Source organism: Streptomyces sp. NPDC090499, from assembly GCF_044769305.1.
Taxonomy (GTDB): Bacteria; Actinomycetota; Actinomycetes; order Streptomycetales; family Streptomycetaceae; genus Streptomyces.
This window is the reverse complement of record NZ_JBIVXP010000007.1, coordinates 68265-179322: the sequence shown is the minus strand read 5'-3', so window position 1 is coordinate 179322 and position 111058 is coordinate 68265. Positions and strand designations below refer to the sequence as shown.

Annotated in this window: 106 protein-coding genes, 1 tRNA gene, 3 pseudogenes and 1 riboswitch (1 of these 111 running past the window's edge); of the genes and pseudogenes, 50 read left to right on the top strand and 60 right to left on the bottom strand. The window is 71.3% G+C overall.

Annotated features, from left to right (window positions below; genetic code table 11):
• Together ACIQVL_RS26120 and ACIQVL_RS26115 are read left to right on the top strand one after the other, a co-directional pair.
• On the top strand, positions 1-226 hold the final stretch of the coding sequence (locus tag ACIQVL_RS26120) for a hypothetical protein (protein WP_403476477.1). Its footprint begins 239 nt before the window's first position; 226 of the gene's 465 nt are visible here — the last part of the coding sequence; the start codon falls outside the window, past its left edge; it ends in the stop codon at positions 224-226.
• Positions 217-621, top strand: coding sequence for a hypothetical protein (locus ACIQVL_RS26115; protein ID WP_403426676.1), 405 nt, complete (start codon positions 217-219; stop codon positions 619-621). Before ACIQVL_RS26120 ends, ACIQVL_RS26115 begins: the two co-directional genes overlap by 10 nt.
• 32 nt (positions 622-653) lie before the next feature.
• Here ACIQVL_RS26115 and ACIQVL_RS26110 read toward each other — a convergent pair whose 3' ends face one another.
• From ACIQVL_RS26110 to ACIQVL_RS26100, 3 genes are all read right to left on the bottom strand, one after another.
• Positions 654-1781, bottom strand: coding sequence for an NADH:flavin oxidoreductase (locus ACIQVL_RS26110; protein WP_403476476.1), 1128 nt, complete (start codon positions 1779-1781; stop codon positions 654-656).
• Between the two features lie 177 nt (positions 1782-1958).
• On the bottom strand, positions 1959-3026 hold the full coding sequence (locus tag ACIQVL_RS26105) for a tyrosine-protein phosphatase (protein WP_403476475.1): 1068 nt from the start codon (positions 3024-3026) through the stop codon (positions 1959-1961).
• Positions 3027-3141: 115 nt separating this feature from the next.
• The gene (locus ACIQVL_RS26100) at positions 3142-4020 is read right to left on the bottom strand and encodes a helix-turn-helix transcriptional regulator (RefSeq protein ID WP_403426671.1); all 879 of its coding nucleotides are present in this window, start codon (positions 4018-4020) and stop codon (positions 3142-3144) included.
• Positions 4021-4125: 105 nt separating this feature from the next.
• On the opposite strand from ACIQVL_RS26100, the gene ACIQVL_RS26095 reads away from it, so the two are divergent.
• Positions 4126-4824: an SDR family NAD(P)-dependent oxidoreductase gene (locus ACIQVL_RS26095; RefSeq protein ID WP_403426670.1), complete on the top strand. Its 699-nt coding sequence runs from the start codon at positions 4126-4128 to the stop codon at positions 4822-4824.
• A gap of 159 nt (positions 4825-4983) precedes the next feature.
• Here ACIQVL_RS26095 and groL read toward each other — a convergent pair whose 3' ends face one another.
• The 4 genes from groL to thrC form a co-directional block, all read right to left on the bottom strand.
• On the bottom strand, positions 4984-6606 hold the full coding sequence (gene groL, locus ACIQVL_RS26090; protein ID WP_403426668.1) for a chaperonin GroEL: 1623 nt from the start codon (positions 6604-6606) through the stop codon (positions 4984-4986).
• 383 nt (positions 6607-6989) lie between these two features.
• Positions 6990-7196, bottom strand: coding sequence for a cold-shock protein (locus ACIQVL_RS26085; protein ID WP_019057200.1), 207 nt, complete (start codon positions 7194-7196; stop codon positions 6990-6992).
• 468 nt (positions 7197-7664) lie between these two features.
• Positions 7665-7940: a MoaD/ThiS family protein gene (locus ACIQVL_RS26080; RefSeq protein WP_351703111.1), complete on the bottom strand. Its 276-nt coding sequence runs from the start codon at positions 7938-7940 to the stop codon at positions 7665-7667.
• Positions 7941-7983: 43 nt separating this feature from the next.
• Entirely contained in the window at positions 7984-9267 is a 1284-nt protein-coding gene (thrC, locus tag ACIQVL_RS26075; RefSeq protein ID WP_403426666.1) for a threonine synthase, read from the bottom strand.
• A gap of 18 nt (positions 9268-9285) precedes the next feature.
• A riboswitch (SAM riboswitch) is annotated at positions 9286-9439 on the bottom strand.
• A gap of 157 nt (positions 9440-9596) precedes the next feature.
• Here thrC and ACIQVL_RS26070 point away from each other — a divergent pair.
• From ACIQVL_RS26070 to ACIQVL_RS26050, 5 genes are all read left to right on the top strand, one after another.
• Positions 9597-10541 carry a glucosyl-3-phosphoglycerate synthase gene (locus ACIQVL_RS26070; RefSeq protein ID WP_403426664.1) on the top strand — a complete coding sequence of 315 codons (945 nt, stop codon included), beginning with the start codon at positions 9597-9599 and terminating at the stop codon, positions 10539-10541.
• A gap of 120 nt (positions 10542-10661) precedes the next feature.
• Positions 10662-12086, top strand: coding sequence for a trehalose-6-phosphate synthase (locus ACIQVL_RS26065; protein WP_403426662.1), 1425 nt, complete (start codon positions 10662-10664; stop codon positions 12084-12086).
• A 129-nt stretch (positions 12087-12215) separates the two neighbouring features.
• The gene (locus ACIQVL_RS26060; protein WP_403476474.1) at positions 12216-12938 is read left to right on the top strand and encodes a metal-dependent hydrolase; all 723 of its coding nucleotides are present in this window, start codon (positions 12216-12218) and stop codon (positions 12936-12938) included.
• On the top strand, positions 12938-13513 hold the full coding sequence (locus ACIQVL_RS26055) for a helix-turn-helix domain-containing protein (protein WP_403426657.1): 576 nt from the start codon (positions 12938-12940) through the stop codon (positions 13511-13513). The genes ACIQVL_RS26060 and ACIQVL_RS26055 overlap by 1 nt, the downstream gene beginning before the upstream one ends.
• A gap of 18 nt (positions 13514-13531) precedes the next feature.
• A complete protein-coding gene (locus tag ACIQVL_RS26050) occupies positions 13532-14611 on the top strand; it encodes a threonine aldolase family protein (RefSeq protein WP_403426656.1) in 1080 nt (359 codons plus the stop codon).
• A gap of 18 nt (positions 14612-14629) precedes the next feature.
• Here the strand turns inward: ACIQVL_RS26050 and otsB are convergent, their stop codons facing one another.
• From otsB to ACIQVL_RS26035, 3 genes are all read right to left on the bottom strand, one after another.
• Positions 14630-15481 (bottom strand): trehalose-phosphatase, encoded by an 852-nt coding sequence (gene otsB / locus ACIQVL_RS26045; RefSeq protein WP_403426654.1) that lies wholly within the window; start codon positions 15479-15481, stop codon positions 14630-14632.
• 180 nt (positions 15482-15661) lie between these two features.
• Entirely contained in the window at positions 15662-15895 is a 234-nt protein-coding gene (locus ACIQVL_RS26040; protein WP_403426652.1) for a DUF3263 domain-containing protein, read from the bottom strand.
• A gap of 17 nt (positions 15896-15912) precedes the next feature.
• Entirely contained in the window at positions 15913-17181 is a 1269-nt protein-coding gene (locus ACIQVL_RS26035) for an extracellular solute-binding protein (RefSeq protein ID WP_403476473.1), read from the bottom strand.
• A 131-nt stretch (positions 17182-17312) separates the two neighbouring features.
• On the opposite strand from ACIQVL_RS26035, the gene ACIQVL_RS26030 reads away from it, so the two are divergent.
• The 3 genes from ACIQVL_RS26030 to ACIQVL_RS26020 all read left to right on the top strand — a co-directional run bounded on the left by ACIQVL_RS26030 (position 17313) and on the right by ACIQVL_RS26020 (position 20540).
• A complete protein-coding gene (locus ACIQVL_RS26030; protein ID WP_403476472.1) occupies positions 17313-18251 on the top strand; it encodes an ROK family protein in 939 nt (312 codons plus the stop codon).
• The gene (nagA, locus tag ACIQVL_RS26025) at positions 18251-19504 is read left to right on the top strand and encodes an N-acetylglucosamine-6-phosphate deacetylase (protein ID WP_403476471.1); all 1254 of its coding nucleotides are present in this window, start codon (positions 18251-18253) and stop codon (positions 19502-19504) included. Before ACIQVL_RS26030 ends, nagA begins: the two co-directional genes overlap by 1 nt.
• A gap of 106 nt (positions 19505-19610) precedes the next feature.
• Entirely contained in the window at positions 19611-20540 is a 930-nt protein-coding gene (locus ACIQVL_RS26020; protein ID WP_403476470.1) for a 1-phosphofructokinase family hexose kinase, read from the top strand.
• A gap of 570 nt (positions 20541-21110) precedes the next feature.
• Here the strand turns inward: ACIQVL_RS26020 and ACIQVL_RS26015 are convergent.
• A complete protein-coding gene (locus tag ACIQVL_RS26015; RefSeq protein ID WP_403476469.1) occupies positions 21111-22049 on the bottom strand; it encodes a CBM35 domain-containing protein in 939 nt (312 codons plus the stop codon).
• Between the two features lie 118 nt (positions 22050-22167).
• Positions 22168-23841: a diguanylate cyclase CdgB gene (cdgB, locus tag ACIQVL_RS26010; protein WP_403426640.1), complete on the bottom strand. Its 1674-nt coding sequence runs from the start codon at positions 23839-23841 to the stop codon at positions 22168-22170.
• Positions 23842-24167: 326 nt separating this feature from the next.
• On the opposite strand from cdgB, the gene ACIQVL_RS26005 reads away from it, so the two are divergent.
• A complete protein-coding gene (locus ACIQVL_RS26005) occupies positions 24168-24740 on the top strand; it encodes a flavin reductase family protein (protein ID WP_403426638.1) in 573 nt (190 codons plus the stop codon).
• A gap of 65 nt (positions 24741-24805) precedes the next feature.
• Positions 24806-25270: a GNAT family N-acetyltransferase gene (locus ACIQVL_RS26000; protein ID WP_403426636.1), complete on the top strand. Its 465-nt coding sequence runs from the start codon at positions 24806-24808 to the stop codon at positions 25268-25270.
• Between the two features lie 9 nt (positions 25271-25279).
• Here the strand turns inward: ACIQVL_RS26000 and arfB are convergent, their stop codons facing one another.
• Positions 25280-25708, bottom strand: a complete 429-nt coding sequence (arfB, locus tag ACIQVL_RS25995) for an alternative ribosome rescue aminoacyl-tRNA hydrolase ArfB (protein ID WP_403476468.1) — start codon at positions 25706-25708, stop codon at positions 25280-25282.
• Between the two features lie 182 nt (positions 25709-25890).
• Here arfB and ACIQVL_RS25990 point away from each other — a divergent pair, with 182 nt between their 5' ends.
• The 5 genes and pseudogenes from ACIQVL_RS25990 to ACIQVL_RS25970 all read left to right on the top strand — a co-directional run bounded on the left by ACIQVL_RS25990 (position 25891) and on the right by ACIQVL_RS25970 (position 33340).
• On the top strand, positions 25891-26466 hold the full coding sequence (locus ACIQVL_RS25990; RefSeq protein WP_355709085.1) for a TerD family protein: 576 nt from the start codon (positions 25891-25893) through the stop codon (positions 26464-26466).
• Between the two features lie 119 nt (positions 26467-26585).
• Positions 26586-26747, top strand: a pseudogene (locus ACIQVL_RS25985) (Uma2 family endonuclease); the annotation flags it as partial.
• A gap of 19 nt (positions 26748-26766) precedes the next feature.
• Complete coding sequence (locus ACIQVL_RS25980; RefSeq protein WP_403476467.1) at positions 26767-27303, top strand: GNAT family N-acetyltransferase; 537 nt, start codon at positions 26767-26769, stop codon at positions 27301-27303.
• Positions 27304-27502: 199 nt separating this feature from the next.
• Entirely contained in the window at positions 27503-28003 is a 501-nt protein-coding gene (locus tag ACIQVL_RS25975; protein WP_403426632.1) for a hypothetical protein, read from the top strand.
• 117 nt (positions 28004-28120) lie between these two features.
• On the top strand, positions 28121-33340 hold the full coding sequence (locus ACIQVL_RS25970; RefSeq protein WP_403476466.1) for a hypothetical protein: 5220 nt from the start codon (positions 28121-28123) through the stop codon (positions 33338-33340).
• Positions 33341-33469: 129 nt separating this feature from the next.
• Here the strand turns inward: ACIQVL_RS25970 and ACIQVL_RS25965 are convergent, their stop codons facing one another.
• Positions 33470-34156: a pentapeptide repeat-containing protein gene (locus ACIQVL_RS25965; RefSeq protein ID WP_403476465.1), complete on the bottom strand. Its 687-nt coding sequence runs from the start codon at positions 34154-34156 to the stop codon at positions 33470-33472.
• Positions 34157-34276: 120 nt separating this feature from the next.
• Here ACIQVL_RS25965 and ACIQVL_RS25960 point away from each other — a divergent pair, with 120 nt between their 5' ends.
• The 3 genes from ACIQVL_RS25960 (at position 34277) to ACIQVL_RS25950 (ending at position 39696) form a co-directional block, all read left to right on the top strand.
• The gene (locus ACIQVL_RS25960; RefSeq protein ID WP_403426627.1) at positions 34277-34933 is read left to right on the top strand and encodes a rhomboid-like protein; all 657 of its coding nucleotides are present in this window, start codon (positions 34277-34279) and stop codon (positions 34931-34933) included.
• Between the two features lie 10 nt (positions 34934-34943).
• On the top strand, positions 34944-36350 hold the full coding sequence (locus tag ACIQVL_RS25955) for an NAD(P)/FAD-dependent oxidoreductase (protein ID WP_403476464.1): 1407 nt from the start codon (positions 34944-34946) through the stop codon (positions 36348-36350).
• A gap of 97 nt (positions 36351-36447) precedes the next feature.
• Complete coding sequence (locus tag ACIQVL_RS25950) at positions 36448-39696, top strand: Tat pathway signal protein (RefSeq protein ID WP_403476463.1); 3249 nt, start codon at positions 36448-36450, stop codon at positions 39694-39696.
• Positions 39697-39726: 30 nt separating this feature from the next.
• On the opposite strand, the gene ACIQVL_RS25945 is transcribed toward ACIQVL_RS25950, so the two are convergent.
• A tRNA-Thr gene (locus tag ACIQVL_RS25945) sits at positions 39727-39800 on the bottom strand.
• Positions 39801-40030: 230 nt separating this feature from the next.
• On the opposite strand from ACIQVL_RS25945, the gene msiK reads away from it, so the two are divergent.
• The 3 genes from msiK to ACIQVL_RS25930 all read left to right on the top strand — a co-directional run bounded on the left by msiK (position 40031) and on the right by ACIQVL_RS25930 (position 42670).
• Entirely contained in the window at positions 40031-41167 is a 1137-nt protein-coding gene (gene msiK, locus ACIQVL_RS25940) for a diacetylchitobiose ABC transporter ATP-binding protein MsiK (protein WP_403426505.1), read from the top strand.
• A gap of 224 nt (positions 41168-41391) precedes the next feature.
• On the top strand, positions 41392-41853 hold the full coding sequence (locus ACIQVL_RS25935) for a hypothetical protein (protein ID WP_403426503.1): 462 nt from the start codon (positions 41392-41394) through the stop codon (positions 41851-41853).
• Positions 41854-41938: 85 nt separating this feature from the next.
• Positions 41939-42670: an NDP-sugar synthase gene (locus ACIQVL_RS25930; protein WP_403426502.1), complete on the top strand. Its 732-nt coding sequence runs from the start codon at positions 41939-41941 to the stop codon at positions 42668-42670.
• Between the two features lie 629 nt (positions 42671-43299).
• Here the strand turns inward: ACIQVL_RS25930 and ACIQVL_RS25925 are convergent.
• The 6 genes from ACIQVL_RS25925 to ACIQVL_RS25900 form a co-directional block, all read right to left on the bottom strand.
• Positions 43300-44955, bottom strand: a complete 1656-nt coding sequence (locus tag ACIQVL_RS25925; protein ID WP_403426500.1) for a DoxX family protein — start codon at positions 44953-44955, stop codon at positions 43300-43302.
• 117 nt (positions 44956-45072) lie between these two features.
• Entirely contained in the window at positions 45073-46014 is a 942-nt protein-coding gene (gene rlmB, locus ACIQVL_RS25920; RefSeq protein ID WP_403476462.1) for a 23S rRNA (guanosine(2251)-2'-O)-methyltransferase RlmB, read from the bottom strand.
• 99 nt (positions 46015-46113) lie between these two features.
• Positions 46114-47511 carry a cysteine--tRNA ligase gene (gene cysS / locus ACIQVL_RS25915; RefSeq protein WP_403476461.1) on the bottom strand — a complete coding sequence of 466 codons (1398 nt, stop codon included), beginning with the start codon at positions 47509-47511 and terminating at the stop codon, positions 46114-46116.
• Between the two features lie 142 nt (positions 47512-47653).
• Positions 47654-48145, bottom strand: coding sequence for a 2-C-methyl-D-erythritol 2,4-cyclodiphosphate synthase (ispF, locus tag ACIQVL_RS25910; protein ID WP_403426495.1), 492 nt, complete (start codon positions 48143-48145; stop codon positions 47654-47656).
• Positions 48135-48899, bottom strand: coding sequence for a 2-C-methyl-D-erythritol 4-phosphate cytidylyltransferase (ispD, locus tag ACIQVL_RS25905; protein WP_403426494.1), 765 nt, complete (start codon positions 48897-48899; stop codon positions 48135-48137). Before ispD ends, ispF begins: the two co-directional genes overlap by 11 nt.
• Before the next feature lie 250 nt (positions 48900-49149).
• Positions 49150-49632, bottom strand: a complete 483-nt coding sequence (locus tag ACIQVL_RS25900) for a CarD family transcriptional regulator (RefSeq protein WP_003953493.1) — start codon at positions 49630-49632, stop codon at positions 49150-49152.
• 639 nt (positions 49633-50271) lie between these two features.
• Between ACIQVL_RS25900 and ACIQVL_RS25895 the strand changes: the two genes are divergently transcribed.
• On the top strand, positions 50272-50955 hold the full coding sequence (locus ACIQVL_RS25895; protein WP_403426492.1) for a DUF461 domain-containing protein: 684 nt from the start codon (positions 50272-50274) through the stop codon (positions 50953-50955).
• A gap of 239 nt (positions 50956-51194) precedes the next feature.
• Here the strand turns inward: ACIQVL_RS25895 and ACIQVL_RS25890 are convergent, their stop codons facing one another.
• Both ACIQVL_RS25890 and ACIQVL_RS25885 read right to left on the bottom strand, forming a co-directional pair.
• Positions 51195-51875: a response regulator transcription factor gene (locus ACIQVL_RS25890; RefSeq protein WP_010358452.1), complete on the bottom strand. Its 681-nt coding sequence runs from the start codon at positions 51873-51875 to the stop codon at positions 51195-51197.
• Positions 51872-53128 carry a sensor histidine kinase gene (locus tag ACIQVL_RS25885; RefSeq protein WP_403426490.1) on the bottom strand — a complete coding sequence of 419 codons (1257 nt, stop codon included), beginning with the start codon at positions 53126-53128 and terminating at the stop codon, positions 51872-51874. The genes ACIQVL_RS25890 and ACIQVL_RS25885 overlap by 4 nt, the downstream gene beginning before the upstream one ends.
• A 222-nt stretch (positions 53129-53350) precedes the next feature.
• Between ACIQVL_RS25885 and phoU the strand changes: the two genes are divergently transcribed.
• The 3 genes from phoU to ACIQVL_RS25870 all read left to right on the top strand — a co-directional run bounded on the left by phoU (position 53351) and on the right by ACIQVL_RS25870 (position 54753).
• Complete coding sequence (gene phoU, locus ACIQVL_RS25880) at positions 53351-54040, top strand: phosphate signaling complex protein PhoU (RefSeq protein WP_351703228.1); 690 nt, start codon at positions 53351-53353, stop codon at positions 54038-54040.
• A 140-nt stretch (positions 54041-54180) separates the two neighbouring features.
• Complete coding sequence (locus ACIQVL_RS25875) at positions 54181-54336, top strand: hypothetical protein (protein ID WP_361300005.1); 156 nt, start codon at positions 54181-54183, stop codon at positions 54334-54336.
• Between the two features lie 168 nt (positions 54337-54504).
• Complete coding sequence (locus tag ACIQVL_RS25870) at positions 54505-54753, top strand: SCO4226 family nickel-binding protein (protein ID WP_403476460.1); 249 nt, start codon at positions 54505-54507, stop codon at positions 54751-54753.
• A 127-nt stretch (positions 54754-54880) separates the two neighbouring features.
• On the opposite strand, the gene ACIQVL_RS25865 is transcribed toward ACIQVL_RS25870, so the two are convergent.
• The gene (locus ACIQVL_RS25865; protein WP_403476459.1) at positions 54881-55852 is read right to left on the bottom strand and encodes an alpha/beta fold hydrolase; all 972 of its coding nucleotides are present in this window, start codon (positions 55850-55852) and stop codon (positions 54881-54883) included.
• Between the two features lie 633 nt (positions 55853-56485).
• Here ACIQVL_RS25865 and snpA point away from each other — a divergent pair.
• Positions 56486-57145: pseudogene (gene snpA, locus ACIQVL_RS25860) on the top strand (snapalysin); the annotation flags it as partial.
• 206 nt (positions 57146-57351) lie between these two features.
• On the opposite strand, the gene ACIQVL_RS25855 reads toward snpA, so the two are convergent.
• Entirely contained in the window at positions 57352-58281 is a 930-nt protein-coding gene (locus tag ACIQVL_RS25855) for a CapA family protein (protein ID WP_403426484.1), read from the bottom strand.
• Between the two features lie 552 nt (positions 58282-58833).
• Here ACIQVL_RS25855 and ACIQVL_RS25850 point away from each other — a divergent pair.
• Complete coding sequence (locus tag ACIQVL_RS25850) at positions 58834-59376, top strand: DUF4262 domain-containing protein (protein WP_403476458.1); 543 nt, start codon at positions 58834-58836, stop codon at positions 59374-59376.
• A 762-nt stretch (positions 59377-60138) separates the two neighbouring features.
• Here the strand turns inward: ACIQVL_RS25850 and ACIQVL_RS25845 are convergent.
• Complete coding sequence (locus tag ACIQVL_RS25845; RefSeq protein ID WP_403476457.1) at positions 60139-60663, bottom strand: hypothetical protein; 525 nt, start codon at positions 60661-60663, stop codon at positions 60139-60141.
• A 259-nt stretch (positions 60664-60922) separates the two neighbouring features.
• On the opposite strand from ACIQVL_RS25845, the gene ACIQVL_RS25840 reads away from it, so the two are divergent.
• From ACIQVL_RS25840 to ACIQVL_RS25820, 5 genes and pseudogenes are all read left to right on the top strand, one after another.
• Entirely contained in the window at positions 60923-61564 is a 642-nt protein-coding gene (locus ACIQVL_RS25840) for an HAD family hydrolase (RefSeq protein WP_403426478.1), read from the top strand.
• A gap of 103 nt (positions 61565-61667) precedes the next feature.
• On the top strand, positions 61668-62855 hold the full coding sequence (locus ACIQVL_RS25835) for a helix-turn-helix domain-containing protein (protein ID WP_403476456.1): 1188 nt from the start codon (positions 61668-61670) through the stop codon (positions 62853-62855).
• 324 nt (positions 62856-63179) lie between these two features.
• Positions 63180-63617 (top strand): DUF6415 family natural product biosynthesis protein, encoded by a 438-nt coding sequence (locus ACIQVL_RS25830; protein WP_403426475.1) that lies wholly within the window; start codon positions 63180-63182, stop codon positions 63615-63617.
• Positions 63618-64293: 676 nt separating this feature from the next.
• A complete protein-coding gene (locus ACIQVL_RS25825) occupies positions 64294-64713 on the top strand; it encodes a hypothetical protein (protein WP_403426473.1) in 420 nt (139 codons plus the stop codon).
• Between the two features lie 218 nt (positions 64714-64931).
• Positions 64932-65096: pseudogene (locus tag ACIQVL_RS25820) on the top strand (site-specific integrase); the annotation flags it as partial.
• 137 nt (positions 65097-65233) lie between these two features.
• Here the strand turns inward: ACIQVL_RS25820 and ACIQVL_RS25815 are convergent.
• Complete coding sequence (locus ACIQVL_RS25815) at positions 65234-65995, bottom strand: phosphoglyceromutase (protein WP_403426470.1); 762 nt, start codon at positions 65993-65995, stop codon at positions 65234-65236.
• Positions 65996-66189: 194 nt separating this feature from the next.
• On the opposite strand from ACIQVL_RS25815, the gene ACIQVL_RS25810 reads away from it, so the two are divergent.
• The gene (locus ACIQVL_RS25810) at positions 66190-67464 is read left to right on the top strand and encodes an MDR family MFS transporter (RefSeq protein ID WP_403476455.1); all 1275 of its coding nucleotides are present in this window, start codon (positions 66190-66192) and stop codon (positions 67462-67464) included.
• A gap of 59 nt (positions 67465-67523) precedes the next feature.
• Here the strand turns inward: ACIQVL_RS25810 and ACIQVL_RS25805 are convergent, their stop codons facing one another.
• Complete coding sequence (locus ACIQVL_RS25805) at positions 67524-68642, bottom strand: hypothetical protein (protein ID WP_403426466.1); 1119 nt, start codon at positions 68640-68642, stop codon at positions 67524-67526.
• 98 nt (positions 68643-68740) lie between these two features.
• On the bottom strand, positions 68741-69226 hold the full coding sequence (locus ACIQVL_RS25800) for a DUF2000 family protein (protein WP_403426465.1): 486 nt from the start codon (positions 69224-69226) through the stop codon (positions 68741-68743).
• On the opposite strand from ACIQVL_RS25800, the gene ACIQVL_RS25795 reads away from it, so the two are divergent.
• On the top strand, positions 69225-70034 hold the full coding sequence (locus ACIQVL_RS25795; protein WP_403476454.1) for an AraC family transcriptional regulator: 810 nt from the start codon (positions 69225-69227) through the stop codon (positions 70032-70034). The genes ACIQVL_RS25800 and ACIQVL_RS25795 overlap by 2 nt on opposite strands.
• On the opposite strand, the gene ACIQVL_RS25790 is transcribed toward ACIQVL_RS25795, so the two are convergent.
• The 3 genes from ACIQVL_RS25790 to mshA form a co-directional block, all read right to left on the bottom strand.
• A complete protein-coding gene (locus tag ACIQVL_RS25790; protein WP_403476453.1) occupies positions 70010-71644 on the bottom strand; it encodes a glycosyl hydrolase family 28-related protein in 1635 nt (544 codons plus the stop codon). The two genes, ACIQVL_RS25795 and ACIQVL_RS25790, sit on opposite strands and share 25 nt — an antisense overlap.
• Before the next feature lie 188 nt (positions 71645-71832).
• Positions 71833-72342, bottom strand: a complete 510-nt coding sequence (locus ACIQVL_RS25785) for a YbjN domain-containing protein (protein ID WP_403476452.1) — start codon at positions 72340-72342, stop codon at positions 71833-71835.
• Complete coding sequence (gene mshA, locus ACIQVL_RS25780; RefSeq protein WP_403426459.1) at positions 72335-73672, bottom strand: D-inositol-3-phosphate glycosyltransferase; 1338 nt, start codon at positions 73670-73672, stop codon at positions 72335-72337. Before mshA ends, ACIQVL_RS25785 begins: the two co-directional genes overlap by 8 nt.
• 310 nt (positions 73673-73982) lie before the next feature.
• Between mshA and ACIQVL_RS25775 the strand changes: the two genes are divergently transcribed.
• The 3 genes from ACIQVL_RS25775 to ACIQVL_RS25765 all read left to right on the top strand — a co-directional run bounded on the left by ACIQVL_RS25775 (position 73983) and on the right by ACIQVL_RS25765 (position 77662).
• Positions 73983-74750, top strand: coding sequence for a class I SAM-dependent methyltransferase (locus ACIQVL_RS25775; protein ID WP_403426457.1), 768 nt, complete (start codon positions 73983-73985; stop codon positions 74748-74750).
• Between the two features lie 187 nt (positions 74751-74937).
• Entirely contained in the window at positions 74938-76062 is a 1125-nt protein-coding gene (locus ACIQVL_RS25770) for an NlpC/P60 family protein (RefSeq protein WP_403426456.1), read from the top strand.
• Between the two features lie 289 nt (positions 76063-76351).
• Positions 76352-77662 carry a PP2C family protein-serine/threonine phosphatase gene (locus ACIQVL_RS25765; RefSeq protein ID WP_403426454.1) on the top strand — a complete coding sequence of 437 codons (1311 nt, stop codon included), beginning with the start codon at positions 76352-76354 and terminating at the stop codon, positions 77660-77662.
• 114 nt (positions 77663-77776) lie between these two features.
• On the opposite strand, the gene ACIQVL_RS25760 is transcribed toward ACIQVL_RS25765, so the two are convergent.
• The 3 genes from ACIQVL_RS25760 to ACIQVL_RS25750 form a co-directional block, all read right to left on the bottom strand.
• Positions 77777-78127 carry a DUF2516 family protein gene (locus tag ACIQVL_RS25760; protein WP_403426453.1) on the bottom strand — a complete coding sequence of 117 codons (351 nt, stop codon included), beginning with the start codon at positions 78125-78127 and terminating at the stop codon, positions 77777-77779.
• A gap of 109 nt (positions 78128-78236) precedes the next feature.
• The gene (locus tag ACIQVL_RS25755) at positions 78237-78869 is read right to left on the bottom strand and encodes a hypothetical protein (protein ID WP_403426451.1); all 633 of its coding nucleotides are present in this window, start codon (positions 78867-78869) and stop codon (positions 78237-78239) included.
• Between the two features lie 77 nt (positions 78870-78946).
• Positions 78947-79435 carry a helix-turn-helix domain-containing protein gene (locus ACIQVL_RS25750; RefSeq protein ID WP_403476451.1) on the bottom strand — a complete coding sequence of 163 codons (489 nt, stop codon included), beginning with the start codon at positions 79433-79435 and terminating at the stop codon, positions 78947-78949.
• Between the two features lie 864 nt (positions 79436-80299).
• On the opposite strand from ACIQVL_RS25750, the gene ACIQVL_RS25745 reads away from it, so the two are divergent.
• Both ACIQVL_RS25745 and ACIQVL_RS25740 read left to right on the top strand, forming a co-directional pair.
• Positions 80300-80968, top strand: coding sequence for a class I SAM-dependent methyltransferase (locus ACIQVL_RS25745; RefSeq protein WP_403476620.1), 669 nt, complete (start codon positions 80300-80302; stop codon positions 80966-80968).
• A gap of 272 nt (positions 80969-81240) precedes the next feature.
• Positions 81241-82149 carry a LysR substrate-binding domain-containing protein gene (locus ACIQVL_RS25740; RefSeq protein WP_403426446.1) on the top strand — a complete coding sequence of 303 codons (909 nt, stop codon included), beginning with the start codon at positions 81241-81243 and terminating at the stop codon, positions 82147-82149.
• Positions 82150-82151: 2 nt separating this feature from the next.
• On the opposite strand, the gene ACIQVL_RS25735 is transcribed toward ACIQVL_RS25740, so the two are convergent.
• The 8 genes from ACIQVL_RS25735 to ACIQVL_RS25700 form a co-directional block, all read right to left on the bottom strand.
• Positions 82152-82628, bottom strand: a complete 477-nt coding sequence (locus tag ACIQVL_RS25735; RefSeq protein ID WP_403426444.1) for an HAD domain-containing protein — start codon at positions 82626-82628, stop codon at positions 82152-82154.
• 98 nt (positions 82629-82726) lie between these two features.
• Complete coding sequence (locus tag ACIQVL_RS25730) at positions 82727-84772, bottom strand: HelD family protein (RefSeq protein ID WP_403426442.1); 2046 nt, start codon at positions 84770-84772, stop codon at positions 82727-82729.
• Positions 84773-84813: 41 nt separating this feature from the next.
• Positions 84814-85440, bottom strand: coding sequence for a TetR family transcriptional regulator (locus ACIQVL_RS25725; RefSeq protein ID WP_403476450.1), 627 nt, complete (start codon positions 85438-85440; stop codon positions 84814-84816).
• A 23-nt stretch (positions 85441-85463) separates the two neighbouring features.
• A complete protein-coding gene (locus ACIQVL_RS25720; RefSeq protein WP_403476449.1) occupies positions 85464-86345 on the bottom strand; it encodes a hypothetical protein in 882 nt (293 codons plus the stop codon).
• Positions 86346-86426: 81 nt separating this feature from the next.
• Positions 86427-88628: an aminoglycoside phosphotransferase family protein gene (locus ACIQVL_RS25715; protein ID WP_403476448.1), complete on the bottom strand. Its 2202-nt coding sequence runs from the start codon at positions 88626-88628 to the stop codon at positions 86427-86429.
• Positions 88629-88872: 244 nt separating this feature from the next.
• Complete coding sequence (locus ACIQVL_RS25710) at positions 88873-89745, bottom strand: winged helix-turn-helix domain-containing protein (protein ID WP_403476447.1); 873 nt, start codon at positions 89743-89745, stop codon at positions 88873-88875.
• A gap of 342 nt (positions 89746-90087) precedes the next feature.
• Positions 90088-90801: an HAD family hydrolase gene (locus ACIQVL_RS25705; RefSeq protein ID WP_403426435.1), complete on the bottom strand. Its 714-nt coding sequence runs from the start codon at positions 90799-90801 to the stop codon at positions 90088-90090.
• Between the two features lie 29 nt (positions 90802-90830).
• The gene (locus ACIQVL_RS25700) at positions 90831-91700 is read right to left on the bottom strand and encodes a FadR/GntR family transcriptional regulator (RefSeq protein ID WP_403426433.1); all 870 of its coding nucleotides are present in this window, start codon (positions 91698-91700) and stop codon (positions 90831-90833) included.
• Positions 91701-91844: 144 nt separating this feature from the next.
• On the opposite strand from ACIQVL_RS25700, the gene ACIQVL_RS25695 reads away from it, so the two are divergent.
• The gene (locus tag ACIQVL_RS25695; protein ID WP_189265967.1) at positions 91845-92036 is read left to right on the top strand and encodes a hypothetical protein; all 192 of its coding nucleotides are present in this window, start codon (positions 91845-91847) and stop codon (positions 92034-92036) included.
• Between the two features lie 14 nt (positions 92037-92050).
• On the opposite strand, the gene ACIQVL_RS25690 is transcribed toward ACIQVL_RS25695, so the two are convergent.
• From ACIQVL_RS25690 to ACIQVL_RS25680, 3 genes are all read right to left on the bottom strand, one after another.
• Positions 92051-92971 carry a winged helix-turn-helix domain-containing protein gene (locus ACIQVL_RS25690; protein WP_403426431.1) on the bottom strand — a complete coding sequence of 307 codons (921 nt, stop codon included), beginning with the start codon at positions 92969-92971 and terminating at the stop codon, positions 92051-92053.
• Between the two features lie 368 nt (positions 92972-93339).
• A complete protein-coding gene (locus tag ACIQVL_RS25685) occupies positions 93340-94584 on the bottom strand; it encodes a GNAT family N-acetyltransferase (RefSeq protein ID WP_403426430.1) in 1245 nt (414 codons plus the stop codon).
• Between the two features lie 123 nt (positions 94585-94707).
• Complete coding sequence (locus ACIQVL_RS25680; RefSeq protein ID WP_403426428.1) at positions 94708-95301, bottom strand: aerial mycelium formation protein; 594 nt, start codon at positions 95299-95301, stop codon at positions 94708-94710.
• A 157-nt stretch (positions 95302-95458) separates the two neighbouring features.
• Between ACIQVL_RS25680 and dtd the strand changes: the two genes are divergently transcribed.
• Complete coding sequence (gene dtd, locus ACIQVL_RS25675) at positions 95459-95884, top strand: D-aminoacyl-tRNA deacylase (protein WP_403426426.1); 426 nt, start codon at positions 95459-95461, stop codon at positions 95882-95884.
• Positions 95885-95909: 25 nt separating this feature from the next.
• On the opposite strand, the gene ACIQVL_RS25670 is transcribed toward dtd, so the two are convergent.
• The 8 genes from ACIQVL_RS25670 to ACIQVL_RS25635 form a co-directional block, all read right to left on the bottom strand.
• Positions 95910-96875, bottom strand: coding sequence for a YgfZ/GcvT domain-containing protein (locus tag ACIQVL_RS25670; RefSeq protein ID WP_403426424.1), 966 nt, complete (start codon positions 96873-96875; stop codon positions 95910-95912).
• Between the two features lie 10 nt (positions 96876-96885).
• On the bottom strand, positions 96886-97362 hold the full coding sequence (locus ACIQVL_RS25665) for a Fur family transcriptional regulator (RefSeq protein ID WP_403426422.1): 477 nt from the start codon (positions 97360-97362) through the stop codon (positions 96886-96888).
• 34 nt (positions 97363-97396) lie between these two features.
• A complete protein-coding gene (locus ACIQVL_RS25660) occupies positions 97397-97972 on the bottom strand; it encodes an FABP family protein (protein ID WP_390042280.1) in 576 nt (191 codons plus the stop codon).
• A 231-nt stretch (positions 97973-98203) separates the two neighbouring features.
• The gene (locus ACIQVL_RS25655; protein ID WP_403476446.1) at positions 98204-99205 is read right to left on the bottom strand and encodes a hypothetical protein; all 1002 of its coding nucleotides are present in this window, start codon (positions 99203-99205) and stop codon (positions 98204-98206) included.
• Positions 99202-100491: a hypothetical protein gene (locus ACIQVL_RS25650; RefSeq protein WP_403476445.1), complete on the bottom strand. Its 1290-nt coding sequence runs from the start codon at positions 100489-100491 to the stop codon at positions 99202-99204. Before ACIQVL_RS25650 ends, ACIQVL_RS25655 begins: the two co-directional genes overlap by 4 nt.
• Entirely contained in the window at positions 100488-101180 is a 693-nt protein-coding gene (locus ACIQVL_RS25645) for a hypothetical protein (protein WP_403476444.1), read from the bottom strand. The genes ACIQVL_RS25650 and ACIQVL_RS25645 overlap by 4 nt, the downstream gene beginning before the upstream one ends.
• A gap of 213 nt (positions 101181-101393) precedes the next feature.
• A complete protein-coding gene (locus tag ACIQVL_RS25640) occupies positions 101394-101753 on the bottom strand; it encodes a DoxX family protein (RefSeq protein ID WP_403476443.1) in 360 nt (119 codons plus the stop codon).
• Positions 101750-102229 carry a cupin domain-containing protein gene (locus ACIQVL_RS25635; protein ID WP_403426413.1) on the bottom strand — a complete coding sequence of 160 codons (480 nt, stop codon included), beginning with the start codon at positions 102227-102229 and terminating at the stop codon, positions 101750-101752. Before ACIQVL_RS25635 ends, ACIQVL_RS25640 begins: the two co-directional genes overlap by 4 nt.
• 80 nt (positions 102230-102309) lie before the next feature.
• Here ACIQVL_RS25635 and ACIQVL_RS25630 point away from each other — a divergent pair, with 80 nt between their 5' ends.
• Complete coding sequence (locus tag ACIQVL_RS25630) at positions 102310-103203, top strand: LysR substrate-binding domain-containing protein (RefSeq protein WP_403476442.1); 894 nt, start codon at positions 102310-102312, stop codon at positions 103201-103203.
• Here the strand turns inward: ACIQVL_RS25630 and ACIQVL_RS25625 are convergent, their stop codons facing one another.
• On the bottom strand, positions 103204-103953 hold the full coding sequence (locus ACIQVL_RS25625; protein WP_403427236.1) for a maleylpyruvate isomerase family mycothiol-dependent enzyme: 750 nt from the start codon (positions 103951-103953) through the stop codon (positions 103204-103206).
• On the bottom strand, positions 103953-104075 hold the full coding sequence (locus ACIQVL_RS25620; protein WP_403476441.1) for a hypothetical protein: 123 nt from the start codon (positions 104073-104075) through the stop codon (positions 103953-103955). Before ACIQVL_RS25620 ends, ACIQVL_RS25625 begins: the two co-directional genes overlap by 1 nt.
• 427 nt (positions 104076-104502) lie before the next feature.
• Between ACIQVL_RS25620 and ACIQVL_RS25615 the strand changes: the two genes are divergently transcribed.
• Positions 104503-104871, top strand: coding sequence for a hypothetical protein (locus ACIQVL_RS25615; RefSeq protein ID WP_403426408.1), 369 nt, complete (start codon positions 104503-104505; stop codon positions 104869-104871).
• A gap of 30 nt (positions 104872-104901) precedes the next feature.
• Here ACIQVL_RS25615 and ACIQVL_RS25610 read toward each other — a convergent pair whose 3' ends face one another.
• Entirely contained in the window at positions 104902-105501 is a 600-nt protein-coding gene (locus ACIQVL_RS25610) for a TetR/AcrR family transcriptional regulator (RefSeq protein ID WP_403476440.1), read from the bottom strand.
• A gap of 95 nt (positions 105502-105596) precedes the next feature.
• Here ACIQVL_RS25610 and ACIQVL_RS25605 point away from each other — a divergent pair, with 95 nt between their 5' ends.
• A complete protein-coding gene (locus ACIQVL_RS25605) occupies positions 105597-106025 on the top strand; it encodes a VOC family protein (protein WP_403476439.1) in 429 nt (142 codons plus the stop codon).
• A gap of 161 nt (positions 106026-106186) precedes the next feature.
• On the opposite strand, the gene ACIQVL_RS25600 is transcribed toward ACIQVL_RS25605, so the two are convergent.
• Positions 106187-107209 carry a LacI family DNA-binding transcriptional regulator gene (locus ACIQVL_RS25600; RefSeq protein WP_403476438.1) on the bottom strand — a complete coding sequence of 341 codons (1023 nt, stop codon included), beginning with the start codon at positions 107207-107209 and terminating at the stop codon, positions 106187-106189.
• Between the two features lie 333 nt (positions 107210-107542).
• Here ACIQVL_RS25600 and ACIQVL_RS25595 point away from each other — a divergent pair, with 333 nt between their 5' ends.
• Entirely contained in the window at positions 107543-108331 is a 789-nt protein-coding gene (locus ACIQVL_RS25595) for a TIM barrel protein (protein ID WP_403476437.1), read from the top strand.
• Here ACIQVL_RS25595 and sigJ read toward each other — a convergent pair.
• On the bottom strand, positions 108321-109226 hold the full coding sequence (sigJ, locus tag ACIQVL_RS25590) for an RNA polymerase sigma factor SigJ (RefSeq protein ID WP_403427235.1): 906 nt from the start codon (positions 109224-109226) through the stop codon (positions 108321-108323). The genes ACIQVL_RS25595 and sigJ overlap by 11 nt on opposite strands.
• Before the next feature lie 304 nt (positions 109227-109530).
• Between sigJ and ACIQVL_RS25585 the strand changes: the two genes are divergently transcribed.
• Both ACIQVL_RS25585 and ACIQVL_RS25580 read left to right on the top strand, forming a co-directional pair.
• Positions 109531-110190 carry an LUD domain-containing protein gene (locus ACIQVL_RS25585; RefSeq protein ID WP_403426398.1) on the top strand — a complete coding sequence of 220 codons (660 nt, stop codon included), beginning with the start codon at positions 109531-109533 and terminating at the stop codon, positions 110188-110190.
• A gap of 22 nt (positions 110191-110212) precedes the next feature.
• Positions 110213-110575, top strand: coding sequence for a DsrE family protein (locus tag ACIQVL_RS25580; RefSeq protein ID WP_403426396.1), 363 nt, complete (start codon positions 110213-110215; stop codon positions 110573-110575).
• Here the strand turns inward: ACIQVL_RS25580 and ACIQVL_RS25575 are convergent.
• Positions 110569-110829, bottom strand: coding sequence for a DUF3099 domain-containing protein (locus tag ACIQVL_RS25575; RefSeq protein ID WP_391376873.1), 261 nt, complete (start codon positions 110827-110829; stop codon positions 110569-110571). The genes ACIQVL_RS25580 and ACIQVL_RS25575 overlap by 7 nt on opposite strands.
• Between the last annotated feature and the right edge of the window lie 229 nt (positions 110830-111058).

Genomic DNA, 111058 nt, shown 5'->3' with positions numbered 1-111058 from the left:
CGGGGTGGGGGTGCTGATGCTGCTCGACGTGGTCCCGCTGTTCGCGGCGGGTCACCTCGTACTGGCCCTCGTACCCCTCCTGGCCGCGGTCGGGGGCTGGGCCTTCGGGAGGCACGAGGGCGTGACGGCGGACGCCGCGCCCTACGGCGCCCTGATCTTCGGCGTCCTGTCGCTACCGGTGCAGCTGGTGGTCGCCATAGTCATGACCATCGCGGGGTGGCTGTGACCGTCTCCGCGGACACCGCCGCCATGGGGGCCACCCTGCTGGCACTCGCGGGTCTGCCCGCGGTCGGGTACGCGCTCCTCACCAGGCTCACCGGCCGGGGACGCGCGGACGCCGCCCCGTGGCGGGTTCAGGACGATCCGACGACCTGGGTCGGGGCGGGTGCGGCGGCCGTGGGCCATGTGCTGGCCGTGGCCGCCGTGACCGGGGAGTGGGGCAGGGTGCTCGGCTTTCTGTCGACGGCATACGTGGGCGGGTGCGCCGCCAGTGCGTTCGTCTACGCGTACGACACCTGGGTGCGCAAGGGCGACCAGCGCCGGCAAGCCCTGCGCCCCGCGCTCCTGCTCGTGGTGCCCTACGCGGTCGCCCTCGGGTTCTTCGGCCGCATCGCCGGCTGACCCGAGGGCGGACCGGACAGGGTCGGCTCAGGTCAGCTCAGGGTCTTGAGCGCCGCGGCGTCGTACGACGAGAGTTCGTCCGTGCGGCCGGCCAGGACCTTCGCCGCCCACTCGGGGTCCTGGAGGAGGGCGCGCCCGACGGCGACCATGTCGTACTCGTCGCGCTCCAGGCTGTCGAGGAGGTCGTCGATGCCCCTGGTCACGGAGCCCTCGCCCGCGAAGGCCTTGATGAAGTCGCCGTCCAGGCCGACCGAGCCGACGGTGATGGTGGGCCTGCCGGTGAGCTTCTTGGTCCAGCCGGCCAGGTTGAGGTCGGAGCCGTCGAACTCGGGGTGCCAGTAGCGGCGGGTGGAGGCGTGGAAGACGTCGACGCCGGCGGCGGCCAGCGGGGTGAGGATCGCCTCCAGCTCCTCGGGGGTCTCGGCGAGGCGGGCGTCGTAGTTGTCGGACTTCCACTGCGAGTAGCGGAAGATGACCGGGAACTCCGGGGAGACCGAGTCACGCACGGCGGCCACGATCTCCGCGGCGAACTTCGTCCGGGCGACCGGGTCGCCGCCGTAGGCGTCGGCGCGGCGGTTGGTGCCCGCCCACAGGAACTGGTCGAGCAGGTAGCCGTGGGCGCCGTGCAGCTCGACGCCGTCGAAGCCGATGCGCTCGGCGTCGGCCGCGGCCTCGGCGAACGCGCGGATGACGTCGTCCAGGTCCTGCGAGGTCATCGCCCTGCCCTCGCCCTCGGTGCCGTCCAGGCGGATACCGGAGGGGCCGACGGCGGGGGCGTCCGCGACCGGCGGCTGGCCCTGCTTGCGGACCATGCCGATGTGCCACAGCTGCGGGACGATCGTGCCGCCGGCCGCGTGCACGCCCTCGGCGACCTTCGCCCAGCCCGCCAGCTGCTCCTCGCCGTGGAACCGCGGGACGCGGGTGCTCTGCCCGGCCGAGTCGTGGCCGACGTACGTCCCCTCGGTGACGATCAGACCGACACCGGCGGCGGCCCGGCGCGCGTAGTACGAGACCACGTCCTCGCCGGGGACGCCGCCGGGGCTGAACTGGCGGGTCATCGGCGCCATCACGATCCGGTTGGGGACCGTGAGCCCGTTCAGGGCGATGGGACGGGAGAGGATCTCGGCCGCGCGGGAGGCGGGAGGCGTGGTGACGGTCACGTGGGGGGGCTCCTCGTGAGTAGGGCGTGACCCGGGTCGTGCGCCCAGGCCCTATACCAGTTGGTATGTGCACACGCATCGAGTGCACGTCCGTGCAAACGACCTGCCCGGCCGTACGCATTCCCGCTCCCGCGCGGATGCCGTGTGACCCGGGACACGGGCCCGCGGCCGTTCCGGCTAGCCGACGAGCAACTCCCGCCTGAGCGCGCCCAGTTCCCCGCTGTCGACGCCCAGCCCCTGCTTCAGGTAGGTGCCGAAGGAGCCGTACTTGTCCTTGACCTCGTCGAAGCCCGAGTTCAGGTACTCGGCGCGGACGTCCAGGAGCGGCTTGTAGACCTGCGCCTGGGCCGGGGTCATCGCGGCGAGCGTGGCCGCGTTGGCCGAGGCGCGGTAGGTGTTGCTGGCCAGGTAGTCCGCCATCACGGTGTCCCGGGGCACGCCGAGCGCGGTGAGCAGGGCGGCGCTTGACCAGCCGGTGCGGTCCTTGCCGGCGGTGCAGTGATAGAGGAGCCCGTGCTGACGCCCGTCGGCGACGCCGGCGAGGACGGAGGTGTAGGCGGCCCGCGCGCCGGCACCGCTGACCATGAACTTCTCGCCGTCCACCATCATCTGGACGGCGGCTTCCCCGGTCGTCGGCATGGTGGTGGTCATGGAGGATCCGGCCAGCACGTCGGCACTGTGGTATGTCACATACGACGGTACGACGTCGGGCGCCGAGGCCCGCTCGGAGGCCGTCCGCAGGTCGTAGTCGGCCCGGATGCCGAGGCGCCCGAGCTTGGCTACGTCGGCCGCGGTGAGCTTGTCCAGGGCGTCGGAGCGGTAGATCTCGCCCATCTTCACCCAGTGGCCGTCGGCGGTCCGGTAGCCGCCGGCGTCCCGGAAGTTGACCGTGCCGGACAGCTTGACCAGCCGGTCGGCGAGGTGCAGGGAGCCGCCGCGCTCGGGGACGAGGTCGAACCACTGACGGTCGGCGGCGGGCAGCCCCCGCACGGTGACGTCGCCGGTGGCGCCGCCGCGCGCGACGACCCGGCCGTGGGCGCGAACGGTCACCGAGCGGACGCCGGGCGCCTTCCACACCAGCCGGTAGGAGCCGTCGTCGCCGGCCGTCACGGTGGCCGCGGTGAAGGGGATGCGGGAGGAGTGCGACGCGTGGGCGGCCGGCGCGGCGGAGGCCGCGGGCGCGGTGAGGGTGACGGAGGCGGCGCCGAGGGCGAGGACGACGGCGGCGAGTCTGGTGTTGTTCATGAGACGGATGCTGTGTGCACTTACCGACGAACGGATGAACGGCAGATGGATGACTGAACGTGCAGAGATGGCAGTTTGTGCCATGTGCCGTCGGTCGGCCGACGCGCGGGGCGGATCAGTCGCGGGTGCCGGCCGGTGCGCCGACGACGGTGGTGAGCTGGAGTTTGGTCTCGTCCTCGCTGCCCGGCACGGCGGTCATGATGACGATCTTGAGCTCCGTGTCGCCGTCGGTCAGGACGTCGCAGTCCACCGTGACCGGACCCACCGACGGGTGGTCGACCGTCTTGCGGACCTCACGGTTCGCGGTCACCTCTCCCTTCGCCCACAACTCGGCGAACCTCTCGTTGCCTGCGTTCAGGTCGCGGACCAGCGCGGCCAGGCGACCGTCCCGGGGGAAGCGGCCGGTGGCGCGGCGCAGGTCGGAGACGAGGGCGGCGTCGGTGGTGTCGGGGTCCGTGTCGGTGACCGGCCACGGCACGAGGGGGGTGTGATCGGCACCCACCGGGAACCTCTCGCGGGCGAAGTTGCGCATCCGCGGCGGCGAGGCCAAGGGGTCGCCCAGCAGGGCGGCCCACCCGTCGTTCCACCACACCAGTTGCCAGTCCGCCGCGAACACGGCAACCGGCACGTCTCCGAGGCGGACGAGCACTCGCTGCATACCGGACGGGAGATGCTCGCAGATCGTGCCGTCCGCCGGCGGCACGATCCGGGCCAGCCGGTAGAGGTGGTCCCGCTCGGCGGTGGACAGCTGGAGGGCGCGTGCCAGGGACGCCACCACCGACGCCGAGGGTGTCGTGGCCCGGCCCTGCTCCAGACGCACGACGTAGTCGACCGACACTCCGGCCAGGTCGGCCAGTTCCTCGCGCCGCAGCCCGACAGCCCGGCGCTTGCGGACGACCGGCAGCCCGGCGGCCGACGGGGGAAGCCGGTTCCGCCACGTGCGGATCGCCGCGCCCAGCCCGGCCCCGGGGGGTGTCGTCGTCATGCTCCTCATCGTCCCGCATCCCCGATCACCTGCGGGGGCGCAAGGGTGGTACTGGTCTTCCCACCGTCGAAGCGTCCCTGGTCCGGCTCCGTCGTCCGGGCAACCATCGAAGGCATGACGATCACTTTCATCACCGGAGCCAACAAGGGCATCGGCCGCGAGACCGCCCGCCGCCTCATCGCGTGCGGTCACACCGTTCTCCTGGGAGCCCGCGACCGGGAGCGGGGTGAGGAGGCAGCCGCCGCGCTGGGCGCACGCTTCGTCCCCGTCGACGTGACCGACGACGCGTCGGTGGCCGCCGCCGCCGCGGACGTCGCCGAGCACGAGGGCAGGATCGACGTCCTGATCAACAACGCGGGGGTCCAGGGACCCTTCGGTGATCCCGGCGGCCTCACCGCCGCGGACGCCCGCGCCGTCCTCGACGTCAACGTCATCGGCGTCGTCCGCACCACCGCCGCGTTCCTGCCGCTGCTGCGCCGCTCGGACGACCCCGTGATCATCAACGTCAGCAGCGGCATGGGCTCCCTCGCCTTCACCCACGACCCCGGCCGGTCCGAGTCGCACGTCGTCGTGCCGCTGTACGCCTCCTCGAAGGCGGCGCTGACGATGTTGACCACGCAGTACGCCAAGGGGCTCAAGGGCATTCGCGTCAACGCCGCCGACCCCGGCTACACCGCGACCGACATCAACGGTCACAGCGGCTTCCAGACCCTCACCGAGGGCACGGACGCGATCGTCGCCCTCGCCACCGAGGAGCCCGGCGCCGGCACCGGACGCTTCGTCGACCGCCATGGCGAGATCGCCTGGTCCTGACACCGGCAGTCCGGAGCCTGCCGCCTCCGACCAGCGCAAGGACCTGGAGCGACCGTCACGCAGCACCTCTCCGGCTGCGGAAACGCCGAAGGGCGGCACCCCCTGTCGAACAGGGGATGCCGCCCTCGGTGCTGCGCAGGAACTGCCGAGCCGTCAGGCTCAGAAGTCCATGTCACCGCCCGGCATGCCGCCCGGAGCGGCCGCGGCGGCCTTCTCCGGCTTGTCGGCGATGACGGCCTCGGTGGTGAGGAACAGCGCGGCGATGGAGGCGGCGTTCTGCAGGGCAGAGCGGGTCACCTTCGCCGGGTCGATGATGCCCTCGGCGATCATGTCGACGTAGTCGCCGGTCGCGGCGTTCAGGCCGTGACCCGGGGTCAGGTTGCGCACCTTCTCGACCACGACGCCGCCCTCGAGGCCGGCGTTGACGGAGATCTGCTTGAGCGGGGCCTCCAGCGCGAGCTTGACGGCGGCGGCACCGGTCGCCTCGTCACCCTCCAGCTCCAGCTTCTCGAAGACCGAGGAGGCCTGCAGCAGGGCCACGCCACCACCGGCGACGATGCCCTCCTCGACGGCCGCCTTGGCGTTGCGCACGGCGTCCTCGATGCGGTGCTTGCGCTCCTTGAGCTCGACCTCGGTCGCGGCACCGGCCTTGATGACGGCGACGCCACCGGCGAGCTTGGCCAGGCGCTCCTGGAGCTTCTCGCGGTCGTAGTCCGAGTCGGACTGCTCGATCTCGGCGCGGATCTGGTTGACCCGGCCGGCGACCTGGTCCGAGGAGCCGCCACCGTCGACGATGGTGGTCTCGTCCTTGGTGATGACCACCTTGCGGGCGGTGCCCAGCAGGTCGAGCGTGGTGTTCTCCAGCTTGAGGCCGACCTCCTCGGAGATCACCTCGCCGCCGGTCAGGATGGCGATGTCGTTCAGCATCGCCTTGCGGCGGTCGCCGAAGCCCGGGGCCTTGACGGCGACGGACTTGAAGGTGCCGCGGATCTTGTTGACGACCAGGGTCGACAGGGCCTCGCCCTCGACGTCCTCGGCGATGATCAGCAGCGGCTTGCCCGACTGCATGACCTTCTCCAGGAGCGGGAGCAGGTCCTTGACGGAGCCGATCTTCGAGTTGGCGATCAGGATGTACGGGTCGTCGAGGGACGCCTCCATACGCTCCATGTCGGTGGCGAAGTACGCCGAGATGTAGCCCTTGTCGAAGCGCATACCCTCGGTGAGCTCCAGCTCCAGACCGAAGGTCTGGGACTCCTCGACGGTGATGACGCCTTCCTTGCCGACCTTGTCCATGGCCTCGGCGATGAGCTCGCCGATCTGGGTGTCGGCGGCGGAGATGGAGGCCGTGGAGGCGATCTGCTCCTTGGTCTCGACGTCCTTCGCCTGCTCGAGGAGGGCACCGGAGACCGCCTCGACGGCCTTCTCGATACCGCGCTTCAGGGCCATCGGGTTGGCACCGGCGGCCACGTTGCGCAGGCCCTCGCGGACCAGGGCCTGGGCGAGCACGGTCGCGGTGGTCGTACCGTCACCGGCGACGTCGTCCGTCTTCTTGGCGACTTCCTTGACCAGCTCGGCGCCGATCTTCTCGTACGGGTCCTCCAGCTCGATCTCCTTGGCGATGGACACACCATCGTTGGTGATCGTGGGGGCGCCCCACTTCTTCTCAAGGACGACGTTGCGGCCCTTGGGGCCGAGGGTGACCTTGACGGCGTCGGCGAGCTGGTTCATACCGCGCTCAAGGCCGCGCCGCGCCTCCTCGTCGAACGCGATGATCTTGGCCATGTGAAGTGGTCCCTCCAGGACTGGGGGTGAGTCTTCGGACCGCGCCCGCGCCCGCGACGGACGGCTCGCCGACCCGTGGGTTCCTTGCCCCACCCGGCCTGCGGGCCTCACCGACCCGGTCCTTCGTTGTCACTCTCACCTTCAGAGTGCTAACGCCAATGATTAGCACTCGGCCTAGGCGAGTGCAAGCGGCTCTCGCGGACTGGGGCCCAGGACATGAGGAGCGGAGGCCCGGAACCTGCGGGCCGGCGCCCGGGGCACGGGGGCCGGGAGCCAGGGACCTGCGGGCCGGGAGCCCGGGACATGCCGAAGGGCTCGTGCCCCGGGAGGCACGAGCCCTTCGAAGAAATACAGAAGAACGTCGCTGTCAGTCGGCGCGTGCTTCAGCTGGTCGCCAGCCGGACCATGTCCGCCTGCGGCCCCTTCTGGCCCTGCGAGATCTCGAAATCGACCCGCTGACCCTCTTCCAGGGTGCGGTAGCCGTCCATCTGAATCGCGCTGTAGTGGACGAAAACATCCGCACCACCGTCGACCGCGATGAAGCCGTACCCCTTCTCCGCGTTGAACCACTTGACGGTGCCCTGAGCCATGCCTAACTCCCCTATTACTGGCCCTTGCACAGATCCACACTTCGCGGATCCGGGTCAGACCTCACCCCCCATTGGTTGGGGGCGTGCGCCGGAACGCGTCGACCGCGGCTGAATGTATCTGTCCAACTGCCGTCTGCAACAGGTCAATCGGACGAGAATTCTGGACGGAAGGGGTCCGGAATGTAGCAAGAATTCGGCCGAATTCAGGGCAAGTCGGGCCCCATAAAGGCCACAAAAGCCGCATATAACCCGCGCACTTTGGCTACTTCTTGTCGGGCTCGCGGTATCGAATACGGGGCTCCCGACCTGGAGATCGGGACCGTGTTCCCCAACTGTACCGCGCTCAACCACACAGAATTGCCCCCTCCGCTTCTCTCACGGAGGGGGCAATCGGATGAACAGTCGGTGATCGGCGTTACCGAAGGTAATGTTCGGTCATTCGATCAGCCTGTCAAGCGGGGCCGCAGGTCAGCCTCCGGCGACGGCCGGGATGATGGAGACGCCGGCGCCGTCCGGGGTGACGGTCTCCAGGCCCTGCTCGAAGCGCACGTCGTCGTCGTTGACGTACACGTTGACGAACCGGCGCAGCTTGCCCTGGTCGTCCAGAACCCGCGCGGAGATGCCGGTGTGCTTCTTCTCCAGGTCCGAGATGACCTCGCCGAGCGTGGCCCCTTCGGCGGCGACTTCGGCCTGGCCACCGGTGTAGGTGCGCAGGATGGTGGGGATGCGAACGGTGACGCTCACGTTTTTACCTCCGGTCCGGGCAACGCCCTATTTCTCGGGGGACTCAGGCGAGCCCGGCCTCGCGGAAAGACTCCAGATTCGGGCGAATGGTCGCGGTGAGTCCGGTCCCCGCCACCGCGTCCAGCGTCTTCAGTCCATCACCGGTGTTGAGTACAACGACCGACTTCGCCGGATCAATCAACCCATTCTCAATGAGCTTTTTGGTGACTCCAACCGTCACTCCGCCGGCGGTTTCCGCGAAGATTCCCTCGGTCCGCGCGAGCAGCTTGATGGCGTCGACGACCTGCTCGTCGGTGACGTCCTCCACCGCGCCGCCGGTACGCCGCGCGATATCGAGGACGTACGGCCCGTCGGCCGGGTTGCCGATGGCCAGCGACTTGGCGATGGTGTTCGGCTTCTGCGGGCGGACCACGTCGTGGCCCTCCTTGTAGGCCACCGACACCGGCGAGCAGCCCTCGGCCTGGGCACCGAAGATCTTGTACGGCCGGTCCTCGACGAGACCGAGCTTGATCAGCTCCTGCAGCCCCTTGTCGATCTTCGTCAGCTGCGATCCCGAGGCGATCGGGACGACCAGCTGGTCCGGGATCCGCCAGCCGAGCTGCTCGCAGATCTCGTACGCCAGGGTCTTGGAACCCTCCGCGTAGTACGGCCGCAGGTTGACGTTGACGAAGCCCCAGCCCTCGCCGGCCGGGTCACCGATCAGCTCGGAGCAGAAACGGTTCACGTCGTCGTAGTTGCCCTCGATGCCGACGAGCTCGCCGCCGTAGATCGCGGCCATGACGACCTTGCCCTGCTCCAGGTCGTGCGGGATGAAGACGCAGGAGCGGAAGCCAGCGCGGGCGGCGGCGGCGCCGACCGCGCCGGCCAGGTTGCCGGTGGAGGAGCAGGAGAGGGTGGTGTAGCCGAAGGCGCGGGCGGCCTCGACGGCCTGGGCGACGACGCGGTCCTTGAAGGAGTGCGTCGGGTTGCCGGAGTCGTCCTTCACGTACAGCCCGCCGGTCACCCCGAGCTCGCGGGCCAGGTTGTCGGCCTGGACGAGCTTGGTCCAGCCGGGGTTGATGTTCGGCTTGGTCGCCACGTCCGCGGGGACGGGCAGCAGCGGCGCGTAGCGCCAGATGTTCGCGGGACCCGCTTCGATCGTCTTGCGGAGTTCCTCGGTGTCGTAGGCCGAGAAGTCGTACGCGATCTCCAGCGGGCCGAAACACTCCTCGCAGGCGAAGACCGGGCCGAGCGGCACCCGGTGACCGCACTCGCGGCAGCTCAGGGCGGCGGCGGGACCAAGGTCGACGGTGGAATCCGTGGTGCTTGCAACAGTCTGCACAGCCATGTGAGGCGAGGCCCTTTCTCCTCATCTTCCTCACGACGCATCTCGCCGTGAGACGGATTTGGCACCTTCCCTAGCCGGGAGCCTCGCGGCGATCGACAGTGATCTACGAGTACCGACTGGAGGGTTGCCGGGGCTTCATCGGGCCGTTTCCCTCTGCCCCTCTGGATGAGCGGTATGTAGTTGTCAACGCCGGGTGACCCCAGGACATGCGATGGTCATCGGCGTTGTTCAAGACTGTAACCGAAGGCCAGGACAGTTGAGAGAGTCGTCCGAACCGCGAGATGGATCACACCTCGTCGTGTGACCGTGACAGTGAGGAGCCGCTGACCGTGCTGGAAGAAGCCGAGCGCTGGCTGGCCACCCGCTCCTGGTCCGTAACCGACCGCCCCCTGCACAAGATCATGGCAGCCAAACGGTCCTCCGGGCAGACGGTCAGCGTCGTGCTGCCCGCGCTCAACGAGGAGGAGACCGTCGGCGACATCGTCGCGATCATCCGCCACGACCTCATGCAGCAGGTGCCGCTCGTCGACGAGATCGTGGTCGTCGACTCCGGCTCCACCGACCGCACGGCGGCCGTCGCCGCGGCCGCCGGCGCCCGCGTGGTGCACCGCGACGCGATCCTGCCCCGCATCCCCGCCGTCCCCGGCAAGGGCGAGGTCCTCTGGCGCTCCCTCCTGGTCACCACCGGGGACATCGTCTGTTTCATCGACGCCGACCTGCGGGAGTTCTCCTCCGACTTCGTCACCGGCATCGTCGGCCCGCTCCTCACCGAACCGGGCGTGGACCTCGTCAAGGCGATGTACGACCGCCCGCTCGGCGGCGCCGCCGGGCAGGGCGGCCGGGTCACCGAGCTGATGGCCCGCCCGCTGCTGAACATGCACTGGCCGCAGCTGGCCGGTTTCGTCCAGCCGCTCGGCGGCGAGTACGCGGCCCGCCGCTCGCTGCTGGAACAGCTCCCGTTCCCGGTCGGCTACGGCGTGGAGCTGGGCATGCTGGTCGACGCCCTGCACCTGGTGGGGCTCGACGCCCTCGCCCAGGTCGACGTCGGCGTCCGCAAGCACCGCCACCAGGACGGCCAGGCCCTCGGCCGGATGTCCGCCGCGATCTACCGCACGGCCCAGCTCCGGCTGGCCCGCGGCCACCTGATCCGGCCCGCCCTCACCCAGTTCGAACGGGGCGAGGACGGCTTCGAGCCCCGCACGTACTCCGTGGACACCGAGGAACGCCCGCCGATGGTGGAGATCACGGAGTACGCCGAGCGCAAGGTGGCGTGAGTGCGGGGTCCGCGTGCGTGGCGTGAGTTCGCCGTACGGCCGTATACGGCGGCGCGTCGGGCGCGGCCGTACGTTTGAGCGTTTACGGGCCGGGCTAGGTTGAGGCGTATGGCTTCCCCCATGGCTTCCACCGGCGGTGCCGAGGTGCTGGTCGCGTCCAATCGCGGCCCGGTCTCGTACGACCTGCGCGAAGACGGTTCGCTGCACGCCAAACGGGGCGGCGGCGGGCTGGTCTCGGGCCTGTCGGCGATCGGGCCGGACGCGAACGCGGTCTGGGTGTGCGCCGCGCTCGGCGACGGCGACCGGGAGGCGGTGCGGCGGGCCGAGGGCGGCCGGCTGCCGGCCGGGGACACCGGCGGGCAGCAGGTCCGCATGCTCGACATCGACGCGGACGTATTCGCCGACGCGTACAACGGCATCGCCAACTCGGTGCTCTGGTTCGTCCACCACATGCTCTACCAGACCCCGCTGGAACCGGTCTTCGACGCGGAGTTCCGGCGGCAGTGGGGGTCGTACCAGGCCTACAACCGCGCCTTCGCGGAAGCGCTGGCGCAGGAGGCGGGCCAGGGGGCGGTGGTGGTCATCCAGGACTACCACCTCGCGCTCGCGCCGCGCATGCTCCGGCAGCTCCGCCCGGACCTGCGCATCGGCCACTTCTCCCACACCCCGTGGGCGCCGCCGGACTACTTCCGGCTCCTCCCCGACGACATCGCGGCGGAGCTGCTCGGCGGGATCCTGGGCGCCGACCACGCGGCGTTCCTGACGCGGCGGTGGGCGGACGCGTTCACGGACTGCTGCCATGCGGTGCTGGGGCCGGGGATCCCCTCCTCGGACACCCGGATCGGGGTGCACGGGCTGGGCGCCGACGCGGACTTCCTGCGGAAGCGGTCGCACGAGCCGGACGTGGACGAGCGGATGCGGGCGCTGCGGGCGGAGATCGGCGGCGAGGGGCGTAGGACGATCGTCCGGGTCGACCGGACGGAGCTGTCGAAGAACATCGTGCGGGGGCTGCTGGCGTACCGGCAGCTGCTCGACGGCCACCCCGAGTGGCGGGAGCGGGTGGTGCATGTCGCGTTCGCGTATCCGTCGCGGCAGGACCTGTCCGTGTACCGCGACTACACGGCGGAGGTGCAGCGGGTCGCGGACGAGATCAACTCGGCCTACGGGACGGCGGGTTGGACGCCAGTCGTGCTGCACGTCAAGGACGACTTCGCGCGCTCGCTGGCGGCGTACCGGCTGGCCGACGTGGCGCTGGTGAACCCGATCCGGGACGGCATGAACCTGGTGGCGAAGGAGATCCCGGTGGTGTCGGACGAGGGGTGCGTGCTCGTGCTGTCGCGGGAGGCCGGGGCGTACGAGGAGCTGGGCGAGGACGCGGTGGTGGTGAACCCCTATGACATCGGGGGGACGGCGGAGGCCCTGCACCGGGCGTTGACGATGCCGGTGGAGGAGCGCACGGAGCGCTGCAAGCGGCTGGCCGCGGGAGCCACCGCGCTGCCGCCCGCGCAGTGGTTCCTGGATCAGCTGGGGGCGCTGGGCGGCTGAGTTCTCCGCCGCCGCAGTCCTGGGGCCGGAGCGCTCACCGGCTCCGCTGCCCGGCGCCGCCACGTCCCATGCGTTCACTATAACGAACGATGGGTTCACCATTCCGAGTGAGTTCGTTATAGTGAACGCATGGTTCATTCAGCTGAGATCGTTCAGGTGGCCGCACAGGTCGGCACCTACCTCGACGACACCTACCTGGAACAGGTGGACACCCGGGTGATCGCCGTCGGCGAGCAGAACGGAACGCCGTGGGCGGCCGTCGAGCACTGCCTGTTCCATCCGCAGGGCGGCGGCCAGCCCGCCGACCGGGGCCTGCTGGACGACACGGAGATCGTCCCCGTACGGGACCGCGAGTCGGGGCTGGTCGTCGCCGTCGCGCCCGAGGGCGGCACGCTGCCGTCCCTCGCCGTGGGCCGGCGGGTCCGGGCGCGGATCGACATGGACGCCCGGACGGCACACGCCGCGCTGCACACGGCCGGGCACCTGGTCGAGGCCGCCGGGCGGACGCAGGGGTGGGAGATGGTCGCGAGCAACCACTTCCCCGGCCAGGCCCGGATCGAGTTCCGGACGCCGCAGCCGGACACCCGGCTGGCCGATCCCGAGGGACGGGAGGAGGCGACCGCCGCGCTGCGGGCCGCCGTCGCCACCGCGATCGCCGACGACCTGCCCGTCCTCGCGCGCCACGAGGGCGAGGGACGGCGCGTGGTGCACCTGGGCACCCTGCACCACGCGCCGTGCGGAGGCACGCACGTGCGCAGCCTCGGCGATCTCGCCGAGGTGGTCCTGCCGACGCTGAAGGTGAAGAAGGGCCGCGTCCGCGTGTCCTACACCGCGACCCACAGGAGCCGCTGATGACGCCCCCGCCGTCCGGCCGGCAGCCGGTGAGCAGTACCGCGGCCGCGGTCGGCGCGAAGATCCGGCTGCGCCGCCAGCAGCGCGGCATGAGCGCCGCCGAGATGGCCCGGCGCGCCGGGCTGAGCAAGGCCACGCTGTCGCAGCTGGAGGCCGGCAACGGCAATCCGACCATCGACACCCTGGACGCGATCGCGATCGCCCTGCGCATTCCGATCGCCGACCTGCTGGCACGCGACGCCGACACCGGGCCGGTCTTCCGTCCGGCCACGCCCGCGGAACCGGGCGAGGTCTCCCGGGAACTGCTGCGCCGGATCAGCAGCGGCAACAGCCTGGAGATCTGGCGGCTGCGCATCCCGCCCGAGACGGAGCTGGCAGGCGTCCCGCACGCCACCGGCACGATCGAGCACCTGCTCGTCGCCACCGGGTACGTCACCGCAGGCCCCGTCGACGCCCCGCAGGACCTGGGCCCCGGCGACATGCTCGCCTTCGCCGGGGACGCCCCGCACTTCTACCGCACCGGCGCCGAGGAAGTGGACATCACCGTCGTCTTCGCCTCCCCCATCAGCAGCTGAGCCCGAGGAAAACCCGTCATGAGCCCCACCGCCACCACCCCCTCCGCCCTCGTCACCACCCCCTCCGGCCGCGCCTTCATCAGCGACAACATGGCCGGGGCCGCCCCGCAGATAGTCCGGGCCGTCGCCGACGCGGCCGTCGGCCAGGTCCTGCCCTACGGCAACGACCCCGTCACCGACAGCGCCCGCCGCAGGCTCGGGGAGATCTTCGAACGGGACGTCGACGTCTTCCCCGTCTCCACCGGATCCGCCGCCAACGCCCTGAGCCTGGCCGCCCTCACCCCGCCCTGGGGCAGCGTGCTCTCGCACCCCGACAGCCACATCAACCACGACGAGTGCGGCGCCCCGGAGTTCTTCACCAACGGCGCCAAACTCGTCGGCGTGCCCGGCCCCGACGGCAAGATCGACCCCGACGCACTCCGGCGGGCGGTGCGCCGCCGGGCCGGTGACGTGCACAGCGTGCAGCCGTCCGTGGTGAGCATCAGCCAGGCCACCGAGAGCGGCAGCGTCCACACCCTCGATGAGATCCGCCGGCTGTCCGCCATCGCCAAGGACGCGGGGCTGCGCGTCCACATGGACGGCGCCCGCTTCGCCAACGCCCTGGCCCACACCGGCGCCACCCCCGCCGAGATGACCTGGCGGGCCGGCATCGACGTGCTGTCCTTCGGCGCCACCAAGAACGGCGCGATGACCGCCGACGCCGTCGTCTCCTTCGACCCCGCGCTCGCCACCGAGCTCGCCTTCCGCACCAAGCGGGCCGGCCAGCTCACGTCGAAGATGCGCTTCCAGTCGGCCCAGCTCGACGCCTACCTCACCGACGGCCTGTGGCTGCGCAACGCCCGCCGGGCCAACGCCATGGCCGCCCGGCTCGGCGAGGGCCTCAAGGCCGTCCCCGGCACCGGTCCGCTGGCCGCGCCCCAGGCCAACATCGTCTTCTGCCGCCTCCCCCGGCACGTCACCGAAGGACTCCTCGCCGAGGGCTACGCCTTCTACCACGACCGCTGGGAACCGGGCGTAGTCCGCTTCGTCACCGCGTTCTCCCACACGCCCGAAGACATCGACCAGCTCGTCGACGCGGTCCACCGCCACACCGCCTGAAGGACCGGAGACGGGGGCCTACGGGGCACTCAGGGCGGCAAGACTCCTCAGCAGTCGTACGACGCCCTCCGGGCCTTCCACCACCAGGTCGGAGCGGTCCGCCAGCTCCGTGACCTCCTCGCTGCCGCTGCAGACCAGCAGGCCGGGGACGCCCTCCTCGCGGAGCTTCTCCACGGCGGCGAAGGCGGGGATGTCGCCGAGGTCGTCGCCGGCGTAGAGGACCGCGCCGGCGTCGATGTGCCGTGCGTATTCGCGCAGGGCCACGCCCTTGTCCGTGCCCGGGGGGCGGAGTTCCAGGACCAGGCGGCCCGGTTCGACGATCAGGGCGTGCTGGGTGGCGAGGTCGGTCAGGGGGGCGCGGAGGGTTTCGAAGGTGGCCTGGGGGTCGGCGGCGCGCCGGGTGTGGACCGCGATCGCCCGGCCCTTCTCCTCGATCCAGGTGCCCTCCGCGGCTCCGGCGCGGTCGAGGAGGGCGGGGAGTTCGGCGCGGACGGCGGCGATGCCGGGGTGCGGGGGCGGTGCGGTGAGCTCGCCGGTCGCCGCGTCCCAGCGTTCGGCGCCGTAGTGGCCGAGGACGACGAGGTGTTCCAGGCCGGGCACGCCCGCGAAACCGCCGTAGCGGACGGCCACCTCGGCCGGGCGGCCGGTGACGACGGCGACGGCGGCCACCTTGGGGGCGAGCGCGGCCAGCACCGGCACGGCGTCCGGATGCGCCCGCGCCTGCTCCGGGTCGGCGACGATCGGCGCGAGCGTCCCGTCGAAGTCGAGTCCGACGAGGGCGGAGCCGGGCCGCGCGAGGAGCGCGGCAAGACCGTCCCGCCCGGCCGGGGTCCGCGGCGTCGGAAGGGGTTCCGTGATGTGGGTTCCCATGCGCCGACACTATCCGAGCAACGCCCCGAGCAGCGCCCCGTAAGGGGCGCGGGGAACTGCGCGAGAAGCCCCACCGGCCCGCAGGTCACATCCAGACCAAATCCCCCAATGGGGGCCGAAGGGGGCGCAGCCCCCTGGAGGACGGGACGGGTAGGGGCGGCGGGGGCGCAGATCCCCGCCTCAGCGCTCCGAGCGCCGCGCGTCCCGCACCCTCCGCAGCCTGTTCACCGTCACCGGGTCGTGGGCCAAGGCCCGCTCGTCGTCCAGCAGGGCGTTCAGGAGCTGGTAGTAGCGCACCGGAGCCAGGTCCAGTTCCTCGCGTATCGCGCGTTCCTTCGCGCCGGGGCCGGTGAAGCCCCGGCGTTCGAGGGCGAGGATGGCCTGCTCGCGCGCGCCCAGTTCGTGCCGGTCCATGGCGAGAACCGTAACGCTCAGCGGGTCCCGCTCGTACGGCTGTCGGCCGTCGCCGCCTCGGCCTGGATCCGGGTGAGGACGCGCGTCGGGTCGCCGGTCGGGCTCACCGCCGTACCGATCTGCTTCTTGATGTCGGCGCTGATCGCGGCCCAGGAGGTCTTGCCCGCCGGGTAGAGCTCCGATGTGGGCAGCTGCTCCAGGAAGGGGCGCAGCTGCTTGTCCTCGGCCTGCGTGGAGTCGGTCATCGTCTGGGACGCGGACGTGGTGACGGGCAGCAGGCCGTACTCGCGGGAGAAGGAGAGGACGTTCTTCTCGCTGTAGACGTAGTTCAGGAAGTCGCCGACCTGCTCGGCGTGGCCGTTCTGCTTGAACGCGGCCATCCAGTCGGCGACGCCCATGGACGCGGTGGTGGTGCTCTGCCCGGCGCGGGCCGGCATCGGGACCGCGCCGAACTTCACGCCCTTCTTCTCGGCCTGCTTGATCAGCGTGGGGTGGCCGTTGAGCATGCCGACCTGGCCATCGGCGAAGGCGGTGAACGCGGCCGCGCGGTTCAGCCTGCCGGGGGCCACCGGGCCGGTCAGGCCCTTGCCGACCAGCTCGTCCTTGAGCCAGGTGAGGGTGTCGATGTTCTGCGAGGAGTCGATCGTGTAGGTGCCGGTGTCGTCGGTGTAGCCGCTGCCGCCGCTGAGCAGCCACTGCATGGTCTCCGCCTGCGCCTCCTCGGGGCCGAGCGGCAGGGCGTACGGGTACTTCACCCCGTCCGCCTTCAGTGCCTTCGCGTCGGCTTCGAGCTCGTTCCAGGTGGTGGGCGGGGTGCTGATGCCGGCCTGGGAGAAGAGGGTCTTGTTGTAGAAGAGGACGCGCGTGGAGGCGGCGAAGGGTATGCCGTACTGCGCGTGGTTCCACTGGCCCGCCTCGGCGAGCTGGGAGGGGAAGTCGGCCTGGACCGGGATGGAGAGCAGGTCTCCGGCCTCGTACAGCTTGCCGGCGGCCGCGTAGTCGGCGTACGCGCCGATCTGCGCCAGGTCGGGGGCGTCGCCGGCGTCGACCATGTCCTTGACCTTGCGGTCGACGTCGTTCCACGAGTAGACGGTGACGTCGACCTTCACGTCGGAGTGCTGGGCCTCGTAGGCCTTGGCCAGCTTGTCCCAGTACTTCTGGGAGCTGTTGGCGGCGGAGTCCCCGTAGTCGGCGGCGACGAGTCTAAGGGTGACGTCCGAGGATCCCGTCGTCCCACACCCACCGAGGACCGCCGTCATGCCCGTTGCGGACACCACCGCGATCATTCCTGCCCTACGCCGCCGCACGTGTACTACCCCTGTTTCTTACTGTCTCGCCGTTCAATATGTGGACCTATAAGGTCTACACCACGCAAGTGGACTAGACCTCTTGCGGGTCGACGGGCCACACTGTTCCCGTGAGACATGTCATCGCCCTGGACGTGGGCGGCACCGGAATGAAGGCCGCGCTGGTCGGCCCGGACGGCGAGCTGCTCCACCGGGACCGCCGGGCGACCGGCCGGGACCGCGGCCCCGACGCCGTGGTCACCGCCATCCTCGACTTCGCCGCCGAGCTGAAGGCCTACGGCGAGCAGCACCTCGGCGAGCCGGCGTCCGCGGCCGGCCTCGCGGTCCCCGGCATCGTGGACGAGCAGGCCGGCCTCGCGGTCTACGCGGCCAACCTGGGCTGGCGCGACGTCCCGCTGCGCGGCCTCCTCGCCGACCGCCTCGGCATCCCGGTCGCCCTCGGCCACGACGTCCGCACCGGCGGCCTGGCCGAGGGCAGGCTCGGCGCGGGCCGGGGCGCGGACCGCTTCTTCTTCGTGGCCCTCGGCACCGGGATCGCCGGCGGCTTCGGCCTGGACGGCCGGGTGGAGCCGGGCGCGCACGGCTTCGCCGGCGAGATCGGCCATGTCGTGGTCCGGCCGCAGGGTGCCCCCTGCCCGTGCGGGCAGCGCGGCTGCCTGGAGCGGTACGCGTCGGCGGCCGCGGTGAGCGAGGCGTGGGCGAAGGCGGTCGGCGACCCGGACGCGGACGCGGCGGACTGCGCGAAGGCGGTCACGTCCGGCGACCCGAACGCCGTCCGGGTGTGGGGCGACGCGGTGGCCGCCCTGGCCGACGGCCTGGTCACGGCCCTCACCCTGCTCGACCCCCGGGTCCTCATCATCGGCGGCGGCCTTGCGGAGGCGGGGGATGTCCTCTTCGAGCCCCTGCGGGAGGCGGTGCAGCGCCGGGTGACGTTCCAGAAACTGCCGACGATCGTCCCGGCCGAGCTGGGAGACACGGCCGGGTGTCTGGGCGCGGGCCTGCTCGCCCAGGACCTACTAACGACGACCACTCCGGAGGTAACCCCCTGATGGCTGCGACCGAGCCGCACTACAACGCCCCTTCAGGGGCGCGGGGCAGTGCTCAATCTGCGGCTGCCGCCGCGTGGGCGCGAGCAACCACCACGCACCCGCAGCCGGGGTCGAACGGTCTGGTCCTCGACGGTGCCCGGACAGTCCTCCCGACCGGAGTGGTCGACAGGGGACGCCTGGTCGTCGACGGCACGAAAATCGCCGCCGACGCCCCCGAGAACGCCCAGGTCATCGACCTCACCGGCCACTGGCTCCTGCCAGGATTCGTCGACCTCCACAACCACGGCGGCGGCGGCGCCTCCTTCAGCTCCGGCACCGCCGAACAGGTCCTCACCGGCGTCCACACCCACCGCACCCACGGCACGACCACCCTGGTCGTCTCCACCGTCACCGACGACATGGACGTCCTCGCCCGCCAGGCCGGTCTCCTCTCCGAGCTCGCCGAGCAGGGCGAGATCGCCGGCATCCACTTCGAGGGCCCCTTCATCTCCCCGTGCCGCAAGGGCGCCCACTCCGAGGCGCTGCTGCGGCACCCGGACCCGGCGGAGGTCCGCAAGCTGGTGGACGCGGCGCGCGGGCACGCGAAGATGGTCACGCTCGCCACCGAACTCCCCGGCGGCATCGAGTCGGTACGGCTGCTCGCGGAGCACGGCGTGATCGCCGCCGTCGGCCACACGGACGCGACGTACGAGCAGACGCTGGAGGCGATCGACGCGGGCGCCACGGTCGCCACCCACCTGTACAACGCGATGCCGCAGATCGGCCACCGCGCGCCCGGCCCGATCGCCGCCCTCCTGGAGGACGAGCGGGTGACGGTGGAACTGATCAACGACGGCACCCACCTGCACCCCGCCGCACTCCAGCTGGCCTTCCACCACGCGGGTCCGGACCGGGTCGCCTTCATCACGGACGCGATGGACGCGGCCGGCTTCGGCGACGGCCGCTACCAGCTGGGCCCACTGGAGGTGGAGGTCACCGACGGAGTCGCCCGGCTCGCGGACAGCGGCGCCATCGCCGGCTCCACGCTGACGCTGGACCGCGCGCTGCGGCGGGCGGTCACCGTCGACCGGCTCCCCGTCGAGCACGCCGTCGCCGCCCTGTCCGCCAACCCTGCCCGGCTGCTGGGCCTCTACGACCGGGTCGGCTCCCTGGAGCCCGGCAAGGACGCCGACCTGCTCGTCCTGGACGCGGACTTCACGCTGAAGGGCGTGATGAGGAAGGGCGAGTGGGTGATCACACCCGAACTGTCCTGATCCCTCCCCCTGTTGAGAGACGGCGACCCTAGGCCGGTCGCCGTCTCTTTGGCATGATCGAGGCCCCCCAACCGACGGCACGGGCATGTGCGAGGGAGGTCGCCCGGTGATCCTCACCGTCACGCTGAACACCGCTCTGGACATCACCTACCGGGTCGGCGCCCTGCGCCCGCACGCCTCGCACCGCGTCTCCGCCGTGACGGAACGGCCGGGCGGCAAAGGGGTCAACGTGGCCCGGGTGCTGGCCGCACTCGGCCACGGGACGACGGTGACCGGGTTCGCGGGCGGCGCCACGGGCCGGGCGGTACGGCAGCTCCTCGCGGACACCCCGGGCGTACGGGACGCACTGCTCCCGGTCACCGGGCCGACCCGCCGCACCATCGCGGTCGTGGACGAACTGACGGGCGACACGACCCAGTTGAACGAGCCCGGCCCGCAGATAGCGCCCGCCGAGTGGGGCACCTTCCTCGACCACTACGAGGAACTGCTCACCGGCGCCTCGGCGGTGGCGCTGTGCGGCAGCCTGCCGCCCGGGGTTCCGGTGGGGGCGTACGCGGGCCTGATAAAGGCTGCCCGGTCCGCCGGGGTCCCGGTCCTCCTCGACACCAGCGGGGAGCCACTGCGACGCGGGGTCGCGGCCCGCCCCGACCTGGTCAAGCCGAACGCCGACGAACTGGCCGAACTCACCGGCTCCCACGACCCGGCCCGCGCCACCCAGGACGCCCGCCGCCGCGGCGCCCGCACGGTGGTCGCCTCCCTGGGCGCCCAGGGCCTGCTGGCCCTCACCCCGGAGGGCCGCTGGCGCGCCACCCCACCTGCCCGGGAACGCGGCAACCCGACGGGAGCGGGTGACTCGGCGGTGGCCGGCCTGCTGGCGGGCCTCGTCGAACAACTCCCCTGGCCGGACCGTCTGGCCCACGCGGTGGCCCTGTCGGCGGCAACAGTACGGGCCCCGGCGGCGGGCGAGTTCGACCGGGCGGCCTACGAGAGGCTGCTCGACGAAGTCACAGTGGCCGACGAGATCAGCAGGGCCTAAAACCAACCAACTTTGGCTGACATCCGTCGACGCGCATCATTTTTAAGAACATACGATCACCAGCGACCAAAGATCCATCTCTCACTGGGGGGACACATGCGCAAATCGTCGACCATCAAGCGACTTGCTGCTCTCGGTATGGTCTCAATGGGACTCGTCGTCTCCTTGAGTTCCACCGCATCGGCCGATCAAGCCGGCGTCTGGATGTCGGATGGTCACTACTTCAACATCAGAAGCACCGCCAGCACCTCGTCGACCGTGGTCCACACGATTACCGATCCTGCCGCCAGAGTTCCTTGCACCACGACCCCATGCACTCGAGACAACAACGGCGGCTCGTACACCTGCTGGAGCGGAGGCCCGTCCGGCAACGACTGGGTCAAGGTGAAGTGGGACGGAAAGACGGGTTGGGTAGCCGTCCTCTGTGTCGAAGGCGGACGTATCTGAGCAACTGCGTTGACCGCCTAGCACTGTCCGACGGTCGTCGGAAGGTCATGCCTCCGACGACCGTCGAAATTAGCGGCCCGCATCGAGTGATCTGACGGCGCCGACAGCACACAAAGTCAGTCGCTACTTGGTCAGGTAGAGCTGGTCCAGTACGGCGTTGCACTGGTTGCCGTCGTTGCAGGCGACCGCGATGGTGTTGCTGCCCTGGCTCAGGCTGACGTTGGCCCAAGTTGTCTTCCAGCCCTTCTCCCAGTCGCCTGCGGGAGTGTTACCGAAGTTCTTCATGTTCAGCGGCTGGGAATTGGCCTCGCCGTTGACCACCAAAGTGGCGTTGGCGTCCGCGCCGGGAACTCCATAGCGCACGTACAACCGGTAGGTGCCAGACTTCTGAATGCCGCTGACGGTCCAGGTGACCTTGGCACCGACCTGGTTGAAGCCTGTCACGTAGATGCCACCGTCGGCCTTGGCACCCTTGAACTCGGACGCTGTGGTGGTCCCCCCCTCCAGCCGCAGCGCCTTCGCATCGATCTTCGGCAGATCCCCCGTGGCCGACACCGAGCTGGTGCTGGACGGGCTCGGCGACGCGCTCGCGGACTGGCTCGGGGTGGTGGAGGCGTCGCCGCTTGCCTTGTTGTCGTCGCCGTTGCCGTTCATCATCGCGACGCTGATGCCGATGACGACGGCGGCGACGACCGCGACGGCGCCGATGAGGAGGCCCTTGGTGTTGGGGCCCCGGCCGCGGCCCGCGGGCGGCATCGGGGTGCGGGTGGTCGGGGCGCCGCCCGGGAAGGTCTCCGGGGCCTGGTAGGCCGCGTTCGGTGGCTGGCCGTAGCCGCCCGGCTGCTGGGGGATGGTCTGGCCGCCGTACTGCTGCTGCGGTGCCTGCTGCTGGCCGCCGTACGTACGCTCGCCGACCGAGCGCACCCTGCTGACCTGATGCGGGTAGCCGTAGCCACCGCCGCCGGACGGCGGCTGGGCCCCTCTGGCCTGACCATCGGCGTACAGGTAGCCGAACGGGTCGTCGTCCTCGGGCGTGCTCGCGCCGTTGTCGCCGGGCGTCATCCCTTGGTACTCCTCAACAGGTGCGGGCGGATGCGGTACAGGTATTGAGAGTCGAGCCTACCCGGTCTGGCTGAGCCAAACGGGTGACTCGGATCGCATCAGCGCGACGACCTGCGGATCATCCGGCACGGCGATGTGCTTTGGGACGAGATCGTTTCTCTACGTACATCCGCTCGTCGGCGGATTTCAGGACCTCGTCCGCCGTCATGCCGCAGTGCGCCCATCCGATGCCGAAACTGGCGCCCACCCGGACCGCCCGGCCCTCGGCGCGGATCGGCTGGATGATCTCGTTGCGCAGGCGTACGGCGAGGTCCTGGGCGTCGGCCTTGCCGAGGCCGTCGGCGAGGATCACGAACTCGTCGCCGCCGAGGCGGGCCACGGTGTCGCCGTCCCGGACGCCCCGGGTGAGCCTGCGGGCGACCTCGATGAGGACGGCGTCGCCCGCGTTGTGGCCGAACCGGTCGTTGATCGACTTGAAGCCGTCGAGGTCGCAGAAGAGCACCGCGAGCCCCTTGGCGCCGTCGTCGCGGCCTTCCTCGGGGGCGACGGTGTGCACGTGGTGGTCGTAGCCGTCGTACGACGCCGAGCCGGTCGCTCCGCCCACCGAGCCGGCGAAGTCGAAGCCGTGGCCGTTGGCGTCGTAGGCGGGGTGGCCGTAGGCCGCGTCCAGGGACTCCAGCTCCCCGGCGTGTCCGGCGCGCCGGCAGAGCCGGGAGGAGAGCCGGGAGCGCAGCTCCGCGGAGTTCGGGAGGCCGGTGAGGGAGTCGTGGGAGGCGCGGTGGGCGAGCTGGAGCTCGCGGCGCTTGCGTTCCTCTATGTCCTCGACGTGGGTGAGGAGGAAGCGGGGCCCGTCGGCGGCGTCGGCGACGACGGAGTTGCGGAGCGAGACCCAGACGTAGGTGCCGTCGCGGCGGCCGAGGCGGAGCTCGGCGCGGCCGCCCTCGGCGGAGGTGCGGAGCAGGGTGCCGATGTCCTCGGGGTGGACCAGGTCGGAGAAGGAGTAGCGGCGCATCGCGGAGGCGGGGCGGCCCAGGAGGCGGCACAGGGCGTCGTTGCTGCGCAGTATTCGGCCGTGCTGGTCGCCGCCCATCTCGGCTATCGCCATGCCGGAGGGGGCGTACTCGAAGGCCTGCCGGAAGGACTCCTCGCTGGCCCGCAGCGCCTGCTGCTCGCGCTCCAGGCGGACCAGGGCGCGCTGCATGTTGGCGCGCAGCCGGGCGTTGCTGATCGCGATCGCGGCCTGGAAGGCGTACATCTGCAGGGCCTCGCGGCCCCAGGCGCCCGGGTGGCGGCCGTTGCGCGGGCGGTCGACGGAGATCACCCCGAGCAGTTCGCCGCAGGAGCTGCCCGATATCCCGGGCGTGTACATCGGGGCGAAGAGCCGGTCTGAGGGGTGCCACTCGTCCTCGAAGCGCGGCGCGGGGCCGTCGGTGTACCACTGCGGGACGTCGTCGTCGTCGAGGACCCAGCCCTCGGTGTGCGGTATGAAGACGAGGTCGCCCCACTTCTCGCCCATGTTCAGCCGCCGCTCCCAGGACTCGCGGGAGCCGACCCGGCCGGTGATCAGGGCCTCGGCGGCGGAGTTCCCGGCGAAGGCGGCGACCACGAGATCGCCCTCGGCGGGGCGTACGAGGTTGATGCACGCCATCTCGTAGTTGAGGGCGGTGATCACGCCGTCGGCGACGGTCTGCAGTGTGTCCGCCAGGCTGCGGGCCGTGTTCATGTCGGCCATGACCTGGTGCAGCTGTCGCAGGGACGCAAGACGGACGTAGGGCTCCGACTCGGTCTCCATGCTCGCCCTCCCCCCGAGACCTCGCAGTGAATCAAGGGTCTGCTTCGGCGCTACTTTTCCCCGCCACTGAATCACAGCGCGCTGCCCACTCGGTACACAGGGTCAACAATTAACGTCCCTTGTGACTCAAGTCACAGGAGAACATGAACAATTGCGTGGAGTTTCCGCGTTTTCCCTGTGTGTTTACTGAACACAGCCTTTGCGGGTGTGCGCACATGATGCACGTTACGGCCTTTCCCCGCACCGCACCCCGCCCTTGGTCCTAGGACCCGGCTCGGGCCGATGGCCGATGTGGCCGCGCCGGGGTCGACACTAGCGTTTCCGGCGTGCTGAAGACTCCCTCCCCCGCCGCCGCAGAAGCCACCGGGCATGCTGTGGGGGTGAGCAACGAAGCGTTCAAGGCCGCCCTGTCCCGGCTGGCCGCCGGCGTGGTCCTGGTGACCGCGCGGGAGCCGTCACTGGACCCGGACGACCCGCTGGCGCCGACCGGCGAGGACGTCGGCATGACCGCCACCGCGTTCATGTCGGTGTCCCTGGACCCGCCATTGGTGCTGGTCAGCCTGCGTGAGGGCTCCCGGATGGACGACCTCCTCGACGAGCAGCCGCGCTGGGCGGTCTCCGTGCTCACCGAGAGCCAGCGGCACATCGCCGGCCGCTTCGCGATGAAGGGCCGCATCAGCGACCGCCTGCTCTTCGAGGACATCCCGTACGTCCGCGGCGAGGCCAGCGGCGCCCCGCTGGTCGGCGGCGCCCTCGCGACCCTGGAGTGCCGCACCGAACAGCGCGTCGCGGCAGGCGACCACACCCTCGTCATCGGCCGCGTCCTCGCCGCCGAACTGCCGAGTGCGGAAGGCGGACCGCTGATGTATTTCCGGGGGCGCTACCGGCAGCTGGAATGAAACCGCACGGTCTGTTTCCGTAAATTCGGTGAGCGGTTACTGAACGCCCCTTCTAGAGTGCGCGGATGTCCTCCGCGCTCCGCCTCGAAGAAGTGACGCCCGCAAATCTGACGGCGGCACTCCGCATTCACGTCCGGCCCGACCAGGAACAGAACGTGACGCCGGTCGCCGAATCCCTCGCCGAGGCGTACGTCCATCCCGCGGGGGTCGCCTGGCCGCGCCTGATCGTCGACGGAGACCGCACGGTCGGCTTCCTGATGGCCTTCCTCGACATCGACTGGCGCACCGACGGCACCCTCTTCCGCTCCGGCCTGTGGCGCCTCAACATCGACGCGGCGGAACAGGGCAGGGGTTACGGCCGGTTCGCGGTCGAGGCGGTGGCCGCGGAGATCCACCGCCGGGGCGGCAAGGAGATGTACGTCACCTGGCACGCCGGTCCGGACGGCCCCGAGGAGTTCTACCTGCGGCTGGGCTTCCGGAAGACCGGCGAGGTCAGCGGGGACCAGCCGGTGGGAGTACTGCCCCTCTGACCCCCGCCGCTAGGACCAGTCGCGGCCGGTCCGCCCCCGCTTGGTCTCCGAGCGCTGCTTCTTCTCCCGCAGCCGGCGTTCGTTGATCCCGCGCGGAATCCGGGTCGGCCGGCGCGGCTTGGGCGGCGGCGCGGTGGCCTCCGCGAGGAGCGCGGCGAGGCGTACGGCGGCGGTCTCGCGGTTGCGCCACTGCGAACGGTGCTCGGACGCCCGCACGACGATCACCCCGTCGACGAGCCGCCCCGCCAGCCGCTCCAGCGCCCGCTGCTTCCAGACCGGCGGCAGCGCCTCGGTGTTCGCGAGGTCGAAGCGGAGCTCCACCTGCGAGTCGCTGGTGTTGACGTGCTGGCCGCCCGGCCCGGAGGACCGCGAGAAACGCCAGTTGAGCTCGGCCTCGGGGAGCGAGACGGAGCCGCGGATGACGTAAGGACCGGACATGTCCCTATGGTCGCGCGTCTGACCGGCGCACGTCACGTGAATATCCCCCATCACCCGTTCGGTAAAGAACGTAAAGCCAGATGGAACCTTCGGTACCCCTCGTGGCGTTCATACGGGTAGCTGTAGCTTCAAGCCCGTACGCCGCACGGCCGTACGCGAAACGAGGGAAAGGACTCCCGACCATGGCTGTAAGCCTCTCCAAGGGTGGCAACGTCTCGCTCACCAAGGAGGCTCCGGGCCTGACCGCCGTCACTGTGGGCCTCGGCTGGGACGTCCGCACCACCACCGGCACGGACTTCGACCTGGACGCGTCGGCCATCGCGGTCAACACGCAGGGCAAGGTCTACTCCGACGCCCACTTCGTCTTCTTCAACAACAAGCAGACGCCGGACCAGACCATCGTCCACACGGGCGACAACCGCACCGGCGAGGGCGCGGGCGACGACGAGGCGATCAACGTCAACCTGGCGGGCCTCCCCGCCGACATCGACAAGATCGTCTTCCCGGTCTCGATCTACGACGCGGAGACCCGCTCGCAGAACTTCGGCCAGGTCCGCAACGCCTACATCCGCATCGTCAACCAGGCCGGCGGCGCCGAGATCGCCCGCTACGACCTCTCCGAGGACGCGGCGACGGAGACGGCCATGGTCTTCGGCGAGCTCTACCGCAACGGCGCGGAGTGGAAGTTCCGCGCGGTCGGCCAGGGCTACGCGTCCGGCCTGGTGGGCATCGCCCAGGACTTCGGCGTCAACGTCTGACCGACGCTGCGCTGTGCGGGAGCCTCCGGCGCAACGCCGGGGGCTCCCGCCGTCCGCTCAGCCCGCCGACACGTAGGGCAGGAAGGCCGCCCAGGCGGAGGGGGCGAGGGCGAGTCCGCCCCCGCACCGGCACCGGCGCCGTCCTCACCGACATCCATCCCACCCCCGACGGACCGCGCTACGCGACCCGCAAGGACTTCGTCTACGGCGAGGACGTGGCCATCGGGGAGTGGACGATCGCGACGGACGGCCTGCCCCGCTACCCGCCTGCGGGTGAGTAGCGGCGGATAGGTTGCCCGCATGATCCTCGCCCCCGTCCCCCTCACCCCCGACCACGACATCCCGGCGCCGGTCCTCACCGAGCTCACCGCCCTGTACGCGTCCCACCGGGAGTTCCACGCCCTCAGCGGTGACTTCCCGGACCCGGACGACATCCGGCCCGAGCAGGTGGCCGCCGCGCTGGCCGGCGAGCTGGCGAACCCGGACGCGGAGGTGCTGCTCGCGCGGTCCGAGGGGCGGCTGGTCGGGGTCGTCGTCACGCTGGCCCGGCACCCCGACCCGGCCGACCCGGATCCGTGGATCGGGCTGCTGATGGTGGACGCCGGGGCCCAGGGGAAGGGGTATGGGCGGCGGATCGCGGAAGGCGTCGAGGAACGGTTCCGGGCGGCGGGCCGGGACGCCGTGCGCCTCGCCGTACTGGAGAACAACCCGAAGGGGCTCGCCTTCTGGACCGCCCTCGGGTACGAGGTGATCGGCCACCGTCCGGACCGGGAACAGGGCCGACCGTGCGCGGTACTGCGCAAGGGACTGGGCAAGGGACTGGGCAAGGGCGCGTAGGCAGTACGCCGAACTGCCCCCCAGGGGCGCTGGGGGTACCCCCGGCCGAAGGCTGGGGGAGGAACTGCGCGACCAGCCCCCGCCGGGCCGCACTCCGCAACCGGCCGTCGGACCAACGGCGCGCACCGGCAGCCCGGCACCGCCGAGCCGCACCACCGCGGCGGAAAGAAGGGGCGCGGCGTCGTGACACCATCGGCACGTGCTCGACATCGGCTACGCCCTCTCCAACCGCTTCCCGGACCCGCCCCAGACGGACTACCGGCGCGTGGACGTCCACGCGCTCCGTCACGACCTGTTCTGCGGGGACGTCTACCTCGCGGACACCAAGGCGGACCGGGAACTGTCCACAGCCTGGGGATGGGTGCCGGTGCTGGACTTCGCGTGGGCGCTGTGCGACATCGTGGAGCGCATCGACCGGGACCCGGCGGGGTCCCGGGCCGCCCGGCCCCAGCACGCGGAGCTCGACTTCACCGAGTCCACCGACCGCATGCTCTTCGAGCGCCGCTTCGGCTGGGTGGACATCGAGGCGGACTGGATGCCGGCCGAGGAGCCGCCCCTCACCTTCTCCCACAGCGAACTGCGCCGGGAGGCACGGGACTTCCTGCACGACCTGATCGCCGACCTCACCGACCTGCACGAGGACCTGGCGGACAACCCGGCGATCTGGACGCTCCAGGCCCGTTTCCCGAGGGTGTCGTAGCCGTCCCGGTCGGCTGAACGACCGTACGGTGTACAGAGGTTGACCACCTGTCGAGGCGGAAATGACAAGTGGCACGGAAGGCGTTCCCGCCGCCCCGGCCGCGCCTACGTTGACTCCGTGCGGACGCAGCAAAAGGCAGGCGACAGCGGAAAGGACGCCTCTTCCGAGGCCTCCCGGGCACCGGCCACCGCCGCGCCCGTCGACTCCCCCGTGCCGGTCGGGCCCACGGAACGCACGATGCGCGTGCTCCAGGGGAAGGCGGGGAACACGGCCGCCACGCTGGCGCTGCAGGACGCGAAGGGCAAGGGCGTCGCACGGCCCCCCGCGGTACGCAGCCGGCCGGTGGCTCCCATCGCCCCCGTCGAGGAGGAACGCACCGAGCCCGGCCTCGTACTGCCCCCGTACCTGATGGACTTCCAGGCCGCCGGGCTCTCCACGGCGTACGGACTGACCGGGCACGAGTTCGTCCGGAACGCGGTGGCCGCCGTCGTCGGGCACGGTGACGGCACGGTCGCCGAGATCGGTGCCGAGCTCGCCGGCCGCCCCGAGTCGTTCTACGGGCAGGGCCGCGCCTTCGCCGTCAAGGGCAGGACCGGCAAGGAGTGGTACGACGTCACCGTCACCGTCTCCCGCGCCCCCGACGACCGGCCGCCCGTCTTCCACCCCAAGGACCTGCTCGCGAACACCGTGCCGGACCCGGACGGGGCGCCGCTCGCCGCGGTGGACGAGGCCGAGGGCAAGGACACCAAGGTCGACGTCCAGCACAACACCGCCACCACCGTCGCGACCACCGCGAGCGGCAGCTCCAGCAAGGGCGCCGGCGGCATGGCCTTCGGGCTCGCGCCCGTCGTGCCGGGGCTCTGGCTGGGCGGCGCCGGCCTGGTCAACGCGCAGCCCTGGCAGTCCTCGCGGGAGTCCCGCAGCCAGCGCAACGTGGCCGAACCCCGGGTGCTGCGCAGCGAGAAGGGCTCCGTCGAGGCACCGCGCAAGGTGCGCTACGGCGTCCGGATCAAGAAGCAGGGCACCCAGCACGCGCAGACCTTCCACGGCTCGGGCGCCCTCACCCAGCGCGTGCCCACCGAACACCTGGTCCCGGCCGGTACCGAGGCCCCCGCCGCCCCGCAGGCCGTCGAGGCGGACACCGCCCGGCGCGTCTCGCTCGCCGACTCCATGGCCCCGGTCGCCGTCACCGACACCGCCGCCCCGCACCAGGGCGGCGGCGGGCTCTTCGACACGGTCGCCACCGTCCTGCACCCCTCGCTCACCGCCCCCGGCGCCCCCGGCCGCGCCCGCCTCTACGAGGCCACCTCCACGGCGACCGTCCTGGAGGACATGCCCCGGCTGCTGCGCGACGGCGTCACCGGCGAGGACCTCGCCTCCAAGGACGGCAGCAGCGTCGGCAGCTACCGCCTGCACGCCGAGATCACCGGCATGTCCCCCGCCTGGGGCACCGGCGGGACCCAGCTGCGCACCCACCAGCAGACCCAGCACACGGTCACCGAGAGCGCGGGCAAGGGGCGCGCCCTCACCGGCGGCCTGGGCCCCGCCATCGGCGTCGGCGCGCTCGGCAACGCCGCCGTCCTGCGGGGTACGGCCATGCCGGTCGCGGGAGCCCGCAAGGCGCGGTTCACGGTGGCCGAGCAGACCGTCTCCAGCCGCCAGGGCGCGGAGGTGCGCGGCGACAAGGTGCTCTACCTGGCGACCGTCCGGTTCACCGCGGAGGGCACCGGGCCGCGCTCGGCCGAGATGGTCCTGCGCCCCGGGAGGCGGGTCGCCCAGCACTCGATGCGGGTGTGGATGAGCCTGCGGGCCGACGAGGCGCGGTCGCTCGGGCTGCCGCTGCCGCCCGGCACCGAGGCCGAGGAGGACAAGAAAGACAAGAAAGAAAAGAAGGACAAGGGGTTCATCGAGAAGCCGAAGCGGACCGACGAGAACGGCAACGAGGTCGACGTCGAACGGCACCTCCCGTTCGGCGCCATGGGCTCCAGCGTCACCCTCAGCCAGCTCGACACCCGCCCCATGGTGCGGGCCGTGCAGCAGCTGTTCGCGACCGACCCCCGGCTGGCCGGCTACCTGCCCTCCTTCGGCACCGACGCGCGCCCCACGCCGTCGTCCAGGGAGGAGGCCGCGCTCCAGCGGCGCAACCACCGCGAGCTGATGGCCGCCCTGTCCGAGACCAACCTGCGGGTCAACAAGGACCAGCTGACCACGACCGGCATCCGGGTGCGGCTGCGCCGCAAGACCACCCTGCACTCCCACGACGTGCAGCTCCGCGTCCGCGGCCAGCTCCGCGAGACCGGCTACCTCGGCGACACCGACGACTGGCTGGTCCGCAGCCACTCCGGTGTCTCCGGCAACACGCAGAGCGGACGCGGCAGTTCGCGCTCGATCGGCGGCCTGGTGCTCGGGCAGGCCAGGATCGTCCCCGGCATCCTGACCGCCTCGGCCCGCTACGAGAGACACAGCACCGGCACCCGCCGCAACCAGGCCGGCCCCACCACCCGCACCGATGTCCTCACCAACGGCTCCGACAAGGCCAGCACCTTCGGGGCGGCCCTGCGCCTCGACGTCGACGTCACCATGACCTCCCGGCAGCGCAAGCTGGGCCGCGCCCTCATCCCCGGCTCCCCCGGCCAGGACGCGCCCGAGGCAAGGCAGCTGGCGGGACTGAGCCTGGACGAGCAGGACGTACGGCTGGTCACGCCGGCCGAGTTCACCCTCGACGAGGAGGGCAGGCAGCGGCAGGACGCGGTGCGCGACCGGCGCCGGGCACAGGCCCCGCGCCCCGAGCACGCCGTCACCGCCGAGGGCATCGGCGACCTGGCCGGCCTCGTGCCCCGGCCGACGGTCGGGCAGCCGCTGCGCGACTGGCAGCTGGTGGAGACGGTCGGCGACGGCCAGGCCGTCCGGGACCTCGCCTTCCAGCTGCTGTCCAGGGCCGCCGCCCGCAACAAGGGCGTCCGCGAGGACCCCGCGCTGCAGACGGAGGGGCTCGCACCGCGGCTGGCGATCGAGGAGCGGTTCGGGCCGCAGGCCATCACGGCCTCGCTGCGGCAGGCCGCGTCCTCCGGCTGGGTGGTGAAGAACCTGCGCTATCCGCGCCGGCTCGCCGCGCTGAACGGGGCCGTCGGCACCCGGCTCACGCTGGCCAACCCGAAGTTCCTGCACCGGGGCGCGGGCCCCGGCACGGAGACCTTCGTGCTCGGCGGCCACCAGGCGGCCGGCCAGGAGGGGCAGGGCACCACCAGCACGTGGCAGTTCGGCGCCACCGGCTCGGAGAACGAGGCCGAGTGGCGGCTCGGCCAGGGCCTGTCCGGGAACCGCACCGCCGGCCGGGGCGACGCCCGGTCCGCGGCGCTGTCCGGCACGGTCGAGCGCAACGCCCACACCCCGAAGAAGGCGCCGCTCTACCTGGTCCAGTGCGACCTGCTCGTCACCATGGTCGCCGAGGTCAAGGTCACCGGCGGCGGCCCCTACGTGGCGACGGCCGCCCGCACCCTGCCGGCCGAGGCGGCGGTGTGGCTGACGGAGGCGCAGCTGCCGGCGGCGATCCGCAGGCAGCTGAGGCTGGACCCCGAACCGGAGCCGATGACGTCGCCGGGCCGGCGGCGGCCCGCGGAGAACTCCCGGCCCGGCGAGAACTCCCGGCCTGCCGAGGGCTCCCGGGCGGGCGCCGAACGCGAGGGCCGGGAGCAGACGCGCGCCACGGACACCGCCGGGTCCTCGACCTCCGCGCCGCCGCGCACCACGAGCCCGTCCTTCGCCCGCACCCTCCCCCTCGGCTTCGGCATGGTCGAGGACCTGCCGAACTTCGTGCCGCTGCTGGCCCGGCTGCGCACCCGCCTCGCGGAGAACGGTCAGCAGAGCCTCGCCGACGACCTGCTGCCCAGGCAGCAGCTGGCGGACCGCAACGACAACGTGCAGCGGCTGCTGCGCGTCCTGGACCGCGACGGCAGCGCGGGCCTGCTGTCCGGCGCGATGGACGGCGGGGTCACCGTCGAGCTGTTCGACGGCCGCAAGACCCCGTACTGGGCGGTGTTCAAGGTCAACCGGCTCGCCGACGGCACCTACGACGGCGCGGCGGACGACGGCCGGGACATGGAGTACATCACCGCGGCCGTCGCCCAGCAGGCCGCCACCCACGACGAGGGCGTGTCGTACGGCCTGGAGGGGATCTTCGCCGGCTCCGGCAAGCCGGACGGCGGAGCCGGGCAGCTGAAGAGCACCGGCGGTGCGGCGGGCCTCGGCGTCGGCACGGGCGGCTCGCGGCGCTCCGGCACGGCGAGCCGCGGCCAGCTCGGCATGAAGACGGTCGCCGAGGCCAAGACCGCGAAGTCGTCGAAGATGCGGGTACCGGTCGAGGCGACCCTCGAACTGCACCGCGGCGACCGCCGGCTGGCGATGGCCTCGCTGGGCCGCCAGTCGGTGACCCACCGCGTCCTGGACAAGGACCTCGCCGCGCTCGGCCGGCTGACCGCGCCCCGCCGGCCGCCGGTGGCCCCGGCCCCAGGCCCCGGGGGCGGCCGCCCGGCCGCTCTCGGCGGCTGGCGCTCCGGCGGTGTGCGGCTGCCGATGGAGGCGCAGGTGAACGGCTTCCAGGGGGCACCGCAGGTGCGGGAGCTGGTCGGCTCCGCGGTCCGCGAGGCCGGCGGCGGCGACCGCTTCCGGTCCAAGGGCCAGGCCGCCGCGTACACCCTCCAGGAGGCCGTCTCCACCGAGTGGCTGATCGCGGCGCTGCCGCTGCTGACCTCGGCCGGGGCGGAGCTGCCGCCGGTGCACGCCACCGGGGCGGAGGGCCAGGACCTGCGGGCGTCCCTGCACGCGCGGCTGCGGGACGGCCGGGTACTGGGCGTCGGCGACAAGATGACCTTCGAGACGGTGGGGCAGAGCCACCTGGACGCGCCCCGGCCCACCCAGACGGACGGCCTGAGCTCCGCCGACCACGGCCGGTCGGCCCGCGGCCTCGCGGGCGCGGGGCTGCTCAACGCCGACGAGTTCCGGCTCAACCAGATGATGGGCAACGCCGGTGGCGCGGGCGGCGCGGCCGACACGGCGGTGAACGCGTCCGGGTCGATGCCGCTGCACAAGCCCAAGTCCGCCGCGGTCCTCGTGCAGTTCACGCTGGACGTACGGGTGGTGGCGCAGGTGACCAACCGGGTCCGGTCCGGCCGCACCGGCACCGCCGTACGGGAGCTGACCCTGCCCCGGCCGGTGGTGGTCCGTATGCCGGAACCGGCGGTCCGCCGCATGCTCGCCGCGCAGCCGGACCGCCTCCAGGACCCGGACGACCACCTGGGGCTGCGGAAGACGGCGGCGCCGGTTCCTCCGGCGAGCTGAGAGCCGGCGACCTGCGTGTTTCGGCCGGTTCGCGGCCGACGGTCGGTGGGGGCTGGTCGCGCCCACGCGGCGGCAGCCGCACATCGACACGGCCCCGCGCCCCTTGCGGGGCGCTGGCCTACGGGTCGGTCATCCCTCCACCCGGATGCCCAGCTGTGCCGCCAGTACCGGTGCCAGGTCCAGCAGCTGGGACATGCTGATCACCGCCCCGGCCAGCCGCTCCACGCCGGTGGCGATCTCCAGGGACGCGGCGCCCCGCAGATCGACGTCCTTCATCGTCACGCCACGGAAGTCGGCCCCCTTCACCGTGCAGCCGGTGAACTCCACGCGCTCCAGGACGGCGTTGCCGAAGTCCGGTTCCACCAGGACGCAGCCCTCGAAGACCACGTCTCTGAGCTTCGCGGTGCGCAGGTTGAGGTAGTCGATCTTGCCGCCGCGGATCACCACACGCTCCAGGACGGAACCGTGCAGCTGGGTGCCGCCCAGTCGGGCGTCGACCAGCTCGACATCGCGCAGGGTCGCCTCGGCCAGATCGGTGCCGACGCCTCTTATCCCGGTGAGGACCGTGTCCAGCACGCGCGCGTGCCGCAGCCCCGTCTCGTCGAAGGCGCAGTCGGTCAGCGCGCAGTCCATGAAGCGGGCGCCCGCCGCGTCCTGCGCCGCGAAGTCCGCCTCCCGGAACGCCTGCCCGTCGTAGTCCCCGTCCGGCTCCAGCTCGCCCCCGCCCCAGGGCTCCAGCTCGGGCAGCCGCACCTCCGGCCGCCGCGCACCCTTCACCCTGCCTCCGCCGGCCCCACCGGCCGCTGTCCTCGCCATGCCCCCATCTTGCAGGCTGCCACTGACAATGCCCGCGGCCCGCCCCGGAGCTCCCAGGTGATCAGCCCGTCCGGAATGTCAATCACACACCCGGCGTTGCCGTCGTGCATGAATCGCCTCATGGGATTTCTCCGGGGACTCGGCGGCACGGTGTGGGCGTACGTCCGCAGCGCCCCCGGCACGTACGTCTGGCTGGCGATTCTCTTCGTGACGGCGGTGGCGGTGCACCACATGTCACCGGAGTTCGAGCAGCAGTTCCTGCGGCAGCGGTCCACCAACATCCGGGAGCTGTCGGACAACCCGGTACGGGTGCTGGTGGCCAGCGCGATGTGGATCGAGGGCGGGCACTGGGTGCCGTACGCCTTCCTCTACACCGTCTTCCACGCCCCGGCGGAGCGCTGGCTGGGGACGGTCCGCTGGCTCGCGGTGTGCGTGAGCGCGCACGTGCTGGCCACCCTGATCAGCGAGGGCGCGCTGCTGAAGGGCATCCACGACGGCATCGTCCCGCACTCCGCGGTCAACACCCTGGACATCGGGGTGAGCTACGCGCTGGCCGGGGTGATCGCGGTGCTGGCGTACCGGATCGCGACGCCCTGGCGGTATGCGTACCTCGCGGCCGTCCTCCTCGTCTACGGGCTGCCGCTGACCGAGTCGCCCACCTTCACCGACCTGGGGCATTTCGTCGCCGCGCTGATCGGTCTGGGCTGCTACCCGCTGGTCAGAGGGCGCGGAAAAGCATGGAATCCGAAGGAGACACTGGCCGCCCTCAAGGGTTAGCGTCCAGGTCATGAGCAGATCGGCGAGCGGTGTCGTCAACGGCGGCATCTCCTTCTGGTACGCGGACGACGGCCTCCCGGCGGTGCGGGAGCCGCTCGCCGGTGACGCCTCGGCGGACGTGGTGATCGTGGGCGGCGGGTACACGGGGCTGTGGACCGCGTACTACCTGAAGAAGGCCGCGCCCTTCCTCCGGGTCACCGTCCTGGAGCAGAAGTTCTGCGGCTACGGCGCCTCCGGCCGCAACGGCGGCTGGCTCTACAACGGCATCGCCGGCCGCGACCGGTACGCCGCGCTGCACGGCCACGAGGCCGCCGTACGCCTGCAGAAGGCCATGAACGACACCGTCGACGAGGTGGTCGCGGTCGCCGCCGCCGAGGGCATCGACGCCGACCTGCACAAGGGCGGGGTGCTGGAGGTCGCCACCACCCCGGCCCAGCTGGCCCGTCTGAAGGCCTTCCACGCGCACGAGCTGGCGTACGGCGAGAAGGACCGCGAGCTGTACGGCGCCGGGGAGACCCGGGAGCGGATCCGCGTCGCCGACGCGGTGGGCGGCACCTGGACCCCGCACGGCGCCCGGCTGCACCCGGTGAAGCTGATGAAGGGCCTGGTGGCGGCCGTGGCGGCGCTCGGTGTGGACATCCACGAGTCCACCCCGGTGACCGAGATCCGGCCCCGGCACGCCGTCACGCCGTACGGCACGGTCCGCGCCCCGTACATCCTGCGCTGCACCGAGGGCTTCACCGCGAACCTCAAGGGCCAGAAGCGCACCTGGCTGCCGATGAACTCCTCGATGATCGCCACCGAGCCGCTGACCGCGGAGCAGTGGGCGTCGGTGGGCTGGGAGGGCCGGGAGACCCTGGGCGACATGGCGCACGCGTACATGTACGCGCAGCGCACGGCCGACGGGCGGATCGCGCTCGGCGGGCGCGGGGTGCCGTACCGCTTCGGGTCGCGCACGGACAACGACGGCCGCACCCAGGACGCGACGGTCGAGGCGCTGCGCGAGATCCTCGTGCGGTTCTTCCCGTCCCTGGCCGGTGCCGCCGTCGAGCACGCCTGGTCCGGGGTGCTCGGGGTGCCGCGGGACTGGTGCGCGACCGTCACCCTGGACCGTTCGACGGGGCTCGGCTGGGCGGGCGGCTACGTCGGCTCCGGGGTCGCCACCACCAATCTCGCGGCCCGGACCCTCCGGGACCTCGTGCAGCTCGACTCCGGCCAGGCCGGCCGCACCGACCTCACCGAGCTGCCGTGGGTGAACCACAAGGTCCGCAAGTGGGAGCCGGAGCCGTTCCGCTGGCTCGGCGTCCAGGGCATGTACGCCACCTACCGCGCCGCCGACCAGCGCGAACGACTCCACCCGAGCACGGAGTCGTCCCGCCTGGCACAGGTCGCGGACCGGGTCGCCGGGCGGCACTGAGGTCACGCCCCGCGCGGGCGCCCCTGGAAACCCGTTGAGGCTGTGTCATACCTGTGTGCGACCATCGCCCCAACGTCCGTATTCCAGGGGGGAATTGATGACGCTTCCCATGCTCGGCACCGGTCCCGGTACGACGGCGAGACCCGGACGGCTCACCGCCGTGACGGTCCTCGTCGTATCGCTGCTCACCTCGCTGCTCACCCTCACCGGCGCCGGGTCCGCCCGCGCCGACGACCCGGTGTGCGCGCCGCTCGCCCTCGCGTCCTTCGGCGACCCCGGGGACGCGGAGGCCCAGGTGTCGGCACCGGCGGACGGCAGCACCTGCTTCACCCTCACCGCCGAGGCGCCCGGCCTGCACCTGGTCTCCCTCGGCGCCGGCAGCAGCAACCTGTACCCGCAGCTGTACACCGCCGACGGCACCCAGCTCGACTGCTACGACAACGCGTACGGCGTCAAGGGCTGGTGCGACCTGCCCGCGGCCGGCACCTACACCCTCAAGGTCGTCAACACCGGCTGGGACACCGCCGCCTCGACGCTCACCGTCGTCCCGCTCGGCTCCGCCACCCCGGGCTGCTTCGATCCGGCCGGCACCGGCTGGGACCAGCCGCCCGCCACCCGCACCACCGTGAGCCCGGCCGAGGTCGACTGCCAGCCCTTCACCGGGCAGCCCGGCGAGCGCATCCGCCTCACCGCCGCCACCTCGGTCTACGGCAGCACCACCGCATGGCTCACCGACGCGACCGGAGCCCGCATCTGCCCGCGCTTCCCGGAGGACGGCGAGGACAGCTGCGTACTGACCGGCAGCGGCCCCTACCGGGTGATCTCCCAGGTCACCTACTCCGAGAACGGCTTCCCCGCCGGGTACACGGTCGCCGCCCGCCGCCTGAACGACCCGCAGGGCTGCGCCACCGCCCCGGTCCGCCCCTACGGCGCCCTCGCCCCGCAGGACCTCACCGTCGGCGGCTGCCACACCTTCACCACCGGCAAGGCCGGCCCCTACACCGTCCACTACGTCAACGAGGACCGCGGCACCGGCCCGGTCCAGGTGTACGACGCGGACGGCCGGACCGTGTGCCGCTCCGGCACCGACCCGTGCCGGGTGCCCGCGGCCGGCACCTACACCGCGATCCCCGAGGGCACCGCCCGCCAGGGCGTGATCGTCCTCGACCGCGCCTCCGACGCCGGCTGCGTGACCACCGGGTACGGCCCGCACCAGGGCGAGCTGAGCACGCCCGGCCAGTACGACTGCCTGACCCTGCCCGCCCCGCAGAACGCCCGGATCGCCGCGCTCACCCCGCTCGTCTCCGCCGGCGTCGACGCCGACGTGGAGGTCGTCGACGCCGACGGCACCGCCCAGTGCGGCGCGCAGGCCCTCGCGGACGGCGACTGCGCGCTCACCGGCTCCGCGCCCTACCGCGTGCTGCTGCACAGCGAGTACCAGGCCGAGGGCGCGACCGGCTCCTACGGCATCGCCCTGCACCGCACCGACACCCCCGAGGGCTGCCAGGTGCTGCCCGCCGGCAGCTTCGCGGCCGACGGCGCGAAGGCCACGTTCACCACCGGTGGCGGTGTCTTCTCGCAGTGCCTGAGCATCCCGGCGGACGCCCACACCGGCACCGAGCTGTTCCAGCTGACCGCCGGCTCCGGGGACGTCCCCGCGAAGTTCTCGGTGCTGGACGCCACCGGCAAGAAGGTCTGTGAGCGCTCCGCCACCACCAACGGCTGGACCGTCTGCCAGCTCACCCCGGGCAAGGCCCACACCGTGCTGGTCACCGGCCAGGACAAGGCGGCCGCGTACACGCTGACCCGCCGGGACGTCACCGCCTCCGCCACCTCGGCGGGCTGCGCGAAGACCGCGGCGGCCGCGGTCGGCGGCCCCTCCGTCAAGCGCGGTTACGGCACCGCCGGCACCGTCGACTGCGTCCAGGTCACCACCCCGGCCGCCACCGACGTCCTCCACGTCAACGTGCGGGACGCACTGGGCACGGCGAACCTGACGGTGCTCGGCGGCGACGGCAGGACCGAGTGCTCCTTCCGCAACAGCGCCTGCGCGGTCACCGGCTCCACCACCCACCAGGTCCTCGTCCAGACCCCGGCCGGCCAGCAGGCCTCCCCCGCCTACCACCTGGACGCCCTGCGCATCGCGACCGCCGACGGGCCCGCGCCCGAGTGCACCAGGGTCCCGTCGGTCTCGTACGGCTACGGCCCGGTCACCGGCACCCTCGACGAGGCGCACAGCGCCGTGTGCGCGGTGCTGCCGACCGCCGGCCTCGACAGCTTCTCCGCCGACATCAAGGACACCACCGGCGCGACCGCGACCGCCGTGCCGACGCTGTACAACCCGGCGTCCTGGCGCAACGGCTGCGTCCAGTACACGGGCTCGGGCGGCACGGGCTACAACTGCGCCGTGCAGGGCTCGTCCACGGCGGCCACCCCGACCGTGTTCGTCCTCGGCCTGCCCGAGACCGCGTCCGGCACCGCCTACAGCGCCCGGCTGGCCTGCTCCTCCGCCCTCTGCGGCACCGACAGGGTGAGCGTCACGGGGATCAGCCCGGCCACCGGCGTCAGCGGCACGAAGGTCAGGGTGACGGTCACCGGCACCGCACTCGGCCCGGACACGGAGGTGCGGCTGAGCCTGTCCGGCCGGACCATCTCCGCGAAGGCCGACTCGGTCGCGGCGGACAACCGCTCGGTGACGGCCACCCTGGACCTGACCGGCGCGGCCGTCGGCGACTGGAACGCCAGCGTGTTCACCCCGTGCTGCGAGTACCCGCGCGGCGGCTTCACCGTGACCCAGCCCCGGCTGACCGGCACCGCCGCCCCGAAGATCACCGGCACCGCCAAGGCCGACGCCAAGGTCACGGCCACGACCGGGAGTTGGTCGGCGACCCCGGGCTCCTACACGTACCAGTGGAAGGCCGACGGCAAGGCGGTACCCGGGGCGACCGCCGCGTCGTACACCGTCCCGGCGGCCCTGGTCGGCAAGAAGCTCACCGTGACCGTGACGGCCGTGAGGAGCGGCTGGGCCGGCGGGTCGGCGACCTCGGCCGCGGTGACCGTCGCGAAGGGGGACGCGCCGAAGGCGACCAGGGCGCCGACCGTCGGCGGCACGGCGAAGACCGGGAAGAAGCTGACGGCGGCCCACGGCACCTGGAGCCCGGCGGCGACCTCGTACGCGTACCAGTGGTACGCGAACGGCAAGGCGATCAGCGGGGCCACCAGGTCCACGCTGACCCTGAAGCCGGCCCAGAAGGGCAAGAAGATCACCGTGAAGGTCACCGCCCGGCGCACCGGCCACAAGGACGGCACCGCGACCAGCAAGCCGACGAAGACCGTCACGGCCTGACCGACGGCCCACCGGGGGGGGAGGGAACGGAGCCCCCTGTCGGATTCGAACCGACGACCTTCGCTTTACAAGAGCGGCGCTCTGACCAGCTGAGCTAAGGAGGCGTGCACGCACCCGGGGGTGCGTGCCAGTGCAGTGTACCCAGGTCCCCGGCGGGGCCTGTCGAAAATTTCCGCGAAGTTCACAGGGCTCCAGGTACTGACATACGGGGTGAACGCCAGGTACCGTCCTGATCCAGTTCACTCGCGTGGACTACCCGAGTGGACTACACCAACCACCTTCCTACAACGGATCGTCCGGCACGTTCCTGCCGGTAGAAGGGGGCCTCTGAGCCATGGCCACTGTCACGTTCGACAAGGCGACCCGGATCTACCCGGGCTCCACCAAGCCCGCCGTCGACGGCCTCGACATCGCGATCGAGGACGGCGAGTTCCTCGTCCTGGTCGGCCCGTCGGGTTGCGGCAAGTCCACCTCGCTGCGGATGCTCGCGGGCCTGGAGGACGTCAACGGCGGCGCCATCCGCATCGGCGACCGCGACGTCACGCACCTGCCGCCCAAGGACCGGGACATCGCCATGGTGTTCCAGAACTACGCGCTCTACCCGCACATGAGCGTCGCCGACAACATGGGCTTCGCGCTCAAGATCGCCGGCGTCAACAAGGCGGAGATCCGGCAGAAGGTCGAGGAGGCCGCGAAGATCCTCGACCTCACCGAGTACCTGGACCGCAAGCCGAAGGCGCTCTCCGGCGGTCAGCGCCAGCGTGTCGCGATGGGCCGCGCCATCGTGCGTGAGCCGCAGGTCTTCCTCATGGACGAGCCGCTGTCCAACCTGGACGCCAAGCTCCGTGTCTCGACCCGTACGCAGATCGCCTCGCTGCAGCGCCGCCTCGGCATCACCACCGTCTACGTCACCCACGACCAGGTCGAGGCCATGACGATGGGCGACCGGGTCGCGGTCCTCAAGGACGGTCTGCTCCAGCAGGTCGACTCGCCGCGCAACATGTACGACCGCCCGGCCAACCTCTTCGTCGCCGGCTTCATCGGCTCCCCCGCCATGAACCTGGTCGAGGTCCCGATCACCGACGGCGGCGTGAAGTTCGGCAACAGCGTCGTCCCGGTCAACCGCGAGGCGCTCAAGGCCGCCAGCGACAAGGGCGACCGCACGGTGACCGTCGGCGTCCGCCCCGAGCACTTCGACGTCGTCGAGCACAACGGCGAGGCCGCCTCCACGCTGTCCAAGGACACCGAGGACGCCCCGGCCGGTCTCGCGGTCTCCGTGAACGTCGTCGAGGAGCTCGGCGCCGACGGCTACGTCTACGGCAGCGCCAAGGTCGGCGACGACCTCAAGGACCTGGTCGTCCGCGTCAGCGGCCGCGCGGTCCCGGAGAAGGGCGCCACGCTGCACGTCGTGCCGCGGCCGGGCGAGATCCACGTGTTCTCGACGTCCACGGGCGAGCGTCTCTCCGACTGAGCGATCAACCCGAAAAACCTCTGACCAGGGTGAATTCACCCAGGTTGACGGAAAGGGCCCCGCGGCCTGCTGCGGGGCCCTTTCCGTTGCCCCGAACTACCCCGGCAAGCGGGTGGTTTTCGAGCAGCGTGCGTCAACCCCGTACCCGAAACACGGCCCTTCTCCGTCCCCCGAACCGGTGACTAAATGTCGCCAAATCATTACCGCACGCTACCCTCACACGCGTGAAGCACTCCACCACCCCTCAGACGCGACGCGGCCACCGGGGCGGCCCTGCCCGCCGGATCGGCCGCACTCTCGCCCTTGTCCTGCCCGTCGTCCTGGTGCTCTCCGGGACCCTCGCGGTCACCCGCGTCAACTGGACCGGGTCCCCGCGGAGCTCGGTGCTCACCGCGACCGACGTGACCGACGCGCACGTCTCCTCCAAGGCCGCCGCCCAGGCCCCGCAGGACGTGCTGCGCGAGCAGCTGATGACCGAGCTCCAGGACAAGAACCCGGGCCAGGTCCTCACCCACCTCCAGCAGGCGGTCAACGGCCACCCGTCGCTGGCGAAGCACTGCACGTCCATCGCCCGCGCGCTGGGCCGGGCCGCGGTGCGGATGTACGGCGCCTCGCGCGCCCAGTCGTACGCCCGCCCGGTCTGCGACACGTCCTTCGCGTCGGGCGTGCTGGCCGCGCACAGCTGAACGCCGGTCGGGAAGCAGGTAACGGCTCCTTAAGGGGCCCCCTGCTGCGTGAAGCCGGCCCCGGGGCGCGTCGTACAGTTCGGGCATGACCCATCCGAACGCCGCGTTGCGCCCCACTCAAGCCGTGGTCCTGGCCGGTGGCCAGGGCTCACGGCTGCGTCCGTACACCGACGACCGGCCCAAGCCGATGGTCGAGATCCCGGGTACGGGCACGCCGATCATCGGCCACCAGCTGGCCTGGCTCGCCGAGGAGGGCGTCACCGACGTGGTGGTCTCCTGCGGCCATCTCGCCGAGGTCCTGCAGAAGTGGCTCGCGTCGGCCGACCTGCCGCTCTCCGTCACCACGGTGGTGGAGACGGAGCCGCTGGGCCGGGGCGGCGGCCTCAGGTACGCGGCCGCGCACCTTCCCCACACCGACCGGCCCTGGTACGCCACGAACGGCGACATCTGGACGCGGTTCTCGCTGCGCGACATGGCCGACTTCCACACGGAGCGGGACGCGGTGGCGACGCTGGCGCTGGCCCGGCCGCGGATTCCGTGGGGTGCCGTGCAGACCGACGGCTTCGGCCACATCACGGACTTCATCGAGTCACCGCCGTCGACGTTCGAGATCAACGCCGGCGTCTACGTGTTCTCTCCCGAGTTCGCGGCGATGCTGCCGGAGCGGGGGGACCACGAGCGCACCACGTTCCCGCACCTGGCACGGAGCCGACAGCTGGCCGGGTTCCCGATTCCGCAGGGGGCGTACTGGCGAGCCATCGACACGGCGAAGGACCTGACGGAGGCGGCAAAGGAACTGGCCGCGCTGGGGCGCTAGCCGAAGAGACGACACGACCGCCGGCTCGTCGACTGCGGGTGCGTCGTGGCTGCTCGCGCAGTTCCCCGCGCCCCCTAACGGGGCGAACGGCCGACCGTCGGGTGCGGGTGCGTGGGGGCTCGTCGCGCAGTTCCCCGCGCCCCCTAACGGGGCGGGCCGACCGTCGGGTGCGGGTGCGTGGGGGCTCGTCGCGCAGTTCCCCGCGCCCCCTAACGGGGCGGGCCGACCGTCGGGTGCGGGTGCGTGGGGGCTTGTCGCGCAGTTCCCCGCGCCCCCTTACGGGGCGAACGGCCGACCGTCGGGTGCGGGTGCGTGGGGGCTTGTCGCGCAGTTCCCCGCGCCCCTTTCGGGGCGAACGGCCGACCGTCGGGTGCGGGTGCGTGGGGGCTCGTCGCGCAGTTCCCCGCGCCCCTTTACGGGGCGAACGGCCGACCGTCGACTGCGGGTGGGTGGGGGCTTGTCGCGCGGTTTCTCGCGCGCCTTTCGGGGTGCGTGGTTCGGGGGCGGGGGTGTAGTGCCCCGTAAGGGGCGCGGGGAACTGCGCGAGCAGCCACGACGGTGCCGCGGACGGCAGAGCGCCGCAGCCCCGCGGCTGTGAGGCGCGAGGCTGCGGCGGTGGGCAGGGGCTGTCAGCCGAGGAGGCCGCCTACCAGGCCCGGCTGGCCCGAGGAGGAGGCGCCGCCGGAGGTTCCGGAGCCGGTGCCGGTGCCGCCGGTCGTGGTGGAGGCGCCACCGGTCGCGGTGCCGCCGGAGGTGGGGCCCGCGGTGGTCGGCGCGGGCGCGGTGTGCTGCGGCGGCGCCTGACCCGTGGTGCCCTGGGTCTCGCTGGGAGTCGTGGTGGTGGCGCCGCTCGTGGTGCGGTCGGCGCCCGGGGTGGTGGCCGCCTGCGAAGGGCTCGCCGTGGCGCCCCCGGAGGGAGCCGTGGAGGCCGACGGAGTCTTCCGGTGGGGCTTGGCCGACTCGCCGGGAAGCGGGGAGCCGGGGAGGTTGTTGCGCGGGGCCTCGCCGGGGCCGGGCACGACCACGCGGCTGGAGTCGCGGACCGCGCCGCCGAGGAGCGAGCCGACGAGGAGGGTGAGGCCGATGGTGACGGCCGTGATCAGGGCACCGCGGCGCAGTACGAAGGCGCGCAGCTCCCAGATGTCGGAGTGCGGGCCGAGCCGCCGCCAGGCGCTGCCCGCGAGGCGGCCGTCCACGGAGTAGACGGGGGCACCCGCGATGATCAGCGGGGACCAGGCGGCGAGGTAGATGATGTCGGGGGCGTCGTAGGCGGGGACGGTCTTCCAGCTGACGGTGACGATGAGCGCGGCGGAGAGCAGCGCGCCGACGACCGCGGCGACCCGCTGCCAGCAGCCGAGGACGGTCAGCACGCCGACGATCACCTGGAAGAAGGCGATGACGAGGCCGGCGCCGACCGGGTGCTGGAGGGCGAACTGGCGCAGCGGCTCGGCGACCTCCCAGGGGTGCAGCGTGTTGAGCCAGGTGACCATGGAGCCGCGCTTGCCGCCGTCGAAGTAGACGGGGTCGCAGAGCTTGCCCATGCCGGCGTAGATGGAGATGAAGCCGAGGAAGATGCGCAGGGGGAGGAGGACCACGCCCAGGTTCATCCGGCGGCCGGGGTAGTAGGCGTGCCGGGCCGGGTCGCCGTCGCCGGCCCGCCGGGCCGAACGCGGTTCGTCGAAGTCCTCGAACTCGTCGTCGCCGTAGGGCGGTTCGTCGTAGGCCGGTTCGTCGTAGGCGCTGCCCACCGCCGGCAGGTCCGGGAGCAGCCGCCGCTCGCCGGACGCCGGGGAGCGCGGGTGGCCGACCATCGGGGTCTCGACGGTCTGGTCCAGGGCGTCGTAGCCGTCGTCGACGCGCGGGATGACCTGGGTCGCGCCTGCCGGTTCGGCGGGCTCCTCGACGTGCCGGACGCTGCCGCCCCGGACGGCCTGGAGCAGCCGGTGGGCGCCGGTGTCGTCGGGCGCGGACCTGCCGCTCCAGACGACCGGGCGGCGCCGGCCGGGCGCCGCCCCCGCTCTGCCCGCCGTGCCGACGACCGGGATGCGCGCGGTGTCCTCGGTGGCGCTCAGGTGCCGTGCGACCCGGGGGGATTGGGTACGCCGTGTCGATACGCCCAGCTGCACGCGGAAACTCGCGTGGTTGACGATGACCTGCGCCGGATCGCTCGGCACCTTCACCATGCTCAGCGCGGGAGCGTCGTCGGGCCCGGAATCGAATCCGGAGCGGAATCCCGACGAGCGGTCCCCCGTGGGTGTGCGGGGTGTTCTGGTGTCCACACTCATCTAACCGAGTGACGTGGAGTTAGGACACTGCTTTGACCGGCCGGATGTGTCCGGACCCCGTCAAGGATGTCCCGGACGCCGGAATTAACCCGCCCAGGTGAGGTTACGGACGTCTGTTCACCCGCGTCGGCGCGCCGCCTCGTACAGCACGATCCCGGCCGCCACACCCGCGTTGAGCGACTCGGCGCCGCCCGGCATCGGGATCCGGACCCGGAAGTCGCAGGTTTCGCCGACCAGCCGGGACAGGCCCTTGCCCTCGCTGCCGACGACGATGACGACGGGGCCGCCGAGGGCCTCCAGGTCGCCGATCTCGTGCTCGCCGTCCGCGGCGAGGCCGACGACCACGATGCCGGCCTTCTTGTACGACTCCAGGGCTCGTGTCAGGTTCGTGGCGCGGGCGACCGGTGTACGGGCCGCCGTACCGGCCGACGTCTTCCAGGCACCGGCGGTCATGCCTGCCGCGCGGCGCTCGGGCACGACGACGCCGTGGCCGCCGAAGGCGGAGACCGAACGGACGACGGCGCCCAGGTTGCGCGGGTCGGTGACCCCGTCCAGCGCGACGATCAGCGGGTCCTCACCCTCGTCGTAGGCCGACTCGGCCAGGTCCTCGGGGTGCGCGTACTCGTACGGCGGGACCTGGAGGACCAGGCCCTGGTGGTTGAGGCCGTTGGTCATGCGGTCCAGCTCGGGACGCGGGGCCTCCATGAGGTTGATGCCGCCGCGCTCGGCCACGAGCTGCAGGGCCTCGCGGACCCGCTCGTCGTTGTCGATGAACTGCTGGACGTAGAGGGTGGAGGCCGGGACGCCCTCGCGGAGCGCCTCGACGACCGGGTTGCGGCCGACGACCATCTCGGAGGTGCCCTTGCCGCCCCGGCCGCGCGCCACCGGACGGCGCTGGGTCTGCTTGGCCTTGGCGGTGGCGATGCGGTTCTTCTTGTGGCCCTTGCGCATCTCGGCGGGCGGGGTCGGCCCCTTGCCCTCCAGGCCCCGGCGCCGCTGGCCGCCACTGCCGATCTGCGCGCCCTTCTTGCCGGACATGCGGCGGTTGTTGGCTGCCATGAGTTACCCGTCTCCGTGAGCTTCGTGTCGTACGTACGTCTTATGCAGTGTGCCGCCCGGGGGGCCGGGCGGCACAGTCGATCTTCAGTTCCGGGGCGGCTAGGACCTGAGGGTCCAGCGCGGGCCGGACGGGCTGTCCTCGATCGCGAGTCCGGACTGGGTCAGCTGGTCGCGGATGGCGTCGGCGGTCGCCCAGTCCTTGCGGCCGCGGGCGGACTCGCGCTGGTCGAGGACGAGGCGTACCAGGGCGTCGACGACCCCGTGCAGGTCCTCGCCCTTCTCGCCCTCGCCGGACCAGTGCGCGGCCAGCGGGTCGAGGCCGAGGACGCCGAGCATGGCGCGGACCTCGGCGAGGCGGGCGACGGCGGCTTCCTTGTCGTCGGCGGCCAGCGCGCTGTTGCCCTGCCGGACCGTGGTGTGCACGACGGCGAGCGCTTGCGGGACGCCCAGGTCGTCGTCCATCGCCTCGGCGAAGGCCGGCGGGACCTCGGCCGAGGGCTCGACGGCTCCCCCGGCCAGCTCCACCACGCGCTGCACGAACCCCTCGATCCGCACGAACGCCGACTCGGCCTCGCGCAGCGCCTCCTCGCTGTACTCGATCATCGAGCGGTAGTGCGGAGTGCCGAGGTAGTAGCGCAGCACGATCGGGCGCCAGCGCTTGACCATCTCCGAGACGAGGACCGAGTTCCCGAGGGACTTCGCCATCTTCTCCCCGGCGATGGTGACCCAGGCGTTGTGCACCCAGTACTGGGCGAAGTCGTCGCCGAAGGCCTTGGCCTGGGCGATCTCGTTCTCGTGGTGCGGGAAGATCAGGTCGAGGCCGCCGCCGTGGATGTCGAACGACTCGCCGAGGTACTTGTGGGCCATCGCCGAGCACTCCAGGTGCCAGCCGGGCCGACCGCGCCCCCACGGCGTCTCCCAGCTGGGCTCGCCCGGCTTCACGGCCTTCCACAGCGCGAAGTCCCGCTGGTCCCGCTTGCCGGTCTCGCCCTCGCCCTCGGGCTGGCGGAGGTTGTCCAGCTCCTGGTTGGAGAGCTGGAGGTAGTCCGGGTAGGAGCGCACGTCGAAGTAGACGTTGCCGTCGGCCTCGTAGGCGTGACCACGCTCGATCAGCCCGCGCATCATCTCGATCATCTCCGGCACGTGCCCGGTCGCGCGGGGCTCGTACGTCGGCGGGAGGCAGCCGAGCGCGGTGTAACCGTCGTTGAACGCGCGCTCGTTCTCGTAGCCGATCGCCCACCAGGGGCGGCCCTGGTCGGCGGACTTGGCGATGATCTTGTCGTCGATGTCCGTGACGTTGCGGACGAACGTCACGTCGTAGCCGCGGTATTCGAACCAGCGGCGCATGATGTCGAAGTTCAGGCCGGACCGGATGTGCCCGATGTGGGGCGCCGCCTGCACGGTGGCACCACAGAGGTAGATCGAGACGCGGCCCGCGGTGAGCGGGGCGAAGTCACGGATCTGCCGGGCGTTGGTGTCGTACAGGCGAATAGTCACGGGACCTAGGGTAGTGGGCCGAGGGCAGTGCGCGGCACCGGCGTGTGAAGCACCGTCGCCGGGTGCGAGTGCGCTGTGTCTTGTCCGCGCCCCGCGGCGGAGCCGCCGATCCATACGGCCCCGTGCCCCTGGAAGAATCCGGTCACGCCGTTTTCACGACCAACGCCGTCGCCACCGCCATGAGACCCTCGCCCCGGCCCGGGAAACCCAGGCCGTCCGTGGTGGCCCCGGAGACCGACACGGGAGCCCCGGCGGCATCCGAAAGGATCTTCTCGGCCTCGTCACGGCGCTTCCCGATCTTCGGGCGCGGGCCCACGACCTGCACGGCGACGTTCCCGATGGTGAAACCGGCGTCCCGGACGATGCGGGCCGCCGCCGTCAGGAGGGTCACGCCGGACGCGCCCGACCACTGCGGGCGCCCCGTGCCGAAGTGCTGCCCCAGGTCGCCGAGGCCCGCGGCGGAGAACAGCGCGTTGCACGCCGCGTGCGCGACCACGTCCGCGTCCGAGTGGCCGGCCAGGCCGGGGCCCTCGCCCTCCCACTTCAGGCCGGCGCACCACAGGTCGCGGCCCTCCTCGAAGGCGTGGATGTCGGTGCCGATCCCCACCCGGGGGAGGACCACCTCAGAAGCCATCGTTGAGCCTCCTGCGGGCCAGGACCGCCTCCGCGAGGACCAGGTCGAGGGGGCGGGTGACCTTGAAGGCCTCCTCGTGGCCGGGGACGACCACGACCCGGTCGCCGAGCTGCTCGACCATGCTGGCGTCGTCGGTGACGTTCTCGGTGACCGTCTCGTGGGCGCGGACCAGGGTCCTGCGGTCGAAGCCCTGGGGGGTCTGGACGGCGCGCAGCCGGGCCCGCTCGGGGGTGGCGAGCACCGGCTCGGGGTCGCCGGGGGCGGTGGCCGGCTCGACCTCCTTGACCGTGTCGGCGAGCGGGAGGGCGGGGACGACCGCCGGGGCGCCGTCGCGGACCGCCTGGATCACCGCGTCGACCGTGTCGACGGGGACGAGCGGGCGGGCGGCGTCGTGGACCAGGACGATGTCGTAGTCCGGCGGCAGCGCGTCCAGGCCGAGCCGGACCGACTCCTGGCGGGACTCGCCGCCGGGGACGACGACGAAGTCGGTGCGGTCGGGCAGCGCGTGGGCGTCGAGGAGCGACTTGACCTCGGGCGCGCCGTCGGGCGGGGCCACGACGACGACCAGGGAGACGGAGCGGGAGGCGGCGAGGGCGCGTACGGCGTGGATGAGCATGGGAGTGCCGTTCAGCGCGCGTAGCGCCTTGGGGGCGCCCGGACCGAGCCGTACGCCTCGGCCGGCGGCGGGAATCACGGCTGCCGTGCGCAGTGCGGTACGCGGTTCCGTACGCGAAGGACGCGAATCGTCAGACATCGGTTCCTGTCAGGTTTGTGTGCGGGCCTGGCGTGGGTATGGCCTGGGAAGTGCCGGGCGCGACGCCTTGACCGGACCCTTCCGTGACACTGGTCGAGCCAGCAGCCCGGGCCCGGCACGCTTAGTATCGGGGGTTCCCCGAGGGCGTACGCAAACATGCCGCAGCGCCCGGCGACAGAGAAAGTGTCATCGGGCACCGCGGCATTTCGGGTGTGCGGAGTTCAGCGTGCCGAGCCGGACAGCGGCTGCGTCAGGACGCGAGGACCTCGTCGAGCAGGGCCTCGGCCTTGTCCTCGTTCGTGTTCTCCGCGAGGGCGAGCTCGCTCACCAGGATCTGGCGGGCCTTGGCGAGCATGCGCTTCTCACCGGCGGAGAGTCCGCGCTCGCGCTCACGACGCCACAGGTCACGCACGACTTCCGCGACCTTGATGACATCGCCGGAGGCGAGCTTCTCCAGGTTTGCCTTGTAGCGACGGGACCAGTTCGTGGGCTCCTCGGCGTACGGCGCGCGCAGCACCTCGAAGACCCGGTCCAGCCCGTCCTGACCGACCACATCACGCACGCCGACGAACTCCGCATTGTCCGCTGGCACACGTACCGTCAGGTCACCCTGGGCGACCTTCAGCACCAAGTAGGTCTTGTCCACGCCTTTGATCTGGCGAGTTTCGATGGCCTCGATCAGCGCGGCCCCGTGATGGGGATAGACCACGGTGTCGCCAACCTTGAACGTCATGTGACAGGTACCCCTTCCGTGGCTATCCAGGGTAACACGGAAACCGGCGGTTCTGAATGGCGTTTTCGCAGGTCAGGGCATATCTCGGGGCTTGACAACAGCAACAGGAACGTGCTTCGCAGGCTGTCCGGAAGCAGGTATTCGCAGGTGGGAGCGGCTCTCCAGGCGAGGGGAAACGCCCACGTTACACACGTCCGGACACCCTCCCGAGTGGCCGAACGTCCACATATGTCCGGTTCCAAGCGTGCGACTTCCGCTACTCCGTTCGGTTGTCGGCGCCGGATCCCGGACGTTTCCGGAATTGATCACGGGTACGGCCGAACGCCCGACTGAACGGTACGTGAAGCCGCACCTGAAGCAGTAGGTGATCAATTTTCCCGGCGGTCGCGCATTCCTTCACGGAAATTTTGCGCGTGGTGCTGCGGACGGGTTATGTGAATGCCGCACGAGGGTCGCTCCAAAGTGGCCGAAGGGGCACTTGCGGATGCCCCCGCGTACCCCCTGCCCGAGGGAAGCGAGGAGCTTGGGGAGGGTCGGGTGCGGCCTCGCGGGAACGGCTCGGTAACCTAAGGCCGCTGACAGACACTTAGGGCGGCTTTATCAGAGGGCCGCCCGTGCGTTCAAGGAGTTGCCGCCGCCGTGAGCAGCAGCCTTCGACGCGGCGCCCTCGCCGCCTCCGCCCTCGCCTTCTCCGTCGCCGCACTCTCCGCCTGCGGCGCGGGCAACAACTCCCAGACGCTGGAGATCAAGCCGGACAACGCGGCGACGAGTGTCGGTGACATCAAGGTCCAGAACGCGACCGTGATCACCCAGCCCGACCTCACGTCGACCGGCCCGGCCGTGGTCTCCGCGACCATCTTCAACACCGGCACCGAGCCGGAGACGCTGCAGTCGATCGTCGTCGCCGGCACCGGCAAGACCGCGGAGCTGCACGCCACCAAGACCCAGCCGCTGACCATCCCGGGCGGCGGCCGGCTGATCCTGGGCGGCAAGGACAACGCCTCCGCGGTGCTGGGCAGCAGTCGTGAGGCGGTCCTGGACGGCAACGCCCAGAAGATCACGTTCACCTTCAGCAAGACCGGTGACGTGAGCCTGCGCGCGTTCGTCGTGCCGGCCGAGAGCTTCTTCACCGGCTGGGGCCCGAGCGCGGTGCCGTCCGCCACGGCCTCCGCGTCCGCCTCCTCGTCGGCTTCCGCCTCCGGCTCCGGCTCCCCGGCCGCCGGCTCGACGGCGAGCGAGAGCGCCAAGGCGGGCAAGAAGAACAAGGAGTCCGCCTCGGCCACGCCGAGCGACTCGGCCTCGGAGTCGACGAACGCCGGCTGAGCCGGCACCCCGAAACCGACAGAAGGGCGGCACCCCGAGGGGTGCCGCCCTTCGCCGCTGAGGAGACCGTCCCGCGGCCGGACGCGCCCCGTGAGGGGCGCTGGGGGTCCCCCCGGCCGAAGGCTGGGGGAGGAACTGCGCGGCCCGCCCCCACCGGCCCGCAGGTCCGTCGTCGTTACGGACGGGATGGCGAGTGAGCGACGGGCTCGCTCGAACGCCACCCCGGCCCGAGGCCGGCTTTACGGCTCGAACTTGTAGCCGAGACCACGCACCGTCACCAGGTAGCGCGGCGCACCCGGGTCCGGCTCGATCTTCGCGCGGAGGCGCTTGACGTGGACGTCGAGGGTCTTGGTGTCACCGACGTAGTCGGCGCCCCAGACTCGGTCGATGAGCTGCATGCGGGTGAGGACGCGGCCGGCGTTGCGCAGGAGCATCTCCAGGAGGTCGAACTCCTTGAGGGGGAGGTCGACCTTGGAGCCGGAGACCGTCACGACGTGGCGGTCGACGTCCATGCGGACCGGGCCCGCCTCCAGGGCGGCCGGGGTGACCTCCTCCGGCTCGCCGCGGCGGCGGAGCACCGCGCGGATGCGGGCGACCAGCTCGCGCGAGGAGAAGGGCTTGGTGACGTAGTCATCGGCTCCTATTTCGAGCCCGACGACCTTGTCGATCTCGCTGTCCTTGGCCGTCACCATGATGACGGGGACGTTGGAGCGGCCGCGCAGCTGGCGGCAGACCTCGGTGCCCGGCAGGCCGGGCAGCATCAGGTCGAGGAGGACGAGGTCGGCGCCGTTGCGCTCGAACTCGTCGAGTCCGTCGGGGCCCGTGGCCGCCACGGCGACCTCGAAGCCCTCCTTGCGGAGCATGTACGACAGGGCGTCGGAGAAGGACTCCTCGTCCTCGACGACGAGCACTCGGGTCACGGAAGGACCTCCGGGGCGGGAAGCGGTTCGTACGGGGATGACTCGGTGGTACCGGCCTCGTCTTCGAGGTCGGGGTCGGGGTGCTGCGATGCGCGATCGCGGGCCACGCCCGCCTCCGGCAGCCTGAGGGTGAAAGTGGAGCCCTGGCCTTCGGCGCTCCACACCGTGACCTCCCCGCCGTGCGAGGCGACCACGTGCTTGACGATGGCGAGGCCGAGGCCGGTGCCACCGGTGGCCCGCGAGCGGGCCGGGTCGACGCGGTAGAAGCGCTCGAAGATGCGCTCCTTGTCCTTGTCGGTGATGCCGATGCCCTGGTCGGTCACGGCAAGCTCGATCATGTCGCCGCCGGTCGCACTGATCCGGCGGGCGGCTATCCCGACCCGGGTACGGGCCGGGGAGTAGTTCACGGCGTTCTCGACCAGGTTGCCGAGGGCGGCGGCGAGCTGGCCGCGGTTGCCCCAGACATGCAGGTCGGCGGTGCCGCCGGCGGCCATGGTGATCTGCTTGGTGCCGGCCTGGTGCCGGCACCGGTCGATCGCCTCGGCGACCAGTTCGTCGACCCGGACGGGCTCGGCGTCCTCCAGCGGGTCGTCGTTCTGCACTCTCGACAGATCGATGAGCTCCTGGACCAGGTTGGTCAGGCGCGTGGCCTCGATCTGCATGCGACCGGCGAAGCGCTGCACGGCCTCCGGATCGTCCGAGGCGTCCATGACGGCCTCGGAGAGCAGGGAGAGCGCGCCGACCGGGGTCTTCAGCTCGTGGCTCACGTTCGCCACGAAGTCGCGTCGTACCGCCTCGATCCTACGGGCCTCGGTGAGGTCCTCGACGAGGAGCAGCACGAGCCGGGAGCCGAGGGGCGCCACCCGTGCGGAGACGGCCAGTGCCTCGCCCCGTCCGGTCCCCCGCCGCGGGAGGTCCAGCTCGACCTGCCGTATCTCGCCGTCCCGCCGGGTGTCACGGGCCATGCCGAGCATCGGCTCGATGGCGAGTTTGCCACCGCGCACGAGTCCGAGGGCGTACGCCGCCGAGCTCGCCTTGACGACCGTGTCGGCCTCGTCGAGGACGACCGCGGAGGAGCGCAGCACGCTCAGTACGGTGTCCACGCCCGGGGGCAGTACGGGGTCGGTGTGCAGAGAAGTCCTGGTCGGTCGCTTCTGGTCGCGTTCGCTCCAGCGGAACGCCAGCATGGCGATGACACCGGTAAGCACCCCGGCGATCGCTGCCGCTGCGGCGACCGCCGCGTTCACGTCCATGCAAACAGGTTAAGCAGGGGGTACGACATCCCCACAGTCCGTGGGGTGTCAGCTCGAACACTCGTCGCCCAGAGTTCACCTTGGAGCCAGTATTGGTTCATTTGGGGTGGCAGAAACGGACGCGTAGGGACCGGAACGTGGGAGCGTGGGGTTCGCAGCTGGTTTCGGCCACGGGCCCCGGCCCCCGGAACCCCTGGACCACGCATACGAGAGGGAACCCTGATGCGGGACGCGTACCACGAGGAACTCGATTCGATCGGCGACAGCCTGGTCGACATGGCCCGACTGGTCGGATCGGCGATCGGACGCGCCACGACGGCGATCCTCGACGGTGACCTCAAGCTCGCCGAGAGCGTCATCGAGGCCGACCAGAAGGTGGACGAGCTCCACCACGACCTGGAGGCGCGCGCGATAGCCCTGCTCGCCCGCCAGCAGCCGGTGGCGACGGACCTGCGGATCGTCGTCACCTCGCTCCGTATGTCCGCCGACCTGGAGCGCTCCGGCGACCTCGCCCAGCACGTGGCGAAGCTGGCCCGGCTGCGCTACCCGGCGAACGCCATCCCCCACGACCTGCACGCCACCATCCTGGAGATGGGCCAGCTCGCGCAGCGCCTGATGGCCAAGGCCGCCGAGGTGATCATCACCAAGGACGTCGACCTGGCCCTCCAGCTGGAGCAGGACGACGACGAGATGGACCTGCTGCACCGCACGATCTTCCAGCACCTGCTGGACGACCGCTGGAAGCACGGCATCGAGACCGCCGTCGACGTGACGCTCCTCGGCCGCTACTACGAGCGGTACGCCGACCACGCGGTCGCCGTCGCCAAGCGCGTCGTCTTCCTGGTCACCGGCGAGCACGCGGACGAGCTGCAGCCCGACATCCAGCCGGTGACGGGCGCCGAGGGGGCGTGACCCGCAAGGCGGGCGGGGGCTCGCGGGGTGCGGGTCGGGCGTACGGGCGCCACTGTGCGCCGTTGATGCGCCCAGCGAAATGGGCATGGAATGGGCAAGGCCCTACCTCTAGGGCATCTAGGGACCTCCAGGAGGGATCCATGGCCGAATCCCCCAGCACCACGCCCGACCCCACGCAGCAGCACGAGACCGACCAGCCCGTCGAGATCAAGAACCTGCTGGTCATCGGCGCCTGCGGGTGCGGCTCGGGCTGCGGCTGCGGCTGCCAGTCGGGCAGCCCCTGCCAGTGCGGCTGAGCGGACCTGTCAGCACACGTCAGAACTCGTCAGCACACGCCGGCGCACGTCGGTTAAGGCGAAGGGCCCCGGACTACGGTCCGGGGCCCTTCGCATGCCGTGCCGCAGCGGCGGGCGCAGCATGGTGGTGAGACGGGTGGGACGGACAAGCCGAAGGAGGTGGCAGCCATGCCGCACTACATGGACGTCCACCACGGGATGAACGGCATCACCGCCGACCAGCTGAAGGAGGCCCACGAGGCCGACCTCGCCGTCGAGAAGGAGGAGGGCGTCCACTTCGAACACGCCTGGGCCGACCCCGCCTCCGGCAAGGTCTACTGCCTCTCCGAGGCGCCTTCGGCCGAGGCGGTCAAGCGCGTCCTCGAACGCACGGGCCATCCCGCCGACGAGATCCACCAGGTGCCGTTCTCGATCTGACGCCGCCGTTCAGACTGGTGGCGCCTTCAGGCTTCTGAAGAGTCCGACCGCTGAGGCCTCCGACCGCCGACGCCATCAGACTGCCGACGCCTTCCGACCGCTGACGTCTTCCGACCGCTGACGCCCTTCAGGCGGAGGGCAGCGCGGCGAGCCAGTCGACGAGCAGCCGGTTGACCTCGTCGGGCCGCTCCTGCTGGATCCAGTGCCCGCAGCCGTCGAGGATGTGGGAGGAGACCAGGCCGGGGAGGGTGACCGGGTACGCCTCGATGGCGTCGGCCAGCCAGGTCGTGGAGGCGTCTAGGCCGCCGCCGACGAACAGGGACGGCTGGGTGATCGGGGCACCGTCGTGGGCGGCGAGGTCCTCCCAGTCGCGGTCCATGTTCCGGTACCGGTTGAGTGCCCCGGTCAGTCCGGTGCGCTCGAACTCCCCGGCGTAGACGTCGAGATCCCGCTCGCCGAGCCACCCGGGCAGCCGTCCGGCGGGGAACCGGTCCCGGAGCGTGCCGCCTCTGCCGACGAAGTGCGGGTCGGGAGCGCCGGGTCCGGGCATGGTGTCGCCGGACAGGGCACCGTAGAACCCCGCCAGCCAGCCCCGCACGTCGGGTTCGATCTCGGCCTCGGCGCGGCCGGGCTCCTGGAAGTAGGAGACGTAGAACTCCTCGTCCCCGCCGCTCATCCCCGCGAAGACGGCGCTGGGCCGCGGCCCGCCGCGCGGGGTGTACGGGACGCTCAGCAGCCCCACGGCCCGGAACACCTCCGGCCTCAGCAGCGCGGAGTTCGCGGCGACGGCCGCGCCCCAGTCGTGCCCGACGACCACTGCCGACTCCGCGCCGAGGGCCCGCACGACCTCGGCGTTGTCCGCCACGAGCTCGGTCATCCGGTACGCGTCCGGCTCGACCGGCGCGGACGAACGCCCGTATCCCCGCACGTCGATGGCGACCGCCCGGTACCCGGCCGCGGCGAGCGCCGGCAGCTGATGCCGCCAGGAGTACCAGCACTCGGGAAACCCGTGCACGAGCAGTACGAGGGGCCCCTCCCCCTGCTCGACCAGGTGGATCCGCCGTCCGTCCGCGACGACCGACCGATGCTGCGCTGCCATACGCCCTCCTCGACTTGCCTGCCTTGCTTGCCTTGCGTGTCTTGCGCGCCCTGCTTGCGTTGCCGGGCCTTCGGGACCGTTGCCGATCGGCCGCCGGCCCTGCACCGATCATGCGAACCCGTGCCTCGCGGGGCCGAGCGCGTTTGCCGGTTCGGCAAACCGCGGCCGAGTGTCCGCTCCCGGAGCCGCCAAGGGGACGGCGAGGCGCGAAAGGGACGGAAGCTCACGTTCTATGACGTCCATCACAGCGGTCCGGCGACCTACCGGGGTGCTTAGTAGACGCGACGAGGCGGACATCTGAGCATTTGTCCGTCTTGGGGCGGATGCGAACCTCGACGCACGTCCCGGAATTCCGCCTGGCCGACAGGCGCGCCCATCGCCTTCAGCCGCAAGCCTTCTGACGCCGTGACAGTTCCTCCGCCGGCCGCCGTCTGCGGACCTGGGCTCCGTGCGCTGCCCCGGCGCGGCCCTGGGACCTACGAGGCGACGTAGTGGTGGGGACCCTTTGCGCTCCCTGTCAGGCCGTCCTAAGAATGTCGACCCACAGGACGTCGCCGCAGTTCGGAACCGGTGCTCACGCAATCGACCAGGCACCGGGCGCTCGGCGTCACCGAGTGAGTAGGAGCCCCCCACATGAAGTCGTCCCGAACGTCCGCGAGACTCCTCGCCCTCGGCCTGGGCCTTGCCTCCGGCGCGCTGGGCACGGCGGTGCCGGCGAGTGCCCAAACGTCCGCCGCCCCGGCCACCGCGCGGTCCGCCGCCAGGTCCGCCGCCCCTGGTTCCTCCGTGGCGCGGTACGACGGGACGGGCGAGGAGGCCGCCGACAACAAGGCGTTCTACGAGGCCGTGCTCAAGTCGGTCGCCGAGAAGCGCGCGGCACAGCCCGACGCGCAGGCGGTGACCATCTACTACAACGACTCCCGGGCACCGAGCTTCCGTTCGCAGATAGCGAGCGCGGCCTCGATCTGGAACAGCTCCGAGACCGACGTCAAGCTCCAGGAGTCCTCGAGCGGCGCCGACTTCTCCTACTACGAGGGCAACGACTCGCGCGGGTCCTACGCCTCCACCAACGGCCACGGCAGCGGCTACATCTTCATCGACTACTCCCAGGCCCGGCAGTACGACTCGGTCCGCGTCGTCGCCCACGAGACCGGGCACGTGCTGGGCCTCAAGGACGACTACAGCGGGCCGTGCAGTGAGCTGATGTCGGGCGGCGGCCCCGGCCCGTCCTGCACCAACCGCTACCCGAACGCCACCGAGCGCTCGAGTGTCGAGCAGCTGTGGGCCACCGGAGCCGGGCAGCAGACCTCGGGCGGCACGGCGAACCAGCCCGGTGCGTCGGTGAACCCTGGCGCGTCGGTGAACCCCGGTGCGTCGGTGAACCCCGGTGCGTCGGTGAACGTCGTACCGCAGGTACCGAACGCGGCACCGGGTCAGGTTCCGGGAGCCCCGCTCACCGGCATCCTCTGGGGCTGACCGCGTTCCACGGCCGTGACCGGCTACGGGCGCCGGATCGTGCCGTCCGCCGAGACACGGGCGGCGTGCGGGCCGAAGTCCTCCTCCGACATGGTGGAGACGAGGTCGATCGCATCGCCGCCCGGTTCCGGCGTACCGGGCGCCACGATCAGGGTCGGGCGCAGCCGCCCGGACAGGTAGGTGCCGTCGGCGCCGAGGGTGACCTGCAGCACTCCGCTGGTCGAGAGTGTGCCGCCGAGGCCGAGCACCTTGTAGCCGGAGAAGTTGCCCAGGCTGTAGGCGATCAGCCGGCCCTTGTAGAACTCCATTCCCCGCATCACGTGCGGGCCGCTGCCCACCACCAGGTCGGCACCGGCGTCGATCACCGCGCGGCTGAAGCGATAGCTGTCGCCGCGGTCCTCGCCGAGGAAGTACTCGGTGCCGGGTTCCACGTGGGTACGGTCCGGGCCCTCCGCGCCGGCGTGCATGACGACGATCACGATGTCCGCCATCGCCGCGGCGCGGGCGGTGAGTTGCCGTGCCGCGGGGATGTCCGTGAGGTCGTTCGCCCCCCGGTCGGGAGCGAACCCGAGCACCGCGACCCTGAGGCCGTGTACCCGCTGGACGGTGATCTGGCCCAGGCGGCCGGTGAACGGCAGATGCACCGAGCGCAGCGCGGCGAAGGTCTCGCGCCGCCCCTCCGCCCCGAAGTCGTCGATGTGGTTGTTCGCCGTGTTCAGGACCGTGAACCCGGCCTCCTTGAGCAGGCCGCCGTAGGACGGCGGGGCGTGGAACGCGAAGCAGTTCGGGCCGTCGATGTGGTCGCACTTGCTGTCACCGCCTGTGGCGAGCGTCCCCTCCAGGTTCCCGAGCACCACATCGCCGGTGAGCAGGTCGTCGACGGGTTCGAAGAACGAGGCGCCGTCGTCCGGCGGCAGGTCGTCCGGCAGCGACCCCATGACGATGTCTCCCACGGCCGCGATCCGCACGTTCCCGACCGGCCGCGGCGGCGCAGGCACCCCGGCCGGCGCCACGGCCCTGGTCGCCCGGATCTCCCCACGGGCACCCGGGACCGCGCCCTCACCACCGGCACCCACCGCGAACGCGAACACCGCACCGCCCACCACACCGCCCCCGACCAGGCCAACGACAACTCCCCGCCACCGACTCCCCGGCCCCCGCCACCGCCCACCGCGCCACCCAACGAACCTGATCATTCGCTCATATTACGAAGCGTGAACCATCTATCCACGGAGGGTCACCACCTGGCGTGTTTCCAGCCCTCCCCCCAAAAAGCCCCCGCCCTGCCGAGCAACCGCAGGTCGGGGACTTGCCGACCGAGGGGCTTACTTCCTCTCACCCCGGGCGTTGCCGCGGATCTGGATGCCCTGCGTCTTCGTCTTCGCTGCTCAGGGGCGGTGGGCTCGTGCACCTGGTGGTCGCCGTCGGTCGTCGTCGGCTGCTGTCGATCGGCTTCGGACGGCTCGGGGACGGCCCCGGGCTCCACCCTGATCTACTCTCCCCGGATGGACGATTCCCCCTGCTTCTGCCTCCTCTGCGCACCACCCGCAGATGGCCCGGCCTGGGATGAGCGAGACGGTCGAACAGCGCAGAGCGTCACCGACTTCGGTTGGCACGTCATGGGCGTTGGCGCCGGCGACGATGCACCCGCCGATTGGGCCTACTCCATCGGGCTGTGGCACACACTGCGCAGTCCGGAGGTCTGCGTCTTCGGCCTGCGGACGGACGTCGGGATGCCGGTGGTGAATGCGGCCGGAGACGGGATCCGAAACGGCCTCCCCCTGGAGCCGGACCAGCGCAGAGACGACGTCCTGAACGGCTACAACGTTGCTGTACGGCCCGTTCACCCCAGCTGGTACCAGGATTTCTTCGGCGCCGGCATCGACTTCTACCAAGCCCCGCCGCTGCCCGTCACTCAGCTGTTCTGGCCCGACAAGGCCGGACGCTTCCCTTGGGAAGACGGAGCGGACGACTACTGCCGCACGAGTCAACCGCTGCTCTGGATCCCGAAGTCCGACACCACCGGACCGTGGTCGCAGATCGCATGAATACCGGCCGTGATGCCCTCGGCGCCCCGTGCACCGAGGACACCACGTTCTGATCCGTAGCTCTGCAGAGATCGGTCGTTCAAGGTCATACAGGCTGCGAGACGGTTCGCAAGAGCCACTGTGAGGGTCTGCCAGTTGCTGGGGTTGCTGGGGTTGCTGCCGTACTTCGAGCACGTGCCGGGGGGCTGTAGTGGATGAGCGTATGTACGCGATCATGGAAACCATGAGGTCTGCGCAAGCGGACACGATGGTGCGCGCCGTCAAGAAGGCTGTCGAGGACGAGCCCGACATCTCCGGTCGTGAAGTCTTGGCCCTACTTGAACAATTGGCCAACGAGGCTCAAGAGGAAGCCACTGTGGCCATGGCGGAAAGTGAGCCCGATCGGGACACATGCGCTAAGTGTGGACAGGCTATCCAGACGGATTCGCGAGATCGGGAACGTTGGCTACACAGCTCTGACCGAAGCCGTGGCTACCGAGCAGCCACGTTCGACCCGGAGAACGGCTGGAACGACGACATCCCGAGGTCTTGGAAGGCTACCCCCCGTCGGCGTCGTTCCTGACGGCCATGTGAGGACATCTACGGCCGTCTTCTCCGTCGAAGACACAACGGACCCACGCCCTTCCCGGCTGCGGTGGCGGGACGCCGGTCCGAGCCCAGAGCCGCCTGCGTTCACGCTGGTACCTCGGCGGCTCTGGGGCTCCCCTTAACGGTCGTGAACGGGGCTGAATGAGAAAGAAGCTGAGACGGCCGAGCGGTCGCCTAGGGCCGGGTTCGCTCGTGGGGCAGGTCGCAGTCGTCATCCCGGAGGTGCAGTCCGTGGAGGTCTCGGACCAGGCTGACGGGGAAGGGATGGAGCTTCCACTTTGCGCGATAGCCGGCCTCACCGTGCTCCGTGAGTACGTTCTGGGCTGCGTCTAGAACGGCGTGGGAGAACGCATGGCGTGGGTGCGCCGACTGCCAAATCACCGTGCCGTCGGTGTCCGGTAGGTCGGGGCTCACCGCAACATCGGGGAACTTGTAGATGGTCACGCCGATGGCATCGTTGGCCGGGCGGAGCACCCAGCGGAGCTCCTGTGGCTCGGCGTCGAAGAAGAACCGCGTCGTGCTCCCCTGCTCGTACAACGCGCTTGTGGCTGCTACGAGATCCGCTAGCGCGTCGGTGCAGTAGCTGACCAGCAGTGAGGCCTGCTTGGCGTCATCGGCCAGGTGGCACTTCGCCCAACCGTGTCCCACAAGTTCCCACTTCAGCTGAAAAACGTCCGTCGACGCGTGATCCACCTGCACAGGGCCCAGGCTACCGACAGCGATCGGCCATGAGCCTGGCGGCCATGCTTGAAAGTACGCGTCTGTCCCCCATCAACGCTGACGTGATCGTTCGTCGTGGTTTCGAGCATCGCCGGTTCGTACGAAGGGCTGGACCGCGATGGCGGTCCAGGCGGCGTGACACGGAGCCTGGTCGGCGCGCGGAGATGCGGTGGGCGAGGGTCCCGGTGTCGATGCGCCTGGCACTTCGCTCTCGGGACGAGGTCGTAGGCTTCCGGAGATGATTGAGACCGTGGTGCTCGACGTGGGTGAGACCGTCACTCACGACGACAGGTATTGGGGGGCTTGGGCCGACTGGCTCGGAGTCCCGCGCCATACGCTGTCCGCGCTTGTCGGCGCCGTGGTCGCGCAGGGACGGGACAACGCCGATGCGCTGCGACTTGCCCGCCCTGGGATTGACGTCGGCGCTGAGTACCGGGCTCGGGAGGCGGCGGGACACGGTGAGGTGCTCGATGAGACGGATCTGTACGGCGATGTCCGTCCCGCCCTCGCTGAGCTCCGCCGACTCGGAGTACGTGTCGTCATCGCCGGGAATCAGACCTCGCGTGCCGGGGAACTGCTGCGCGGTCTCGATCTGCCCGCGGATCTGATCGTGACGTCGGGGGACTGGCGTGTGGCCAAGCCGCAGCCGGAGTTCTTCGAGCGGGTGCTGGAAGTGGCACAGGCCCGGCCGGAAGCGACGCTGTACGTCGGGGATCACCCGGCCAACGACATTTTCCCGGCGAAGGCTGCCGGTCTGCGTACAGCGCACCTTCGGCGTGGGCCCTGGGGGCATCTGTGGGCGGACGAACCGACGGTGGTGGCTGCGGCGGACTGGCGGATCGACTCGCTCGGTCAGCTCGCGTCGATCGTCGTCGGCTGAGGGTGGTACGACGGTCAGCGGACGGGCTCGTTGACCATTTTCCGCACGCAGTCCGTCCTGACGCCATTACGGTTCGCACGGACGGCCATGAACTGGAGCGCACATGCCCGCACTCCCCCACAACGGATTAGGCAGGCGTATCGCCTACTACCGAGGCGTCGTGCGCCCGAAGATGACGCAGAGCCAGCTCGCTGAAGCCGCGTGCGTCTCCATCGGTGCCATCCGCAAGATCGAGCGCGGTGAGCGTGGGGTCACCGATGCCACCCTTTCAGCCATCGCGGACGCTCTCGGCGTCGATCCTGGTCGTCTCCGATCCGATCGCGGGCCCACCCGCACTGCCGTTCGCGAAGGGCTACCCGCGCTGTCCGACGCGATCGCCGCCTACGACGTTCCCGACGACGGACCGGTCCGTCCTGTCCGAGAGCTTCACGCTGCCACTGCGGAGACTGTGCGATGGCGGCTGGCCGCTCAATACACGCGCATCGTGCGCAGGGTTCCCGACCTGCTCTGCGAACTGGCCCGTGCCTACTACCAGGCCGCCCCGCACGAACGGCCGCAGCCGGCCGCGCTCCTGGTCAGCGCCTACCGCTCGGCAGACGCCGTCGCCTACAAATACGGCGCCCGCGACCTGTCGGCCCGCCTGGTCGAACTCATGCGATGGGCTGTTGCCCAGGTCGATGACCCGCTGCTGGCCTCCTCCGTCGCCTACGTGCGGACGGAGACGTTCTTCGCCGCGCGTGCCCATGCGCCCGGACTGCGCGCCCTGGAATTGGCCTTGGACGCGATGCCCGCCCCTGACACGCCACTCCAGGCCGCTGTGCGAGGTGCGCTTCATATGCGGGCGGCGGTCATCGCCGGCCGTGGCCTTGATGCCTCGGCCGCGTGGGCTCATCTCAGCGATGCCCGTACGCTGGCCGACCGAGTCCCGGAGGGTGTCTTTTACGGCACGGCCTTCGGGCCCGACTCCGTCCGCATCCACGAGGTGTCGCTCGCCGTCAGCCTCGGAGACAACCATGTCGGCCGTGCTCTCGACATCGGCCGTTCCTGGGAACCCCCCGAGTGTCTCCCGGCCGAACGCCGCAGCGGCTTCTACATCGAACTCGCCCGCGCCCAGCTCTGGTCCGGGCGAGCGGACCACGCCTTCGAGTCGCTGAAGACCGCCCGCCGGATCGCCCCGCAGCACACCCGCGAACACCCCTGGGTCCGCGAAGACGCCGCAACACTGCGCCGGCTCAAACGCGCGGACTCCGAGAGCCTCACGAACTTCGCCGAATGGTGCGCAGCCACCTGACCAAACCGCTCGGAGTCCCCTCGAAGTACCCCACACCGGGGTACTTGTCCGCCTTGCCCACCCCCACCCTGTCCTCACATCCAGCAACCAACGGACGGACGGGATGCCATGCACGCCACAGCCACCACGGAACCCCAGACCAAGATGACCATGCACGTGTACCGGGTGAACCACGAAGGCACGGTCATCGAGGATCGTGGGACCGTGAGCGTCCGACACGGTGAGCAACCGGCGCCCGACACGCCATTGCCATCCTGTACGTGCCGAGACTGCCGGAACGGACAGGACGACCCGGGTCAGGAGACCGCACCCGGCACCGCCTCGATGCGCGTCGCAGCGACCTGGCTCCTTGACCAGCCGACGCCGCTGGGCCGCGAGACCGTGAAACTCTTCGGCCAGGACTTCCGCCGCTTCCTGTGGCGGCTGATCCCGCACATCGAACAGCTCACCAGCACCCTCTCCCAGGAGGACGCACCCGCGCAGGTCGCCCTGGCAGGAATCGGCGAAGCAAGGCTGCGACTCTCCGCGATCGAGGACACCGGCAGGCTTGGCGAGATCGAGGGAGTCAAACCGCTGGCCCGCTCCGTCCTCAGCCTGTGCGATCACCTCGACGCCCTCACCGGCATCACCCGCTGCCTCGTCTGCGACCGGCCGATCGAACACAGCCAGGCATGGATGCCGTACGACACGGTCAGCCCCGTGATCAGCTCAGGACCGGGCCGCGTCCACACCCAGTGCACGAGGACGGGCCACCACCGCTGATCCTGCGCCGTGGCTGACGGCGCAGGGGTCGAGTCAGGGGGGCAGGAGCAAGGACCCACCAAAAAGCCCCCGGACTGCTGAGAAGTCACAGGTCTGGGGCTTGCTGGTGCTCGGTTACCTGTTGTTCTTGCCCTGGGTCCGGGGGCCCGGTTTTTACCCCCGGTCAGTGGGCTGCTCGCCTCAACTGACCTGCGGTCGGGCCGTCGTTGTTGGTCGTTGTTGGTCGACCCCTGTCGCCCCCCTGTCGACCCTGGAGGGCCCAGAGAGGGTGATTTTGGCGGTGCGACAGCCGACGGCGAATGTGCCACCGCACGCAGTTGTACTCCGCTGTCGATATCAATTGCTGATGTCGGGAACCGGGCGTGGGCCTACGGGTTGATGCCGAAGAAAGAGGCGCCCAACGGTCCGTGACGGTGTGTTAGGTATCTGTCCCTCGCCGCGAGGGCGCGGGGTACACCGGGAATCCGTTCCGGTTGCAGGCTGGCAGGCACTGTAGGAGTGTGGTGGTGAAGGTTCTTTGGGGCCTCCGAATCGCTGACGAAAGCCCGGCGACTGGCTCCCAGCCCATTCACGGACGACCCCGCGAAAACTAGCGCTCTCTGAGCCGTGCCCTCAATTCCGGCATCCGGGTCGTTCCGCGTAGTAATGCGCATAAAACAACGAGCAGGTGATTTCCATGCCTACGCGCATGTCTCGCAGGAATCGTACTCTCGCGGCCATTACCCCGATCGTCACCGTGGTGCTGACTGGAGGGCTCCTGACTGCCCATCCCGCCTCGGCAGCGCCTCCGGTCGGGACGGTGTCCTTCAATGGCAAGGTGACCTGCAAAAACGCATTCCCGGCCCCCAACAATTCTGTACCCACCCGGGTATCGCTGGACAGTGGTGAGGACGACGCGTCGGGCCCCACCAACAACCCGACCAACCGCAGGGCGACGTTTGGCCCGATCAGCCTCGACGCGCCGTTGGACTCGTCATTCGCTCTCACGGTCGACGTCACATGCAAAGCACCAGGGAAAAGGGCTCAGACGTTCACCAGAGCAATCACGCAGGACAACCTCACCGAAGGTGACACAGCCGCGCTGAACATCAAGTAGGCGCACATCGCCCCGTCAGACCACCGGCCTGACGGGGCGTCTGCCGTGCCGAGCAGTCAAGCAACGTTGACGTCAAGTCGTCGCACTGTTTCCACTGGCCATGTCGGGATCCGGCCCCGCTTGAGTCGGCACTTCGACGCATGCGGCGTCATTCCCGCGCCCACCGTCAGGGCCCACACAGGCAAGAGGTCTTCCGGCAAGGCCAATTCACTCACCGACCCGACGGCAAGACCGTCCGAGTCAAGACCGAGCGCTACGGCACGGGCATGCGCTACCGGGTCCGCTGGTTCGCACCCGACAGCAAGCGCAAGGGGAAGTCCTTCCCCCACGGACAGAAGCGACTCGCCGAGCAGCGGCTGGCGCGCATCTCATGCCGAGTAGCCGGGACCGCGCCCGGAACGACATCGGGCGCGCGCTTCGACAGCAGGACCCGGGGCGCGGAGGGCCCACAGTGGGCCCAGGCCGTGAGAATGCCCCCGCGCTGCGCCGTTTGCGCAGGCCGGGGGCATGATCACCAAACCTACTTCTTCTTGCCCTGGTTCTTGACCGCCTCGATGGCCGCGGCTGCCGCGTCCGGGTCGAGGTACTGGCCGCCCGGGGTCACGGGCTTGAAGTCGGCGTCGAGTTCGTAGGCGAGGGGGATGCCCGTGGGGATGTTGAGGCCGGCGATGTCGGCGTCGGAGATGCCGTCGAGGTGCTTGACGAGGGCGCGCAGGCTGTTGCCGTGGGCGGCGACGAGGACCGTGCGGCCGGTCAGGAGGTCGGGGACGATGCCGTCGTACCAGTAGGGGAGCATGCGGACGACGACGTCCTTGAGGCACTCCGTGCGCGGGCGCAGCTCCGGGGGGATGGAGGCGTAGCGGGGGTCGGAGGCCTGGGAGAACTCCGAGTCGTCCGGGAGCGGCGGGGGCGGGGTGTCGTACGAGCGGCGCCAGAGCATGAACTGCTCCTCGCCGAACTCGGCCAGCGTCGCCGCCTTGTCCTTGCCCTGGAGGGCGCCGTAGTGGCGCTCGTTCAGGCGCCAGCTGCGGTGGACCGGGATCCAGTGGCGGTCGGCGGCTTCGAGGGCGAGCTGCGCCGTGCGGATCGCCCGCTTCTGGAGGGACGTGTGGACCACGTCGGGGAGCAGGTCGGCGTCCTTGAGGAGTTCACCGCCGCGGACTGCCTCCTTCTCGCCCTTCTCGTTGAGGTTGACGTCCACCCAGCCGGTGAACAGGTTCTTCGCGTTCCACTCGCTCTCGCCGTGGCGGAGGAGGATCAGCTTGTACGGTGCGTCGGCCATGGGACAGAGCGTAATCCACGGATTCGGGGCGGCGGCGGGCGGCCGCGGGGCGTCCCAGGGGGCGGACAGTTGACGGCATCTGTTAATTGACTGGCTCAGTCGAGCGGCCGGTAAGTAAGTTCCAGGAGCGGCCCGTGGCGCTTACAGGCGCCGCATTCGCATCCGCACCGCTCACGCCTGTCCTGGGGGAAACCATGCCGTCCGCCGCCCTGCGCCGCGCCGTCCGGGAGACCGTCTCCGGTCTGCCACGGGAGTTCTGGTGGCTGTGGACCAGCACCCTCGTCAACCGGCTGGGCGCCTTCGTGGCCACCTACATGGCCCTGTACCTGACCCTCGACCGGGGGTACAGCGCGTCGTACGCCGGGCTCGTCGCCTCCCTGAACGGGCTGGGCGGGGTGGTCTCGTCGCTGGGCGGCGGGGTGATGGCCGACCGGCTGGGGCGGCGGCCGACCCTGCTGGTCGCGCAGGGGTCCACCGCCGCGGCCGTCGCGCTGCTCGGGTTCGTACGGGACCCCGTCGCCATCGCCGCCGTCGCCTTCCTCGTCGGGCTGGCCTCCAACGCCTCCCGGCCGGCCGTGCAGGCGATGATGGCGGACATCGTCCGGCCCGAGGACCGGGTGCGGGCCTTCTCGCTCAACTACTGGGCGATCAACCTGGGCTTCGCCGTGTCGTCCATGGGGGCCGGGTTCATCGCCGAGGTGAGCTACCGCGCCGGGTTCCTGATCGAGGCCGGGATGACCGCTGTCTGTGCCGTCCTCGTCTTCCTCCGGCTGCCCGAGTCGCGGCCGCAGCGGGCAGCCGCAGAAGCCGCCGAGGAGAGCACGGTCAGCCTGCTGACCGTGGTGCGCGACGGGCGGTACATGGGCGTCGTCGGGCTGTCGTTCCTGGTCGCCCTGATCTTCCAGCAGGGGTCGGTCGGGCTGCCGGTGGCGATGGGCGAGGCCGGGTTCTCGCCCGCCGACTACGGCATGGCCATCGCCGTGAACGGGATCCTCATCGTGGTGCTGCAGATTCCGGTGACCCGGGTCATCCAGTACCGGGACCCGCGGTCCCTGCTCGTCGTCTCGTCCCTCCTCGCGGGGTACGGGTTCGGGCTCACCGCGTTCGCCGGGTCGGTCGGGGTGTTCGCGCTCACCGTGTGCGTGTGGACGCTCGCCGAGATCGTCAACGCGCCGACCCAGACCGGGCTGGTGGTGCAGCTCTCGCCGGTGCACGGCAGGGGCAGGTACCAGGGGATGTACACGCTGTCCTGGTCGGCCGCCGCGCTCATCGCGCCGCTGCTGTCCGGGGTCGTCATCGACCGGTTCGGGGCGCGGTGGCTGTGGGGGGTGTGCGCGGTCGTGGGGACGGCGGCGGCTCTCGGGTACGGGCTGCTGATGCGGCGGCTGCCTGTGGAGCGGCCGGTGGCCGCGGCCGAGGCGGGCGCGGAGGCGGAAGCGGAGGCGGACACGGGGGTGCGGGCGGCCTGAACGCGGGCGGGCCCCCTGCCGCCGAAGACCGAGGGCAGGGGGCCCGGCTGCCGGACGGCTCAGTCCGTGCAGCCCGGTACCCGGTTCACACTGCAGTTGGTCGGGATGTTGCCGACGACCTTCGAGTCCGTCACCGAGACCTGGTTGCTGCTGAAGACCCCGCCGGGTGCCACCGTCGAGGCGTTGTTGCGGACGGTGCTGTGGTCGAGGGTGACGGATCCGCCGTCGTTGGCGATCCCGCCGCCCACGGAGTTGCCGGGGCCGTTCGCGCTGTTGCGGAAGACGTCGGTGCTTTTGAGGGTGAGCCCGCCCGTGTTGTAGATGCCGCCGCCGCGACCCGACGTGCCGCCTACGACGTTGCCGCTGACCTCGGACTTCACCAGCTTCAGGGTCCCGTTGTTGGCGATCCCGCCGCCCCTGTTGCCCGTGTCGGTGTTGTTCGTGATCTTGCTGTCGTCGATCTCCATCGAACCGCTGCCGACGTAGACGCCGCCGCCGATCGTCACGTTACCGGCCGCGGTGTTGCGCCGGATCACACTCGTGGCAACGAAGGTGGTGCCCCCGACCTGAGCGATCCCGCCGCCGGCGGTCCGGGCGTGGTTGCGGGCGAACTCGGAGTTCTCGGTGTACACGGACCCCGCGGTGTAGAGGCCACCGCCCATGTCCGCGTTGTTGAACGCCACGTAGCTGCTCCTGATGCGTGCCCAGGCGTTCGACGCCACCGCGATGCCGCCGCCGTTCCCCGTAGCGGTGTTGTCGAGCACATCGACCTTCGCCAGCGTGAGCCGGCCGCCGCTGGTGACGCGGATCCCAGCGCCGTCTCCGCTGGTGACGAGTCCGCCACGAACGGTGAGATCCTGCAGCCGCAAGTCGCCGCCCGAACTGACATCGAAAATCCGGAACGCCACGGTATTCGCACCGTCACGGACGATCGTCGCACCGTTGCCCCTGATCGTTAGGTCCTTGGCGATGGCCGGCAGAGCCATGCTCAGGTGGTAGGTGCAGTCACGGCGGAGATCGAGGGTCTCGCCGTTGCGCGCGTAGTTGATGGCAAAGGCCAGCGCGGCCCCGCTGCACGGGACGGTGTCCGGATCCGCCGCACTCGCCGGTCCGCCCGTCAGCCCCGTGACCATCGCCGCCGCGACCGCGGCCACACTGCAGAATCTGATGTATCGCATGACTGTCACATGCGACATTTGACCCCGACCGCAACAATTACGATGATCAGATCACCCTGTCACCCAACGGGATTCCTCCCATCGGCCGACAGGGCGGGTCACGGATGCATCCGCGCCCCCTTCAGCACCTTGTCCACGGCGTTCCGCGGCCCGTGCACCGCGAGCCCCACCAGGTCCAGCTCCGCCGTGGGCACGGCACGGACCGCCGCCCGGTTGTCGCGGTCGTTGCCGGTCGAGAACAGGTCCGCGGTGAAGACGGCCCGGGGCAGGGCGCGGCCCAGCGCCCGCTCGTGCGCGGCCTTCAGGGTCTCCTTCGCGCCCTCGAAGACCAGCACCGGCTGCCGGAACATCGGCAGATAGGCGACGCCGTCGGCGTCCTCGTAGGGCTCCCCGACCACCTCGGGGAGCGTCGCGCCCAGGCCGCTGACCAGGAACGCGGTCACGTTCAGCCGCTGCCAGGGCTCCAGGTCGTCCCGCAGCAGCACGGCGATCTTCGTGTCGAAACGGACGGCGTCCGTACGCGGAGTGCTCATACCCCGAGACTGCCGAGCCTCGTACGCCCCCGTCTTGTACGTTCTTTGCATGGCCGCCCGGCAGTCCGGCACACAGGAAGTAGCCGCCTGGCGCCCCGGCGTCCCGGGCGTCACCGAGGTCTTCCACGCCCGTTTCACCGAGTACGCGTACCCGATGCACGTCCACGACGCCTGGACGCTGCTCATCGTGGACGACGGCGCCGTGCGGTACGACCTCGAACGCCACCAGCACGGCACCCCGGCCGACACCGTGACCCTGCTGCCGCCGCACGTCCCGCACAACGGCTCCCCCGCCACCGCGGACGGCTTCCGCAAGCGCGTGGTCTACCTGGACGAGAGCATCCTCGGGGAGGGCCTGATCGGGCCGGCCGTCGACGGGCCCGACCTGCGCGACCCCCTGCTGCGGCGGCGGGTCGGCCAGCTGCACTCCGTTCTCGTCCGCCCCGGCGACGAACTGGAGGCCGAGAGCCGGCTCACCCTCATCGGCGAGCGGCTGCGGGGCCTGCTCCGCCCCCGGCCCGTGACCCCGGGCCCCCCTGACCCGGTCCTCGCCCGCACCCTGCGCGAACTCCTCGACGAGCGGGTCGCCGAAGGGCTCGGCCTGGACGAGGCGGCCCGGCTGCTGCACGCCCACCCCGCCCACCTGGTGCGGGCGTTCAGCGGCGCGTACGGCATCGCCCCGCACCAGTACCTGACGTCCCGCCGGGTCGGCCGGGCCCGCCGGCTGCTGCTCGACGGCGTACCGCCCGGCGAGACGGCCACCGCCGCCGGCTTCTACGACCAGGCCCATCTCACCCGGCACTTCAAGCGGCTGGTCGGGGTGACCCCCGGGCACTACCGGAGCGGCAGCGCGCGCTGAGCCTCGTACAGGTTCCGCGGCCGTACCGCGTCCCAGGTGCCGTACAGCTCCAGGCGGGAGTGCAGGTCGCCGGTGAAGTCCGGTACGTCGGTCTGGTCGAACTCGGTGACCTCGTTGAGGCCGACCGTCGCGGAGTACGGGGCCAGGCCGTCCAGGCGCATCAGGCCCGCGCGGCCGTTGGTCACTCGAACGTTCCAGTGGGTGAAGCGGGCGCCGAAGAGCGGTCCCGCGTTGGCGTCGCCGCCGTGCCGGCCGTTGTTGTCCACGGTGATGTCGGTGCGGACGTTGGCGAACGGCAGGCCGCGGTGGGAGTCGAAGGTGCCCATCTGCATCTCGCCGCGCGACCACACGTTGTACGAGGACAGGCCCTCGACGTTGATGCCGTGCAGCTGGGTGTCGGCGGGGGCGGGGACCGTGCGCTGCTCGACGGTGAAGTCCTCGATCAGGTTGTCGTGGGAGCCCTCGCGGCAGAAGTAGGGGTGGTGCTCGCCCCGGCCGCCGACCCGGGTGCGGCGCAGGGTGCAGGCGGAGGCGGCGACCAGGCCGAAGCCGTTGTCGACGTTGCGGACGGTGACGTCGTCCACCCAGCAGTCGTACGCGCACTGCAGGACGACCCCGTTGTAGCCCTTGTCGAGCAGGTGCGGGGACTGCGGGGTCTGCATGACGTCGAGGGTGAGGCCCTCGACGCCGGAGCCGGTCAGCTCCCGGACGTGGGTGGTGAACTGCGGGTTCCACTCGGGGCGCAGGTCCAGCGGCAGCGGGCGTTCCAGCGTCACCCGGCGGCCGCGCACCGCCGTGACCCGGACGGGCCACTCGTAGGGGACGTAGGACAGCAGTTTGGTCTTGTCCTCCCAGTAGTACGACGCCGGTCCCGGGCCGTCGCCGGACATGTGCTGGAGGAGGGTGTGGGCGGTGTCGTCGGCGATCCGGAGCAGGACCAGGCGGCCGGGGCGGAGGCGGGAGGGGTCGGCGACGGTGACCGTCCGGTCGCCCTGCCGGGCGGGTCCGACGGGCGTCAGCTGCTCCCACTCGTCGCGCTTGTTGCCCGTCCAGCCCTCGAACGGCCATGCCTGGGCCTTGATCGCGGCGACCAGGGAGTCCCAACGGGGCTTCGGCGCAAGCCAGATGAGCCCGCCCGCCCAGGACCACGCCGACTTCGTACCGCCGTAGCGGGAGCCGTACGGGCCGATCAGCTCGGTGAGGTTCTTCGTCGCGTACAGGGTGGTACGGCCGCTGCCGGCGCCGCGCAGCACCACGTTGTCGTAACCGACCAGGATCAGGCCGTCGATGCGGAAGGTGCCGGGCGGGATGGTGACCGTGCCACCGCCGGCCCTGGCGGCAGCGGCGATGGCACGGTTGATCGCGGGGGCGCAGTCGGTGACGCCGTCGGCGACGGCCCCGTACGCGCGGACGTCGGCGACGACGGGGAGGCGGCGGATGCGGGTCGCTCCGGCCCGGCCCACGTAGGGGATCTGCGGGTGGGTGAAGGGGGTGCGCCGGAACTCCCGCCAGAGGGAGGGGACCTGGCCGTCGGAGGCGTGGGCCGTGCCGCCCGCCACGGCGGCCGCGGCCACCGCCGTGGCGCCGGCGAGCAGGGTCCGTCTGGTCATACCGGCGGCCATACCTGCGGTCATACCTGCGCTCACGCCGTGGTGCGTGGTGCCCATGCCGTACGTCCTTCCCATGGCGGCTTTCATGGTTGTGAACGACGTTCATATTTGCGTCGGCCGTGAGCATGCCATGGCGGCCCTGCACGTCGAAAGACTTGTGCGGGTCTTAATCAGGTACGGACCTGAAGTCAGTCAGCGGGACGCTCGATCAGGTGCGTGAACGCGTCCAGGTTCCGCGTCGACTCGCCCCGGGACACCCGCCACGCGTACTCCTTGCGGATCGCGGCGGCGAAGCCCAGCTCCAGGAGGGTGTTGAAGGCGCCGTCCGCGGCCTCCAGGACCTGGCCGAGCAGCCGGTCGAGGTCGGGGGCGGTGACGGAGGAGAGCGGGAGGCGGGCGGTGACGTAGACGTCGCCGAGCCGGTCGACGGCGTAACTCACACCGTACAGCTTGAGGTTGCGCTCCAGGAGCCAGCGGTGGACGGCCGGTTCGTTCTCGTCCGGGTGCCGGATGACGAAGGCGTTCAGGGAGAGGGAGTGGCGGCCGGCGATGAGGGAGACGGTCGTCTTCAGCTTGCGGGTGCCGGGGAGCTGCACGACGTAGGTGCCGGACTCGGGGCTCTCCCACTCCAGTTCGGCGTCCTTCAGGAAACCCTCGATGACCTGCCCGGCCTGCCGTTCCTGTGCACCATCACCCATGGGCCGAGCGTACGCGACGGCGGTGGGACTGGGCCGCGGCCAGGTAGACGTCGGCGGTGGCGGCGGCCGCGGTGTCCCAGCCGAAGGACTGGGCGTGCCGGGCGGCGGCGCTGCCGAAACGGTCCGCCAGAGTGGCGTCGTCGGCGAACCGGCGCAGCACGCGCGCGTAGTCGGCGGGATCGTGACCGCGCACCAGGAAACCGGTCTCGCCGTCCCGTACGGCCACCGGCAGCCCGCCGACCGAGGCCGCGAGGACGGGCGTCCCCGCCGCCTGCGCCTCTATCGCCACCAGGCCGAAGGACTCGCTGTAGGAGGGCATGACCAGGACGGAGGCCGCCCGGAACCAGTCCGCGAGCTGCTCCTGGCCCACCGGCGGGCGGAACCGGACGACGTCCGCGATACCGAGCCGCGCGGCCAGCTTCTGCAGGCCCTCCGGCTTGGCGAGACCGCTGCCGCTGGGGCCGCCGACGATCGGTACGACGATCCGGGAGCGGAGTTCGGGGCGCTCGTCGAGGAGCACGGCCACGGCGCGGAGCAGCACGTCGGGGGCCTTGAGGGGCTGGATGCGGCCCGCGAAGAGCGGGATCAGGGCGTCCTGCGGGAGGTCCAGGCGGGCGCGGGCCGCCCTGCGTCCGTCCGCCGGGCGGAACCGGTCGAGGTTAACGCCGGGGTGGACGACGGCGACCTCGGCGGGGTCGGCGCTGTAGTGCCGGACCAGTTCGCCGGCCTCCTCGGCGGTGTTCGCGATGAGGCGGTCGGCCGCGGCGACGATCTGGGTCTCGCCGATGACCCGGGCGGCGGGCTCGGGGGTGTCGCCGTCGGCGAGGCTGGCGTTCTTGACCTTGGCCATGGTGTGCATGGCGTGCACCAGGGGGACGCCCCAGCGCTGGGCGGCGAGCCAGCCGACGTGCCCGGAGAGCCAGTAGTGCGAGTGGACGAGGTCGTAGTGGCCGGGGCGGTGGCCGGCCCAGGCCTGCATCACGCCGTGCGTGAAGGCGCACAGCTGGGCCGGGAGGTCCTCCTTGGCGAGGCCCTCGTACGGTCCCGCGTCGACGTGCCGGACGAGGACGCCGGGGGCTAGCTCGACGGTGGGCGGGAGGCCGCCGGAGGTGGCCCGGGTGAAGATCTCGACCTCGATGTCGATCGCGGCGAGGCGCTGCGCGAGCTCGACGATGTAGACGTTCATGCCGCCGGCGTCGCCGGTGCCGGGCTGGTGGAGCGGTGAGGTGTGCACGGAGAGCATGGCGACGCGGCGCGGCCGGCGGGCCCGGCGGAGCCGGGAGGCAGCCGACGGGGAGCGGCGCCCGAGCCTGCTGACGTACTGGCTCACGTGGCGGTCCTCTCTCGGTGCGGGCATGCCGGTGGGAGGGCATCGAGTGCCCTCCAACGGGGTGCAACGCGGAGGGGGGGATTCCCATTCCGGGGGTGGTTGATTTTGCCGACACATTGCCTCTGGTCGCTCAACCGTTCGAGGGTGGGATGCGTAGGGGTGGTGCGGTTGTGAGCTCGGGTGCGGGTGGGTGGGGGCTTGTCGCGCAGTTCCCCGCGCCCCTTTGGGGCGCTTTACTCTCGTAGGCATGACAGCCCGCGCCGCCTCCCTCCCCCACTCTCGGCTTCGCTCGAGCGGGGGGACCCCCATCGTGGGAACGGTGACGCGCGGGACCACCAACCCCAACCGCCTGCGGCGGATGGACCGGTGGATCGCCGCCGCGCACGGTGGTGCGCTGCGGCGGGCCGTCGACCCCGTCGCCGTCGACCTCGGTTACGGGGCCGCGCCCTGGACCGCGGTCGAACTGCTCGGCCGGCTGCGTACCGTCGCGCCACGCGCGCGTGTCGTCGGGGTGGAGATCGAGCCCGCGCGGGTCGCCGCGGCCCGGCCGTACGAGCGTGAGGGGCTCGCCTTCCGGCACGGGGGGTTCGAGATCCCGGTATCCGGGCGGCCGTTGCTCGTCCGCGCGGCCAACGTGCTGCGGCAGTACGACGAGGGCGAGGTCGCCGAGGTGTGGCGGCGGCTGTGCGGGCGGCTGGCGCCGGACGGGCTGCTGGTCGAGGGGACCTGCGACGAGATCGGGCGGCGGCACGTGTGGGTCGCGCTCGGGGCGGAGGGGCCGCGGACGGTGACCTTCGCGACCCGGCTCGGGTCCCTGGAACGCCCGTCCGACCTCGCCGAACGGCTGCCGAAGGCGCTCATCCACCGCAACGTGCCGGGCGAGCCGGTGCACGCGTTCCTGCGGGACTTCGACCGCGCGTGGGCGGCAGCCGCACCCTACGCGTCGTACGGCGCACGGCAGCGGTGGATCCGGGCGGTGCGGGACCTGACGGCCGACTGGCCGGTGACGGACTCGGCGGCGCGCTGGCGGCAGGGCGAAGTGACGGTGACGTGGGGAGCGTTGGCGCCGAGGGCCTGATGGGGCGAGCTGGGAACGATCTCGGTGAGTCGTTCGTCACAAAGGCGGGGAGATCGTCATGCTCGGGGGGAAACCGGGGAGGAACCCACCTGCCGTTACCTCTGTCACTTTGCGGCATGCCGTGGCACGATCCTCCACGTGTCATAAGTTACTGACGGTTAATCAGTTTTTTGGAGGAGGTCGGGCCATGGGACCGGACAAGCACACCGTCCGGCCGGGCGGGCGCGGGATCCTGGCGACGGCGGTGACGGTGGTCTGCGCGGTGACGGTGCTCGCGGCACCCGGCACGGCGTTCGCGGCACCCGGACCGACACCCGCCCCCGGCGCCTCGTCCTCCGCCGACGGCTCCACTTCCGCCTCGGTGACCGTCCCGCCGGACAAGGACCTCGAGGCCGTCCAGGCGAAGCTGGACAAGCTCTACCACGACGCGGCCGTCGCCACCGACGCGTACAACGCCGCCGAGGAGGCGGCCCGGAAGCAGTCCGCCGAGATCGTCGGCCTGGCCAAGAAGATCGTCGAGGGGCAGCAGAAGCTGGACGGGCTGAAGGAGCGGGCGGGCCGGGCGGCCGCCGCCCAGTACCGCACCGGCGGACTGCCGGACTCCGCCAAGCTGATGCTGAGCGACAACCCCTCCGAGTTCCTGGACGGGGCCGGGCGGGTGCTCCAGGGCGAGCGGGCGACCAAGGCCCTGATCAGGGAAGTGACCCAGACCCAGCAGGACTTGAAGCAGTACGCGGCGGACGCGGCCGACCAGTGGAACAGACTGGAGGCCGGCCGCAAGGCGAAGGCCGCCGCCAAGAAGAAGATCACCCAGCGGATCGCCGCCGCCGAGAAGCTCGAGTCGACGCTGGAGAAGAAGCAGAAGGAGCGTCTCGCCGAGCTGGAGCGGGAGTCGGCCTACCAGGCGCAGACGGCATGGCTGGACACCGGGATACTCGACGAGATCCACAGCAAGGCGTCCGCGGCGGGGAAGAAGGCGGTCGCGTTCGCCACCGCCCAGCTCGGCAAGCCCTACGTGTGGGGCGCCGAGGGCCCGGACTCGTACGACTGCTCCGGGCTGACCTCGCAGGCCTGGGCGAGCGCCGGGAAGCCGATCCCGCGCACCTCCGAGGAGCAGTGGAAGCAGCTCAGGCACGTCGACGTGAAGGACATGCGCCCCGGCGACCTGATCATCTACTTCGGCGACGCCAGCCATGTCGCGATGTACGTCGGGGACGGCGCGATCATCCAGGCCCCGCGCCCGGGGCGGACGGTGTCGATCGGCGGCGCGGGGGCGATGCCGATCCTCGGGGTGGTACGACCGGATGCCTGAGTATCGCCGGGCACTTTAGGCGTGATGCCCCTTTCGTGAGCTGTGCCATGTGACGCGCCGCACCGCAACACCCGCCCAAACTCGGGCGGCACGTGACCTTCGTCATCCCTGCCCGGCGGCCCTCTTGTCCAACTGCGGTACGGCACGCGGCATATGACTCTGGCCTGAGACAGGGCGACGCGGCTCACACCATTCCGTTGCGGCGGCCAGTACCGCTATGGTCCCCGTCGGGTGGGTCGAGGTCCCTCGCCCCGCCATGCCCTCGGGGGGAGGGAAGGAACCCAACACGATGCCCGTACCCGTACCGCGGCAGAGAGCGATACCGGCCGTGGAGAGTGGTCAGGCGCCGGCCGCCGCGCCCGCACAGGGCGGCGGCCCCCTCAAGGAAGAGGCCAACCGCGCGGAAGCCGCCACCCCGAACACCGGCGGCACCACTCTCACCCTGCTGCTGATCGAGGACGATCCGGCCGGCTCGCCCGTCCTGCCCGAGTTGCGGGACGCGTCCGGCACCTCGATCCGCGTCCGCACCGCCCGCAACCTCACCGAGGCCGAGCGGCTGCTGACCGACGACGTCCACTGCATCCTGCTGGACCTGGCGCTGCCGGCGCCGGGCGGCAAGGAGACGGAGGGCGAGCTCGCCGTGCTCAAGCACGTCCTGGAGCTCGCGCCCCGGCACGCCGTGCTGGCCCTCACCGCCTCCGGTGACGCCGAGCGCGGTACCGAGGCCGTGCGCGTCGGCGCGCAGGACTACCTCTTCCGGGACGAACTGGACGGACGGCTGCTGAGCCGCGCCATCCGGTACGCCGTCGAGCGCAAACGTTCCCTCACCACCGAGCGCAAGCTCGCGGAGGGGCGGCTGCGCGCCCAGGAGAACCGCCGCCTGGAGCGGGGCCTGCTGCCGACCCCGCTACTGGACGGCTCCTCACTGCGCTTCGCGGCCCGGTACCGGCCCGGCCGCTCCCGTGCGCTGCTCGGGGGCGACTTCTACGACACCGTGCGCACGCCCGACGGGACCGTGCACGCGATGATCGGTGACGTGTGCGGGCACGGCCCGGACGAGGCCGCGCTCGGCGTGGAGCTGCGGATCGCCTGGCGGGCGCTGACCCTGGCGGGACTGTGCGGCGACGAGCTGCTGTCCACACTGCAGGAGGTGCTGGAGCACGAGCGCTCCGACGAGGAGATCTTCGCGACGCTCTGCACCGTCGACATAGCGCCGGACGGGCGCCGGGCGGGGCTGTGCCTGGCCGGGCATCCGGCACCGCTGGTCGCCCGGCCGGGGCGCCCGGCCGAGCTGCTGCCGTACGAGAAGAACGGCCCGGCGCTGGGGCTGCTGAAGGGCGCGCGGTGGCCGCGGATGCAGGTGGAGCTGGGCGCCGAGTGGAGCCTGATGCTCTACACCGACGGTCTGATCGAGGGCCGGGTGGGCTCGGGCGGGGAGCGGCTGGGGCAGGACGGGATGGTCGAGATGGTCCGCCGCCAGCTGGCCTCCGGTCTGAGCGGGGAGGCGTTGCTGCGGGCGGCCGTCAATGAGGTGCGGCAGCTCAACGGGGGCGAGCTGACGGATGACGTGGCCGTGGTGCTGCTGGATCGGGGGGTTTGAGCGGCTGCTCGCCGTGGGGGGGGCTGCCGTCGGCCGGGTGCGGGTGCGTTGTGGCTGGTCGCGCAGTTCCCCGCGCCCCTGAAGGGGCGCCTCAGCGGGCGTCCCTTGAAAAGGTCAGCGACCTCCGTTGTACGGGCCGTACGGGCCGTCGCTGCTGCTGCCGCCTCGGCGGCCCCGCCAGCCGCCGCCACCGCCGGACACCTGCTTGACCGCGGGGCGGACGTCGACGAGGTAGACGATGCTCGCCACCAGGCCCGCGATCGGGAGGATGGAGAGGATCGAGAAGAGGTAGCTGACGACCAGGGCGATGGCCAGGATGATCAGCCAGAACATCTTGTTCTGCTTGTTGGCCGCGCGGAAGGCGTCCTCGCGCCGGAACACGGCGTCGACCAGTCCGAACGCCGCCAGGGCCATCAGGACGATCTTCAGCAGTCCCAGGAACCCTGCGAATCCCAGCATCAGCATGCCGTCACCACCCGCTCTCTCCCGATCCCTACGCGGCCACCGTACCCGTAGAACGGACCGGGCACCCTCAAGGTGCCCGGTCCGTACGTTCCGCTGACGCGTGCGCCGGTTACTTGGCCGGCGGGGTGCTCTTGCGGACCGGGGTGGCCTTGCGCGGGGCCGGGGTCTTCTTGGCGGCCGGGGCCTTCTTCGCCGCGGCCGGCTTGGCCTCGGCGGCCTTCGGCTCGTCCGCCTTCTTCTCGCTCTCCTTGACGGTGCCCGTCTCGGGCTTGCCCTCGACGGCGATGGCCAGGTCCTCGATCTCGTCGGCGGCCTCGCCGCGCCAGGTCTTCACGGCCTGCTCGCCGTGCTCGGCGACCTTCTCGTAGGTCTCACGGGCCTTGACGGCGTACTCGGCGGCCACGCCGACCTGGCGCAGCGCGAAGTCCTGGGCGGACTCGCCGAGCTTCTTGAGGTCGCCGTCGAGGGAGACGATGAAGTCGTTGACCTTGGTCTGCAGGCTGGCCTGCGCCTCCTTGGCCTTGACGCCGGCCTCCTTGGCACGGGCGGCGGCCTTCTCCTGGACGGCCTTCGGGTCGGCCTTGCGGACCGCCTCGATGCGGGCCGGGGCCTCGGCACGCAGCTGCTCGACCAGGGCGGGCACCTTCTTGGCCTGCTGGAGGGCCAGGTCGGCGGTGCCGGCGGCGAAGTAGAGCGGAGTCGGGTCGCTGAGGGTCTTGCGCAGGTCGTCGGTGATGGCCATGGTGATGGTCCTCCCGTATTAAAGTTCGGCTGAGGGTTTTCTGGTCCGCGGCGCGGCGGCCGGCGCGCTTGGCCGGCTCATCCGGCCGTCCGCTGCGGACCTGTCTCTCTGTCTTCGGTGTCGCTGCCGTCGGCGTCGCTGCCGACGTCGCTGTCGGCGTCGTCGTCCTCGGCGACCGCCAGGGTGCCCGTGTCGCTCGCGCGCTCCTCGCCCGACACGAAGCCGTTCTCTTTCCTGAACGACTCGTAGATCTGCAGCAGCACCTGCTTCTGCCGCTCGTCGAGGGTGGGGTCGGCGAGGATGACCGCACGGGTCTCCACCTCGTTCAGATCCCGCTCGGCGTCGAGGATTCCGGCGCGGACGTACAGCGTCTCGGCGGAGATCCGCAGTGCCTTGGCGACCTGCTGGAGCACCTCCGCGCTCGGCTTGCGCAGCCCGCGCTCGATCTGGCTCAGGTACGGATTGGACACCCCGGCGGCGTCGGCGAGCTGCCTGAGCGACAGCTGCGCGTTGCGCCGCTGTTCACGCAGATACTCACCGAGATTGCCGACGTTCAGCGATGCCATACCTCTACCCTGCCCCACCCTCGCTAACAATTGCAAGCATCTGCTTGCAAAAGTGTGCCGCACCATACCCGGATGGGCGTGCCGCGCCGCTGCCTGTCCGGTCCCAGAGAAGTCGAGGCAGTCCCGCTGCACCCGAGGCAACTTGCCCGCCTGCCTCGGGTGCAGCGAGACAGAGCAGGTCACGGCCGCCGACGCTTGAGCGGGCCGCAGAGGTTCTGTCTCGACTTGAGCGGGACGCAGTACGGCCGGTGTCCCGCTCAAGTCGAGGCACCGCAGGTCAGGGAGTCGGCGTGCCTCGACTTATCTGGGACCGGACACTGCCCGACGCCGCTCGGCCGCGGCAGTCGGCGGCAGTCGGCAGTCGGCCGGCCGCAGCCCGCAGCCCGCAGCCCGCAGCCGGACTCGTCCAGCACTGGACGACAGCGCCGGTGTCGAGAAGGGTGCGGATGCGTGAAACCCCTCTCGGAGATGACCGATCGCGAGTACTTCGCCTGTGTCGGCCGGCGTCCCGGCATGTTCGCCGGCAGGGCCTCGTTCCACCTGCTGACCGCGTTCCTGACCGGCTATGACCAGCATGCTCGCCGGCACGGCGGGCGCGGGCTCCCCCGGTGGCGCGACTGGCTCGTGGCCCGTCGCGGACGCGACTGCGACCACGCCTGGCCCGGCCAGGTCCTCCACATCGCCCTCCCGAACGGCTGGGACGACGTCTGGAACCTTCCGCCCGAGGACGAACAGCACGCGATCAGGGTCCTGTTCGAGCTCCTCGACGAGTTCGCCGCCGAGTGCGAGGCGGCGGTGCCCGGTCCGTCCGAGCGGTTGGTTCAACCTCCTGCCGCGGCGATCTCGCCGCCCTATGGTGGGCCGATGGGTGCAGAACAAATCGAACGACCGGCCGATCTCGACGTGGTCCGGGAGTCCTATGACCGGGTGGCCGACAACTACGCCGAGATGGTGGCGACGACGGGAATGGGCGACATCCGCCGCCATCCCTGGCTCAAGGCATCGATCGACGCCTTCGCCGACACCGTGAGCGGACTCGGGCCCGTCCTCGACGTCGGCTGCGGTCCCGGAACGGTGACCGCCTACCTGGCGGAACGCGGACTCGACGTGTCCGGGGTCGACCTCTCGCCCGGCATGATCGAGAACGCCCGCCGCCTCTATCCGCACTGCCGCTTCAGCGTCGCCTCCGCCACCGACCTCAGCCTCCAAGACGCGTCCCTCGGCGGCGTACTGGGGTGGTGGTCGCTGTTCAACCTCCCGCGCGCCGTCCTCCCGCAGGTCTTCGCCCGGTTCGCGCGGGCCCTGAAGCCGGGCGGACACCTCATCACCGGAACGCACGTCGGCGACGAGGACAAGGTGCGCACGGAGGCCTACGGAGGTGTGCCCGTCCGCTGGACGACGCACAAATGGCAGCCGGAACAGTTCGTCGGCCTGATCGAGCGGGCCGGCCTCCGCCCCGTCGCCGAACTCCGGCTCCCGGCCAATGAGTTCAGCGGCCCGGGGGTGGTCGTCATGGCCGAGCGCCCCGCCTGAGGACCAGGCGCCGGAGGCGGCACGGGCGGTCGGGACGGGGCTCTGGACCCGGCTCGACCGCCAGCGACGGAAACCGTCGGGCGGGATGCCGAGCACCGGCTGAACGTCCGCCGCCGCTCGGGTCGGCACCCGTCCGTGCCTTCGACAGGGTCCGGACCCCGCGAAGGCGCCGGACGGGTTGCCGCCCAGGGCCCTGCGTCGATCATCGCGAGACCGGGTACCCCAGTCAATCCTATGGATTTCTCCGTAGGCCCAAGCTGTAGCTTGGGGGCATGACTCTGGACGACCTGCGGGTCTTCGTGGCCGTGTGCCGGGCGGGCAGCCTCAGTGCCGTCGCGCGGGAGCTGGCCTGCACCCAGTCCGCGGTCAGCCAGCACGTGAAGCGGCTGGAGCGGGAGACCGGCGTGAGCCTCCTGGAGCGCCAGTCGCGAGGCGTCGTACCCACCCACGCCGGACGGGTCCTGTGCGACGCGGCCGCCGACGGCATCGCCGGGCTGGACTCGGCCCTGCGGCGCCTGGGCGACCTCGTCAGCGGCGACAGCGGCACGGTGCGCGTCACCACGGGCGGGACGACCGTTCGGCACTTCATGGCCGAGGCCGTCGTCGCCTTCCGGCAGCGCCACCCGAAGGTGAACCTGGAGTTCCGGACGGAGACCTCCAGCCGCAGCTGCTTCGACGCCCTCGCCGCCGGGCACCTCGACCTCGCCTGGGTCACCCTCGGCAGCCCGGTGCGCGGCATCGAGCAGCGCCGGGTCGTGGAGCTGCCCTGGGTGCTGGCCGTCCGCACCGACGACCCGCTCGCCCGCAGGGCCCGTGTCGACGTGGCCGAGCTCGCCGGCATCCGCCTCATCCGGCTGCCGCAGAACTCCGCCTCGGGTGCCCGCCTCGACGCCGCCTTCGCCGAACTGGGCGTCCGCGGCAGCTCCGACACGAGCGTCGCCGACTGGGACACCGCCCTGCTGCTCGCGGAACTCGGTCTCGGCCACGCCGTCGTACCCGCGCTGCCCGGCCGCCCGGTACCGGGTGACGACGGCCCCCTGCGGCTGATCCCCGTGCCCGGCCTGCCGCCCCTTCCCGTCGGCTGGGCGGTCCGCCGCTGGGACGCGCTCTCCCCGCTTGCCCGGGTCTTCGCCGACACCGTCGCGGACTCCGTGGCCGCGTCCGCACCGGGCGGGGGGTGACGTCAGCGCTGTGCCGCCAGCCACTCCTCCAGCACCGCGAAGTCCGCCTCCGTCAGCCCGAACTCGTGGTTCACACGGTGCAGGAGAGCGGGCCGGTGATGGTGGGTGGCGACCCAGGCGCGGTCGGCCTCGGTGAGCTCGTCGTCGAGCCAGATGAACGGCCGGTCACCCGCCCACGCCACCAGCGGCCGGGTCTTCCAGTGCAGCAGGGCCGCCGGCTCGTCCTCGTCCGGCCACTCCACGACGGGCAGCGGGGGCAGGCCCAGCCAGGGGGCGACACAGGCGTTGGCGTCGTCCATCCAGGTGGTGGCCCACACGAGGTCGCAGCGGAGGGCGCCCAGGCGGGGGCCGAGGGCGGGGTCGACGCGGGTGAGGAGAGGGGCCCACGGGGTGGGGGCGGTCCCGTAGACCGGGTAGGGGCGGTCGGCGGGCGCGCCGAACGGGATGAGGGTGCCGTCGATGTCAAGGAAGAGAAGCATCGGGGACAGGATCGCAAGAGGGTGGCGGAAGAGGCGGTGGCGCGCCTGCGGGTGGGTCGTGGCCGATCGCCCCCAACGGGGTGCGGCGGCGCCACCCCTCAGAAGGGCAGCGGCCTCGCGTGCACCACGTCCAGCCGGGACACCGCCCTCGTCAGGACCACGTACAGCCTGTGCAGCCCCCGTTCCTCCGCCTCCGCCACCGCCGCCGGTTCCACGGCCACCACATGGTCGTACTCCAGGCCCTTGACGGCGCTCGCCGGGACCACGGCCACCCGTGCCCCCAGCTCGTCCGGGCCCGCCGGTTCGATGCCCGCGGCGGTCAGCGCCTCGCGTACGGCGGTCACCTGCGCGTCCGCCGCCACCACTCCCACCGACCCCGCGTGGCACAGGGCCTCCCGCACCGCGGTGACCGTCGTCGCGGGCACGTCCCGGGTCGGACGGATCGTCACCTCGCCGTCGCCGCGGTAGGACTCGGCCGGGGGTACGTCCGTGCCGAGGTGCCGCAGCAGCCGGTTGGTCAGGGCCACGACCGCCGCCGGAACCCGGAAGCCGGTGGTGAGCGGGACCACGGCCGCCTCCGGCTTGCCCAGGTGGCCGAGGACGGAGTCCCAGCTCCGCGCCGACCAGGGGGTGGTGGCCTGCGCCAGGTCGCCGAGGACGGTGAGGGAGCCGAAGACCGCGCGGCGGGCGATCGCCCTGCACTCCATGGGGGACAGGTCCTGGGCCTCGTCGACGACGACGTGGCCGTAGCCCTCGGGGTGTTCGACGAGCCCCGCGACCTCGTCGAGGAGGACCAGGTCGGCGGCCGACCAGCGGGCGGACTTGTACGAGCGCGGCGGCCGGACCCAGAGCAGGTCCCGCTGTTCGCCGGGGGTGAGGAGTCCTTCGGCGGCCGCGGCCAGCACCCCGCCGTCCGTGAGGAGTCCGGCCAGCACCTCCTCCGGGCGCACCTTCGGCCAGACGGAGTCGAGGCAGGCGCTCATCGCACGGGAGTGTTCGAGCCGCCGGGTCCAGGTGCCGGACTGCGGGCCCGCCCGCCGCTCGGCCTGGAGCTGCACGGCCCGCATCGCCCGGCCCCGGACGCGTTCCCGCCCGACGGCGTACGGCGGTTCCTCCTCCCGCACCCCCTCGACGATCCTCGTCAGCGCGGCCGCGGAGACCCGCCAGGTGTACGTGCCGTCGGAGAGCGAGAGCGGAGTGGCGGCGTCGGTGCGGACGTGGGCGTACAGGGCGCGGCGCAGGACCTCGGCCATCCGCGGGTCGTGCTTGAGCACGGCGGTGCGGTGGGGGTCGGTGCCGGTGACCGGGTGGCGGCCGATCTCCTCAGGCAGGGTCCGCTGCCGGACGCCGGTCTCGCCCAGGGCCGGGAGGACCTCGGAGATGTAGGAGAGGAAGGTGCGGTTGGGACCGAGGATGAGGAGGCCGGAGCGGCGGATGCGCTGCGGGTGGGTGTAGAGGAGGTAGGCGGCGCGGTGCAGGCCGACGGCGGTCTTGCCGGTGCCCGGGGCGCCCTGGACGCAGACGGAGTCGGCGAGCCCGGCGCGGACCAGGTCGTCCTGGTCGGGCTGGATGGTGGCGGCGATGTCGCGCATCGGGCCGACGCGGGGCCGTTCGATCTCGCGGGTGAGGATGGCGCTCCCACCGCTGCCGCCGCTGCCGCCGCTCCCACTCCCGCTCCTGCCCCCGGGCTCGCCCCTGCTCAGGTGCTCGTCCTCCAGGCCGGTGAGGTCGGCGGAGTCGCCGCGGCTGCCCGGTGCCCAGCCGAACCGCCGCCGTACCGCCACGCCCTGCGGGTCGTCGGGGCCGGCCTGGTAGAAGGCGCGGGAGACGGGGGCGCGCCAGTCGACGACCAGGGGCGGGGCGGTCGGCTCCTCGCTGATCCGCAGCCGGCCGATGCGGTAGCTCTGCCCGGCGTGCTCCCCCGCCGCGAAGTCCAGCTTGCCGAAGAACAGCGGGCCCTTCGGCAGCTCGCGCATCTCCTTGGCGCGGCTGCGCAGCCGGTACCCGAGCACCTCGGCGTCGGCGCCGGACGCGGAGACGTCCTCGCCGGTGACGACGTGCTCGACGGCGCCTTCGACCATGCGGGCGAGGGCGGCTCGGCAGGTGTCGTGGTAGGCGCGTTCGCGGTCGAGTTCCTGCTGCATGGGGACAGCGTAGACGAGAAATTGTGACCGGGTTAAATTTTTTACCGGACCTCAGCCGTGCCCCGGCCGTCGTCCGCCAGGGACCGCTCCAGCCGCCCGAACGCCCGCTCGGCCGCCCGCACCGCGTCCGCCCGCACGTCCTCGACCCGCTCCCCCGCCGCGATCCGCCGCCAGTTGTCCTGCGCGAGGATCCGCTGTACGGCGATGATCTGGCCGGCCGCCAGCCTGGCCTCCAGGGTGCCGCCGAGGGCCTCGGCGAGTGCGGCCTCCGACCGCTCCAGGTAGGCGTACTGCCGGGCGACCAGGGTCGGGGTGCTGTTGAGCAGGGTGTGGAAGGCGAGCACCTGGGGGTGGTCGTTGAGCCCGGTGATCGGATCGTTCCGTTCGAGTCCGGCCAGGAAGTGCGCGCCCAGCACACCGACCGGCGACCCGGCCCCCGCGACCAGCCGAGCCGCCTCCGTCTCGTGGTCCGCGATCCGGTGCAGCACCAGGTCCTCCTTGGCCGGGAAGTACCGGAACAGCGTCGGCTTGGAGATCCCGGCCGCGGCGGCCACCTCGGCGACCGACACCGCGTCGAACCCCTTCGCCAGGAACAGCCGCACGGCGATGTCCGACACGTCCTCGTACATCCGCCGCTTCTTGCGCTCACGCAGGCCCATGTCACCCATGGGGCGAGCCTACGCAGCGAGGGTCAGGCCGACGGGGCCTGTCGCCAGTGCGGGAGCTTCGCGAGGGTCCACAGATCGTCGAAGTGCTTGGTCCAGGTCGCCACCGTCGCCTCGGCGACGCCCTCGCGGGACCACACGTTCAGGTCGGTCCGGTAGCCCTTGGGGTCGTAGTACTCGTCGCCCAGGTGGTGCAGCCGCATCCGCACGGACAGGTCGTACAGACCGTGCAGCACCTGCTGCCGGTTGAAGATGCAGATCTTGTCGCGCGGGATCCCGGGATAGAGCCGGTACTCGCACTCGACCCGCACCCGGCCGGTGGCCGTCAGCCGCTCCGCGAGCTCGGAGAGGATGCCGTCGTATTCCCGGCACCGCTGCTCCATGCGCTTGCGGAAGTCGGGATCGTCCACGGGCACGTCCTGCGCCCCCACCTTGGAGGGAACCGTCATCGGCTGGCCGAAGTCCGGCACGAGCATCCGGACCAGCACCCTGCGGGTGGGGCCGGGATGGTCGAAGAGGTCCTCCAGCCGGTGATAGAGGCTGGTGTACAGCGTCTCGCCGGTATAGCCGAGAAAACTGATCTCGACTCTCCGCGCCTCGAAGGCCTCGCTCACGAAGCTCCCCAGCTGGCTGGAGTTCACCAGTGCCCGGGTCGGGGCGCGGACCGACGACGTCAGCTCCTTCACCTGGTCGTACAGGACGTAGCCGACCAGGCTCAGCAGCGCGCCACCGAGATAGGCCTTGCCCTCCAGGGCGTCCCCGACCGGCTTCACGAACTGGGCCGTGAGGCCGGTGCCGAAGATGCCGAGCAGCACGACCCGGGTCACCACCGGCTCGACCCGCTCCTGCAGACGCCTCAGCCGGGACGGCCCGGTGCTGTTCGCCGAACCCCCGCTTCGCCCGGACATGCACGCCCCCTCCGCGCGACGCTGCCCGGCCGGCACAGCAGACCCATGGGCAAACGTGTATTCGGTCCCGTAATGGTCCCCCTAGGCCAGAGCGCGAGCAAGATGGGGATTCGCCGTTGCGCGGGCGGGCAGGCCCAACGAGCCGATCGCCGCCGCCAGCGTCATGGCGTAGGAGTCCACGGCCCGTCTGACGTTGGGGGCGTCCAGGCTCGCTCCGGTGACCAGCCGGTCCAGGTCCACGTAGGCAGAACGGACGATCTCGATCCACCGGTAGACCCGCCAGTCCTGTTGCCAGGCATGGGTGTAGTCGACCGGCAGCAGGCGCTGCCAGCGACGGAACATCCGGTCGCGGATCTCCGGCCGGGTCGGCGTGAGATGCATGTGCCGGACCAGGTCGTACAGGGAGTCACCGACGACCGCCATCTCCCAGTCGATGATGGTCAGCGCCTTGGCATCGTCCCTGCGCACCAGGTTCCAGGGGTTCAGGTCACCGTGCAAGAGGGTCGGCGCGCGATCGGTCACCCGGTGCCGGGCCAGTATCTGCCTTAGCCGCTCGGCGTCCGGCAGGCCGAGCTGTCTGGCAAGTTGCTGGGACTCCTTGGGCAGGTCCCCCACGAGCAGGACGAGTTGGTCGCTCAGGTAGCTGTAGAAGTTGTAGCCCGCCACCCCGGCGGCCGGGTCGAGCTTGGCGTAGTCGACGTCCTTCAGCGCACAGAGCTGGTCGATGAGCCGGTCCGCTTCATGGGGCAGCAAACCGTGCACCGGGTGATTGGGCGGCCGGTCGATGTCGAGCGGCCCTTCGTAGGTGTGAATGGCGAATCTGTCTTTCCGGTACCTCCCCGGATAGCTCTCACCGAGCGCCAGAATCTTCGGCGCGGCCACCGGGACCCCCGAGGTCTCGATGGCTCTGAGCACGGCATGTTCACTGAGAAAACTACGTTCGCGGCGGAACACCTTCTCCACCTTGCGTCTCACCACGACAGGGAATTCAATACCGTGTACGCGCACCACGGAATTCAGGTGACCGGTTCCCTTGAATACCCGGCCGACCGGGGCCGCACCTTCTGCGTGCAGCGCCCCCTGCACAGCCAGGAACGGAAATTCCGGCCGCACGGGGAAACGTTTGTCCGGAGTCCAGGGCGGGGTTTCGAATGTGGTGAAAAGCCCCTTTCGTGCCTCACCCCGGGAAATCCGCCACCGGAACAGAACACGCTCGATCTCGGCCTCGCTGGGCACGTGCCGCAACCTCAGGGGCGCCTGCGCCACGTCCAGAGCACGACGCACCGCCGCCGTGGCCTCGTCCAGGCCCTTCTGGTCGAACGATTCGTCGAGGGATGTCGCGGCCCGCATCACGTCCGGATACACGGACTGCGCCTGCTCGAAGGCGACGTAGTGACGCAGATCCTTGGACACGCCGTTGACAGCCGAGGGCCGGATGTCCTCCATGGCCTGGACCCAGGCCTCGATCACCTCGGACCACTGGTGATCGGGGTAGTGCATACGCACCAGATGAGTCGCCAGGTCATGGAGGGGGTCACCGTAGGTGGCGAGTTCCCAGTCGACGCAGATGAGCGACGGGTGGCCGCCGTAAGGGACGATCAGGTTGTCCCGGTGCAGGTCCGCGTGGAGCAGGCTGTACGGCCGACGCACCATCACGGGTACCTGGTCCGCGAACCGGGTGAGTGCGTCCTCCGGAATCCCCAGCGCCGCGAACAGCCCGCCGTAGGCCGCCCGGTTGGCCCGTCGGATCTGCTGGTCCGCGCAGTGTGCCAGCGTCTGCAGAAACCCCTGGCTGCTGGGCCATGAGGCGGGCAGGGGCGGCAGCGTACCCCTGCGTACCTGGGCCATCTGCGCGAGGAGCTGGGCGATTTCCCCGATGAGCAGCGTGTCGACGGGCTTGCCGTCGCCGCACACGCTGGACAGCGGGACTCCTTCCACATAGCTGTGGACGGCGAACCCGTCACCCTCGAAGAGACATTCCGGCACGTGCGGCAGCGCGGCCCTGACGGCCCTGAGAATCTCCGCCTCGTTCTGCCAGGTCCTGATCACCACCGGCAGCACATCGGCACGCCGCGTGCGTACGGTCACCGACATGCCCGGCTCACGGCCCAGCAACTGCGCCATGGGGCCGGTCAGCGGCAGGACGTAGTTCTTGTTGTGGTGCCCGCTGTGTTCTTTGCCGTGTTCGACGGCATGGCCCACGATCTGCTTGTAAAGCGCATGACCTGCGCCGGACTTGGCGCGTCCCCCAAGGGAAAACGAGGGAACAGAAGGTGCGCCCACTGGCCGCTCCGGGATTGCTAGCGCTGGCTGGAAAGTACGGCAAACGGTAAACGCGGCAGACTGCCCGCACGACCAGAGGCGCAATCGAGTAGCCACAACGGGTGGGTTTGGTGCCCCGCTGCGTCAGGTCGTTCTGAGAACGGTGTGCTTGGCCTTCTCATACGTAGGATTCGGAGCGGTTGCTCACATAATGCGGGCATGCTAGCGCACCGCGCTTGCCCCCTACCTTTGGTCCGCCGAAGAGCTACTCGGCGAGCAGGTTCCACACCGACTCGAACCAGGACCGCATCTTCAGCACGAAGACCGATCCCGGCGAGTCCGGGCCGGCGTCCGCCACGTGGTGCGTCAGCATCGCGCCCAGTCCCAGCACGTCGAGCGCGTCGATCTCCTCGCCGGTGTCCAGGATGATGGGCCGTTCGACGACCTCGTAGAGGCCGTGCAGCACCTCTGCCCCGTTGATGACGTAGAGCTTGAAGGCCGGCACCAGCCGCACATGCCTGACCTGGACGTCGACGGACGGCACGAACCGCTCGGCCTGCAGGTCCCTGAGCGCGGTACGGAGTGATTCCGTGTGCCGGTCGGTTATGGCACGCAGCCGCTCCCGCAGGCGTGGATCGTCCTTGTCCTGCCTGATCACGGGATACGGCAGGTCGAGCTGGGGATCAGGCAGCAGCAGCCGGACGGCGATACTGCGGGGGGCGATCGCGCCGGCCCGGATCCGCTCCGCCTGCAGCCGGATGTGGGTGTCGAGGGACTCCGAGGTCAACGTGAAGACGTCCAGGGAGACTTCGGCCTGCTCGAACGCCTCGCTTATCAGCGGCCCCAGCATCATCACCTGCCGTGACCTGCTGGCCTTCGCCGTGGTGGACTGCACACGCTGGACCTTGACGACTCGTGCCGGGCTGCCCTGGCGGGATTCGATCCATCCCTCGTGGCCCAGCTCACGCACCACCCGCTGGACGGTGTCCCGGGACACCCCGAACTCCGCGGCGAGCCTGCCCTGGGCGGGCAGTTCGGTTCCCAGCTGGTACGTCCCGTCCACCATCCGGGCCCGCAGCGCCTCGGAGACCTGCCGGAACGCCTTGCCACCACCGTCACGCGCCTGCCTGGCCGCCATACAGCGAACTTTCCTCCCCCAACGTCAAGGTAAACACGCACCGTTCAGACAGGAAGAGTCATGGACCGCACCGGTTAACGGATCAACCTGCCTGGGGATGCCTGAAATTGACCGGCAACCAGGCAGGCGGGCCCGGCTACTGCACGGTCGACCAGAGCTTGCAGGGGGCGGGCGCCATGGAGCTACGGGTACTCGGGGTCACGGTGCAGATCGACGACCTGGTGCAACTGGCCGTCTCCGTGTCGAGCGTGATCGGCGGGGTGATCGGGATCCTGACGGCCCGGCGCCGCGGGCGCACCGGCCCCCGGCCGCCCCGCACCCGTCGGCCCCGCCCAACACCCCCTAACGCCGCAGTATCTCCAGCAACGGCCACAAGGACCCCACCACATGCTCCGCGCCGGCCTCGGTCAAAAGCTTGGCTTTCCGTGCGTTACGCGCGTAGCCCAGGAACGGGACGCCGGCGGTTCGGGCCGCCTGGAAGTCCGTGGGCGAGTCGCCGATCATCAGGGCCGCGCCGGGGGCGGCGCCCATCGCGTTGAGGGCGCGGTTGAGGCAGTGCGGGTCCGGCTTGAGGCGGTGCAGGTCCTGGGTGCGGCCGTAGATGTGCGGAGCGAAGCAGGAGGTCAGGGCGCGGTCGTCGAGGTAGGCGCGGACCACCCGGGGGGAGTTGTTCGTGGTGACCGCCATGCGCGCGCCCCGCGCCCGCCAGGTCTGGATGAGGATGTCCGCGAACGCCGTGGGCATCGCCGTCGACGTGGCCCGCAGCTCCTCCTTGGTGAGACGTTCCTCCAGCTCCGCGACCAGGTCGCTGCCGGGGTGCCGGCGGTCCACGGCGCGCAGTACGAGGTGCGGGTCGAGGGAGTCCCGCTCGGCGTCCGTGACCAGGCCGTGCAGGCCCCGGACCGCCAGCCAGTCGACCAGTCCGCCGGCCACGCCCGCCGCCGAGTGTCCCGCGAACAGCCGGCAGATCGGCCCGTCGAAGTCCCAGAGGACGACCTGGGCGCTTCTCACCAGTTCCGCGGTCTCTTCGGTCGTGTTCCTGCTCTTGGCTGCCACCAGTTCAGTCTGCGTCGTATCAGAAGTCACTAGGAGAGTGTCAGGTCCGTCGTGATGGTTTCCCAGAGGGCGTTGAACCACTTCTGCGATTGCTCCACGAACGCGGCGTCCCGCTGGCCGGTCCGCTTCTCGAAGGAGAAGAGGAGGGACTCCGAGCCGACGGCGTCGTACATGTCGAGCAGGCCGTCCTCCGTCTGCTCCTCGCGGCGGGTGACCGTGTAGTACGCGAACAGCGCCTCGGCGTCGTTGAGCAGGTACAGCTTGATCGGCGGGGTGAACGGCAGGGCCCGGAAGGTGACGTTCACGTCGATCTTGTGGGTGGAGCGCAGGCCCTGGAGGTTGTACTGGAGGACCTGGCCCTGGGCGTTGCGCATGCCGAGCCAGCGGTTGTGGACCGTGTCGTCGTCGCCGTCGACGGCCGTCGGGAAGGCGAGCGGGATGTCCCGGCTGGGGAGCAGGACCCGGACGTCGATGCTCTCGGGGCGGATCCGGCCCTCGTGGATCAGGCGCAGGGGCTCGGCGAGCGCCGGCAGCAGGCTCTGGGCGGTCAGGCAGGCCGCGTCGATACGGACGTGAGCGGCCGCGAACGCCTCCGTCATGCGGGGGCCGAGGCCGACCATCGTCGGCTGGGGCTCGTCCGTCGTCGCGGGCCGCGGCTCGGCGATGCGCGGCGGGCTGCCCTTGCCGACGTCGACGAGGTAGCCGTCGTCCTGCAGTGACCGCACGGCCTGGCGCACGGTCCCCCGCTCCACGCCGAAGGCCTCGGCCAGTTCGGCCTGGGTGGGCAGGCGGTCGCCGGCCTTGAGGTCGCCCGAGCGGATGCGCTGCCGCAGGGTGTCGGCGATCTCCTGAGGTGTGCTGCCGGCGTTCACTGCCACGTTCTCCTGAGTCACGACCAAACGCTACAACTTTGATCCATCTACCGGGAGTTGTTTGAAGGTTGTTTATAAGTAGTGGCCAACTGGGGACAACTTAATCAGAGTTGGTCACCAACTTGGTTGAGTTGGCGGAAGCCTTGCTTCCCGACTGATGGGGGACCCACCATGCCTGCCGCCCTCGCTCTCCTCTCCGCCGTCTTCGTCGTCGGCTTCGAGCAGATCGTCCAGTCGAAGTACGGTGCCACTGGCATTATCGGCCTGCTGTTGCTCACCGTGGGCATCAAGGCCAAGAGTCCGGCGTTCAGCTCCGCCGGTGCCGTCCTGCTCGCCCTGATGCTCGCCGGGCCCGCCCTGTAGGAACCGGGGGCGGTCTAGGCCGTCAGGTGCAGATCCGAACTGATCGTCCCCCACAGGGCGTCGAACCACCGTGTGGACTGGTCCACGAACGCGGTGTCCCGCAGCCCCGCGCCCTGTTCGAAGGCGAAGAGCATCGACCGCGTGCCCTCGGCGTCGTACGTCTGCAGGTGCTCGTGGTCGATCTCCCGCTCGTGGCGCGCCAGCGTGTAGTACGCGAACAGTGCCTCCGCCCCGTTGAGCAGGTACAGCTTGACCGGCGGGGTGAAGGGCAGCGCCCGGAAGGTGACGTGCACGTCGATGCCGTGCGTGGCGCGCAGCGCCAGCAGGTTGTGCCGCAGCACCTGGCCCTGCGCGTTGCGCTGGGCCAGCCAGCGGTCGTGCACCGCGTCCTCGGCCGAGGCGTCGGCCGCCACCGCCGTCGGGAACGCGAGGTCGATGTCCCGGCTCGGCAGCAGCACCCGGACGTCGATCTTGGCCGGTTCCAGCCGCCCCGCGTGGATGAGCCGCAACGGCCCGCCGAGGGCGAGGTTGAGCGAGACCGAGGTCAGGCAGAGCGCGTCGATCCTCACGTGCGAGGCCGCGAAGGCCGCCTCTATGCGCGGGGTGAGGGCCACCATGGTCGGCTGCGGCGGCGCCTCCGGGCCCGCGGCGAACCGTACCGGGCCCGGACCCGGGGCCACCGTCGCCGGAGCGCCCTTCGACACGTTGGTGAGCAGGTGCTCCGACTGCAGGATGCGCAGCGCCTGCCGCACCGCCCCGCGCTCGACACCGAACTCGTCGGCCAGTTTGGCCTGCGTGGGCATGCGCTGGCCCGGCCGCAGCACCCCGGACCTGATCCGGGTGCGCAGCTCGTCGGCCACCTCGTGGTGTGACGCCTGAGGCCGTTGTGACCTCTTCCGTCCATTGACGGAGGCGTGTTCCGGCTCCACGGACAAACAGTACAACTTCCCGCCATCTTTCGGCAGTTCACGGGAAGGTGGTTATGAGTCGCATCCAAGTGGAGATAAGTACTGTGGAGTTGGTCACCAACTCCAGCGACATGGTCATACTTCCTCGGCGGTTGGCCATCCGGGTTCCCTTCCGGAGGGGAGCCGGGAGCCCGGTCCACCTGGGCCGGCCGTCGGGGTGCGCGGCCAGCACGAGCAGCACAGTCACAACTGAACACCGACAACCGAACACAGGCAGACCCGCACAGCCACAACTTCACAGCTCGCTACGGATGAGCAGCACCGCACAGTCACACCAGCACAGTCACAAGTGAACACAGGTGATTCAGGCACCGTCCCCGGGAGGAAGGAGCGCCTCAGAAGATGTCCGGGCACCAAGGCCGCCCGGGCGCGCGCAACAGGGCGTCGGCCTCCCGGGCGGCGCCCACTCGCTCTTCCTGGACCCGTCCGAGGGCGTGCAACCGCGCCACGGACTGGTCACCGAGCCAGACGCTCGCCAGTTCGGCGATGTCGAGGGCGAGATCGGGGGTGCCGGTGGTCGGGGTGCAGGACGCCCCATCGGGGGAGGCGTCCAGCCGGAACCGGCCGCCGGCCAGCCCCTGCCGGTCCGCCACCTCCAGGACCAGCGACCCCGCCCTGTCGTACGTCCGCGCCTCCAGGGCCCGTACGACGTCCAGGATCCGCACCCACAGCCAGTCCGCCTGGCTGGTGATCCGCGCGGCCCGCGGGTCGGGCAGGTAGTGCGGCAGCAGGTCGTCGGGCGACCGCCAGCCGCTCTTCACCCGGGTGATCCAGTCGATCGAGCACAGGTAGTGCCACAGCGCGCGCTCCGCCGCCGGGGTCGTACCGAGCAGCCAGTGCACGTCGGCGGTGTCGTAGGGCTGCTTGCCCTGCCAGTTGTCGTCCGACTCGTACGACGCGATGCCCTCCACCTCGCCGGCCGCCGAGCGGTACACCGCGAAGTAGGGCTCCTTCCAGTCGGCCTCGAAGCGGACCGCGCCGGTGCGTACCTGCCACCACAGCTCGCTGCGGCTGACCGCGCCCGGGGTGCTGCGGCGGATGCGTTCGTGCAGGTCGGGGCCGAGCTTGCGGATGTCCTCGGCGTCGACGAGATCGATCCGGCCGCCGCCCTCCGGGCGCGCCCAGCGCGGGTCCAGGCCGGCCCGCGGGACCTCGACCGTCCACTCCGTCAGCGTGGTCGCCGGGCCGAAGCCGTAGCGGCCGTAGATCCGGTACTCGGCGGCGATCAGGGTCGCGACCACGTCTCCGCGCTCCTTCGCCGCGGCCAGGTCCTGGCTCATCATGCGGGTGAGCAGGCCGCGGCGGCGGTGCGTGGGGGTGACCGTGACGTTGGAGACGGCGTCGGCGGGCAGGAGGGCGCCGCCGACCGCGGTCAGCTCCTGTTCGAAGGAGCGGAACGTCGCGACGCAGCGGGGGCCGTCGAAGGCGCCCAGGAGTCGGCCTGGCACGAACTGCCTGCGCCGGGCGTCGAGTTGCTCGGCCGGAAGGGTGGGCGGGTTGAGGAAGCCGGTGGACAGGGCCCGATGCCAGTCCTGGAACTCGGGTTCGGTGATGGGGCGGACTTCGACGGCGTCAGTCATGACAGCACGGTATGCGTTCGATTCCGAGGTGCCGATTCATTTTCGGCTGCGGATGCGGGTACGGATGCGGGTGCGCGGGTGCTGGTCGCGCGGTTCCCCGAGCACCCGGAGGGGCGCTGCGCCTCACGTCAGCAGATCGTCGACCTGCGCCTCGCCCTCCCGGTACCTGCGGGTGATCTCGCCGCTGGAGTCGTCGGCCGTCCGCTGCAGCCGCTGCCTTCGCCGCGACACCTCCTGCTCGTAGCGGACCAGGCGGCCCATCGCCGTGTTCAGCTCGGTGTCCGTGCGGGCCTCCAGGTCGGAGAGCTCGACCTCGGCCAGCATGTCGGCCGCCAGCCTGCCGTACTCCTCGTTGTGCGGGGTGCCCAGCGTGACGTGGCGGGCCGAGGAACGGTGGCGGGCCGGGGCGTCCGTGAGGATCTCCGGGAGCCGGTCCACGACGGCGGCGGCGCCCGCCGGGGAGCGGCGGGCCAGTTCCGCGCGCAGGATGTCGATACGGCCCTGCAGCAGCCGTCGTACGTAGCTGAGGTCGGCCTCGTCGCGCTGTGCGTCCCGGCGCAGGACGCGTAGTTCGGGCAGGCTCAGGCGGCCCAGGTCGTGCTCCGGCGGCTCCGCGGGCAGCGGGATGTCCTCGCCGCGCTGTGCGGGCGGCCGGGGCAGGCTCTGCACGCTCTGCGTGCCCTGCGTCTTCAGTCGCCCGGTACTCGGTGTGCTCATACGTCTCAACCGTCCCCTCGACCGGCGTGTGGAAGCATGGTGCCACCCCAAGTGGCCGCAATGTGACCGAGTGCCCCCGAACGGCCCTAGTTGGGACGTTAAGGATCAATAATGGGCCCCTGTGATGAGCATGCGAGCACCGGGCATGATGGTGCGCATGCGAGCGGTGGTACAGCGGGTGGACGGCGCGAGCGTCGTCGTGGACGGCGAGACGGTGGGCGCGATCGAGGGCGAGGGCCTGTGCGTGCTCGTCGGGGTGACCCATGAGGACACCAAGGAGAAGGCGGCCCAACTCGCCCGGAAACTCTGGTCGATCCGCATGCTGGCGGACGAGCGGTCGTGCAGCGACACCGACGCGCCGCTGCTCGTGATCAGCCAGTTCACGCTGTACGGCGACGCCCGCAAGGGGCGCCGGCCGACCTGGAACGCGGCGGCGCCCGGCGAGATGGCGGAGCCGCTGGTGGACGAGGTGGTCGCGCAGCTGCGGTCGCTGGGGGCGACCGTGGCCACCGGGCGGTTCGGGGCCCGGATGCGGGTGTCGCTGACCAACGACGGCCCGTTCACCGTCCTGCTGGAGATGTGATTCCGCGGCGCGGCTACGGCTCGTGCTACGGCTCGACGACCACTTCCTGGGCCGCGGCCGTCTCCCCCGCCATCAGGCGGGCGTCCGCCGGGACGTTGCGCTTGACCAACGCCAGGGCCACCGGGCCCAGTTCGAAGTGGCGCACCGACGTCGTCACGACGCCGATCCTGCGGCCGTCCTCGCCCTCGTCGGCCACCCGGATCTCGGTGCCGTGCGGCGGCAGGTGCACCTCGCTGCCGTCCAGGTGGAGGAAGACCAGACGGCGCGGCGGCTTGCCGAGGTTCTGCACCCGGGCCACGGTCTCCTGGCCGCGGTAGCAGCCCTTCTGGAGGTGCACCGCGGTACCGATCCAGCCCAGCTCGTGCGGGATGGTCCGGTGGTCGGTCTCGAAGCCGAGCCGGGGCCGGTGGTGCTCGACGCGCAGCGCCTCGTAGGCGAGCAGCCCGGCGGCCGGGCCCGCCTTCTCCGCGTACGCCTCCAGGCCGGCGCGGGGCAGGAACAGGTCACGGCCGTACGCCGTCTCGCGGACGACGGTGCCGTCCGGGACCTCGGCGATCGAACCCGCCGGCAGGTGGACGACGGCGAAGTCGGCCGTACGGTCGGCGACCTCCACCCGGTAGAAGAACTTCATCGACTCCAGGTAGGCGATCAGCGCCTCCTGGGTGCCCGGCTCCACGTGCGCCCAGACGGTCGTACCGTCGTCGACCAGGTACAGCGCGTGCTCGATGTGGCCGTGCGCGGAGAGGATCAGCGCCTCGGTGGCCTCGCCGACCGGCAGCTCACTGACGTGCTGGGTGAGGAGCAGGTGCAGCCAGCTGAGGCGGTCCTCGCCGGTGACGGCCACGACCCCCCGGTGGGAGAGGTCGACGAAACCGGCGCCGTCGGCGAGGGCGCGCTGCTCGCGGAACAGGTCGCCGTAGTGCGCGGCGACGCCTTCGTCCACGCCCTCGGCGGGGACGGCGCCGGGCAGGGACAGCAGAGGGCTCTTCATATGCGTAAGCCTACGACTCGGTAATTGAACTCTGGACGGATGCGGACGCGGCGGATGCCGTCTTGGCTCTCTTCAGCGTGCAGTCCTTGCAGCGCCCGAAGATCGCGAAGTGTTTCATGTCCGTCTCGAAGCCGAAGTCGCGCCGCAGCTTGGCGGTGAACTCCGCGGCCACCGCCACGTCCGCCTCGATCACGTTCTCGCAGTCGCGGCAGACCAGGTGGATGTGGTGGTGCCGGTCGGCGAGGTGGTACGTCGGCGCACCGTGCCCGAGATGGGCATGGCTGACCAGCCCCAGCTCCTCCAGGAGCTCCAGGGTCCGGTAGACCGTCGAGATGTTGACCCCCGACGCGGTCTTCCTCACCTCACCGAGGATGTCGTCGGGGGTCGCGTGCTCAAGGGTGTCCACGGCTTCGAGCACGAGTTGCCGCTGCGGCGTCAGCCGATAGCCGCGCTGCCTGAGGTCGCTCTTCCAGTCGGTGCTCACCACACCGAAAGTCTAGAACTACTTCCGAATTCCAGAACTACTTGAAGAACGCGATGCCGTCGTCCGGCATGTCGTCGGGCAGGGCCTTGGCCCAGCGCTCGACGTCCTCCGGGGTGACGACCTTCTTCAGGTGCGCCGACATGTAGGGGCGCAGCTCGACCTCGGGGGTCTGCTTCTCGCCGACCCACATCAGGTCGCTCTTGACGTAGCCGTAGAGGCGCTTGCCACCGCTGTACGGGGCGGAGGCGGCGGTCCGGGCGACGGCGTCGGTGACCAGGTCGATCTGGGGCTTCTGGTCGGCCATCTCGCCGTACCAGATCTCGATCACGCCGTCGTCGCGGACCATCGTGACCTCGACCTTGCGGTGGGCGTCGATGCGCCAGAAGCCGGACTCGGACTCCAGCGGGCGGACCTTGTTCCCGTCGTGGTCCAGCACCCAGGTGTGGGAGTGGTACTCCAGGAAGTCCCGTCCGTCGTGGCTGAAGGTGACCTCCTGACCGAAGTTGCACTTCTCGGAGCCCGGGAAGTCGTGGACACCCGCGCCGGCCCAGCTGCCGAGCAGGAAGGCCAGCGGGACCAGGTCCCTGTGCAGGTCGGACGGAATCTCGATCATGAGTGGTGGTTCCTAGACTCGGGCTCGGACTCGTTCAGCGCTGGCCCTGGTACAGCTTCTTCACGGTCAGCCAGGCGAAGGCGACGACGCCGACGCAGACCAGGACCAGCAGGGTTTCGAAGAAGGCTTCCACGGGTGCTCCTTGAGCGAGGTCGGGCGTACGTACAAGAGCCGGGCCCAAGCTTACGCGGCCCGGGCCCGGCGCTCTTGGCGAGGTACACCCCCGCGGGGTCAGTCGAGCAGCTCGCTCTGCAGGGTCACCGTCTGCTCGAAGGGGACGGCGGGCATGCCGCCCTTGCGGGACTGGATGATCACACCGACGGTGTCGCCGGAGGCCAGGTAGGCCTGCCGGGCCTGCCGGGCGCCGTACGGCTTGAGCTCCGTGTAGGGCGCCAGCAGGACGTGCTCGATCCTGGCCGGGTCCGGGAACTTCCCGTCGAGTTCGTACTGGTCGCCGTCGCGCAGCGCGTAGGTCGGCGCCGCCTGGCTCATGAGCTTCCCGTTGAGGATCGCCTCGGCGACGGCGGCCGTGTCGAACTGGAGCAGGTAGATCCGGGTGTGCGTGCCGTCGGGGGTGGTCCAGCCGCGGGCGGTGACGTGCCGCAGGCCGTTGTCGACGAACGTCTGGCCCAGCTCCTTGCGGTCGTCCGCGGAGGCGAACTCGGCGAGGAAGTCCTTCGTCGGCAGCCAGCCGTCGGTGCCCTTGAGCGAGGCGTCGACGGTGGCGCCCTCCGGCGCCGGAAGGACCAGTTTCCGCAGGTCGGCGTAGTGGGTGCCGGCCGGGTTGCGGGTGTCGTCGTTCGGGCCGGGGCTGCCGGAGGGCAGCGGGGGCCGCACGAGGACGGGGTACGTCCAGCGGCCGTCGGAGTGCGTGGCGAGACCGGGTACGTCGGTGCGGTCGAGCCGCGTGATGCCGTACGCCGTGCCGGTCCCGACGACGCCGAAGACGGCGACGGCGGCGACCCAGCGAAGCGTGGCCCGCAGCAGCCGCCGGTCCTTCTTCACGGGCTGCACGGGTTGCACGGGCTGCGCGACGTCCGCGACCGGGACGGGGACCGGGTTCGGGTCGGCGGTCGGGTCGGCGGTCGGGTCGGCGGTCGGCTGCGTGTTCAGGTCCGTGGTCGAGTCCGTGGTCGGCTCCGCAGTCGGCTCCGGGGCCGGGTCCGCGGTCGGCTCCGGGTCCGGGTCCGCGGTCGGCTCCGGGTCCGGGTTCGTGTTGGTCTCGGTGGTCATACGGCCGCCCCCGGGTCCTTGATCCGTTCGAGCTGGGCGTGCAGCATGTCCGCCGCGCTCCTCGTGTCCAGCGGCTTGGCCGCGGTGGTCGTGGCGGAGACCAGGACGTCCCCCACGTAGCCGTAGCAGAGCATCGTGTCGAGCTTCTCGCCCGATTCGGCCGGCGACAGGAAGCACGAGGTCGAGTCCTTGTACCCCGCGATCTCCGGGCCCTTCCGGAAGATGTCCAGCGCGTCGAAGAGCTCCCGCTCGGCGTTGGCGATGGTACGGACCGTGGCCCGGTTCGCCATCTGGGCCAGCTGGATGTCCATCGTGTACTCGTCGCCCTCGCCCCCGGCGGTGTTCGCGTAGCTGCGCATCACCATGCCCTTGACCGGGTTCTTGTCGATCTGCCGGTCCAGCTCCCGGCGCTGCGTACGCGGCAGGTCCTGGATCGACTCCTTGCGCAGCGCCGTGGCCTGGGCGCCGGTGAGCCGCACGTCCGAGCCGAACCCGGCCAGGTCCGGGCCGCGCCCGTACCGGTCCTTGTCGTACGGCAGCAGCATCCCCTGGAGGCCGGTCTCCGCCGCCGCCCGCACGCTCTTGGAGTCCTTGGGCAGGCTCCAGACCGGGGCACCGGGGTCGCGGTCCGCGGAGTGCACGGTCACGACCGTGTACGCGGCACCCGCGACGACGGCCGCGGCGAGGACACCGGCGGTGACGAGGACCCCGACACGACGCCGGGACCGCGCCGCCGGGACCGCAGCGGCGGGGGCGGAGAGGGGCACGTCGGCAGCAGCCTCGGAGACCGCCGGCTCGGAGGCGGCTGATTCGGAGGCGGCCGGCTCGGAGACCACCGGCTCAGTGGCCGCCAACTCGGAGACCACCGGCTCGGGGACGGCCGGCTCAGCGGCCGCCGGCTCGGGGACCGCCGGCTCGGAGACCACCGGCTCAGTGGCCGCCAACTCGGAGACCACAGCCTCGGAGACCACCGGCTCGGGGACGGCCGGCTCAGCGGCCGCCGGCTCGGGGGCCGCCGGCTCGGAGACCACCGGCTCGAAGACCACCGGCTCGAAGACCACCGGCTCAGCGGCCGCCAGCTCGGAGACCACCGGCTCGAAGACCACCGGCTCAGCGGCCGCCAGCTCGGAGACCACCGGCTCGGAGACCACCGGCTCAGCGGCCGCCAGCTTGGAGACCACAGCCTCGGAGACCACCGGCTCGGGGACGGCCGGCTCAGCGGCCGCCGGCTCGGGGGCGGCCGTTTCCGGCGCCGTGGTTTCCGGGTTCACGGATTGCTCGCTCACAGCCGCTCCATCTGCCGCTTCGCCAGATCCATGATCTTCGCCTTCGGGATCGGCTTCGTGTCGTAGACCCAGATCTCCATGGCGATGTCACCGCGCCAGGCATGTGCCTCGGCCGAGTACATGTCCAGGTAGCCCGGCTTGCTGTCGGGCTTGTGGTGGACGTACGCCATGCCGTCGCCGGTGCCGGGGACCGGCCAGCTCTCGGTGTCCTGGGCCCCCGAGTCGGCCCAGTAGTACGCGTCCGCCGCCGCGTCCGCGGCCGTCGAGCTGGTCTCCTCCTGGCGGTACTGGATCAGCCGGACCTCGACGCTGTAGGTGCTGCCCTCCCGCCAGGTGGTGGCGGCCACCCGCCGGAATTCGTCCTCCGCGATCAGGGAGCGGAAGGCCCCGGCCGGCTCGTCGAAAGTCTCCGCGTACTCGGCCAGGCCCATCCAGCCGTCGGTCCCCACCGTGTACAGCCCCTTGCGCGCCCCGCTCGGCTTCTTCAGCAGCAGCTTGCGCAGGTCGCCGTCGACCTTGACCTTCCGGTCCTCGGCGGCCGACAGCGGCTCCGGACCGGCGCCCTTCACCTGCGCGATCGACGCCTGCGAGAGGGACGGCAGGGCGGTGGGCGCACGGTCGGCCTGGACGAGGTAGCCGACGCAGGTGCCGGCCACGACGCCGAGCACGGCGGCACCGGCGATCAGCACGGCGGTACGGCGGGCCCTGCGCCCACGTCCGGGCGAGGCTTCCGCAGGCAGTTCCGGCGCTGTTTCCTGTGGTGCCTCTGGCCGAGGTTCCGGCGGTGTATCTGGTACGTCCATTTCATCCCCCTGTGCACAAACGGGAACGCGGATTCCTCAATCCGCGCGCCACAGGAGACTCATGGTCCGCTCAATGAGTTGTACAAGGATTAATTACGATCAGGACACCGCCGCGAGCCAGCCGGTCGCCCCCGCCGCCGCCAAGAGCACCAGGTTGAGGGCCACTTGGTGGTCCCCCATCCTCAGGTGGACCCGGATCGCGCCGATTTGGAGCACGACGAACCCGACGGCGGCGGCCAGGCCCAGCCAGGGCGCGACGCCGGTCAGTCGCGGGAGGACGAGGCCGGCCGCGCCGAGGATCTCGACACCCCCGATCGCCCGCACGGCCGGCATCGGCGTGCTGTCCACCCACGCCATCATCGGCAGCAGCCGCTCCCTGCTCGCCACGGCCTTCAGCCCGCCCCCGTAGAGGTAGAAGAGGGCGAGCAGACCGGCCACGGTCCAGTACGCGGCGCTCATGACGCACCGGCTGGCTCGGTGGCGTAACGGCTCATGATCTCGGCGCTCGCCCGCGGGTCCGGCGCCCTGCCGGTGGCGAACAGGTCCCGCAGGTCCCGGAAGTACTGCACGTACAGGTCGGGCGTGAACGTGCTGAGCATGACGGCCGGTTCGCCGGTGACGTTGGCGAAGGCGTGCGGGGCGCCGGGCGGCACCATGACGAGCGTCCCGGCCGTGGCGTCGTACTCCGTGTCCCCGACGGTGAAGCGCACCGAGCCGGAGATCACGTAGAACCCCTCGTCGTGCTGCGCGTGCCGGTGCTGTGGCGGGCCGGGGGTGTGCGGCGCGAGGACGGACTCGGCGAGGCCGAGGCGGTGACCGGTGGTACGGCCGTCCTCCAGGACGCGCATCCGGGTGGTGCCGAGCATCAGCACCTCGCCGTCGCCGGGGCCGACGACGGATACCGCGGGATGGTCGTTGCTGTCATGGGTCGTCATGCCCCGATTCGACGGCCGGGGCGGTCCGGCTGTCCAAGACCTGTTCCGGCGACCCGATACCCGATCGGTATCGTTGCTGCATGGAGCGGATGGAGTGGATGGAGCGGATGGACCGCGTTGAGCGCGTTGAGCTGCGCACGCTGCGCTATTTCGTGGCGGTCGCCGAGGAACTCCACTTCGGACGGGCCGCCGCCCGGCTCCACATGAGCCAGCCCCCGCTGAGCCGGGCGATCAAGGCGCTGGAGACCGAGATCGGCGCACTGCTGTTCGAGCGGTCACCGGCGGGGGTCGCCCTGACCCCGGTGGGGGCGGTCCTGCTGGACGAGGCCCGCGCGCTCCTCGACCGGGCCGACCGGCTGCGCGTACGGGTCGCCGCGGCGGCGGGGGCCGGGGTGCTCACCGTCGGCCTCCTGGGCGACAGCACGGATCCGGGCGTACGGCGCCTGGCCCGCGCCTACCGCGAACGCCACCCGGACGTCGAGATCCGCATCCGCGAGACCGACCTGACGGACCCCACGTGCGGGTTGCACGCCGGTGCCGTCGACGTCGCCCTCACCCGCGCGCCGTTCGACGAAACGGGGCTGGTGGTGCGGGAGTTGCGGGCCGATCCGGTCGGGGCACTGCTCCGTGCCGACGATCCGCTGGCCGGCCGGGAGAGCCTGGAGCTGGCCGACCTCGCCGAGCGGCGGTGGTTCCGGTTCCCTGACGGCACCGACGGGCTGTGGCAGTCGTACTGGAACGGCGGGGAGGCGCGGGAGGGGCCGGTCGTGCGGGCCGTCCAGGAGTGCCGGCAGGCGGTGCTCTGGAACGGCACGGTGGGCATGACACTGGCCGGCCACGACCCGGGAGCCGGGCTCACCGTCGTACCGGTCGCCGACATGCCGCCGAGCCGGGTGGTGGTGGCGTGGGCCGAGGGGGACGGGAACCCGCTGCTGCGGTCGTTCGTGCGGGTGGCGGTCGCGGCCTACCGGTGATCAGAGGAACACGCGGGCGATCTCCAGCCACTTCCGCGCGTCCTCGCCCACCGCGGTGAGGCCGGTCTCGGCGAGGGACCTGCGGTGCGTGACCCGGAGGCAGAAGTCGAGGGCGCTGCCCCCGACCCGCTGCGCGGCGTCCTCGGGGCCCCATGCCCAGGTCCGGCCGTCGGGACCGGTCAGCTCTACCCGGAACGGCTCGGCGGGGAGGGGCAGTTGGGCGGCGTAGAAGGACAGTTCGCGTCCGATCACGCCCAGTGCGGCCACGTGCCGGAGGCGGCCCGTCGCGGGGTGCGGCACGCCCAGGGTGTCGTGGACGTCCTGGCCGTGCGCCCAGGTCTCCATGAGGCGGAGCGGGACCATGAGGGATGCGGTCAGCTGTGAGCCGTACCAGGGGAAGCCGTGGTCCGGTGGTATGTCACACAGCACCGCCGCCACCTCGGCCCGCCCGGCCCGCCACTCCTTGAGCAACGCCGACCGGGGCCTGGCCGCGCCCTCGGCCGCGTCGAGATCGGCGTCGTTGCCGGCCGCGTCGAACGCGTCGGGGGTCCGCAGGGCGACGAGGACGTTCGCGTCGGCCGCCGCCAGGTGGGCGATCTGGTGGGCGATCGTCCAGCCCGCCGCCGGCGTGGGGAGCGACCAGTCCTCCTGCGCCGACACCAGCGCGTCGAGCGCGTCGCCTTCGGCGACCAGGCCGGGCAGGGCGAGGTCGCGATCCAGTCCGGACGTGTCGAGGCCGTAGTCCAGCATCAGCGCCCGACCCGCTCGGCCCCGCCGCCGAAGGCCGCCCGTGCGGAGGCTTCGAAGGCGCCGCCCGTGTCGCTGTAACTGCTCCTGCGCCACGAGACGTTGCTCGGGTCGATGACTCGCACGGCATTCCTCCGACATCCGCAAGATGAACGTGCGTGACGTGACGGGGTTGAGCGCCAGGTCACGCACGGCGTCACAAGTGCGACGCAGCCGCTCAACCGGGCTTGTTTCTTAGGCCAGTTCACCCCATACGTCGTTTTCAACGTAGACCACAGTACCCCTCCAGCAGGTGCTCCGACTGCTTGCGCCGCTGTCGGGGATCGCGTGGCGCATTGCGCAGCACCGCTTCGAAGAGGACGACGCGAAACGGCACCCGCACCCCTCCCCGACCCTCGTGGAATGTGTGGAATCAGCGCCGCCAGACGGGGAAGAACCGGTCCTTCTCGGCGCGCCGACCCCACCTCATGGCCATCCTCGTAGCAGCCTCGACACGCAGAGTAGTCCAACTCTCGCATTTCGTATAGATGTTGGACAAAAGGAGCAAATGCCATGGAGCCCGGAACCCTGCTCTACGACACCGCCACCGACCAGGTCGGCGAGTACCGGGACCAGTCGGGGCCTTACGCGATGCTGCGGCCCGTGGGGGGAGGGAGAGAGTGGCAGGCCCATCCGTCGACGCTGCGGCCCGCCACCGACAGAGAGCGGCTCAGTGCCGGGGTGCGGGCGGCGAACGACCGCACCTGGGCCGTACCGCCGGACCCCGAGGACCTCAGCCGCCCGCCGTGGCCCGTGCCCGGCTGCGCCGAGTGCACGCACCTCGACGACCGGCGGGAGACCGCGCGCGCCGTCCACGACCACAGCGCGGCGACCGACGCGAACCTGCTGCTGCGGCAGCACCAGCGGGCGGAGCACCCGTGACCCGGCGCGCTTTCGCGACTTGCCCGGCACTCACCCCGACGTGATCGCCCGTGCCGTGCGGGCGGCCTTCTCCTCCGTGTCGGCGAGAGTCCCGCTGCCCACGCCGAACAGGCCCTGCCGGAGGAACACGGCGAGGCCGTGTGCCGCACCGGCGACGCGGAGCAGCAGGTCGTAGGCGTCGTCCGGGTCCGGGGCCAGCCGGCGGGCGACGGGCAGCAGGAGCCCCGTCAGTTCGTCGCCGGCCGAGGCCAACTCGGCGAACCGGGACTTGTCGAGGCCCGCGTGGAAGGTGATGTCGAACAGGGCCGGTTCCTCGGCGGCGAACCGGACGTAGGCGGCGGCGAACGCCGCGAGCTGCTGCACGGGGTCCTCGCTGCCGCCCAGCGCGCGGGCGAAGCGGTCGTACTGCTCGCGGTACCCCGTCGTGGCGAGTTCGGCCAGCAGGGTCTCGCGGTCGGCGAAGTGCTTGTAGGGCGCCGCGACGCTCACGCCCGCCCGGCGGCTCGCCTCGGCCAGCGTGAAGCCGTGCGGGCCCTTCTCGCCGACCAGTTCGAGGGCCGCGCGCAGCAGGGCGTTGCGCAGGTCTCCGTGGTGGCGGCCGGTGGAGCGGCGCTTGGCGGGAGAGCTCATGACGCTAAGGTTAACACCACTTACCAGGTAAACGTCATTAACCAGTGCCGTCTGCCCAGTGCCGTCGCCCGGCGCTGCCGACCATGGGAGCCGCCATGCCCTCCGCCCGTTTCCACCACGTCAGCCTCTCCGTCGCCGACCTCACCGCCCAGGAAACCTGGTACGGCAGCGCCTTCGGGCTCACCCACGTGGACGAACGCCTGGAGCTGCCCGAGGCGGGCGTCCGCACCGTCGTCCTCAGCGACGGGGACGGTCTGCGCGTGGAGTTCGTCGAGCGGCCCGGATCGAGCCCGACCGCACCCGCCGACCCCTTCGCCGCCACCGCCGTGCAGACCTTCACCCACCTCGCCCTTCAGGTCCCGGACCTCGACACCGCGTTCGCCCGGCTGACCGGCGAGTGCGCCGCGGCTCCGGTCTCGCCGCCCGCACCCGGCGTCAGCGCCGGCATGCGGTACGCATACGTCGCCGATCCGGAGGGCAACCTCCTCGAACTGATCCAGACTTCACACACGAGTCCGCGCTAGTACTCCAGCAGGAGTACCAGCGCCGGGTGGCGCCGCCGTCGACGAGGAGTTCCGCGATCGGCGAAGCGGTCCGCTACGCCGTCACCCGGCCCGCCGAAGTCGGCGTCGACAAACTCGTCGTCCGGCCTACGGCCCAGGGCTGAGCAGCAGGGCTCAAGGGCTCATACGGGCGCGGTAGTGCCCCGGACGACCAGCCGCGGCGCGACCACGTCCTCGCGGCCCGGAGGCACACCGCCGTCCAGGCGGGCCGCCACGGCCGCGACGGCGAGTTCGGCGAGCCGCGAGGTGTCCTGGGCCACCGTCGTGAGGTCGATGTGGGGCAGGCGGGCCACGCGGCTGTCGTCGAAGCCGACCACGGAGATCTCGCCCGGGACCGGGACGCCCGCACGGAAGAGCGCGCTGAGCAGGCCGGTGGCGCAGGCGTCGTTGAAGGCGAGGACGGCGGTGGGCCACGGGGTGGCGTCCACGATGGCGCGGGCGGCCGCCGCCCCGTCCTGCTCGGTGAGGCCGCCGGGCAGGATGCGCACCCGGTCGCCCAGGCCGTGGCCGGTCATCGCGGCGCGGTAGCCGCGGCGGCGCTCGGCCGCGCCCGGCGCCCGGCCGCCGTCGATGTGGAGGATGTCGCGGTGACCGAGGGCCACGAGGTGGTCGACGGCCTGACGGGCGCCCTCGTCGTCGGCGGTGCGGACCACGTGCACGCCGGGGACGGCCGGGCGCAGGCGGCGCGCCACGGAGGCCACCGGCAGCAGGGCGGCGAGTTCGGCCAGGCGGTCGGGCGGAGCCTTCGGGCCCAGCAGAACCAGCGCCTCGCAGCGGTCGCCCAGCAGCGGCTCGACGGCCTGGCGCTCGCTGCGGCTGGCCGCGACCGCGCTGAGGGCGAGCTGATAGCCGGCCACCTCGGCCGCGGAGTAGAGGCGCTCCACCAGGTCGGCGTGGAAGGGTTCCTGGATCTCGAACTGCACGCCGATGAGCCGGGTGCGGTTGCTGCGGAGCAGGCGGGCGCGGGAGTCGGGGCGGTATCCGATCTCCTGGGCGGCCGTCATCACGCGTTCGCGGGTGGCGGTGCTCGCGCCCTTCGCGCCGCGCATCACGATCGACACCAGCGCCGTGGAGACACCGGCGCGGGCGGCGACGTCGGCGAGGGTCGGCCGACGGCCGTCGGGAACCGCGGGGGTCGGTGGCACGGCAGCCTCCCTGGTCGTGTGGGTGGACAGCGGATCACGCGATCGTAGAGGAGGGAGCGAAGCCTCAGGCCAGGGTCACTGCAACGTTCTAGGCCTGGAGCGGCCCATGTCTTGACATAGCCGCCGCGGGCTGGCGTACTGACGGCAGCTTTCTAGAACGTTCTAGAGGGAGTCGATCGGAGACTTGCTGGAACGTTCTAGGCAGCGATCCGAGACTGACTGCAACGTTCTAGGCCGCGTGCGGTGACCGTCTGGAACGTTCCAGGCCTCGCCCGGTGACCGTCTGCAACGTTCCAGGTGGCGGCCCGCGACCCGAGAACCCTGAAGGGGCGAATGACCATGTTCACCCTGGCGGTCTGTGCCGAGATGGTCTTCCGGGACCTGCCCGTCGACGAGCGGGCGCGGCGGCTGCACGACGCGGGGTTCCAGGTCGAGATCTGGGACTGGACCCGGCATGACCTCGACGCGCTGGCCCGCACCCCGGCCGAGTTCGGCTCGATGACCGGGTATGTGCGGGGCAACCTCACGGACCCGGACGGCGTGGCCGAACTGCTGCGCACCGCACGGGAGTCGATCGACGCGGCCGACCGGCTCGGCTGCCCGCGCCTCAACCTGCACGGCACCGGCCTGGACGGGGACGGGCTGCCCGTGGACCCGGTCAAGGGCGAGCCGGCACCGGCGATGTGGGCCGCCGCCCGGGACACGCTCACCCGGGTCGCCGAGCTGGGCGAGCGGGCCGGTGTCGTCTTCACGCTGGAGAACCTCAACACGGCCGTCGACCACCCCGGTGTGCCGTTCGCGAAGGCCGCCGACACCCTGGCCCTGGTCGCCGCCGTGGACCGGCCGGGCCTGCGGATGAACCTGGACCTCTACCACGCGCAGATCGGCGAGGGGAACCTGATCGAGCTGGTCCGCAGGGCGCACGGCGCGGGTCTGATCGGCGAGATCCAGGTGGCCGACGTGCCCGGCCGCCGCGAACCCGGCACCGGCGAGATCAACTACCCGGCGGTCGCCCGCGCCCTGGCCGGCCTCGGCTACGACGGCACGGTCGCGATGGAGGCCTGGGCGAGCGAGGACAGCGAGAGCGCGCTCCGCCGGTTCCGCACCGCGTTCACTCCGTGACCCGGGCCCGCCCCTGCGGCAGTGCGATCCGCCAGGGCCGGAGCTTCTCCGGGTTCCGTACCGCCCAGATGTGCCTGATCCGGTCGCCCGCGATCTCGAAGGCGAAGACGGTCGCGACCGCGCCGTCCTGCTGGGCGACCAGGCCGGGCAGGCCGTTGACCGTGCACTCCACGAACGTCGTACGGTGGCCCGCCACGCGCGCGATCTCGGCGTAGGCGCGGGCGATCCGTGCACCGCCCACGATCGGGTCCAGGTGGGTGGCGGCCAGCCCGCCGCCGTCGGCGGTGGCGGTGGCGTCGGGGTCGAGCAGGCCGACCAGGGCGTCGATGTCCTTGGCCTCCCACGCCGTCCGGAACCGCCGGACGATGCCGGCCTGCCCGGTGCTCGGGCCCGCGGGGGGCTGCGCGGTGCGGATGCGGCGGCGGGCGGAGGAGGCCAGCTGACGGCAGGCCGCCGGGGTGCGGCCGACGATCTCGGCGACCTCGCCGAACGGGTAGCGGAAGACGTCGTGCAGGACGAACGCGACCCGCTCGGCCGGGGTCATCGCGTCGAGGACGACGAGGAAGGCCATGGTCACCGACTCGTCGAGGGTGATCCGGTCGGCCGGGTCGGCCCCGCCGGAGCGCGCGGTGAGCCACTCCGCGGGTTCGGGCAGCGGTTCCGGGATCCAGTCGCCCACGTACGTCTCCCGCCTGGCCCGCGCCGAGCCGAGCAGGTTGAGGCAGATGCGGCTGGCGACCGTCGTCAGCCAGGCGCCGGGCGACTCGACGGCCTGCCGGCCGGGGGCGGACATGGCGTACCAGCGGGCGTAGGTCTCCTGCACGACGTCCTCGGCGTCGGCGAGGGACCCGAGCAGCCGGTAGGCGAGGTTGACCAGCTGACGCCGCTCGCTCATGACCGCGTCGAGACCCGGATCGCTCTGCACGTCCCGCGCACCCTGCTCGTCCTGCACACCCTGCTCGTCCTGCACACCCTGCTCGTCCTGTTCACCTCGTTCACCCTGCCCGCCCTGCCCGTCCTGCCCGGCTCCCGTGGTCATGGTCGCCCGTCCCCCTCGCTCGCCCGTGTGGCTGTGCCTCTACCCGTACGACAGAGCAGCGCACCGGAATGTGAGGCCGACGGGCCGCCTCACATTCGGCGGGGCTGCGTTGTCGTACCGGTGAGGTCGACGCCGGTACGTCGACGGAGAGGGGACTTTGATGAACGACTTCCAGGACATCGCGGACCGCGTCGGGACCGGGGCACCGCGCGGCGGGTTCGCCGACCCGGCACCGGCCGAACGGCTGGAGCGGACGGCCGCCGCGCTGCGTGCCAACGGCTTCGCCGCGGAGATCCTGGCCGACACCGCGGCCGCGCGCGCCCGCGTCCGGGAGCTGCTTCCCGTGGGTGCCACCGTGTTCACCGGGGCCAGCGAGACGCTCCGGCTGTCCGGCATCGACGAGGACATCAACACCGGCGGCCGGTACGACGCCGTCAGGCCGCGCGTCCTGGCCATCGACCGGGCCACCGGCGCCGACGAGATCCGCAGGCTGCTCGCCAGTCCCGACTACGTCGTCAACAGCGTCGCCGCGGTCACCGAGACCGGCTCGCTCGTCCTCGCCTCGGGCAGCGGCAGCCAGCTGCCCGCCAACGCCGGCGGGGCCGCGCACGCGGTCTGGATCGTCGGCGCGCAGAAGGTGGTGCCCGACCTGAGTACAGCGCTGCGCCGGGTCGGGGAACACGCCCTCCCGCTGGAGGACGCCCGCGCCCGGGAGGTGTACGGATCGCCCAGTGCCGTCAACCGGCTGCTCGTCCTCAACGCGGAGCCCCGCCCCGGGCGGGGCACGGTGCTGCTGCTCAGGGAGGCCGTCGGATACTGACGGCGGTGGTTACGCTTCCGGCATGGCGAAGAAGCTGGTGATCAAGGTGACGGCGGGGGCGGACGCCCCTGAGCGGTGCTCGCAGGCGTTCACGGTGGCGGCGGTGGCCGTGGCGAGCGGCGTCGAGGTGTCGATGTGGCTGACCGGGGAGTCCGCGTGGTTCGCCCTGCCGGGCCGGGCCGCCGAGTTCGAACTCCCGCACGCGGCCCCGCTCCCCGACCTGATCGACTCGATCCTGGCCGGCGGCACCCTCACGCTGTGCACCCAGTGCGCGGCCCGCCGGGACATCACGGAGAAGGACGTCATCGACGGCGTACGGATCGCGGGGGCGCAGGTCTTCGTGCAGGAGGCGATGGCCGAGGAGACCCAGGCGCTCGTCTACTGACGTCGCTTCTTGCCGTCCAGTTCGTCCCACCACTCGTCCGACTGCGGATCGCCGGAGGGGTCGTCCCACCAGCGGTCGTCGGGGCCGCGACGGTTCGCGACCATCGCGGCGACCGGGGGGATGACCATGGCCACCACACACATCCCCACGGCGGCGGGGACGGACCAGATGCGTACGACACCCCAGGCCAGGACGAAGAGCCCGATACAGGTCCCCATCATGGCGAAGTACACGCGACGGCGCCTTGCCAGCATGCATCCAGGGTAGGTCGGCCGCGGGCGTAGGGCGCGGGGCAGGCGGCGGGCGCGGGGCAGGCGGCGGGCGCGGGGCAGGCGGCGGGCGCGGGACGGGCGGCGGGCGCGGGGCAGGCGGCGGGCGCGGGACGGGCGGCGGGCGCGGGACGGGCGGCGGGCGCGGGACGGGCGGCGGGCGCGGGACGGGCGGCGGGCGCGGGACGGGCGGCGGGCGCGGGACGGGCGGCGG

Coding starts and splice junctions, on each gene's coding strand:
- ACIQVL_RS26105 (WP_403476475.1), bottom strand. CDS start 3,026: ATGAACAACACCAGACTCGCCGCCGTCGTCCTCGCCCTCGGCGCCGCC.
- ACIQVL_RS26100 (WP_403426671.1), bottom strand. CDS start 4,020: ATGAGGAGCATGACGACGACACCCCCCGGGGCCGGGCTGGGCGCGGCG.
- ACIQVL_RS26095 (WP_403426670.1), top strand. CDS start 4,126: ATGACGATCACTTTCATCACCGGAGCCAACAAGGGCATCGGCCGCGAG.
- groL (WP_403426668.1), bottom strand. CDS start 6,606: ATGGCCAAGATCATCGCGTTCGACGAGGAGGCGCGGCGCGGCCTTGAG.
- ACIQVL_RS26085 (WP_019057200.1), bottom strand. CDS start 7,196: ATGGCTCAGGGCACCGTCAAGTGGTTCAACGCGGAGAAGGGGTACGGC.
- thrC (WP_403426666.1), bottom strand. CDS start 9,267: ATGGCTGTGCAGACTGTTGCAAGCACCACGGATTCCACCGTCGACCTT.
- ACIQVL_RS26065 (WP_403426662.1), top strand. CDS start 10,662: ATGGCTTCCACCGGCGGTGCCGAGGTGCTGGTCGCGTCCAATCGCGGC.
- ACIQVL_RS26060 (WP_403476474.1), top strand. CDS start 12,216: ATGGTTCATTCAGCTGAGATCGTTCAGGTGGCCGCACAGGTCGGCACC.
- ACIQVL_RS26055 (WP_403426657.1), top strand. CDS start 12,938: ATGACGCCCCCGCCGTCCGGCCGGCAGCCGGTGAGCAGTACCGCGGCC.
- ACIQVL_RS26050 (WP_403426656.1), top strand. CDS start 13,532: ATGAGCCCCACCGCCACCACCCCCTCCGCCCTCGTCACCACCCCCTCC.
- otsB (WP_403426654.1), bottom strand. CDS start 15,481: ATGGGAACCCACATCACGGAACCCCTTCCGACGCCGCGGACCCCGGCC.
- ACIQVL_RS26040 (WP_403426652.1), bottom strand. CDS start 15,895: ATGGACCGGCACGAACTGGGCGCGCGCGAGCAGGCCATCCTCGCCCTC.
- ACIQVL_RS26035 (WP_403476473.1), bottom strand. CDS start 17,181: ATGATCGCGGTGGTGTCCGCAACGGGCATGACGGCGGTCCTCGGTGGG.
- nagA (WP_403476471.1), top strand. CDS start 18,251: ATGGCTGCGACCGAGCCGCACTACAACGCCCCTTCAGGGGCGCGGGGC.
- ACIQVL_RS26015 (WP_403476469.1), bottom strand. CDS start 22,049: ATGACGCCCGGCGACAACGGCGCGAGCACGCCCGAGGACGACGACCCG.
- cdgB (WP_403426640.1), bottom strand. CDS start 23,841: ATGGAGACCGAGTCGGAGCCCTACGTCCGTCTTGCGTCCCTGCGACAG.
- ACIQVL_RS26000 (WP_403426636.1), top strand. CDS start 24,806: ATGTCCTCCGCGCTCCGCCTCGAAGAAGTGACGCCCGCAAATCTGACG.
- arfB (WP_403476468.1), bottom strand. CDS start 25,708: ATGTCCGGTCCTTACGTCATCCGCGGCTCCGTCTCGCTCCCCGAGGCC.
- ACIQVL_RS25990 (WP_355709085.1), top strand. CDS start 25,891: ATGGCTGTAAGCCTCTCCAAGGGTGGCAACGTCTCGCTCACCAAGGAG.
- ACIQVL_RS25980 (WP_403476467.1), top strand. CDS start 26,767: ATGATCCTCGCCCCCGTCCCCCTCACCCCCGACCACGACATCCCGGCG.
- ACIQVL_RS25965 (WP_403476465.1), bottom strand. CDS start 34,156: ATGGCGAGGACAGCGGCCGGTGGGGCCGGCGGAGGCAGGGTGAAGGGT.
- ACIQVL_RS25960 (WP_403426627.1), top strand. CDS start 34,277: ATGGGATTTCTCCGGGGACTCGGCGGCACGGTGTGGGCGTACGTCCGC.
- ACIQVL_RS25955 (WP_403476464.1), top strand. CDS start 34,944: ATGAGCAGATCGGCGAGCGGTGTCGTCAACGGCGGCATCTCCTTCTGG.
- ACIQVL_RS25950 (WP_403476463.1), top strand. CDS start 36,448: ATGACGCTTCCCATGCTCGGCACCGGTCCCGGTACGACGGCGAGACCC.
- msiK (WP_403426505.1), top strand. CDS start 40,031: ATGGCCACTGTCACGTTCGACAAGGCGACCCGGATCTACCCGGGCTCC.
- ACIQVL_RS25930 (WP_403426502.1), top strand. CDS start 41,939: ATGACCCATCCGAACGCCGCGTTGCGCCCCACTCAAGCCGTGGTCCTG.
- ACIQVL_RS25925 (WP_403426500.1), bottom strand. CDS start 44,955: ATGAGTGTGGACACCAGAACACCCCGCACACCCACGGGGGACCGCTCG.
- rlmB (WP_403476462.1), bottom strand. CDS start 46,014: ATGGCAGCCAACAACCGCCGCATGTCCGGCAAGAAGGGCGCGCAGATC.
- ispF (WP_403426495.1), bottom strand. CDS start 48,145: ATGGCTTCTGAGGTGGTCCTCCCCCGGGTGGGGATCGGCACCGACATC.
- ispD (WP_403426494.1), bottom strand. CDS start 48,899: ATGTCTGACGATTCGCGTCCTTCGCGTACGGAACCGCGTACCGCACTG.
- ACIQVL_RS25900 (WP_003953493.1), bottom strand. CDS start 49,632: ATGACGTTCAAGGTTGGCGACACCGTGGTCTATCCCCATCACGGGGCC.
- ACIQVL_RS25885 (WP_403426490.1), bottom strand. CDS start 53,128: ATGGACGTGAACGCGGCGGTCGCCGCAGCGGCAGCGATCGCCGGGGTG.
- phoU (WP_351703228.1), top strand. CDS start 53,351: ATGCGGGACGCGTACCACGAGGAACTCGATTCGATCGGCGACAGCCTG.
- ACIQVL_RS25875 (WP_361300005.1), top strand. CDS start 54,181: ATGGCCGAATCCCCCAGCACCACGCCCGACCCCACGCAGCAGCACGAG.
- ACIQVL_RS25870 (WP_403476460.1), top strand. CDS start 54,505: ATGCCGCACTACATGGACGTCCACCACGGGATGAACGGCATCACCGCC.
- ACIQVL_RS25865 (WP_403476459.1), bottom strand. CDS start 55,852: ATGGCAGCGCAGCATCGGTCGGTCGTCGCGGACGGACGGCGGATCCAC.
- ACIQVL_RS25850 (WP_403476458.1), top strand. CDS start 58,834: ATGGACGATTCCCCCTGCTTCTGCCTCCTCTGCGCACCACCCGCAGAT.
- ACIQVL_RS25840 (WP_403426478.1), top strand. CDS start 60,923: ATGATTGAGACCGTGGTGCTCGACGTGGGTGAGACCGTCACTCACGAC.
- ACIQVL_RS25835 (WP_403476456.1), top strand. CDS start 61,668: ATGCCCGCACTCCCCCACAACGGATTAGGCAGGCGTATCGCCTACTAC.
- ACIQVL_RS25830 (WP_403426475.1), top strand. CDS start 63,180: ATGCGCGTCGCAGCGACCTGGCTCCTTGACCAGCCGACGCCGCTGGGC.
- ACIQVL_RS25825 (WP_403426473.1), top strand. CDS start 64,294: ATGCCTACGCGCATGTCTCGCAGGAATCGTACTCTCGCGGCCATTACC.
- ACIQVL_RS25815 (WP_403426470.1), bottom strand. CDS start 65,995: ATGGCCGACGCACCGTACAAGCTGATCCTCCTCCGCCACGGCGAGAGC.
- ACIQVL_RS25810 (WP_403476455.1), top strand. CDS start 66,190: ATGCCGTCCGCCGCCCTGCGCCGCGCCGTCCGGGAGACCGTCTCCGGT.
- ACIQVL_RS25805 (WP_403426466.1), bottom strand. CDS start 68,642: ATGCGATACATCAGATTCTGCAGTGTGGCCGCGGTCGCGGCGGCGATG.
- ACIQVL_RS25795 (WP_403476454.1), top strand. CDS start 69,225: ATGGCCGCCCGGCAGTCCGGCACACAGGAAGTAGCCGCCTGGCGCCCC.
- ACIQVL_RS25800 (WP_403426465.1), bottom strand. CDS start 69,226: ATGCAAAGAACGTACAAGACGGGGGCGTACGAGGCTCGGCAGTCTCGG.
- ACIQVL_RS25790 (WP_403476453.1), bottom strand. CDS start 71,644: ATGACCAGACGGACCCTGCTCGCCGGCGCCACGGCGGTGGCCGCGGCC.
- ACIQVL_RS25785 (WP_403476452.1), bottom strand. CDS start 72,342: ATGGGTGATGGTGCACAGGAACGGCAGGCCGGGCAGGTCATCGAGGGT.
- ACIQVL_RS25770 (WP_403426456.1), top strand. CDS start 74,938: ATGGGACCGGACAAGCACACCGTCCGGCCGGGCGGGCGCGGGATCCTG.
- ACIQVL_RS25765 (WP_403426454.1), top strand. CDS start 76,352: ATGCCCGTACCCGTACCGCGGCAGAGAGCGATACCGGCCGTGGAGAGT.
- ACIQVL_RS25760 (WP_403426453.1), bottom strand. CDS start 78,127: ATGCTGATGCTGGGATTCGCAGGGTTCCTGGGACTGCTGAAGATCGTC.
- ACIQVL_RS25755 (WP_403426451.1), bottom strand. CDS start 78,869: ATGGCCATCACCGACGACCTGCGCAAGACCCTCAGCGACCCGACTCCG.
- ACIQVL_RS25750 (WP_403476451.1), bottom strand. CDS start 79,435: ATGGCATCGCTGAACGTCGGCAATCTCGGTGAGTATCTGCGTGAACAG.
- ACIQVL_RS25745 (WP_403476620.1), top strand. CDS start 80,300: ATGGGTGCAGAACAAATCGAACGACCGGCCGATCTCGACGTGGTCCGG.
- ACIQVL_RS25740 (WP_403426446.1), top strand. CDS start 81,241: ATGACTCTGGACGACCTGCGGGTCTTCGTGGCCGTGTGCCGGGCGGGC.
- ACIQVL_RS25735 (WP_403426444.1), bottom strand. CDS start 82,628: ATGCTTCTCTTCCTTGACATCGACGGCACCCTCATCCCGTTCGGCGCG.
- ACIQVL_RS25730 (WP_403426442.1), bottom strand. CDS start 84,772: ATGCAGCAGGAACTCGACCGCGAACGCGCCTACCACGACACCTGCCGA.
- ACIQVL_RS25725 (WP_403476450.1), bottom strand. CDS start 85,440: ATGGGTGACATGGGCCTGCGTGAGCGCAAGAAGCGGCGGATGTACGAG.
- ACIQVL_RS25720 (WP_403476449.1), bottom strand. CDS start 86,345: ATGTCCGGGCGAAGCGGGGGTTCGGCGAACAGCACCGGGCCGTCCCGG.
- ACIQVL_RS25710 (WP_403476447.1), bottom strand. CDS start 89,745: ATGGCGGCCAGGCAGGCGCGTGACGGTGGTGGCAAGGCGTTCCGGCAG.
- ACIQVL_RS25695 (WP_189265967.1), top strand. CDS start 91,845: ATGCCTGCCGCCCTCGCTCTCCTCTCCGCCGTCTTCGTCGTCGGCTTC.
- ACIQVL_RS25685 (WP_403426430.1), bottom strand. CDS start 94,584: ATGACTGACGCCGTCGAAGTCCGCCCCATCACCGAACCCGAGTTCCAG.
- ACIQVL_RS25680 (WP_403426428.1), bottom strand. CDS start 95,301: ATGAGCACACCGAGTACCGGGCGACTGAAGACGCAGGGCACGCAGAGC.
- dtd (WP_403426426.1), top strand. CDS start 95,459: ATGCGAGCGGTGGTACAGCGGGTGGACGGCGCGAGCGTCGTCGTGGAC.
- ACIQVL_RS25670 (WP_403426424.1), bottom strand. CDS start 96,875: ATGAAGAGCCCTCTGCTGTCCCTGCCCGGCGCCGTCCCCGCCGAGGGC.
- ACIQVL_RS25660 (WP_390042280.1), bottom strand. CDS start 97,972: ATGATCGAGATTCCGTCCGACCTGCACAGGGACCTGGTCCCGCTGGCC.
- ACIQVL_RS25655 (WP_403476446.1), bottom strand. CDS start 99,205: ATGACCACCGAGACCAACACGAACCCGGACCCGGAGCCGACCGCGGAC.
- ACIQVL_RS25640 (WP_403476443.1), bottom strand. CDS start 101,753: ATGAGCGCCGCGTACTGGACCGTGGCCGGTCTGCTCGCCCTCTTCTAC.
- ACIQVL_RS25635 (WP_403426413.1), bottom strand. CDS start 102,229: ATGACGACCCATGACAGCAACGACCATCCCGCGGTATCCGTCGTCGGC.
- ACIQVL_RS25630 (WP_403476442.1), top strand. CDS start 102,310: ATGGAGCGGATGGAGTGGATGGAGCGGATGGACCGCGTTGAGCGCGTT.
- ACIQVL_RS25625 (WP_403427236.1), bottom strand. CDS start 103,953: ATGCTGGACTACGGCCTCGACACGTCCGGACTGGATCGCGACCTCGCC.
- ACIQVL_RS25615 (WP_403426408.1), top strand. CDS start 104,503: ATGGAGCCCGGAACCCTGCTCTACGACACCGCCACCGACCAGGTCGGC.
- ACIQVL_RS25610 (WP_403476440.1), bottom strand. CDS start 105,501: ATGAGCTCTCCCGCCAAGCGCCGCTCCACCGGCCGCCACCACGGAGAC.
- ACIQVL_RS25605 (WP_403476439.1), top strand. CDS start 105,597: ATGCCCTCCGCCCGTTTCCACCACGTCAGCCTCTCCGTCGCCGACCTC.
- ACIQVL_RS25595 (WP_403476437.1), top strand. CDS start 107,543: ATGACCATGTTCACCCTGGCGGTCTGTGCCGAGATGGTCTTCCGGGAC.
- sigJ (WP_403427235.1), bottom strand. CDS start 109,226: ATGAGCGAGCGGCGTCAGCTGGTCAACCTCGCCTACCGGCTGCTCGGG.
- ACIQVL_RS25585 (WP_403426398.1), top strand. CDS start 109,531: ATGAACGACTTCCAGGACATCGCGGACCGCGTCGGGACCGGGGCACCG.
- ACIQVL_RS25580 (WP_403426396.1), top strand. CDS start 110,213: ATGGCGAAGAAGCTGGTGATCAAGGTGACGGCGGGGGCGGACGCCCCT.
- ACIQVL_RS25575 (WP_391376873.1), bottom strand. CDS start 110,829: ATGCTGGCAAGGCGCCGTCGCGTGTACTTCGCCATGATGGGGACCTGT.